Below are 113,941 nucleotides of genomic sequence, written 5' to 3'. Positions count from 1 at the left end.
GGCGTCACCGGTGTTGGAGGCGTCGATGCCGGCCCCGGCCATGACCGGTCCTGCGTGCGAGGCGACCACACGGGTGACGCCGGTGTCGGTCGAGCGCTCGCTCACGACCCGGTGCGACTCGCGCAGCACGAGCTCGGAGCGGTCGATCGCATCGGTCGAGGCGATCAGGCCCTCGGCCTTGGAGACGACCTTGCTCGTCACGACCACCACGTCGCCGTCGACCAGCGGTGTGCCGGCGCGCTCGAGCGCCTCGACGACCAGTCGTCCGAGGTCGTCGCCCGGACGCACCTCGGGAAGCCCGGTGACGGGCAGGAGCCGGACGTCCGCGACCGGGTCAGTCACGTCGGAGCCCGAGCGCGAGGTCGAACGCGCCGCCGGCGATCCGTGCGGCGTGCTCGAGGTCGCGCATCAGCAGAGGCATCGCCTCGACGCGCAGGCCACGCGAGGTGCCGGGAGCCTGCATCGACGCCGCGTCGGCATCATCGACGAGCCATCCGTCGAGGAAGTCGCTGTAGAGCCCTGCGACCGCGGCCGTCGTCGACTCGACGCCGATGGCGCTCAGGCACGCGTCGGCGTGACCTCGCACCGGCGCTCCGCCGATCAGTGGCGAGACCCCGACGACGGGAGCAGCGGTGCCACGCAACGCATCTCGTACGCCGGGCACTCCGAGCACGATCCCGATCGACACGACCGGGTTGCTCGGCGGGAGGAGCACGACGTCGGCGTTCCGGATGGCGTCGAGCACCCCGGGTGCGGCAGCGGCGCGGTCCAGACCGGCGACGACGAAACGCTGTGCCGGCACGGCCGCCTGCATGCGCACCCACCACTCCTGGAAGTGCACCGCGCGCTGCTCACCGTCCTCCTCGAGCACGACGTGCGTCTCGACCGGGACGTCGGTCATCGGCAGGAGGGTGACGCCCTGCTCGGGGAGTCCCCAGCGCTGCGCCAGCCGAGCCGTGACCTCGCTCAGGGTGTGTCCCTGGGCCAGCCACTGGCTGCGCACGATGTGGGTGCCGAAGTCGCGGTCGCCGAGACCGAACCACTGGGGTGAGGCGCCGTACGCCTTGAGCTCACCCTGGACGGCGAACGTCTCGTCGGCCCGACCCCAGCCCTGGCCTTCGTGGACGCCGCCGCCGAGGGTGTAGAGGAGGGTGTCGATGTCGGGGCAGACGCGCAGCCCGAACAGCGTGATGTCGTCGCCGGTGTTGCCGATGATCGTGAGTGTGTGGGGGCCGTCGGAGCGGCCGCTCAGGTGGTGCAGCAGGCCCCTCAGGAATCGGGCTCCGCCGACACCTCCCGCGAGGGCGGTGATGCGCATGGCGCACAGTCTCTCAACCGCCTCACCCAGCGTCGCTCGGGGGCGGAATTGTGCACTGCCAAGGGAATCCGTGCTTGACGAATCATGAAATACACGCGTGTAATTGCAGTGCTGTCGTTCCGCAGGGACGCAGTGAAGCTCGATTTATGGACTGCCCGCGAATGGTCGAGGAGGACCCGTGCAGGAGCTGCAGCTGATCAGCTTGCACGACGACGCGCTAGCAGAGGACGGCGAGCTGTCGTGGCAGGAAAACGCATTGTGCGCCCAGACCGACCCGGAGGCGTTCTTCCCTGAGAAGGGTGGCTCCACCCGTGAGGCCAAGAAGGTCTGCGTCGGGTGCGAGGTCCGCTCCGAGTGCCTCGAGTACGCCCTCGAGCACGACGAGCGGTTCGGTATCTGGGGCGGTCTTTCGGAGCGAGAGCGCCGAAAGCTGAAGAAGCGCGCGGTCTGACCCGCGCGTCACCTTGGGGGCGACCGGCCTGACTGGCATGGTCGGTGCATGACGACGGCGACCGACGCGTCGGGTGCGTGAACGCATGACGATGATCGACGCGCGCGCGACCGCAGCCGCGACACCCGGGCTGGACTGGTCGCTGGCAGGGGAGGACTCCGAGGCGAGCCCGCTCGCCGTCACCGCTCTGCTGGTGGTCCAGCACGCCCGGACCTCGTGGCTCGACCGCACGCTGCAGGCGCTCGCAGCCCTTGACGAGGGTCCCGAGCGGCTGGTGCTGGTGGACGCCACACCGGAGCGCTCGGTGCGCGATCTGCTCGACCAGCGCTCCGACCTCGCCGACACCTTCGCTGACGTGTCCGTCGTCACCGTGCCGGCGCACAGCGCGTTCGCCGCGATCGTCGACACCGCCGTCGAGGCCCTGCCCCGTCCGGGCGAGGACGCCGTGGTCGCCCGCCGGGTGCGGCGACGTGCTCGCAAGCGTGATGTCCGTCCGCGTGACAAGTACGAGTGGCTGTGGCTGCTGCACGAGGACTCCGCTCCGGCACCCGGGGCGCTCGCCGCTCTGCTGCGCGTCGTCTCACGATCCGAGCGCATCGGGATCGCCGGCTGCAAGGTGGTCGAGCTGAGCGATCCGGAGCGGCTCGTCAACGTCGGGCTCGACGTCACCCGCACGGGTCGCCACGTCGGCGGGGCGATGCAGGGCGAGCCCGACCAGGGCCAGTACGACGACCGCCACGACGTCCTTGCGGTGTCCAGCTCGGGGATGCTGATCCGGCGCGACGTCTATCTCTCGCTCGGAGGATTCGACCCGGCGTTCGACGGCGACGGCGACGGCCTCGACCTGTGCTGGCGTACCCACCTCCTCGGCCACCAGGTCGTCGTCGTCCCGCAGGCTCGGGTCAGCCAGGACGTCGGCGGTACGACGGTGCGCTCCGAACCCGTCGACGACGTCGACGCGCGTCCCTCCCGGACCCCGCGGTCGCTGCGACGCCACGGTGACTCCGGCCTTCCCGCTCCGCAGTCGGCGCGCACCTTGCGTCGACACCGGCAGGTCGCGCTGGCGCGCTGCTCGTGGCTCGGGCTCCCCGTCATCGCGCTGTGGACCCTGCTCAGCTGTCTGGTGCTGGGTCTGGTGCTGCTGGCGGTCAAGCGCCCCCGCTACGCGCTCGCCGAGCTCAGCCAGGCGAGCGCACCGTTCGGCCTGCGCCGAGTGCTCGGAGCGCGGGCACGTTTCGTCGGCCGGGCGCGGACGCGTCCCACGCACCTCGGAGCGCTGTTCGTCCCCCTCGGCGCGGCGACCCACCATGCCTGGGACGCCGTCCGTGACGCCGTCACGCCCGCCCCTCGCGAGCCCGAGCTGCTCGAAGACTCGGCGCGGCTGGAGGCCGGGCCTGAGGGCGACGAAGCGGCCGAGCTGGTCCAGGTCCGCACGACGTGGGGTCGGCGTACCGCCCGGCATGCCGGGCTCTGGATGACGATCGCCCTCGTGGCGAGCACGGCGGTCTGGTGGCGCGGGCTGCTGACCTCCGACGCGCTGCGCGGCACTGCGCAGGGACTTCAGGGGGGTGAGCTGCGCTCGTTCGACACCGATGCGTCCGGCGTCCGGCACCTGTGGAGCGATCACTGGGTCGGAGCCGGCCTCGGCTCGGACCTGCCCGAGCAGCCGTTCCTGCCCGTCCTGAGCGTGCTGGCCCGCGCGGTCCAGGCCCTGCCCTGGGTCGACGACACGACGACCGCCGCGACCGCAGTGGCCTGGTTGCTCGTCCTCGCCGTCCCGCTGTCCGGGGTGTCGGCCTACGTCGCAGGCCGGGCCGTGACGCGAGCGCAGTGGCCGCGCGCGGTCGCGGGCCTGGCCTGGGCCGGTCTTGCCACCCTCTCCACGGGCGTCGCATCCGGCCGTCTCGGTCCGGTGGTCGCCCACGTGCTGCTGCCGCTCGCGCTCGCGGGTGCGTTCGCGGTCGGCCGTCGTACAGCCGCGGTGCCGCTGACGTTCGCGACGGTGCTGGTCACGGCTCTCCTGGGTGCGTTCGCGCCCGTCCTGCTCGTGGCTGTGTCGTTCGTCGCCCTGGGTGTGCTCCTCGTCGGCACCGGCTGGGCGCGGCTGCGCGCTGCGGTCGTCCTGCTCGGACCGTGGGCGCTGCTCGGACCGTGGACGTTCGACCGGCTGCGCGCCGACTCGCGGGGGCTGCTCGCCGGTCCGGGCGCGCTCGACACCGCGGCACCCGCCCAGCCGTGGCAGCTCGCGCTGCTGCACCCGGGCGGGCCGGGGTCCTACCTCGCGGTCCTGTCGGTCCCGGTCGTGGTGCTCGGGGTCCTGGGCCTCATCCGGCGGCGACCCCAGCACGGGCGGACGACCGTCGGCCTCGGGCTGCTCGCGCTCCTCGGCCTGGCCGCAGCACTCGCCGCCTCGCACGTGATCGTGACCGACGCACCCGGCGGGGCCCGTACGCCGTGGCCCGGTCCGGCGCTCGACGTCACCGCCGCAGCTCTCATCGGCGCCGCCCTCCTGGCCGGAGGTGACCTGTTCGCCCGGCCCCGCTGGAAGGCCGCGTCGCGCCGCGTGCGTGTCGCGCTGGTCGCGGGCCTGGTGGTGGCGCTCGCGTGGGCCGGTGTCGTGCTCACGACCGTCGTCTCGCAGGGACAGCCGGCACTCACCGCGGCCGACGAGCGCGTGCCCGCGGTCGCTCGTCAGATGGGTCTGGGCGAGCGCGCCAACCGCATGCTGACCATCAGCGTGGACTCCGACGGATCGGTCTCCTACGCACTCGACGGTGCCGAGACGGGACTCCCGGCGCGTGACCTCGACGTCCCCGTCCGCACCAGCCCCCAGCTCGCTCGGGGCGTCGCGTCACTGCTCGGCCCGTCCACCGCGGGCGGCGGCCAGGCGCACCGGCAGCTGCTCGACCTCGACGTCGGGTTCGTCGGTGTCACCGGGGCGGGCGACCGTGCGGCACTGGCGCGCTCGTTGCAGTCGGTGCAGGGTCTGTCGGCGATGGCGAGCAACCGCAGCCTGTCGCTGTGGCGGGTCGACGCGGCGGTCGGTGCCGGCGGTGGCTCGGTCCCGCCGAGCCGGCTGCGTCTGGACCTCGACGGACGACCGGTTCTCGCGCTGCCGTCCTCCGGCCCGCACGCCCGTACGGTGACGCGTGTTCCGGCCGGCGCCGATGGCCGCCGCCTGGTGGTGTCGGAGTCCGGCGGGTGGGCGCGGCGCGCGGTCGTGACCCTGGACGGCCGATGGCTGCACCCGGTCGCGGCGAGCGCGTACCCGACCTACGACGTCCCCGCCTCGGGCGGGCTGCTGCGCGTCGATCCGGGTGCTGCCCACGACCGGTGGCGGTGGGTGCAGGGCGCCCTGCTGCTGGTCACGATCTTCCTCGCGGTGCCGTTCGGCAACGCCCGTTCGCGCAGGCGCGCATGAAGGGCCTCGGAGTCGCCCGAGCCGCGCTCGTGGCCGTTGCGGGCACGGCGATGGTCTGGGGTGCAAGCCGCACCGACGCGAGCCTGGACCTCACCCGGTCGAGCGACCACCGGGTCGCGGCCGCGGTCGACACCGGTGCCCTGACCCGCGCCGAGCTGGTCTGCCCCGGTCCGGAGCGCCCGGGCTCGGCCGGAGGCGGCAGCCAGGACGTCCAGCTGCTGACGGCCAGCACGCCCACCTCGATGCTGCCGGGATCAGCCCGCGCCCAGGGCAGTGGCTCGGTGCGGGCCGCTCGGCTCCCCGTCGGTCAGGGCGGCGCGCCGTCGGTCGTCGCCGAGCGCGGCCGCGTCTCGACGTCGACCAGTGCGGGAGCCGGCGCGATCGACGTGCTCGCCTCGGGTTCGCTCGCACCCGGCCTCGCCGCGCTGCAGGTCGACGACGACCGTTCCGACACCTCGCACGGGCTCTCGATGGCGCCGTGCAGCTCGACCGCCGCGTCCTCATACCTGCTCGCGGGCGGCCCGCAGCCGGGTCGCCTCGAACGCGTGGTCCTCACCAACCCCTCGCCCAACCCGGTGCTGGCGCGGCTGTCGGTCCTCGGCACGAGCCGGCACCAGGAGCTCACCGTGCCCGCGCGGTCGCGGACGGTCACGCTGCTGGGCTCGGTCGACGACACCGCCGGCGCACCGGTCGTCAAGGTCACCTCGGGCTCGGGCAGCCTCGGCGTGGCGATGTCGGACACCTTCCTCGACGGCACCCGGCCGGTCGGCAACGACCTCACCGGTCCCGCGACGCGGCCGAGCACCGACGCCGTCGTGCCCGCCGTGTTCACCGGTGGCGAGCGCGCTGCCGTACGCGTCGGTGTGCCGGGCAACGACGACGCGGTCGTGCGGGTTCAGCTGCTCGGCACCGACGACGTCGAGGCCGTCCCCGATGTGGTGCAGACCATGGCCGGCGGGCACAGCGGGACGATCCTGCTCCCGAAGCTCCCGCCCGGCCGCTACGCGTTGCGGGTGACCGCGGACGTGCCCGTGGTCGCCGCAGCCGAGTCGGTCACCGGTCGTGCGGCCGGTGGCGCGAGCGATCTGACCTGGGTGCCGACGTCCGAGCCGATCACGGCGGTCGCCGGTACGCCGGTGCCGCGCCTGCCGCAGATGACCTCGGCGCTCATGGTCAGCAACCCCGGTGACACCGACACGCAGGTCGTCGTCGGCGTCACCGATGCCGCGGGTCGGACCACGCCGCGGACGGTGCGGGTGCCGGCCGGTGGTCTTGCAGACATCGCGACACCCGGTGCGGCCGCCGTCTGGGTGCGTACGACGGGCGCCCCGGTGCACGCGGCCCTGGTCGTCGGCGGCAGCGACGGCAAGGGAAGGCCGATGCTGTCCGCGGTCCCGCTCAACCCGGCGGCGGTCTCGGCCAAGGTCATCGACGCCCGAGAAGGCGTGTCGCAGTAGGCGATTCGTCAGTCGACGGAGTCCGCGTCGACCTCGGCAGCCAGCCACTCGACGTACGGTCGGCCGCCGCGCTCGCAGTCCGGGCCCGGCAGGTTGGATCCCCGCGCGAACGCCCGGAGCACGGAGCCGACGGCGGGCAGCGGCACGACGCGGGGTGCGGGGCGACCCTTGACGCGAGCCGTCAGCACTGCGACCTCGCGGGCGGACAGCACCTCGGGGCCGGCGAGCTCGAGCGGCTCGCGTCGGGGATCGGACAGGGCGTGGTCGACGAGGCGCGCCGCCACGAACAGCGGGTCGACCGGTGCGAAGCGCAGGCCCCGGACCCCCAGGCCGAGCGGGCCGACCGACACGCGGGTGAGGCGTTCGACGAGCTGGTGGAACTGGGTGGTCCGCACGATGGTGCGCCGCCCGTCCCAGGCGGTCACGGCCGTCTCGGCGGCGACCTTGGCGCGGTAGTAGGGGAGTGGGTTGGCCAGGGCGCCCAGGATCGAGACGTGTACGACGTGCGCTTCCGGGTTGACCGCGGTCACGGCCTCGAGCAGGCGCCGGGTGCCCGCGACATCGACGTCCTGCGGGTGAGTCGGGCTGGTGGCGCAGTGCACCACGGCCTGGACGTCGGCGACGGCCTCCTCGAGTCCCTCTCCGGTGGCGAGGTCGCCGTGGACCTCCTCGGTCTCGACCTGGCGGGGCGTCCGCGACAGCACACGAGCCGGCACCTGCGACCGCTCGAGCTCGGCGACGACGTGACGTCCGAGGGTGCCCGTGCCGCCGGTGACGAGAACGGGTGTGCGTCCGACGCCGGGGACGCCGTCCACCCACGAGGGTGGCGTGGTGGGGTCGGTCACCGCTCAGTCCTCGAGGTCCTCAGGCGCGATGCCGAGCAGCCCGGCGATCTGCTCGGTCACCACGTGGTCGACGAGCTCGGCCAGGTCGCGGGCGCTCTCGGCGCGCGACTCGACCGGCCGGCGGTAGACGACAACCCTTGCGGGAGAACGGTGCTCGGCCGGGAAGAGACGTCCGAGCGGCACCGACTCCTCCCACGACGCGGGGTCGCTCGGGGGTACGTCCTCGACCGCGAGCTCGACCTGGTCGAGCGGTCTGCCGAGCCGGTGCTCGACCCGCTCGGCGGCATCGAGCACGAGCTCGTCGAACCGGGTGGCCGGCGCCACCATCGACGGCACCGGCGGCCAGGCGATCGGGCCGCGGGCGCCGCGGCCGTGGCGGTCACGACGGCGTGGCGTCGCAGGGCGACGTCCGCCGTCGCGCGTCGAGGAGCTCGCTGACGGGTGCACGTCTGCGACTCTACGACCCGCATCCGCCTCGCTCGGCGTGGCCGCGAGTGGTGTGTCGGGCCAAGGGCCTAGAGTCACTCTCCGTGACAACGCCGCGACCAGCCCGCAACAGGTCCCGTACGTGCTCGCGAGCCGCCTGTCATGGACCAGCCGTGGCGACGCTGACCTATGTCTACGCCGACCAGACCGCGGTCCTCGGGCCGCTCGCGACGTATGCCGAGCCGCACACGTACGACCTGTGCGCCGATCACGCCGGCCGCCTCACCGCCCCTCGGGGCTGGGACGTGGTCCGTCTCGCGGTCGACCTGACCGAGCCCGCGCCGAGCCCCGACGACCTGCTGGCCCTCGCCGACGCGGTGCGCGCCGCGGCCCAGCCGCCGCCCGCCCAGGAGCCCGCGCCGCGTCCGTCACCCGGTGACCGTCCCGCCGACGGCGCTGCGGTCACCTCCGACCGTCGACGCCATCTGCGAGTCCTGCCCGACGTGTGAGCGCGCCGCGTAGAGTCCCCGTCGTGACCTCGCCCCGCCTCGCCGACTTCGTCAAGACGTACGACGTGCGGGGCATTGTCCCCGACCAGCTCAGTGTCCCGGTCGCGCGCGCCCTCGGCGCGGCGTTCGCCCAGGTGATCGTCCTGCCCGACGGCGGCACCGCGATGGTCGTCGGCCACGACATGCGACCGAGCTCACCGCAGCTGTCCCGCGCCTTCGCCGAAGGCGCGGCCGAGCACGGCGTCGACACCACTCTGATCGGGCTGTGCTCGACCGACGGCCTCTACTACGCGAGCGGTGTCCTCGACGTGCCCGGGGCGATGTTCACCGCGAGTCACAACCCGGCGCAGTACAACGGCATCAAGACGTGTCGTGCCGGTGCCCGTGCCATCAGCCTCGACACCGGCCTCGCCGAGGTGCGTGACCTGGCGCAGTGGACCCTCGACCGTGGCGCGGCGCACGGTGCGGGTGGCGAGCAGACCGGCACGATCATCGAGCGCGACATGCTGGGCGACTACGCCGCGTTCCTGCGCGAGCTGGTCGACGTCAGCGCGGGCCGACCCCTCAAGGTGGTGGTCGACGCGGGCAACGGCATGGCGGGGCTGACCGCGCCGGCGGTGCTCGACGGGCTGCCGCTGGAGGTGCTCCCGCTCTACTTCGAGCTCGACGGCACGTTCCCCAACCATGAGGCCAACCCTCTGGAGCCGGCCAACCTGGTCGACCTGCAGGCCGCCGTGCGCGAGCACGGTGCCGACCTCGGGCTGGCGTTCGACGGCGACGCCGACCGCTGCTTCGTCATCGACGAGCGCGGCGAGGCGGTCAGCCCGTCGGCGATCACCGCACTGGTCGCGGTGCGCGAGATCGAGCGCGAGGTCGTGGCCGGCACACCGGTCGGCGACATCACCGTCATGTACAACCTGATCTCCTCGCGCGCCGTGCCCGAGATCGTCGCCGAGCGCGGCGCCCGGCCCGTCCGTACCAAGGTCGGTCACTCACTCATCAAGGCGCAGATGGCGCAGCAGTCTGCGGTCTTCGGTGGTGAGCACTCCGCCCACTACTACTTCCGCGACTTCTGGTTCGCCGACACCGGCATGCTGGCGGCGCTGCACGTGCTGGCCGCCCTCGGCAGCAGCGACCGTCCCCTGTCCGAGCTCGTCGCTGGCTACAGTCGGTACGTCGCCTCGGGCGAGATCAACTCGACGGTGTCGGACGCTGCCGCCGCGACCGATCGCGTACGGTCCTGGGCGATGGCTGAGGTTGGCGTCGTCGAGGACACGCTCGACGGTCTGACGCTCACGCACGACGAGTCGCCGATGTGGTGGCTCAACCTGCGGGCGAGCAACACCGAGCCGTTGCTGCGGCTCAACGTCGAGGCGGCGGATCAGGCCACCATGGACCGAGTGCGGGACAGCGCGTTGGCGCTGGTCCGTCAGGACGAGACCAAGGAGTGACATGAGCGCGACCATCGAGCCGTGGCTGCGAGAGATCCTGCGCTGCCCGGTGTGCCGTCAGGAACTGGTCGACGGCACCGGCCCCGAGGGCGGCGCCGAGCTGCAGTGCGCAGGCGACTGCGAGCAGCCCGGCCAGCGCCGCGCGTACCGCATCGACGGCGGCATCCCGGTGCTGCTCGCCGAGGAAGCCCGCGTCTTCCAGGCCTAGTCGTGCCTTACATCGAGGACTCCGCCCTCGACGACGCCGAGCAGCTGCGGCGTCTGGACTCGCGTGACACCCTGCGGGCGCTGGCCACCGCCGGTGCGCAGGTCCGCGAGGCGATGACGCTGTCAGAGGAGGCCGGGGTCGACCGGGCGGCGTACGGCGAGCGTCCGCGCTCGGTGCTCGTCGCCGCACTCGGCGGCTCGTCGGTCGTCGCCGACGTGCTCGACCTGCTCGCCGAGCCCGGTTCGCCGGTGCCGGTCACCGTCCGCCGCAACCTGCCGCTGCCCGGCTGGGTCGGTCCGCTCGACCTGGTCATCGCCGTCTCGCTGTCGGGCCGGGCAGCCGGTCCGCTCGCGCTCGCCGCCGAGGCTGCACGTCGCGGTGCTGCCCTGCTGACGGTCGGCGCCGACGACTCGCCGCTCGCCGACGTCTGTCGCCAGAGCCGCGGTGTGCACATCGGGGTCGGTCGTGACCGCACGTCCAGTCGCACGTCGCTGTGGTCGCTGCTGACCCCGGTCCTGATGGCCGCCGACGGTCTCGGACTGGTCGACGTGCCCGCATCGGTGCTGCCCGAGCTCGCCACCCGGCTCGACGAGCAGGCCGAGGCGTGCCGACCGTCGTCCGAGACGTTCGTCAACCCCGCCAAGCTCGCTGCCGCACAGCTCGGCGGCACGGTGCCGATGACGCTGGGCGACAACGCCCTCACCGGTGTGGTCGCGCTGCGCGCCGCGTCGATGCTGGCCCGTACGGCGCGGGTCCCGGCGACCTGGGGTGAGCTGCCCGACGCCGCCTCGCAGGTCGTCGCGTGCTTTGACGGGCCGTTCACCGCAGGGGGCGGCAACGGCTCGATGAGCAGCGGTGCTGACATCTTCGCCGACCCGTTCCTCGACGCGCCCGCACAACCCTCGCTCGGCCTGCTGATGCTGCGCGACGCGCCGCCCGAGCAGCACACCCGCGAGACCGACCAGGCCCGAGCGCTCGGCGACGCGCTGCTCGAGACCGCGCGCGAGGCCGGCGTGACCGTCGTCGAGCAGACCGCCCAGGCCGGGCACCCCGTCGTACGCCTCGCCGAGCTGCTGGCGTTCGGTGACTACGTCTCGACCTACCTGGCGCTCGGGCTCGGGCTCGACCCGTCGGTGTCACCGCACGTCGCCGATCTGCGCGACCGCACGAAAGGATGGGCGTGACCTCGCAGCGACCGATCGAGGAGGGCGTCCAGCGCGACTTCCGGCGGGCGATGTCCTACGGCGACTACCTCGACCTCGACACGCTCCTGTCGGCTCAGCACCCGTTGGCACAGCCGCCGCAGCACGACGAGCTGCTGTTCATCGTCCAGCACCAGACGAGTGAGCTGTGGTTCAAGCTCGTCCTGCACGAGCTGCGCTCGGCACGTGAGCTGCTGCGTGCGGACGAGCTCGCGGCCGCCCTCAAACGGCTCGCGCGGGTCAAGCACATCCAGTCGACCCTCACCGAGCAGTGGTCGGTGCTGGCGACGCTCACCCCGAGCGAGTACGCCCAGTTCCGCGACTTCCTCGCGACCTCGTCGGGCTTCCAGAGCTATCAGTACCGCGCGGTGGAGTTCCTGCTCGGCAACAAGAACGCCGACATGGTGCGGGTGTTCGACCACGACCCCGCGGCGCAGCAGATGCTGGAGTCGCTGCTGCACGAGCCGAGCCTGTACGACGAGTTCATCGCCCTGCTCGCACGCCGCGGGCTGCCGGTGCCGGCCGAGCTCGTCGACCGTGACTGGAGCAAGCCGCATCAGCCGAATGACGTTCTGGCGCAAGTGATCCGGTCGATCTACGAGGACCCCGAGCACCACTGGGACGTCTACGAGACGTGCGAAGAGCTGGTCGACCTCGAGGACAACTTCCAGTTCTGGCGCTTCCGTCACCTCAAGACCGTCGAGCGCATCATCGGGTCGGCTCGCGGCACCGGTGGCAGCAGTGGCGTGCCGTTCCTGCGCAAGGCGCTGGAGCTGACGTTCTTCCCCGAGCTGTACGCCGTGCGCGGGCAGATCGCCGAGAGCGGCCGCTCGTCCTGAGCCGGCCCGGCCTAGGCTCGGCTCTGTGACGCACTTCGACCTGGCCATCATCGGCACCGGCTCCGGCAACTCCCTGGTGACGCCCGACTTCGACGACAAGCGTGTCGCGGTCATCGAGGAGGGGACGTTCGGGGGCACCTGCCTCAACGTCGGCTGCATCCCGACCAAGATGTTCGTCTACGCGGCCGACATCGCCGACCACATCCGTGAGTCGGCTCGCTACGGCGTCGACGCGACGGTCGACGGCGTCCGCTGGCGTGACATCCGTGACCGGGTGTTCGGGCGCATCGACCCGATCGCGCAGGGCGGCAAGGACTACCGCGTCAACGGCCCCAACACCACGGCCTACCTCGGGCACGCGACCTTCACCGGTCCGCGCTCGCTGGTGGTCGACGTCGACGGTGAGCAGCAAGAGGTCACAGCCGACCAGGTCGTCATTGCTGCCGGCGGCCACGCCGTCGTACCCGAGGTGGTGCGCGAGTCGGGCGTCCCGTTCCACACCAGCGACACGATCATGCGCATCGACGAGCTGCCCTCCAGCCTGGTGATCCTCGGCGGCGGGTTCATCAGCGCCGAGTTCGCCCACGTGTTCTCCGCGCTCGGTGTCGAGGTGCGCATCGTGACGCGTGGTCCCGGTCTGCTGCGGGCCGAGGACGCCGAGATCTCGCAGCGGTTCACCGAGGTCGCCCAGCAGCAGTGGGACGTACACCTGTCGGCCACGGTCGACGCGCTCAAGGGCGACGACTCCGGCGTCACGCTGACGCTGGGTGACGGCACGACCGTCGAGGGAGACCTGCTGCTCGTCGCCACCGGTCGTGAGCCCAACAGCGCCGGTCTCGGGCTCGAGAACGCAGGCGTGGCAACGCTTTCCGACGGTCGCGTGCAGGTCGACGAGTTCGGGCGTACGACGGCGGACGGCGTCTGGGCGCTCGGTGACATCAGCTCGCCGTACCAGCTCAAGCACGTCGCCAACCACGAGGCGCGCGTCATCGCCCACAACCTCGTGCACCCCGACGACCTCCAGGCGTTCGACCACCGGTTCGTGCCGGCGGCGGTGTTCTCCCACCCGCAGGTCGCCTCGGTCGGCCTCACCGAGCAGCAGGCGCGCGACGCCGGCCATGACGTGACCACCAAGACCCAGGCGTACGGCGACGTGGCGTACGGCTGGGCGATGGAGGACACCACCGGCATCTGCAAGCTGGTGGCCGACAGGCAGACCGGGCAGCTGCTCGGTGCGCACATCCTCGGCAAGGACGCCTCGACCGTGATCCAGCCCGCGATCCAGGCGCTGTCGTTCGGGCTCGGCGTGCACGAGATGGCGCGCGGTCAGTACTGGATCCACCCCGCGCTCGCCGAGGTCCTCGAGAACGCGCTGCTGGGTCTCGACGTGCCCGGCAACGCCTGACTCACGCGGTAGTCTGACGCCGTGCCGACGCCTGCGCTGATGACGCCGACCGCCCCTGCCCGCTTCGACCAGGACGGGGTGCGCTGATGGCCGGCGGTCTCGCAGCACTCCTGGACGACGTCGCAGCGCTCGCGCGAGCGGCGGCGGCCTCCATCGACGACGTGAGCGCTGCCGCGACCCGCGCCAGTGTCAAGGCGACCGGCGTGGTCGTCGACGACACGGCAGTGACACCGCGCTACGTCGAGGGCATCGACCCCAAGCGTGAGCTGCCGATCATCAGGAAGATCGCGATCGGCTCGATCCGCAACAAGCTGCTCATCATCCTGCCGGCGATCATGCTGCTGTCGGAGTTCCTGCCCTGGATCGTCATGCCGATCCTGATGATTGGCGGCTGCTACCTCGCGTTCGAGGGCGCCGAGAAGCTCTGGGAGGCCATCCGCGGCGGACACGTCGAGGAGTCCAACGCGGGCAAGAGCGAGGAGCAGATCGCCAGCGGAGCGATCCGCACCGACTTCATCCTGTCCTCGGAGATCATGGTCATCTCGCTCAAGGAGGTCGAGGTCGAGTCGTTCTGGTCGCGGCTGATCATCCTGATCGTGGTCGCGTTCATCATCACGGCGCTCGTCTACGGCGTGGTCGCACTCATCGTCAAGATGGACGACGTCGGGCTGCGTCTGCGCGAGAAGTCCGGCAAGGCCGCGCAGCGGATCGGTGACCTGCTCGTGCAGGGCATGCCCAAGGTGCTCAGCGTCCTGTCGACCGTCGGCATCGCGGCCATGCTCTGGGTCGGTGGCCACATCCTGCTGATGGCCCTGGACGACATCGGCTGGCACTGGCCGTACGAGCAGGTGCATCACCTGGAGCACTCCGTCCACGACGCGACGGGCGGTCTCGGGGGTGCGCTCGGCTGGCTCACCAACACGCTCTGCTCCGCGATCGTCGGGCTGGTCGTCGGGGCCGTGATCGTCGCGGTCATGCACGTCATCCCGCACAAGACCAAGGGCGAGCACGGCGACGCCGCAGAGGCGGGTGCACACAGCACACCTGGGACCGAGGCGACCGCACAGGTGCAGGCGGACCGTGGCACGACCCCGGCCGCCGGGGCCACCCAGGTCTACGACGAGGGCACCGCGACATCCTGACCGAGCCGCTCGACGCGGACGATCGTGCTGACGCCGTCCGCGCGAGGGTGGCTGAGGTCACGCCCGGCAGGCTGATCATCGGCTGAGAACCTGCTGCTGGGTCTGCCTTCCGGGCGCACGCTTCGCCAGGATCGCGAGTGCAGGTCGTTGCTCGTTCACGAGGAGGCACCATGGCCACGGTCACCACCGCCCAAGAGCTCCAGCAGGCCGTCAAGGACGCTGACCCGGACATCGAGGTGAGCGGAGACATCACCGGGGTCGGGATGATCACGCTCGCACCCGGCGTACGCCTGCACGGGGGCTCGATCCGCTTCGGTGCCAAGGGAGTCCGGCTCACGAAGGACAACATCGTCGAGGACATCTCGATCGTCACCGAGCCCGACGAGGTGGCCGTGCTCAACGACACCACGCGGGACGGGCTCGGCACGATCGAGCTGCGACGTGTGACGAGCCGGGGCCAGGTCTACCTCGTGGCGCAGGACGCCGTCCGCCACGTCGTCGTCGACGGGCTGACCATCACCGAGGCCGACGTGCGCGGTCGCGCCGAGCGACCCCGTGGGTACGGCGTGGAGGCGCTGCAGGGTGCGTTCACGCTGTGGAACCGCCAGGCCGACCCGGCGGTCGAGGTCACCGCCGAGATCGCCGGCGTCGCGGCCGGCTCGCAGCAGACGCCGGTGCGCGGCAGCGGTGTCTTCGTCGGTGGGCACGGTGACACCGAGGGCAAGGGCGACGGGGGAGTGCTCAAGGTCCGCACCCTCACGACCGGCGAGATCCACAGCAACGGCGGCATCCCCGAGGGCACACCCGACCTCATCTCCGGCGGGGTGTTCGTGATCTCCGGTGCCGAGGTCGAGACGGTCGACAACCAGGGTCCGGTGACGACGTACGGCCAGAACGACATGGTCCTCGACAACTGGGGCACGGTGCAGACGTGGACCGCGAGCGCGCCCGTGGTGTCACGGGGTCCGAGCGGCATCGGCTTCGTCAACTTCGGCGACATCACCCGTCTCGACGTGACCGCGCCGGTCGAGACGTTCGGCAAGGGTGCCCGCGGTTTCGACCTGTACGACGGGTCGCTCGAGCACGCGTCGTTCGCCAGCATCGCGACCCACGGCCACGGCTCGGTCGGCGTTCAGATCAGCAAACCGTTGCCACGCCTGGAGATCCGCGGTGACCTGACGACCGACGGCGGTGAGGGCAGCAGCCTGGTCAAGGGTGTGCAGATGACCCTCAAGGCGATCGCTCTGAGCGTCAAGGACGGCGGTGAGGTCGACACCGTCGCGGTCGGCGGCGTCATCGCGACGCAGGGCGACGAGGTCGTCACTGTCGAGATCGAGGGCGGGCTGAAGACCCTCACGGCGGGTGGCGGTATCCGGGCGACGGGCCGGAAGTCCGACGCCGTGCACACGACCTCCTCGGGCCCGGACCTGGGTGGGCTCGACATCAGTGCGACCGACGGCCGCGACGTCGTCGTGGCCGGCGGCGCCGGCTGAGCCGACGGCGGTGCGGTCGGACCTGGCTGACACCATGCGCGGGTGAGCCGACTCGACCGCATCGCCCTCATCTCCGACGTCCACGGCAACCTCACGGCGCTCGAGGCGGTGCTCGCCGACATCGACGCGCGCGGCATCACCACGATCTACAACCTCGGTGACTACGTCGGCAAGGGGCCGCGCGGTCAGGCGTGCGTCGACCTGTGCCAGCAGCGGTGTGAGGTCAACGTCCAGGGCAACTGGGACGACTTCCTGCCCGACAAGGCCGACGCACCCGAGGGCAGCGCGATCCGGTGGTGGCACGACGAGCTGCGGCCCGAGCAGCGTGCCTGGCTGAAGGCGCTGCCGTTCTGCCACGACTTCGTGATGAGCGGTCGGCAGATCCGGCTCTTCCACGCCTCGTCCGACTCCGTCCACCACCGCGTGCGGTTCGACCACGACGGTGAGGAGTTCTTCGCGATGTTCGCCAGCACTGCTGCGACCGGTGACGGACCCGCGCCCACGGTCGTGGGCTACGGCGACACCCACGACGCGTTCTGCGAGACCGACTTCGGGCTGACGTTGTTCAACACCGGCAGCGTCGGCAACAGCCTCGACGAGACGACGCCGCACTACGTCGTCCTGGAGGGGGTGCTCGGCGGCACGCAGCCGGCACCCTTCGGGATCTCCTTCGTGCGCGTCCCGTACGACGTCGAGGCCGAGCTGGCGGTGTCGGCCGCCCTCGGGGCGCCCGAGCACGACCTCTACGTGAGCGAGCTGCGCGACGGGGTCTACCGTGGCGACGTGCGGTCCGGCCAGGCGCGCCGCTACCACCGCGCCCCGGCGCACCGACCCTCAGAGGAGCGTTCCGATGACGACGCCTGACCCCATCACGCCGGACACCAAGGACTGGACATGGGTGCTGCAGAAGGCCTGCCCTGACTGCGGATTCGAGGCCGGCTCCGTCCAGCCCGAGCAGGTCGGACCTCTCGTCCTGGAGCTCACCCAGCCGTGGCCGGCGGTGCTGCAGCGCGCCGACGCGCGCGACCGGCGTACGGCCGGGGTGTGGTCGGACCTGGAGTACGCCTGCCACGTGCGCGACGTCTGCCGTCTGTTCGAGCAGCGCACCCGGCTGATGCTGGAGCAGGACGAGCCGACGTTCGACAACTGGGACCAGGACGTCACGGCCGCCGAGAGCAGGTACGCCGAGCAGGACCCGTCAGCCGTCGCCGATGAGCTGCGCGAGGCCGCGAGCTCGTACGCCCGTGGCTACGACACCGTCACCGAGCCGGAGTGGCAGCGGACGGGTCTGCGTTCCAACGGGTCGGAGTTCACGGTGCTGACGCTCGCGCAGTACGGCCTGCACGACCTGCGCCATCACCTCCACGACGTCGACGCGTCAGTCGCCGGCTGAGCCCGCGTCCGGGTCCTGCGCCTCGGACGCCTCGACCTCGTCCTCGGGCGGCGTCGCGGACTCCTCGGCGATCGCGGGCCGGTGCGTCTCGGCGTCGCTGTCGAGGGTGTAGTCGTCGCGCACCTTGTCCCACTCGTGCAGCTGGTCGGTGTCGACGTGCACCTTCAGCTCTTCTGAGATCTCACCGTCGGGCTGCGCGGGCGTCGGGTCGGACTCGTCGGCCATGGTGACTCCTGTGGTCTCGTGCGGTCGGTGTGCACGACCATCGGAGCACGAAAGGCGTCCGGAGGACAGAGCCTCTAGACTGGCGCGCGCCGGCGTGGGTGATGACCCGCGAGTTCCCAGAAGGGCGCGCCGGGTCGACCAACCACCACCGACAGGAGCTCTTTCACCATGTCGTTCGATCACAAGGTTCGCGACCTGAGCCTGGCCGAGGCCGGCCGGCACCAGCTGCGACTGGCCGAGCACGAGATGCCGGGCCTGATGTCGCTGCGCGCTGAGTATGCGGGTGAGGCGCCGTTGAAGGGTGCCAAGATCGCCGGCTCGCTGCACATGACCGTGCAGACCGCCGTGCTCATCGAGACGCTGACCGCTCTCGGCGCCGAGGTCCGCTGGGCCTCCTGCAACATCTACTCCACTCAGGACGAGGCCGCTGCCGCTGCGGTCGTCGGCCCCGACGGCACGCCCGAGGACCCCAAGGGCGTCCCGGTCTTCGCCTGGAAGGGCGAGACGCTCGAGGAGTACTGGGACTGCACCAACGAGATCCTCACCTGGCCCGGCGGCGAGGGCCCCAACATGATCCTCGACGACGGCGGCGACGCCACGATGCTGGTCCACAAGGGCCGCGAGTGGGAGGCCGCCGGTCAGGTGCCGCCCACCACCGAGGAGGACTCCGAGGAGTTCAGCGTCTTCAAGGCGCTCGTGCGCAAGGCCCTCGCCGAGGACCCGCAGAAGTGGACGAAGATCGCCGAGGGCATCAAGGGCGTCACCGAGGAGACCACCACCGGTGTCCACCGCCTGTACGAGCTCGCCAAGGCCGGTGAGCTGCTCTTCCCCGCGATCAACGTCAACGACTCGGTCACCAAGTCCAAGTTCGACAACAAGTACGGCTGCCGCCACAGCATGATCGACGGCCTCAACCGCGCCACCGACGTGCTCATCGGCGGCAAGGTCGCCGTCGTCGCGGGTTACGGCGACGTGGGCAAGGGCTGCGCCCAGTCGCTCGCGGGCCAGGGTGCACGCGTCGTCGTCACCGAGATCGACCCCATCTGCGCGCTGCAGGCCGCGATGGAGGGCTTCCAGGTCACCACGATGGACAAGGCCGTCGAGTACGGCGACATCTTCGTCACCACGACCGGCAACTTCGACGTCATCACCGCCGAGCACATGTCGAAGATGAAGAACAAGGCGATCGTGTCCAACATCGGTCACTTCGACAACGAGATCGACATGGCCGGTCTGGCCAAGATCCCGGGCATCACGAAGGTCGAGATCAAGCCGCAGGTGCACGAGTGGACGTTCTCCGATGGTCGGTCGATCATCGTGCTGTCCGAGGGTCGCCTGATGAACCTCGGCAACGCCACGGGCCACCCGAGCTTCGTGATGTCCAACTCGTTCGCCAACCAGACGATCGCCCAGATCGAGCTGTTCACCAAGGGCGACGACTACGTCCAGGACGGCAAGCCCGTCGTGGCGACGCTGCCCAAGCACCTCGACGAGAAGGTCGCCCGCGCCCACCTCGGTGCGCTGGGTGTCGAGCTCACCGAGCTGTCCAAGAAGCAGGCCGAGTACATCGGTGTCGACGTGGCCGGCCCGTACAAGCCGGAGCACTACCGCTACTGAGCCCTGCTGCTCCACGCACCGCCTGTACGCCGTCCGCTCACCCGAGCGGGCGGCGTACCTGCGTGGGGGCGGCGCATTTGCAGAGGGCTGTGTGAAAATGTGCCGCGACCCTTGGCGCGCCGATCGCGAGCCCGGGAAGCCCGGAGGGAAGGAACACCACGGTGAAGGGCCGCGTACTCGTCGTCGATGACGACCCCGCACTCGCCGAGATGCTCGGCATCATCCTGCACAGCGAGGGCCTGGAAGTCACGCACTGCGCCGACGGCAGCACCGCCGTCCAGGCTTTCCGCGACAGCAAGCCCGACGTGATCCTGCTCGACGTCATGCTGCCGGGCATCGACGGCATCGAGGTGTGCCGTCGTATCCGCGGCGAGTCCGGTGTCCCGATCATCATGCTGACCGCTCGCACCGACACCGTCGACGTCGTCGTCGGGCTCGAGTCGGGCGCCGACGACTACGTCAACAAGCCGTTCAAGCCGCAGGAGCTCGTCGCGCGCGTACGAGCACGGTTGCGTCGGGGTGACGAGCCCGAGCCCGAGCGCCTCGACGTCGGCGACCTGACCATCGACGTCGCCGGCCACACGGTCAAGCGCGACGGCACCCCGATCTCGTTGACGCCGCTGGAGTTCGACCTGCTGGTCGCGCTCGCGCGCAAGCCCTGGCAGGTCTTCACCCGTGAGGTGCTCCTGGAGCAGGTCTGGGGCTACCGCCACGCCGGTGACACCCGGCTGGTCAACGTCCACGTGCAGCGGCTGCGGTCCAAGATCGAGAAGGACCCCGAGCGCCCTGAGATCGTGCTGACCGTCCGCGGCGTCGGCTACAAGGCGGGTTCGAGCTAGGCCCATGTCGAGCACCGCAGGCTCTGACGGTGCCGCCCACCGGCAGGCGACGGCGGCCGAGCCGTCCTGGGAGCACCGCCTCCGGCTGGTGTCGATGCGCGCCCGCTGGCGGCTGGGCCGACTGCTGCGCAAGGTGCTGCGGCCCTGGCGTCGTTCTCTGCTCGTCCGGGTCATGACCGTGACAGTCCTGCTCGGGTCACTGGTGTCGTTCGCGCTCGGCACGTTCATGTACCAACGCATCGCCGACGGCCTGGTCGACGCCAAGATGGCCTCCGCCGAGCAGGACGCCTACGCGCGCCTGTCCGAGGCCCAGGACACGATCGACAGTGCGCCCAACACCGACCCCGACACGCTGCGGCAGGTCGCGCTCGACCTGTCGACCAAGCTGCGCGCGCCCGACGGCTCCCGCCAGGTCGTGCTGATCCCCGGCAGACAGCACAGCGGTGTCGGGGTCGGCAGCTTCAACTCCACGGGCGCCGACCTGCGCTGGGTGCCGCAGAAGATCCGCGACGCCATCCAGGACGACGACACCCACCAGCAGGCGACGATGACCCGGGTCACGACGCCGGTGAGTGCGGACGACCCGACTCCGGGCACGCGTACGGTCCCGGCGGTGGTGATCGGCTCGCGGGTCGAGCTGCTCACGGCCGGCGAGTACGACCTGTTCTTCATCTACCCGATGAACCAGGAGGTCAACACCCTCGACATCGTCCGCAACTCCTTCCTGCTCGGCGGCCTGCTACTGCTCGCGCTGCTCGGTGGGCTGGCGTTCATGGTCACCCGCATGGTCGTCGCGCCGGTGCGTTCGGCCCGCTACGTCGCCGAACGGCTCAGCGCAGGTGCGCTCAACGAGCGCATGCAGGTGCGCGGCGAGGACGACCTCGCGCGCCTCGCGACGTCGTTCAACGCGATGGCCGACAACCTGCAGCGGCAGATCCGTCAGCTCGAGGAGCTGTCCGAGGTGCAGCAGCGGTTCACCTCCGATGTGTCGCACGAGCTGCGGACCCCGCTCACCACGATCCGGATGGCCGGAGACCTCATCCACCAGAGCCGTGAGGCGTTCACGCCACCGGTCGCCCGGTCCTCCGAGCTGCTGCTGCGTGAGCTCGACCGGTTCGAGTCGCTGCTGGCCGATCTGCTCGAGATCAGCCGTTTCGACGCCGGAGCGGCGGCCCTGGAGGTCGAGGAGGTCGACCTGCGCGACGTCGTACGCCGGGTCCTGGAGGCCACCCGCACCATCGCCGACCGCAACGGGGTCCGCGTACGCCTGCAGGCTGCCGACCCGTGCCGGGCCGAGATGGATCAGCGGCGTGTCGAGCGGATCGTGCGCAACCTGGTGACCAATGCGCTCGAGCACGCCGAGGGCGGGCCGGTCGACGTGGTCGTCGGCGTCAACTCGACCGCCGTCGCGGTGTCGGTGCGCGACTACGGCGTCGGCCTGCGTCCGGGTGAGGCGTCGATGGTGTTCAACCGGTTCTGGCGGGCCGACCCCGCACGAGCCCGGACCACGGGTGGAACGGGTCTCGGGCTGTCGATCGCGCTCGAGGACGCCCGGCTGCACCGCGGTTGGCTGCAGGCGTGGGGCGAGCTGGGTGAGGGGTCCTGCTTCCGCCTGACGCTGCCGCTCACCACCTCCACCGCGATCTCGCGGTCGCCGACGCGGCTGGTCGACGAGGGGCGCGCCATCGAGCGCGGTGAGGACCCCACCGATGCCCGCCCGGCGATCGTCGTACGAGACACGGGTGGTGACCGATGAGACGCGTGCTCGGCGCGGTGCTGATCGCCGTGCTGGTGACCGGCTGCGGCGGCATCCCGGACCACTCCGGGGTGGTGCCGCGGCAGGAGATCGGCCGCGCACCCGACGAGCCGCAGGTCGACGTCCAGCCCGAGGTCCCGACGCCCGGCGGCACGCCGGCACAGATCGCGGCGGGGTTCGTCTACGCCCACACCGGCATCGATGACCGGCAGTCGACGGCGAAGGAGTTCCTCACTCCGGCGGCGGTGAAGGAGTGGAACCCCGACCAGGGCATCGCAGTTCTGCGCAACGGGTCGCTCGCCGTCGAGCAGCAGGGCACGCAGGTCACGGTCACCGCCACCGTCATCGCCACCGTGTCGGCCGACGGTCGGATGACCCAGCTGGTCCGGCCCACCGCCTCGACGCTGCGGCTCCCTCTGCAACGGGTGAGCGGTGAGTGGCGGGTGTCGTCGGTGCCACACGGCCTGGGGCTGTGGCTGACGTCGTCCAGCTTCGACAACCTCTACCAGCAGCGCACGATCTACTACGGCGCTGCCAACGAGCAGAAGGTCCTGGTTCCTGACCAGCGTTGGCTGCCCAAGCGCGGCAGCATCACCTCGATGACCAAGGCCGTGCTGTCGCCTCCGGCGCCGTGGTTCACCTCATCCGTACGCCGGTCGGTGCCTGCCAGCACGCAGCTGGTGGGTTCGGTGCCGGTGTCCTCGACCGGCGTGGCGACGATCTCCTTGTCCGAGGACGCGCTGCTGGCGGCGCCGCAGGACCGCGCGACCCTGTGGGCGGCGATGGTCGAGACGCTCAAGGACATCACGCAGGTGAGCCGCGTCGAGATCACCGTCAACGGTGCTCCGTTCCCTGCTCCCGGTGTGAGCGCCGACGCCTTGAGCGCCGACGACATCGGATACCGCGTGGTCGCGCCGGCCTACCAGTCGGTCATCGTGCGGGACGCCGACGGCCTGCACTGGGACGACCAGCGGCGCAACGACATCTCACGGCCTCAGCGTGGCCAGCCGGACCTCGGTGACCTCCCCGCGATCGGCACCAACTGGCACTGGCTCGCGGCCGACGGCAAGACCCAGGAGATCGCCGGCGTCTCGGGTGACAACCGGACGGTCGGCCGCTGGATCGGTGGCCGGCTGCACCAGGTCCCACCGTTCGGACGACAGCTGGTGCGACCGGCGTACGACGGTGTCAACGGACTGTGGGTCGCGGGCCAGTCGCTCGGCACGGACAACGCTGCGCCGGGCAAGCCGGCGGCCGCGGCGGGCCCGGCCACGATCTGGGTGATCAACACCCGCCGACCCGCAGTGAGCGTGCAGCCCGAGCCGATCGTCGTACCCGGGCTGGAGGGCAAGGACATCGTGTCGGTGGCCGTGGCGCCCGACGGACAGCGCGCGGCGCTCGTGCTGCGCGACCGCACGACCCAGGCGACGGTCGTGCAGGTCTACGGTGTCGTGCGCGACCGTGACGACCAGGCCGTGCGGCTCACCACCCCGCGTGCGCTCAACGCCTCGATCCTGGCTGCCTCCGACGTCAGCTGGATCGACGGCACCACGGTCGCGGTCCTCGGGCGGGTCAGCTCCGACCCCGGGGTCGTGCAGCCGGTGCGGGTGCCTCTCAACGACACGGCCGAGGCGCTGGGCGCGGTGCCGGGTGCGCAGCAGGTCGTGGGTGGCACCGCGTCGCAGTTCAGCATGGCCGTCATCACCAACCGCAACACCATCGTGACCCGGCGAGGCAGCTCGTGGGACGCGATCGCCGAGGGCTCGGACCTGGTCGTCCCGGCGCCCTAGCGGTCCACATCCCTGGCCAGCCGACCCGGGCGTCCACAAGGCTGCCCGCGGCGATGGCTGCCGACGCCCGTCCTGCGCTGAGGTGGGAACCATGACGGCGCTGACCCACGCTCTGCTCGACCTGGTGCTGCCGGTGCGGTGCGCCGGGTGTGACGTGTCGGGAGAGCCCTGGTGCGCGTCCTGCCGCGGCGAGGTGGTGCGGCTCCGGCAGACCCCCGCGCGTCGTACCTGGCCCGACCCGTGTCCGCCGGGCTTCCCGCCGACGTGGGCGGCGACGTCGTACGACGGGCCGGTGCGGGCGGCCGTCGTCGCTCACAAGGACGGCGGACGGGTCGACCTGCTGGACCTGCTCGCGGCGTGGTGGTGCGACGCGGCCGCGACCGCGCTGGAGGCCGACGACCTCACCCGTTCGGCGCTGCGACGTGGCGAGCGGGTGCTCGTCGTGCCCGCGCCGTCCTCGGGCCGCTCGGTGCGTGAGCGTGGCCGCGACCCGTGGGCCGAGGTCGTCGAGCAGGCCACGCGCGGCCGTTCCGGGCTCGTGGCGAGCAGCGTGCTGCAGCAGGTCGGCCGCGTGCGAGACCAGGCGGGCCTGAGCGCCGCTCAGCGCTGGGCCAACCTCGAGGGAGCGGTTCGCGTACGCCGTGGAGCGTCCGTCGACGGGGCGACCTGCCTGCTCGCCGATGACGTGGTGACCACGGGCTCGACGCTCACCGAGGCGGCCCGCGCGCTGCATCATGCGGGCGCGCACCGCGTGGTCGCGGTGGTGCTGGCGGCCACCCCTCGGACGGTCGGCGCGATCCGTAGACGGCGCGGGGACGGTCGTCTACCGTGACTCTATGGAGCACCTGCTGCCCACGCAGCGCCTGGTGCGTCGAGCCCATCTCGGCTCCGCGCCAGCGTCTCCCGCCGAGTGCCCACCCTCCGCTCGACCTGGGGGTGATGCCGATTCCTGACCGGGCCTGAGCAGCCCGCTGATCTGCATCACCGACTTCAGGAGGTTGTCCATGGAGATCACCGTCACGGGACGTCACGCGACTGTCCCCGACCGGTTCCGCCGCCACATCGAGGGCAAGCTGGCCAAGGTGCCACAGCTCGACCCGAGGGTCACCCGGTGTGACGTCGTCCTGACTCACGAGGCCAACCCGCGCCAGGCCAAGGAAGCCGAGCGCATCGAGATCACCTGCCGGGCCAAGCGCACCGTCATCCGCGCCGAGGCCAGCGCTGACGACGAGTACGCCGCGCTCGACCTGGCCATGAGCCGCATCCTGGAGCGTCTGCGCCGCCAGCACGACAAGCGTCGTGTGCACCGCGGCCGGCACCAGCCGATCTCCGTCGCCCAGGCCACCGCTGATCTGCCCACCCACGAGCTCGGAGCCTCACCGGACGGCGAGGGCGAGCCGTTGCCCGACCACATCGTCAAGGTCGGCGGCGACGAGGACTGCCCGGTGCGCCTGCGCGAGAAGGTCCACTCGACGCACCCGATGAGCGTCGATGAGGCGCTCAGCCAGATGGAGCTGGTCGGACACGACTTCTACCTCTACGAGGACGCCGAGACCGGCAAGGCGAGCGTCGTCTATCGTCGTCGAGGTTGGTCTTACGGAGTCATCCAGCTCGAGGTCGACCGAGACAGCGCCGTGAGCCCGGACAGCGATCCCGTCCGCGTCGCGCGCAGTGGTCCGGACGCTGTGCCGGGGCGGGCCGCTGCGAGGGCCGAGTCCGCCTGAGCCACACCTTCCGCCGGGGGTGAGGTCGCAGACCAGCCCCCGGCGGAAGGAGTCCGCCCGTGAGCGCCGAGCCACGCCCGATCCGTGTCATGGTCGTCGAGGACTACGGCATCTACCGGCGCGGCATCGCGGTCGTCCTCGACCTCGAGCCCGACATCGACGTGGTCGGCGAGGCCGAGTCCGCTGAGCAGGCGATCCCGATGGCACGCGAGCTGGCGCCCGACGTCGTGCTGCTGGACATCTACCTGCCCGGTGAGAGCGGGATCGCCGCCTGCGGGCAGATCAAGGCCGCCTCGCCAGGCTCGCAGGTGCTGATGCTGACCGCCTCGGACGTCAACGACGACCTGGTCGCCGCGATCAAGGCCGGCGCGACGGGCTATCTCCTCAAGGACGTCGGCCCCGACGACCTCGCCGGCGGCATCCGTGCGGTCCACGGCGGGCAGCCGCTGCTGTCCCCGTCGCTGGCGTCGGTGCTGCTCGGAGAGTTCACCGACCTCGTACGCACCGCGCCATCCGCCGCCGCGGGCTCGGCCCCGGAGTCCTCGGTGCCCGTGCTCACCGACCGCGAGCGCGAGGTGCTCGCGCTGGTGGCCCGCGGCTGGAGCAACCGCACGGTGGCCGATGAGCTCTACATCTCCGAGAACACCGTCAAGAACCACATGCGCAACATCCTCGAGAAGCTCCAGCTCAGCTCTCGGATGGAAGCCGCGATGTACGCCATCCGCAACAACCTGGTCGACGACCCCGACGGGGTCTGAGGCGGTTCAGCCGTCCCCGTCGTCGGCGAGCAGGTCGAACCGCAGCAGACCGACGTACGACCCGTCGCCCAGCGGTTCGGCGCGACGGTCGGTGCCGACATGGGCGAACCCCAACCGACGGGGCACGGCCGCCGACGCCTCGTTGCCCTCGGCGACGTTGAGGGTGAGCCGCCGCAGCCCGAGGCCGCCGTCCTCGACCGCGACGAACGCGTGGCGTACGGCGAGAGTCGTCGCCTCGGTGACGACACCGCGTCCGCGCACGTCAGGATGGACCCAGTAGCCGATCTCGGCCGAGGTCGGGTCGAGCCCGTCCAGGCCCATCAACGAGATCGCGCCGATCGCGATGTCGGTCGCCGGGTCGGAGATGCACCAGCCGACCGTGGCTCCCGCCCGGGCCTTGTCCCGCATCATCTGCACGTAGCCGTGCGCCGACTCCGGCGTGTACGGGTCGGGCAGCCCCGAGAGCCAGTGCCGCGTGACCGGGTCGCTGCACGCCTCGACGATGCGTGGTGCGTCGGCGTCCCGCCAGGGGCGCAGGCGTACGCGCTCGCCGTCGACGACCGCGACGTCGAGACCGGGGGAGGGGGCGTCGTCCTGCTGGGCGCGCCAGGAGTCGGCGAGCAGCTCGAAGAACGTGCCGTCCGCCAACGAGCCGTCCGCTCGTGCGAACGCCTGATGATCGGCACCCCAGCGCTGAAACCCGTTGTGCTCCAACAGCTTTTGCGACGCGACGTTCTCCGCGTCGGTGGCTGCGTGCAGGCGGTGCAGGCCGAGGCCTTCCTCGGCGACGGGGGCGAAAGCGTGCTCGAGCACCGCCGGGATCGCCTCCTGCAGCACGCCGGCGCCGCGTGCGTCGGCGTACAGCCAGTACCCGATCTCGGCGTTGCCGGGTGCGCCCGCGCCGATCTCGAAGAGCATGAGCGCGCCGAGCGGTGCGTCGGTCGCCTCGTCGGCGATGCACCACTTCACGACCGCGCCGAGGTCGCGCATCCGCTCACCGCGCTCGTACCACGCGTCGTACGTCGCTGCGTCGGGCTGGGCGCCGGCCGGCATGAACCGCAACGAGTCGCGGTCGAGGTCCTGCTCAGGCCGCGGTCGGTCGTCGGGTCGCCACGGTCGCAGCCGCAACCGCGTCGTCTCGAGCACAGGTACGACGGCCGGCTCGATGGTCTGCGCCACCCGGTCGTCGCTCGCGAGCAGCTCGAACGAGATCGCCCCGCTCGCCGGTCGGTCGTCGTGGGCGATCACCTCGCGCTCGGTGGAGGCCTGCCGGAACCCCGCCCGGCGAAGCGCCCGCTGTGAGGCGCGGTTGCCCTCGTCGGTGCCCGCCCACAGCCGGTGCAGACCCAGGCCGCTGAGCCCGGCGTCGTCGGTGCGGTCGGCGAACGCGTGCGGCGCCAGGAGTGCGAGGGCGTCCTGCACGGCGCCTCGGCCGCGTGCGTGGGTGTGCAGCCAGTAGCCGATCGTGCCGCTGCCTCGGGTGAAGTCGCGGTCCAGGTGCTGCACCTGGATGCCGCCGAGCGGCTCGTCGGTGGTGGCGTCGGCGATGCACCAGAACACGCCCTGGCCCACTGACATCCGCTCCAGGCGCTGCTCCCGCCACGCGGTGAACCCCTCGGGTGTCGGCTGCATGCCCTCGTTGAACCGCTCGGCCACCTCGTCCGGGACGACGGACGGTGCGTCGTCCTCGCGCCAGGGCCGGAGGCGTACGCGGTCACCCTCGAGAACGGCAGCCTCCCACCAGGGGTGACGCGGAGTCCGTGGCTCGTCGCGGTGCAGCGAGCCCGTCCACGCGTCGCCGCGCTCACCGAGCCCGTTGACCAGGGACTGGCGCTGCATGCCGTCGCGACGGAACCCGTTGGCCCACGCCACCCGCCAGGACGCGAGGTTGCCGACCATGGCCCGCCACACCATCACGTCGACGGCGTCGTGCGCGAAGGCCCAGTCGATGATCAGCCGGGCCGACCGGCCGGCGATGCCGCGGCCGCGGACGTCCGGGTGCAGCCCGAAGCCGATGTCACCGACGCCTGCCCCCGTGACCTGGTAGTTGATCGTCCCGGCGAACTGCCCGTCGACCTCGACCGCCCACCACCGGCCGGCCCCGTCCTCCCAGTCGGAACGGATGACCTGCAGGAAACCGCGGGCGTGCGACGCGTCGTACGGCATCGGTACGGTGGTCCACCGCTGCGACCGAGGATCGTTGACCTGCTCGACCAAGCGCTCGACGTCGGCAGGCCGGTGGTCGCGCAGCGTGACCGGACCGTCGGTCAGGGTGGGTACGACATCGGGGAACGTCGGCGCTCGCATGGCCTCACCCAAGCAACAATGGCCTGCGGTCTCAACGGACATACGGCGCGCCGACGGCCGGCACTCAACCTTGTCGCGGGCTGCTGCGTCCTTGACGTCATGAAGCCGCACGGGGAGGTCCGGTGAAGCCCGAGGACGAGGCCGACTTCGTCGCGTTCGTGACGGCCTCGTCACCGCGGCTGCTCCACCTCGCGTGGCTCAGCTGCGGCGACCCGCATCTGGCGCAGGAGCTCGTGCAGGAGACCTTCGAGCGCGTCTACGTGCGCTGGGGCCGCGTCGGCTCGGACAACCCGCTCGCCTACAGCAGGCGCGTGCTCATGAACCTGCGCACGGATCGGTGGCGACGGCGCCGCAAGGAGACGCTGTCCTCGGACGGCGCGGTGCCCGAGTCCGCCGTGGGTGCGGACGAGCACCGTCGCGCGGAGGACCGCGACCTGCTGGTTCGCCTGCTGCGTGACCTCCCGCCACGCGAGCGTCAGATCGTGGTCCTGCGCCACTACGACGACATGTCCGAGCGCGAGGTGGCCGAGGCACTCGGGGTCAGCCTCGGGACGGTGAAGAGCTCGGCCTCTCGGGGGCTCGCGACCATGCGCGCCGCACTCACCCAGATCCAGGAGGTATGACGATGGAGCACTCGGACGATCTGGATCTGGTGACGCTCGTACGCGACACCCCTGCGCCGCCGATGACGATCGACCCCGACCGTGTCCGCTCGCGTGGACGTCGGCGAGCCAGACGGCGCCGGGCCGTGCAGATCGGGGTTACAGCGGCCGTGGCGGGTGTCCTCGTCGGACTCGCCCTCCAAGGGCCACCGATCTCTGCGGACCGGGGCACGTTCCCGGCCGCCTCGTCGTCGACCGTGGTCGACGATCGCCCGTACAGCTTCTTCGGGTCCATGCCTGCAGGGCTCCCGCGTGACCAGGTGGAGTTCGGCAGCAACGAGCCCCAGGACGTCGACTCCACGAACCCGACCGAGCGGCTGAGCGCTCAGCGCTACCAGGTGCGTGAGAGCAGCACGGGCGCCCTCACCGTCGTGCGTGCCGGCTCGGGTCGCGCGCTGAAGGAGGTGGCCCGGCTGAAGGGCGGAGTCGTCCAGCTGACCGACGGCGAGCGCACCATCGTGGTGGCGCCGGTGCCGTCGGCCACCACGGGCTTCGATCCCGTCTCGACGTCAGAGGCCGACTTCACCAGCGCCACCACGGTCGGAGCAGTCCTGCCCTCAGGGCGCAGGGTGGCGGTGTCGGACAGTCCGCTCCTCGTCGGGCGGCTGACCGCGGTCCGGTGGTTCACCAGCACGGGCGAGGTGCGTTCGAGCACGGGGGAGCGGGCCGGAGTCGCGCGCGTTCCGGGTGGTTTCGTCTACGCCTTCGCGAGCGACCCGACGCGGTTCGGCACGTTCATGGCCAGCGGGGTCGGCATGCAGGAGGCCCCGGTCGACGCGTTCGCCTCGGAGCAGACCTCCGGCGGGTCGCCGGACGGGACGGCGGCGCCGGTCACGACGTACGCGCTCGCGCTCCCGCGGGGAGCGACGGACCTGACGGTGATCAGCGACGGTACGCCGCTGCCGGTTCGCCCCCGGGTGCAGCCTCTCGCCGGCACTCCGCTGGACGCTGTCACCTTCGAGATGACCGAGCAGGGCGGCGAGGTGGCGGCACCTCCGACCCGGTCGATCACCTGGAAGGACGCAGCGGGGCGCCCACAGACCCGCCCGCTGCAGTCCGGGTGAGCCCGGGAACCCCGGTCCGGCGTGACTCGCTGGAAGGAACGACTACCCTAGGTGGGTCTGTCCTGTGTGCAGCATCACGACGTGCTGCGCCCGGGGCACGTCGTCATCCGGCCGGCAGCGCGTACGTCGACCGGGATGCCAACCGCAAGCGTCGCCCCACCGGCGCAACGACCAGGAGTCCTGCGTGCCCAAGATCGTCGAGAAGGTACTGCGTGCTGGCGAAGGCCGCCTTGTCAAGAAGCTGGAGGGCATCGCCGAGCAGGTCAACATCCTCGAAGAGGACTTCCAGAAGCTCACCGACGACGAGCTGAAGGCCGAGACCGCGAGCTTCAAGAAGCGCCTCAAGAACGGCGAGACCCTCGACGACCTGCTGCCCGAGGCCTTCGCCGCGGTCCGCGAGGCCAGCGTGCGCACCATCGGCAAGCGGCACTTCGACGTCCAGGTCATGGGCGGTGCCGCCCTGCACATGGGCAACGTGGCCGAGATGAAGACCGGTGAGGGCAAGACGCTCGTCGCGACGCTCCCGTCGTACCTCAATGCGCTCTCGGGCAAGGGCGTGCACGTCGTCACCACCAACGACTACCTCGCCGAGTACCAGTCCGAGCTGATGGGCCGCGTGCACCGTGCGCTCGGCCTCGAGACCGGCGTGATCCTGGCCTCCATGACGCCCAAGCAGCGTCGTGCCGAGTACGCCAAGGACATCACCTACGGCACCAACAACGAGTTCGGCTTCGACTACCTGCGCGACAACATGGCCTGGTCACAGGACGAGCTGGTGCAGCGCGGCCACAACTTCGCGATCGTCGACGAGGTCGACTCGATCCTCATCGACGAGGCCCGCACCCCGCTGATCATCAGCGGTCCGGCCGACGAGGCCACCAAGTGGTACGTCGAGTTCGCCAAGATCGTCCAGCACCTCAGCCGCGCCAAGAAGGACCGCGACAACAAGGTCGTCCCCGGCAGCGGCGACTACGAGGTCGACGAGAAGAAGAAGACCGTCGGTCTGCTGGAGTCGGGCATCGAGAAGGTCGAGGACCTGCTCGGCATCGACAACCTGTACGAAGCGCACAACACGCCCCTGATCGGCTACCTCAACAACGCGATCAAGGCCAAGGAGCTGTTCAAGCGCGACAAGGACTACGTCGCGGTCAACAACGAGATCATGATCGTCGACGAGCACACCGGCCGCATGCTGTCCGGTCGTCGCTACAACGAGGGCATGCACCAGGCGATCGAGGCCAAGGAAGGCGTCGAGATCCAGAACGAGAACCAGACGCTCGCGACGGTCACGCTGCAGAACTACTTCCGCATGTACTCCACGCTCTCGGGGATGACCGGTACGGCCCAGACCGAGGCCGCCGAGCTGTACCAGATCTACAAGCTGGGTGTGGTGTCGATCCCGACCAACCGCCCGATGGTCCGCAAGGACCAGGCCGACCTCGTCTACCGCACCGAGGAGGCCAAGTTCCGCGCCGTGGTCGACGACATCGCCGGCCGCCACAAGGAGGGCCAGCCCGTCCTGGTCGGCACCACCAGCGTCGAGAAGAGCGAGCGCCTCTCGGAGATGCTCAAGCGCAAGGGCATCCCGCACGAGGTGCTCAACGCCAAGTACCACGAGCGCGAGGCCGCGATCGTCGCGCAGGCCGGCCGCAAGGGCGCCGTCACGGTGTCCACCAACATGGCCGGTCGAGGCACCGACATCATGCTCGGTGGCAACCCCGAGTTCATGGCTGTCGCGACGCTGAAGAACAAGGGCCTGGACCCCGAGGAGACGCCGGAGGAGTACGAGGCGCAGTGGGACGAGGCGCTCGCGCGCGCTGAGAAGTCGGTCGCCAAGGCTCACGACGAGATCCAGGAGCTCGGGGGCCTGTACGTCCTCGGCACCGAGCGGCACGAGTCGCGCCGCATCGACAACCAGCTGCGCGGTCGTGCCGGTCGTCAGGGCGACCCCGGCGAGAGCCGCTTCTACCTGTCGCTGCAGGACGACCTGATGCGTCTGTTCAACGCCGCGATGGTCGACCGGTTCATGCAGACCGCCAAGATCGAGGACGAGGTCCCGATCGAGTCCAAGATGGTCAGCCGCTCCATCCAGAGCGCGCAGAGCCAGGTCGAGGCGCAGAACTTCGAGATCCGCAAGAACGTCCTCAAGTACGACGACGTCCTCAACCGTCAGCGCGAGGTCATCTACGACGAGCGCCGCCGGGTGCTCGAGGGCGAGGACCTCGAGGACCAGATGCGCTACTTCGTCAACGACACGATCGACGCCTACGTCCACGGTGCGACCGACGAGGGCTTCGTCGACGAGTGGGACCTCGACCAGCTGTGGGAGGCGCTGCGCCAGCTCTACCCGGTCGCCATCACCCCCGACGAGGTCGAGGAGGAGGTCGGCGGCCGCGCGGGCCTGACGGTCGAGCTGCTCCAGGAAGAGCTGCGCTCGGACGCCCAGCACGCCTACGACGCCCGCGAGGCCCAGCTCGGCGACCGCGTCGCGCGTGAGGTGGAGCGGCGGGTGGTCCTGTCCGTGCTCGACCGCAAGTGGCGTGAGCACCTCTACGAGATGGACTACCTCAAGGAAGGCATCCACCTGCGTCAGATGGCTCAGCGTGACCCGCTGGTCGAGTACCAGCGCGAGGGCTACCAGATGTTCGACGCGATGAACGACGCGATCAAGGAGGAGTCGGTCCAGTACTTCTTCCACGTCGAGGTCGACCCCGCCGAGGTCGAGTCGTCGCTGCCGGCGAGCAAGCCGAAGATGCAGCTGAGCGCTCCCGGCGAGGACGGTCAGGCCCACCAGCGCGAGGTCGACGACGAGGGCCGGGTGCTCGATGAGGACGCCTCGTTGCCGCGCCGTGAGCGCCGCGCCCGCGCCAAGGCCGACAAGAAGTCGGGCGGCTCCAGGTCCAGGAGCAAGGCCAAGGCCAAGAGCCGCTGATCGTCGTACGACGACCGCACAGGGCCGGGTCCCGGAGTCATCTCCGGGACCCGGCCCTTCGTCGGTCTGCCGCGCTCAGCCGATGACGAGCTCGGTGACCAACCACCGGCCGTCGGCGCCGTTGAGGCGCATCGCGACCGCGCGTACGCGCTCGTCGAGGACGACCACCGCGGCGACCTCGGCGACGCCGTCCACCGGCTCGTCCACGCGCAGCCGTCTGACCTGGGTGCGCTGCACGGCGGCACCTCGACGCTGAGAGACGCGGTGCCGGCGTACGACGCGAGCGTGGACGTCCGCAGTCATGCACCGCGTGAGCTGATGCGGTGCGCGTGCTCCGCTGATGGATTCCAGGGTGGCGGCGAGGACCTGGCGAGCCCATGCCGTCGGGTCGGGGAGATCCGCGCGCCCGGTCGCCTGGGGCCCGAAGTACGGGTCGGCATCGGGCCGGCGGAAGTCGATCGCCAGCGTGCCCTGGACAGCAGCCGGCACGGCCCGCGGGCGGTGCCCGCGTCGAGGAGCCCGCTCGAACAGCTGCCGCACGGCTGCGTCGTCGAGAGCGGGTGGTTCGACCTCGCGGACGGGACGCAGCGTGACGGGCCGGGCGCAGGTGCGGGCGGCGGTGACGGTCATCGCAGAGCTCCTTCGGGAATGCGCAGGGTCTGTCCGACCTGCAGGACGTTGGGATCAGCGCCGATCACGACGCGGTTGGCGGCGTACCAGCGGGGCCATTCCTCGGCGACCCGTGCGGCGTCGGCGTCGTCACCGAGGTGTCGTTCGACCAGGGACCACAGGTCGTCGCCGCGGTGCACGACGATCTCGCCCGCCGGCGCGTCGCCCGCGCACCCGGCGAGCAGCCGGACGTGCTCGGCGCCGTGGGCCCGGACGGCGGCAGGGCGGGTGGGAGTCCAGCCCGGGACGGGTGCACCCTTCGGGCACTCCGCCGTCGGCTCGCTGGTGCTGCCGAACGACGGCGCGGGTGCGGCTGCGTCCGATGGTGGCGTGATCCCGAACGACGGCACCGGTGCCGGCGCGTCGACCTGGCTGACGACCGCGACCGGATCGGGTGAGGAGGCGGCCTGGGCCGGTCCCGAGCCGAGAGCGGTCAGCGCCAGGAGCAGACCGGTGACACGCATCGACAGATCGGGCGCGAGGTGCCAGGGGAGGACCACCGCATCACGAGGTGCGGTGCGCCGCGGCCGGAGCAGCTCGACCGCGCAGGCGAGCAGCAGGACGACACACCACATCAGCGCCAGGACCATCACGGCGAGCGCGACAGCGGTGACCGCCTCGTCGAGCCGCACGGTGCGTTCTCCGGTGAGCTCGACGATCAGCGTGCGGAGTGCGCGGGCAGCGAGCACGGCGGCGCCGGCAACCGCTGCTGCGGCGAGCAGGCCGAGCAGGCCCGCTCGATGGCGATGAGCCCTGCGGACTCGCCGTGGCGTGTCAGTGGAGCGTTGCATGCGTCCCCCGGTGCGGTTCGTTATCGATGACTGCACATTAATGACGTTTGATGTCATCTGTCTACCGTTAGTGACGCATCGATGCTGTCGGCGCATGGGAATGCGGGCTCTAGGATGCGGCTGTGCGCTGGCAGGACCTGTTCGCTGATCTCGAAGGACAGCTGCGCCACTCCGAGCTGCGCGACCGCGATGCCGAGGTGGCCGACCGCACTCGTCGCGAGCGCGCGACGATCGGCTGGCTCGACCGCGCCGCCATGTCGGTCGGCGCCCCGATCACGGTCAGCACTCCCGCCGGACCGGTGGCGGGCAGGCTCGACGACCTCGGTCAGGACTGGCTGCTGCTGGAGGAGACCGGCCGGCGTACGGCGCTCGTGCCCGTGCATGCGGTGACGTCCGTGACCGGGCTGGCCGCGCACGCCGACGCGGGCGAACGCCTCGGGCGTCGGTTCGGACTGACGGTCGCCCTGCGCGCGATCAGCCGCGACCGGGCGGCGGTCGTGATGCACGACCTGTGGGGCGGCAGCGCCACCGGCACCATCGACCGCGTCGGTGCCGACCACGTCGACCTCGCCGAGCACCCCGCCGACGTCGTACGCCGGCCGGGCAGCGTCACCGGCGAACGGGTGCTGCCGTTCGGGTCGCTCGCCGTCGTACGCCGGGCGTGAGCCTCAGGCGTCGATCTCGTCGTCGGCGAAGGCGTTGCTCTCGACCTGCTGGCGCGTCTGGGCGTAGGCCCGCTGGATGTAGTTCTCCAGCTCAGCGGTCTCGACGCGCCAGCTGTTGCCGACCTTGATCGCCGGCAGCTCACCGCTCTTGACCAGGTTGTAGGCCTGCCGAGAGGAGATGTTCAACGTCTCGGCGACGTCGGCGATCTGCACAAAGCGCGGCACGGCTGCTCCTACGGGGTGTACGCGGGTCGGTCCCCAGCCTGACGCATGAGCGCGAGCCGTGCATCACGCGCTGTGGACAACCGCCGACGCTAGCACTGCGTGGGCCGCAGCCTGTGGACGACCGGCGCGCGGTTCATGACCATTTCTTTACCCTCGCGATCGGACCGTCCGCCGCTGTGGCGGGCCACCATGTGGTGCCGCTGCGGACGCAGCCGCGCAGACGAGGAGGAGCAGGTGGGGGACACACGCGAACGATCGGCCGACGGAGCACTTCCGAGGCCGACCGCGCAACGGCTGCAGAAGCCGTCCTGGCGTGACAGCCGCCTCGTGGTGGGTGTGCTGCTGATCGCGCTGGCGACGGTCGCCGGCGCCACGGTGATCCAGCGTCTGGACGACTCGGTCGAGGTGCTCGTGGCCACGCGGTCGCTCGTGCCCGGGCAGCCGATCACCGGCGACGACGTGCGCACCGTCCGGGTTCGGCTCGACGACTCGAGCACCTACGTCTCGGCGGCCAAGGCGCTCCCGGCGGGCCGGGTGACGCGCGAGATCCGGGCCGGTGAGCTGTTGCCGCGGTCTGCCGTCGGCACCGCAGCGCAGGTCGACGTCAAGGCCGTGTCGGTGCGGGTCGACGCCTCGCTCGCGGCCACCCTCGTCGAGGGGTCCGTCGTCGACGTCTGGGTCAGCACCAAGAAGGACGCTGCCGGAGTCGCGAGCTACAACAAGCCGCAGCGGATGGTCGAGCGTGCGGTCGTGTCGTTGGTCCCGAGCGACGAGGGCAGGTTCGGGGTCGGCTCCGGGCAGGACGCCGCCGTGCATGTCCTCGTGCCCACCGCCAAGGTCCCCGACGTCATCGGCGCCGTCAACACCGACGCCCGGCTCACGCTCGTCCCGACAGCCGGATCGCCCCTGCGGAACCCGTCATGACCGTCACCGTCCTCACCGCGGTCAGCGTGCACCTCGAGGCGGAGGTCGCCACCCGTGTCGAGGCGGCATCGGGCACGCGTCTCGTACGCCGGTGCGCCGATGTCGAGGACCTCCTCGCCGCAGGCGCGGCGCGGGTCGCTCGTACGGCTGTGATCAGCGCCGATCTGCCCCAGCTGGACCGCACGGTCGTCGCCGACCTGCGGGCTGCCGGCGTCCTGGTCGTCGGTGTGTTCGCCGAGGGAGCCGAGGACGACCAGCGGCGCCTGCGCCAGCTCACCGTCGAGCGCCTGATCTCTGCCGGTGCGCCTGCGGGCGACTGGTCGGACGTCCTCACGCCGCCGTCCGACGACGCGGACGGCGACCAGAACCCGCGTCGAGTGGTGCCCGATCCCGGCGACCCCACCGACACCGACATCGATGCGGCGATCAGCCGAGAGCTGCTCGGCGAGCAGCGGCCCGTGCTGCGACCGCTCACGGGTGCATCGGTTCTCCCAGCACCTTCGGAGCCGGCCGCTGACGTGCGGGTCGCGCTGCCACGCGCTCAGTCGTCCGAGCCCTCCCCACCGCACCGGGTCGTGGCCGTCTGGGGCCCGACGGGTGCCCCCGGACGCACCACCGTGGCCGTCAACCTCGCCGCTGAGATGGCTCGTCTCGGCCGCACCGTCGTCCTGGTCGACGCCGACACCTACGGCGCGTCCGTCGCCCAGCACCTGGCTCTGCTCGACGAGGCACCCGGCGTCGCAGCCGCGGCGCGGCTCGCCGACGCTGGTGTCCTCGACCAGCCCCGGCTCGCGTCGATCGCACCCGAGGTCGCACCAGGGTTTCGGGTGCTGACCGGGCTGCCGCGCGCCGACCGCTGGCCCGAGCTGCGCGAGGACGCGTTCGTCGAGGTGCTCGCGCAGTGTCGGACGCTGGCTGATGTCACGGTGGTCGATGTCGGCTTCTGCCTCGAGGAGGACGAGGAGCTCAGCTACGACACGCGGGCGCCACGCCGCAACGCCACGACCACGGCGGCGCTGCGCGTGGCCGACGACGTGCTCGCGGTCGGGGCCGCCGATCCCGTCGGCCTGCAACGTCTCGTACGCGGCCTGGACGAGCTGCGCGCCTTCACAACGACTCCGCACGTGGTCGTCACCAAGGTGCGGTCGGCGGCCGTCGGCGGATCGCCCGAGCGACGGGTCCAGGAGGCACTCGACCGGTTCGCCGGTGTCGGGGCGGTCGTCACCGTGCCGGACGACCGGGCCGCGCTGGACGCCGCGATGCTCGCGGGGCAGACCTTGGCCGAGGCCGCACCCGGCTCCGCCGCCCGGCGCGCGATGGCCACGCTCGCAGGGGACCTCGTCGGCGTCGACGTGGTGCTCCGGCGCCGACGGCCGCTGCGTCCACGGCGCGGACGGAGCGTCGAGCCGGTCTGACGATGGCAGGATGGCGGCCGTGGTCGAACGCATGAGCTCGCTGGACTCCTCCTTCCTCTACCTGGAGGACCGCACGACGCCGATGCACGTCGGCAGCGTGCTCATCTTCAGCCAGGCCGACGACGGCTTCGACTACGACCGCCTGGTCAGCCTGGTCACGAGCCGCATCGCCTACGTCCCGCGCTACCGCCAGCGCGTGCGTGAGATGCCCGGCGGCTTGCTCAACCCGGTCTGGGTCGACGACCCCGAGTTCGACGTCACCTACCACGTACGACGCTCGGCGCTTCCGCGACCCGGCACGATGGCCCAGCTCGAGGAGTTCGTCGGACGCATCGAGGCCCGCGGGCTCGACCGCCACCGACCCCTGTGGGAGATCTACCTCGTCGAGGGGCTGCAGGACGGGCGTTTCGCGATCGTCACCAAGACCCACCAGGCCCTGGTCGACGGCGTCCACGCGATCGACATCGGCCAGGTCATCGTCGACGCCGACGCCGACTCCGGTGCGCCCGTGCCCTACACCTGGCGCGCCGAGCGCGAGCCGAGCAGCGTCGAGCTCGTGGCGCACGCCGCGTTCGACGCCGTACGGCGACCCACCTCGCTCGTCGGCACGGTGCGTTCGGGTGTGCGCGACACCGGTCGGATCGCGAGCCGGATCGCCTCACGCGTCGGTGGGGTGGTCCAGACCGTGGCGCGGTCGGCAGCGCTGCCGGCGCCGGCGAGCCCCCTCAACCGTGAGGTGGGCGCGCACCGCCGCTTCGTGATGGTGTCGACCGATCTCAAGGACTACCAACGCATTCGACGCCGGGTGTCGAAGTCGCGCGGCGCGGTCGACGTGACGGTCCACGACGTCATCCTCGCCACCATCACCGGTGGTCTGCGCTCGTGGCTGCTCACGCGCGGCGAGTCCATGACGACCGGCGAGAGCATCCGGGCGATGGTGCCCGTGAGCACCCAGGTCGACGGCGCCGAAGGCGGCGCCGGCAACGTCACGCCATGCTTCGTCGACCTGCCCGTCGGTGAGGCCCGCCCGACGATGCGACTGCACCAGGTGGCCTACTCCATGCAGCAGCAGATCGAGCGCGGGCAGGGCGTCGGAGCCTCGACCCTCGCGGGGATCGCCGGCTTCGCCCCGCCCACCTTGCACTCGCTCGGCGCGCGGCTCGGCAGCGCCATGTCACGACGGATGTTCAACCTGGTCGTGACCAACGTGCCGGGCCCCCAGCAGCCGCTCTACGCCGCCGACGCGCTGATGACGGCGTCGCACCCCGTCATCCCGCTGGCCAAGGGGCAGGCGCTCGCGATCGGGCTGACGTCGTACGACGGCGGCGTCTACTTCGGTCTCAACGCCGACCGCGATGCGATGCCCGACGTCGACGTGCTCGGCCAGTGCCTGGTCGACGCCCTGGAAGAGCTGCGTGAGGACAAGGAGGTACTCGCATGAACACCACCACCCGTGTCTACCTGCCGGTGACCGCTGACGACCTGGCGGCGCTCGACGAGCGGCGTGAGCTGCCGGGCCCGACCCGTGAGGCGTACGCCGTCACGGCCGCCGTCCTGCGCGCCCAGCCGCACGAGGACCCCGAGGTTCTCGAGTACGGCGCCCTGCAGGACGCCGCGCTCGCATCGGGTGCCGGGGGAGTGCGCATCGTCGTGGCTGCCGCTGACCTCGAGCAGCCCGTCGTGCGTGAGCCTGACGAAGGCATCGAGACGGCGGTCGTGGTCGACGGTGCCGTCGCCCTGCCGCGCATCGTGAGCCTGCACGTCGGAGACGTCGGCGCCGACACCTCGGGCGAGGAGGACGTCGAGCTGTCCTGGTACGACGTCACCGAGATCGCCCTCGTGCGTGCCGAGCTCGCCCGGTGAGCTCAGAGCCCCGACGGTTCAGGTGGTCGCTCGCCGAGTCGGTCGAGGCTGCGAGAACTCTTGCGCTGCAACGGTTTCCGGACGCCGAGTGCGCCTGGCTCGGTGGCAGCGTCGTGCGCGGGACAGCGACCGCGACGTCCGACCTCGACGTGCTCGTACTCCTCAACGGTCATCCGGCGCCGTTCCGTGAGTCGGTGACGTACGACGGTGTGCCGGTCGAGCTGTTCGTCCAGACGCACGAGTCGTTGCGGCGCTTCCGTGACGAGGACCAGCGGCGCCGCCAGCCGACGACGGCACGGCTGGTGGCCGACACCGCCCGGTTGCTCGGTGATGCCGCCACCCTGGACGCGGTCGAGCGTGAGTGCAGAGCCGAGATCGAGGCCGGCCCACGGCCGTTGAGCCCGGACGAGATCGACCGGCAGCGGTACGTCCTCACCGACCTGGTCGACGACCTCACGGAGGCGCCGAGCGCCGAGGCGACCCTGCTGGTCGCGATGGTGCTCGAGGGTGCGATCCGACTGCTGCTCGGGCTCGAACGTCACTGGCAGGGCACCGGCAAGGGACTCGTGCGCGAGCTGGAGCACTGGTACGCCACGGGTGCCGACGACTCGGGCGTCGGCGCGCTCCTGCTCGCGGCGCTGGAGGACCCGAGACGGCTTGCGGTCGAGGCTGCCGAGGACGTGCTGAACGGTTGCGGCGGAAGGCTTTTCGAGGGCTATCGCATCGGGTGAGCGACCGCCTGGCCGAGCATCTCGGCCAGGAACGGGTCGACCGCGGTGTGATAGCCCTGCGGGTCGTCGAACCTCACGAAGTGCCCTGCACCCTCGACCACGGCAGCGCTGATTGCGGTGTTCTCGAGCTGTTCGAGCATCCCGAACGTCGCGTCGTCGACGGTGTTGTCGGGCCGGTCGCCCGTCACGAGCAGGGTCGGGAGCGTGATCGCCGCTGCGACCTCGGTCCACGGGGGTGCGAGCGACGCACTGGCCGGAGTGCTTGAGCAGCGGGTCGATCTGCGTGGCGGACGTGGCCCACGCCTGCACCAGCTCGTCGGACCACCGCGGGTGCTCGGCGCGCAGCGCGGCCACGGCTGACTCGCGGTCGTCGCGGAACTCCTGCGCCCACTCCTGCGCGGGGTGGTCGTCACGCCAGGCACGCGCACGCTCCAGCGGCATCCAGGCGGGGTCCTCGAGCACGAGGGCGTCGACCAGGTCCGGGCGCTGGGCGCCGACCGCGGCGGCGACGCCCGCGCCCATCGAGTGGCCGACGAGCGCGATCTGCGAATCCCGCCCAGGGTCAACGGATTCGATGAGCGTGATGACGTCGGCGATCATCGTCGGGGCAGCGGTCGGCTTGGCCTGCTCGGCGGTCAGTCGTGCCGACGAGCCGTGGCCACGCGCATCGGGGACCACGACACGACAGCCCTCCCACCGGCGTACGGCGTCGTCCCACACCCGGGCCGAGCCGAGGAAGCCGTGCAGCAGCACGAGGGTCGGTCCGTCACCGTCGGTGACGTGAACGGTCAGGTCTGCGGGCGCCAGTGCCATGGGCAGCACCCTAGGACGGCCGTCCCGACACCGAGTGACCCGTGCCACGATGGGGCTGTCCGACACATGGACACCGCTGTCGTCGCCCGAAGGAGCCACCCACCCATGGACGCTGTCACCCAGGTCCCCGCCCCGATCAACGAGCCCGTCCTCGACTACGCCCCCGACAGCCCCGAGCGGGCGCGTCTCGAGGTGGCCCTCGCCGAGCTGGCCTCGGAGCAGGTCGAGCTGCCGCACACGATCGGCGGCAAGCGGGTCATGGGTGGCGGCCGCGCCGTGGCCGTCCGTCAGCCGCACGCGCACCGTTCGGTGCTCGGCACCCTCAAGAACGCCACCGTCGCCGACGCCCAGGCTGCCGTCGACGCGGCCAAGGCCGCGGCGCCCGGATGGCGCGCCCTGTCGTACGACGACCGCGCGGCGATCCTGCTCAAGGCCGCCGACCTGCTGGCCGGTCCGTGGCGTGCGCGCCTCAACGCCGCGACGATGCTCGGCCAGTCCAAGACCGCGTACCAGGCCGAGATCGACAGCGCGTGCGAGCTGATCGACTTCTGGCGGTTCAACGTCCACTTCGGTCGCCAGGTGCTGGCCGAGCAGCCCGTCGCCAACTCGCGAGGCGTCTGGAACCGCACCGACCACCGCCCGCTCGAGGGCTTCGTCTACGCGATCACGCCGTTCAACTTCACCGCCATCGCCGGCAACCTGCCGACCGCGCCCGCGCTGATGGGCAACACGGTCGTCTGGAAGCCCTCGCCCACGCAGCAGCGCGCCGCCCAGCTCACGATCGAGCTGCTCGAGGCCGCGGGCATGCCGCCCGGCGTCATCAACCTGGTCACCGGCGACGGCATCAACGTCTCGAAGGTCGCGCTGAAGGACCCCGACCTCGCCGGCATCCACTTCACCGGCTCGACCGCGACCTTCCAGCACCTGTGGCAGGAGGTCGGCTCGAATCTGCAGTCGTACCGCACCTATCCGCGCCTCGTCGGCGAGACCGGCGGCAAGGACTTCATCCTCGCCCACCCCTCCGCCGACCCCGACGTGCTGCGCACGGCCATGATCCGCGGTGCGTTCGAGTTCCAGGGCCAGAAGTGCTCGGCCGCCTCACGCGCGTACGTCCCGCAGTCGCTGTGGCGCAAGATCAAGAAGGACCTGGTGTTGCTCACGGAGGGCATCACCCAGGGCGACGTCACCGATCTGTCCAACTTCATGGGTGCAGTCATCGACGCGCGGGCGTTCGCCAAGCACAAGGACGCGATCGACATGGCCCACGCTCACGCCGACATCGAGGTCATCGCGGGCGGCACGTACGACGACTCGGTCGGCTACTTCGTCCGCCCGACGGTGCTCGAGGTGAGCAACCCCGAGCACGAGGTGTTCTCGATCGAGTACTTCGGACCGATCCTGGCCGTGCACGTCTTCCCGGACCGTCAGTACGACAAGGTGCTCGACCAGATGGAGTCGTTCGCCCCGTACGCCCTCACCGGCTCGATCATCGCCCAGGACCGCACGGTCATCGCTGATGCTCAGGAGCGGCTGCGCTACGCCGCCGGCAACTTCTACGTCAACGACAAGCCGACCGGTGCGGTCGTCGGTCAGCAGCCCTTCGGTGGCGCCCGCGGCTCGGGCACCAACGACAAGGCCGGCGCCGCGCAGAACCTCATGCGCTGGACGAGCACCCGCTCCATCAAGGAGACGTTCGTCCCGCCGACGGACTACACCTACCCGCATCAGGGCTGAGATCCACGTACGAAAACCGGCTCATCCCAATCGGGGGTGTAGGAGTTGGGGTCTGTGCAGCGTGCGCCGCGGCTTGTAGAGCGGGTCGTCCCTGAACCCACGGTGCCCGTGGATCGCGAGTTGGACCCGGCGCCGGCACCTGTCGAGGGCGTCACCGGCCAGGCGCACGACGTGGAAGGGATCCATCACCGTGACCGCGTCCGGGATCTCCTCTGCAGCGGCTGTCTTGAACCCGGTGAAGCCGTCCATCGCGACCACCTCGACCGCGTCACGGAAGGCGTCGTCGCGGTCGGCGAGCCAGGTCTTGAACGCCGCCTTCGACCGGCCCTCGACCATGTCCAGCAGCCTTGCTGGGCCGGCGCCATCGCGGACCGGGGTGAGGTCGATGATCACGGTGACGTACTTGTCGCCACGCCTGGTGTGGCGCCAGACGTGCTCATCGACGCCAATGACCTTCACGCCCTCAAACCGCGTGGTGTCGTTGATCAGCAGCCGCTTGCCTTCAGCCAGGACCGCGTTGTTGGCGGTGTCCCACGCGACCCCGAGTCCCTCGGCGACACGGGCGACGGTGAGGTGTGCGACCACGATCCCTTCCAGCGCCCACCGCAACCCGGTGCGCGAGAGCTTCGCGCGTGGCTCCGCCGCGGCGCTGGTGCTTGGCGCCACACGTGTCCGCAGTCGGCACAGCGGTCGCGGCGCACTACAACTTCCAGCACGGTCGGTCGCCAGCCCAGCGGCTCGTGGGCCAACCGCCGGATCACGGTGTCACGAGCAGCGCCTTCGGTGCCGCACCGTCGGCACCACGGATCTGGTTCCACCACGCGGCACGCGAGGACCGCACGATCCGGTTCAAGTCGTTGTCCGGTCACGCTCAGACCGAGGCCGTCGAGTCGAGCGAAGGCGGTCAGGTCAGGGCGGCCGAAGCCGGCCGGCGGGGTAGCGTCGGACACGTCGAGGTCCTTCGGATGGATGGCGTAGGAACCTCCGTCGTCGGGAGACCTCGACGTCTATCTGCGGACCGACGCGCCCGGCCGACCTACACCGTCATCTGAGAGGAGGAGGGCGCGGTGAGCTAAAGGAATGGAGCTTGCTCGGCTTCGACGCCGCCCCAAGCTCCGGTGAAACGGTCGGTACTGGTCGGTCGTCGTCGGTCACCACCGGATGGCGGCGTCCCCCACGCTCGGCGTTTGCGCAGGTCAGCGGCTCGTTCGCCCAGTGGCGCATCAAGCGATAGACGGAAAGCCGACGTGATGAGGTCGTCGGTTCGATTCCGACAGGCGGCTCCGGCGAACAGTTCCTGACCTGCGGAAACGCAGGGCAGGGGCTGTTCGGTTCTGGTGGTCGCGCGATGCGCTGGCCTCACGGCTCTGCCCGACACCGACGTCGCTCTCCTCTGCGACGGACCCCTCGCGGCCGGCATCCTGTCCGTGTGTCGATAGGCCTCGCACCGCTCGGCAACGCAGCGTGGCGTTGCGTCGCGACCTGGCTACGGCTCGGAGGGGCGCGATCGTCTCGTGCGTTGGCGGACTACGGGAGCTTGGACGCGAGGACGTCGGCCGCCATGATCTCGGGTGCTGCGCCGAGGAGGTGCTGGTTGGCCGTCAGGTCCGAGCCGTGACCGTCTACGTCGACGACGCACGCATCCAGCCCCGTGCCGGCAGGGGGCCGGGTTCGGTGCGGGTCGGTCTCAGTAGGCGCTGGCGGCGGCTTCGGCGACGGCCTGGTCTTGGACGCCGGTTCCTCCGCTGACGCCGACGGCGCCGACGACCTGGCCGTCGCGCTCGAGCGGGATGCCACCGGCGAAGATCATCACCCGACCGTCGTTGGAGGCGTTGATGCCGTAGAACTGCTCACCGGGTTGGGCGAGGTCGCCGAGGTCTTTGGTGGCTGTGTCGAACGCTCGGGCCGTGAAAGCTTTGTTGATCGAGATGTCGATGCTGCCCAGCCACGCTCCGTCCATCCGTACGTGAGCGACGAGATTGCCGCCGGCATCGACGACGGCGATGTTACTGGGCTGACCCTGCGTGCTGGATTCAGCTTCTGCTGCCGCGATGACACGTTTGGCGTCGTCCAACGACAATGTAGGAATAGATGGCATCAATTGCTCCTTCGAATGTGGCGTGCGCTTTGTGGCTCGAGCCGCTCCAGAGCCGCCCGTTGGTTTGCCTGTTGAGTTTGTGACCGACAGCGCTCGTGTTGTGTTCGCGTTGCGGACGTGCGTTGGCGGACTACGGGAGCTTGGACGCGAGGACGTCGGCCGCCATGATCTCGGGTGCTGCGCCGAGGAGGTGCTGATTGTCCGTCAGGGCTGCGACGATGGCGCCGTTGGCGTGGGCGTCGCGAGCGGCCTCGTCGGGGAATGCATCGAAGATCCAGAAGGTGTCGGCGTGGGTCCTGACCGCGAACCAGACAATCGTTCCTACTTCTTCGTTGGCGAGCGCGACAGCGCCGGCGAGCAGATCGGCGAGCGCGTCGTGCTGTCCATCGGCCGCGACGATCTTGGCGACGAAGGCATACGGAAGTGATGCGGGTGTGGACATGAGGGGTTCTCCTAGGTGTCGAGGTTTCTTGGTGAAGCGAGTTCAGCGTAGGACGAGCAAGGGCATGTGAGAAGTGGCGTATACGGCAGTATTGCTATTGTTTGCGCCATGCGTATCGGACTGATCGCGATCGACGGCTGCTTCGGTTCGGCTGTCGCGTCGGTCATCGACATCGTGCGGGTGGCCGACGGAGCCCGCGGCGATGTCGACCCGCGGATCGACCCGATCGAACTCGCCATCCTCGGACCGAAACGGACAGTGACCACGACGGCATCGATGACCCTGTCGGTGGACCACCCGCTGTCGGAGTCCGCAGAGTTCGACGTGGTCGTCGTCCCTGCGCTTGGAACCCTCACGGCCGCCGCTACCAACGACGCCCTCCAGAGCCGAGATGCTCGTTCGGTCATCGCCTCGCTCGGGTGCCTCGACGACGCGACCACCCGGATCGCCGCGGCGTGCACCGGCGTGTTCGCTGTGGCCGAGACCGGACGGATGGATCATCGGCGGGCGACGACCAGCTGGTTCCTGGGGCCGGAGTTCCTGAAGCGCTATCCGACCGTCGCCCTCGATCTCGACACCATGGTCGTGGTCGACGGGAACCTCGTCACCGCCGGCGCCGCCTTCGCCCACATCGACCTCGCGCTCTCACTCGTGCGATCGATCAGCCCCGACCTGGCCCAACATGTCGCCAAGCTCCTCATCATCGACGAGCGTCCGTCGCAGGCGGCCTTCGTCGCCTACGAACATCTCCGGCACGAGGACCCGATCGTCGTCGAGTTCGAACGCTTCGTGCGCGCCCGCCTGGACGAACCGTTCAACGTCGCCTTCGTCGCGCAGTCGCTCGGCACCAGCCGGCGCACCCTCGAACGACGAGTCCGTGCGGCGCTCAACCTCACTCCGCTCGGCTTCGTCCAACGGCTTCGCATCGAACGAGCTCGGCACCTCTCGGCAACCACGGACCTCACCTCCGCCGACATCGCGCTACGGGTCGGCTACGCGAACGCCGAGACTCTGCGCTCCCTCCTGCGCAGGGAGCGACGCCGTTCCTGACCTATCGCCATGCCATAGAACCACCTCTCAGCACGTCGCGTCGACCCTCCTGCGTCGCCCCTGGAGGGACTGTCCGGTTATCGGTGTAACCGGCGTACTTGGTTACAGGTTCTCGGCCGCGGGCATGCGGTCGGCGAAGGTCACGGCGAACGCGTTCAGGGCCGGCTTCCAGCGCATGGTCCAGCGTGCCTGACCGGTGCCCTTGGGGTCCAGGGACCGGGTCACCAGGTAGAGCGTCTTGAGCGCGGCCTGCTCGGTTGGGAAGTGGCCCTTGGCGGTGACCGCGCGCCGGTAGCGGGCGTTCAAGGACTCGATCCCGTTGGTGGAGCACAGAACTCGGCGGATCTCCACGTCGTAGTCCAGGAACGGCACGAACTGCTCCCACGCATCACGCCACAGCCGTGAGATCGCGGGATACATCGCCGCCCAGGTCTCCTCGAACTGCTCGAACGCCGCCCACGCCGCCTCCTGCGACGGTGCGGTGTAGATCGGGCGCAGGTCCTTGGCCATCGCCTCCCAGTACTTCTTGGAGGCGTACCGGAAGGACCCGCGGATCAGGTGGATGATGCAGGTCTGGACCGTGGCCAGCGGGAACACCGCGTTCGCTGAGTCCGGCAGCCCCTTCAGTCCGTCGCACACGATGAAGAACACATCGGCCACGCCACGGTTCTTGATCTCGGCCAGCACGCTCATCCAGAACTTCGCTGACTCCCCGTGCCCGGCGGTGCCGGCCCATAGCCCGAGCACGTCGCGCCGACCCTGCAGGTCGACCCCGATCGCGGCGTAGAAGGGCCGGTTGCCGACCTGGCCGTCACGGACCTTGACGTAGATCGCGTCGATGAAGATCGCCGCGTAGACCGGCAGCAGCGGCCGGGCGCACCACTCGCTCATCTCGTCGATGACGCGGTCGGTGATCACCGAGATGCGGTCCTTGGACAGCGAGGCGCCGTAGACCTCGGCGAAGTGCGCGCTGATCTCACCAGTGGTCAGGCCCTTGGCGTACAACGACAGCACGACGGTGTCGACGTCACCCAGGCGGCGTTGTCGCTTCTTGACGATGACCGGTTCGAAGCTGCCGTCCCGGTACCGTGGGACCTCGATCGTGACCGGGCCGACGTTGTCGGTCAGCACCGTCTTGGCCCGGGTGCCGTTGCGGGAGTTACCACCATCACGGCCCTCGACCGCGTGCTTGTCATAGCCCAGGTGCTCGCTCATCTCCTCATCGAGCGCGGTCTCCAGCACGGTCTTGGTCAACAGCTTCAGCAGTCCGTCCGGGCCGGTCAGGTCCTCACCACGCGCCCGGGCGGCACGGACCAGCTGCGCTACCGCGGCTCGCTCGGACATCACCGCCGCGGGCTGTTCCGCCGGCCGAACCCGCTCGTGATCATCGACATGGTCAGCGCTGTCATCATCTTCAGGCGACACAGTCGCCAGTGTCTCGGTCATCACAGACCTTCCTCGCCAACCAGCGTTGGCGTGTCAGGCCGGTTACACCGTTTGCCGGACAGTCCCCCCCTGGACGACCCACTCGACACGCCCGCAGCACAGGCCATGTGACGTGTCCCGGCTTCCCGGACGGTCGGGGTTGGGTGGCTGTGATGTCGCTGCGTTCTCGTCGAGGGGGTCAGCAGACTCGATCAGGGTCGATTGGGATGAGACGCGAAGGCGGTCAGGTCAGGGCGGCCGAAGCCGGCCGCCGGGGTAGCGTCGGTCACGTCGAGGTCTTTCGGATGGATGGCGTAGGAACCTCCATCGTCGGGAGACCTCGACGTCTACCTGCGGACCGACGCGCCCGGCCGACCTACACCCTCATCTGGGAAGAGCCCGAAAACCGTCTGCCCGGCACTGCATGCAGTGCCGGGCAGACGATTTTCGTACAGGAGAGGGGCGTGCTCAGCCGGCGAGCCACTCCTCGCCGACCTCGGCCTCGGAGCGTGCGGCCGCCTCGATCACCGGGGCCACGGCCTTCTCGATCCGCCCGCCCACCAACGGAACTCGCGCCTTGAGGTCGCCGGTCAGCGAGACAGCAGTGCTGTCGGCGGCGGGCGCCATCCGGACCTTGCCGTTCATCGACACCGGCTGCCCCTTGGCCTCGACGCGGACCTCGGCCTCACGTGACCCGTCGGCCGCAGCCGGACCCCACGTCTGCGTCTCGGTGATGGTGACGGTGCGACCGGCCAGCGAGCGCAACGCATCGGGTACGCCCTCGGTGGCCATCTCGCGGGTCGTCACGATGACGGTGCGGTCGCCGTCGGCGGTGACGCTGGAGTCGTAGGACTGGGCGCCCGCATCAGCACACTTGCGGTCCTGGAACTCGGTCGAGCTGGTCATGGCCCAGACCTCGTCGGGTGCGGCGGTATAGGTCCAGTCGACGCTGATCTTCATGACCGCAGGGTAGTGGCGGCCACCCGCTGCAGGCGGTGCTCTGCGCGGACGACGCGCCCGAGTAGATGATCGACCGCCGTCGGCCCGCTGCCTGTGTCGTCGGTCGCGGGAGCGCGGCGCAGGCCGGCGAGCCGACCCGCCTCCTCCTGCAGCACGCCCGCCTCGTCGTGCAGTGCCGTGGCCAGCGCCAGCAGCGCCTCGTGGACCTGCCGACCGGTGTCACGCAACGCCTCGTCGGGCACGCAGGTGCAGACCTCATCGACGAGTGCGGCCACCTCACGCAGCTGACCCGCCGCGGTCTGGCCGGCCACCGAGCTGCCCGGGACCCGGCCACTGCGGACCGCGGCTGCGAGGGAGCGCGAGGCGTGCGTCGTACGGTCGAGGTCGACGGCGGTGCGGTGGCTCGGCAGGCGTCGGTGCGACCGGCCGTCGGCGAGCTCGTCGTGCCAGTCGAGCAGCGCGTCGGCGAGGCGCTCGACGGCGTCGTCGACCTGGTCGGCGGTCTCCTCCTCGGCGGGCTCGACCTGGACCGCGAGCAGCCGGGGGACAGCCGCCGCGACACGGGAGGCGAGCGGCGCGGTCGAGTGGGACACACGGGCACTGTAGATCGGATCGCCGCCGATGCCGACTCGTCACCCACAGTCGCGCCGGGGCCGAGTAGGAGCCCGGAGAGAGCGGCGTTACTCTCGCTGTTGGCGCACAACGACGTGTGTCACATGCCCTGCTTTGATCGAGGTAGAGAGCTCCATGTCTGCACCTGTGCAGTCCCGGGACGACATCCTTCGCGAGACCGCGGAGCTGGAGGAGTCGGGGGGTGACATCCCTGGTTGGCTGATCCGGCGCTATTTCCGGCACGTGGCCGAGGACGACCTGTCCGAGTGCGGCTCACCGATGCTCGCCGGCATCATCCGCAGCCACCGTGAGCTCGCGGCCCAGCGTCCCGACGGCACCGCGCGGGTCCGCATCTTCCAGCCCACGCAGGAGCACGACGGCTGGACATGCTCCTACTCCGTGCTGCAGGTCGTCACCGACGACATGCCGTTCCTCGTCGACTCGGTCACCGCAGCCCTCGCGCGCGCCGACCGCGACGTGCACCTGCTCATCCACCCCCAGCTCGTCGTACGCCGCAACGCCCTCGGCGACATCGAGGAGATCCGCGACGTCGACTCCGCGCCGGGACCTGAGCACGGCGAGGCCGGTGCCGTCGACGAGTCGTGGATGCACCTCGAGATCGACCTCGGCCCCGACGAGGCGGCCGACGCCGCGCTGGTCCGCACGCTCGAGAAGGTCCTCGAGGACGCCCGGGTCGCGGTCGACGACTGGGCCAAGATGCACACCGAGTGCGAGACGCTCATGACCGAGCTGGAGAGCGCACCGCCGAGCAGCGTCCCCACCGAGATCGTCCAGCGCACCCAGGGCTTCCTGCGCTGGTTGGCCGACGACCACTTCACCTTCCTCGGATACAAGGAGTACTCGCTCGACACTGTCGACGGTGAGGACGTACTCCGCTCGGTGCCCGGCACCGGCCTGGGCATCCTGCGCTGGGACCGTGCGGGCAGCCAGTCCGACAGCTTCAGCCGGCTCACGCCCGAAGCCCGCGCGACCGCGCGTGACCCGCAGCTGCTGATCATCACCAAGGCCAACTCGCGAGCGACGGTGCACCGGACCGCGTACCTCGACTACATCGGCGTCAAGACGTTCGACGCCGACGGCAACGTGGTCGGCGAGAAGCGCTTCCTGGGCCTGTTCACCTCCAGCGCCTACACCGAGTCCGTACGCCGGGTGCCGATCGTGCGCGAGCGCGTCGCCAAGGTGCTCGCCCGGGCCGGGTTCGCGCCGGACAGCCACTCCGGCAAGGACCTGCTGCAGGTGCTCGAGACCTATCCGCGCGACGAGCTGTTCCAGACCAGCTCCGAGCAGCTCTACGCCGTCGCCACCAAGGTGCTGCGGCTGAGCGAGCGCCGCCAGTCGCACCTGTTCCTGCGCCGTGACGACTACGGCCGGTTCGTCTCGGCCCTGGTCTACCTCCCGCGCGACCGCTACAACACCACCGTGCGGCTGAGCATGGAGCGCATCCTGCGCGACGAGTTCGACGCCGAGACCGTCGACTACACCACCAGCGTCGGTGACGCGGTGCTCGCCCGGATCCACTTCGTCGTACGCCTCCGGCCGGGTGCGCAGGTGCCCGACGTCAACGAGGCGAGCCTGCAGCAGCGCATCGTCGAGGCCACCCGCACCTGGGGTGAGCGGCTGGGTGACATGTCACGCGCCGAGGACGGCGACGACGCCGCAGCCCGCGTGATCAGCCTCTACTCGCGGGCGTTCCCCGAGGCCTACAAGGAGGACTTCAGTCCTCGTCAGGGTGTCGCCGACCTGCGTCGCATCGAGGCGCTCGAGGGTCAGGACCACACGCTGCTCACGCTCTACCGCGACCCCGGCGCCGACGACCACGAGCGCCGGTTCAAGCTGTTCCGTCGCTCCAAGCTGGTGCTCACCGACGTGCTCCCGGTCTTCACCGACCTCGGCGTCAAGGTCACCGACGAGCGGCCTTACGCCATGCACCGCGCTGACGGCGAGAAGGTCTACGTCTACGACTTCGGCCTGCGTGCGACCGACGCGGGCGTGTGGGGGAGCACCGAGCAGGACCTCGCCGGCGTTCGTGAGGTGTTCCAGGACGCGTTCGCCGCGGTCTGGGAGGGCGACGCCGAGAGCGACGGCTTCAACGCACTCGTGCTCAAGGGTCGGCTGCGCTGGCGCCAGGTCGTCGTCCTGCGTGCGGTCGCCAAGTACCTGCGCCAGATCGGCTTCACGTTCAGCCAGGACTACCTCGTGTCCGCGCTCGTCGGCAACGTCGACCTGGCGCGCGCTCTGGTCGAGCTGTTCGAGGTGCGGTTCGACCCCGACTTCGCCTCCGGCGACCGTGACGCGGCCGAGGACGACGTCGTACGCCGCATCGAGGCGGCTCTCGAGGACGTCGCCAGCCTCGACCACGACCGCATCATCCGTGCGTTCATGGGTGTGATGCGAGCGACGTTGCGTACCAACGCTTTTCAGCGCGACGAGGACGGCAGCCGTCGTCCTGTGGTGAGCCTCAAGATCGACTGCCAGGCGGTGCCGGGCCTGCCCAGCCCCAAGCCGATGTTCGAGATCTGGTGCTACAGCCCGCGCGTCGAGGGCGTGCACCTGCGGTTCGGCAAGGTCGCCCGAGGTGGTCTGCGCTGGAGCGACCGACGCGAGGACTTCCGCACCGAGATCCTCGGCCTGGTCAAGGCGCAGATGGTCAAGAACGCCGTCATCGTGCCGACCGGGTCCAAGGGTGGTTTCGTCGCCAAGAGCCTGCCCGACCCCTCCGACCGTGACGCCTGGATGGCCGAGGGCATCTCCTCGTACAAGGCGTTCATCTCGGGCCTGCTCGACCTCACCGACAACCTGGTCGCCGGTGAGGTCGTGCCGCCGCAGCGCGTCGTGCGTCACGACCCCGACGACACCTACCTCGTGGTGGCGGCCGACAAGGGCACCGCGACGTTCTCCGACATCGCCAACGGTGTCGCCCAGGACTTCGGCTTCTGGCTCGACGACGCGTTCGCCTCGGGCGGCTCGGCGGGTTATGACCACAAGGCGATGGGCATCACCGCCCGCGGCGCGTGGGAGTCGGTCAAGCGGCACTTCCGCGACCTCGGCGTCGACTGCCAGACCGAGCCCTTCACCGCGGTCGGTATCGGAGACATGAGCGGCGACGTCTTCGGCAACGGCATGCTGCTGTCGGAGCAGACGCGGCTGGTGGCGGCGTTCGACCACCGGCACATCTTCATCGACCCCGAGCCGGTGACGTCGACCTCGTACGCCGAGCGGCGCCGGCTGTTCGAGCTGCCGCGCTCGTCGTGGGCCGACTACGACACCACGCTGATCTCCCAGGGTGGTGGCGTGTGGCCGCGTACGGCGAAGGCGATCCCGGTGAGCGAGCGGGCCGCTCGTGCCCTCGGCATCGAGGGCGGCGCAACGACGCTCACGCCCGCCGAGCTGATGAAGGCGATCCTGCTGGCCGACGTCGACCTGTTCTGGAACGGCGGCATCGGCACCTACATCAAGTCCGCCGTCGAGAGCAGTGCCGACATCGGTGACCGCGCCAACGACGCCATCCGCGTCGACGGCAAGCAGCTGCGCTGCAAGGTGGTCGGCGAGGGCGGCAACCTCGGCGCCAGCCAGCTCGGGCGCATCGAGGCCGCGCGCGCCGGCGTACGCATCAACACCGACGCGATCGACAACTCCGCCGGTGTGGACACCTCCGACCACGAGGTCAACATCAAGATCCTGCTCACCGACCGCATGCGCGACGGCGACCTCACGCTCGACCAGCGCAACGAGCTGCTGCAGTCGATGACCGACGACGTCGCCGAGCGTGTGCTGCGGCACAACTACGAGCAGAACACCCTGCTCGGCAACGCCCGGGCCCAGGAGCACCTGATGCTCCCGGTGCACGAGCGGCTGATCCGGTGGCTGGAGAAGCGTGGTGAGCTCGACCGTGCGCTGGAGTTCCTGCCCAGCAAGGGCGAGATCAAGAAGCGCGCCGAGGCGGGCCTGGGCCTGACCTCGCCGGAGTTCTCGGTGCTGGTCGCCTACTCCAAGCTCGCGCTGAAGACCGACCTCGCCGAGAGCGGTCTCACCGAGGACCCGTGGTTCGCAGGCACCCTGCGTGACTACTTCCCGCAGGCGCTGCGCGAGCGGTACGCCGACCAGCTGGCCGAGCACCCGCTGCGGCGCGAGATCGTCATCAACGCCGTCGCCAACAGCATGATCAACCGGGGCGGCATCACCTTCGCGTTCCGGGCGCAGGAAGAGACCGGTGCCTCTCCGGAGCAGGTCGCGCGGGCCTACGTCATCGCCCGCGAGGTCTTCGGGATGAGCGACTTCGTCGCGGCGGTCGAGGCACTCGACAACCGGGTGCCCACGGCGGCGCAGACCACGCTCTACCTGGAGTTCCGCCGGCTCATCGACCGTGCGGTGCGGTGGCTGCTGCACAGCCGACCGTCCCACCTCGACGTGACGGCCGAGATCGAGCGGTTCGCGCCGGTCGTCGCCGAGCTCGCTCCGCAGGTGCCACAGCTGCTGCGCGGTGACGAGCGTGAGCGGTGGGAGCGCAACGCGACGGGCCGGTTCGCCGAGGGTGGCATCCCTGCTGAGCTGGCCGAGCGCGGCGCGGCGCTGCTCGACACGTTCTCGTTGCTCGACATCGCCGAGCAGGCGCGGGCCACGGGCGAGTCGCCGCAGGCGGTCGCCGAGCTGTACTTCACGCTCTCCGAGAGCCTGGGCATCGACCGGATGCTGCTGTCGGTCTCGCAGCTGCCGCGCGACGACCGCTGGGACGCGCTCGCGCGCGGGGCGGTCCGTGACGACCTCTACTCCGTGCTCGACGCGCTGACCGGCGCAGTGCTGGCCGGTACGCCGACCGACCTGTCCGCGCAGGAGCGCGCCGAGCGGTGGTCCGGTGACCACGACGCGGCGATCGGCCGAGCGACGCAGGCCCTCGCCGGCATCGACGAGCTGGACACGCCGGGGCTCGCGCCGCTGTCGGTCGCACTGCGCACGCTGCGCACGGTGATCCGCTCCGGGTCGGCCACCTGACCTGACCTAGGGTTCGGGTGTGCCCACCCTCAACGACGTCCTGGCCGAGCATCCGTGGCTCGACCCGGCGGCGTCCGACTGGTTGCACCTGCTCGTCGGCGACTGGCAGCTGCTGTCCGACCTGTCGTTCGCCGACCTGGTGCTGTGGGTGCCCCGTGACGACGGCGGCTGGACGGCCGCGGCGCACGTCCGACCGACCACGGGCGTCGGGGTCTTCCTCGACGACCTCGTCGGCGGCAGCATCGACCGCACCCGGGTCGGTCCGGTCGACCAGGCGTTCCGTGAGAACCGACTGGTGCGTGCGCCCCAGACGATGTGGCGCGACGACACGCCCGTGCGTGAGGAGTCGATCCCGGTCGTGGTGCGTGGCGGCACCGCACCGGTCGCAGTCGTGACGCGACACACCAACCTGGCCTCGATGCGTACACCGAGCCGCCTCGAGGTCACCTACCTCGCGACGGCCGACGCGCTCGCCCGGATGATCGCGACGGGGGAGTTCCCGACCAAGGGCGGCCACACCGGCCGACGGCGGGGTGCGCCTCGCGTCGGTGACGGCGTGCTGCGCCTCGACCGCGAGGGCAAGGTCACCTACGCCAGCCCCAACGCCGTGTCGGCGATCCACCGCCTCGGCTACGGCGGTGAGCTGGTCGGCGTACGCCTCGGTCACGCGCTCTCCGGGCTGCTCCCGCGCACCGGGCCGATGGACGAGGAGCTCATGCCGGTGCTCACGGGCGCCCTGCCCTGGTCGACCGAGCTGCCGTCGCGCAGCGCCAGCGTCACCGTGCGTTCGATCCCGTTGTCCGAGGCCGGCAGCAGGGTCGGCGCGGTCCTGCTCGTGCGCGACGTCAGTGAGCTGCGCCGACGTGAGCGCGAGCTGCTCACCAAGGACGCCACGATCCGCGAGATCCACCACCGCGTCAAGAACAACCTGCAGACCGTGGCCGCTGTGCTGCGGCTGCAGTCGCGGCGGCTGGACGACCCGGGCGCCAAGGCCGCACTCGACGACGCCGTACGCCGGGTCGCGACCATCGCGCTGGTCCACGAAACCCTCAGCGCTCACCTCGACGACTCCGTCGACTTCGACGTCATCGCGGCACGCGGCCTGCAGGCGGCGATCGAGGTGGCCAACCGCACCGCCGTACGCGTGCGCGGCGTGACCGAGGGATCGTTCGGGGTGCTCGCGTCCGAGGACGCCACGGTCCTCGCGATGGTGCTCGCCGAGCTCGTCCAGAACGCCGTCGAGCACGGTCTCGCCGATCGGGACGGCACCGTGACGGTCGCGGCTCGTCGGTTCACCGATGAGGGCGGCGACCGTCTCGCGGTGACGGTGTCGGACGACGGTCGTGGCCTTCCCGAGGGGTTCGAGCCGGGCCGGCGAGGGCTCGGCACCCAGATCGTGCTGTCCCTCGTCCAGGACCTGCGCGGCACGATCCGATGGGAGCCGAGGCCGGAGGGAGGGTCGCGCGTGACGTTCGACGCCGTGCTGCGCCCGCCCGCCGATCGCGACGACCCGGGCATGAAAGAACCCCCGGCCGAGGGCCAGGGGTCAGGGGTGGGGACGTGAGAAGGCGGTCAGCCCGCGCGGCGAGCGCGTGCGTTGCGACGCTTGAGGGCTCGACGCTCGTCTTCTGACAGGCCGCCCCAGACGCCGGCGTCCTGGCCGGTCTCGAGGGCCCACTTCAGACAGGTGTCGATGACCTCGCAGCGACGGCACACCGCCTTGGCGTCCTCGATCTGCTGCAGGGCGGGGCCGGTGTTGCCGATGGGGAAGAACAGCTCCGGGTCCTCGTCCAGACATGCAGCGCGGTTGCGCCAATCCATGTGGTGTTGCTCCTTAGCTCGTCACGTGGGCGCACGCAGGCGCGCCACGATGTCGTCGCGGGTGGATGTTCGGGTAGCCGCGGCCTGCGTCGGTCGGGTGGTCCCGACGGCGTGACGTCTTGTGGGGAAACGTCTCGACTCCGACATCCGGGCAACGCCCGCAGGTCACATACTGTTTCCCAACTGTCACAGATCCCCACAGGGGCCCACAAGGGCTTTGGGAGAATTTTTCGGTACCGAAGGTGAGGGATACGTCACAAGCCTGCCTGCGACTAGCCTTACGCCTTGTGATAGAGACCCGCAACGCCGCGCCCGACGAGCTCAGTCCCGCCTCCCGGTCGGCCGCTCTGCTGATGGCCGGGCAGGCCGTCGTCCTGGCGGTGCTGGTGGTGATCTCGCTGGTGCAGGTGATCAACGGCTCGGCCGACGACGTCACCCAGGCGCTCACCGAGGCTGCGCTGGTGCTGGTGTTCGCGGGCTGCGCGGCGGCGCTCGCGCTGGCGCTGCATCGTGGCAAGGGCTTGGCTCGTACGCCGACGCTGGTCTGGAACGCGCTGCTGATCCCGGTGGGCGTCTCGATGCTCGGAGGCGGCGCCGTGGCGATCGGTCTGGCCGTCCTGCTGTGGGCGGTCGCCACGATCGCCGCGGCGGTGATGATGCCTCGCCCCGACCTGGACGCCTAGGCCGGTCCGGGTCAGAGCGTGGGCTGCACCTTGTCGGCGATCAGCTGAGCCAGCGCCGGTGCGACCCGCTGCCGGTAGTCCTGGCGAGAGGCCAGGTAGCCCGGCTTGAGGTGGGCGAACCCGATCCCGCTGAACCAGACCTCACCGGCCGCTCCGCCGCGCTGCAGCAGAACCCGGGTCGTGGTGCCGTCGGTGTAGGACGCTGATGCGCCGAGCGCGCCGTTCTTGTAGAAGGTGTAGAGCCCGGGTCGTGAGGCGGCGCGTTCGCGCTGCTGGGTGAGCGTGCGGGTCCAGCCGGTGCCGATCACGGCGGGGACACCGAAGCCGCGGACGCTGACGATGATGCGGCTGCGGTTGTCGGCGGGCTCGCCCTTGACGGTCAGGTCGAGGGTGCAGCGGGTGCTGCGCGCCGAGGAACGACCACCGGACACCGGGCTGCTGGCGCAGTCGTGCGCCTTGATCGCTGTGACGCCGGGGATGACCTGGGCGAGCTCGGAGACGGTGAAGAGGCGTCCTGCATCGGGCCAGGTCTGGTCGAACGCCTGCTTGCCGGTGCGGTCGACGCGGACGGGGATCGTGCCGGACGCCTTGATCGCCGGTGCGCTCGGCGTGGCCGCCTGCGCCTGGTCCGGCGGCGGTGCGTAGGGCGCCGGCGTCGGCAGGGGCGTGGGCTTGGGGGCGGTCGTGGCCGTACCGGAGGGCTTGGGAGTCGCGGTGGTCGCCTTCGACGACGGCGCCTTCGCCGGGACCCGGGTGGGAGTGGCAGCGGGCGCGGACCGGGGCGCGGACGCCGAGCCCTGGCTCGCGGCGTACGCCGGGACGACGCTGAGGGTGAGCGCAGCGACGGTGGCGCCGACGGTCAGACGGCGGTTCATGAGTACTGCCTGGGAAGGTGGGGGATGAGGTCCTGGATGGCGAGGGGGAACACCTGCTTGCGGATGACCTCACCGATCTTGCCCGGCGTCTGGTCCTGCGGGGACACGAAGCTGAAGTCGGTGAACTCCAGGTCGATCCACGCCGCGATCTGGCCGTCGGAGATCACGAAGGAGCCCAGCCCGGTGCTGTCGCGGAACAGAGCCCGGCGGGCGCCGAACGTCCCGTCCTTGTAGAAGACGTCGCCGTCCTTCTTCTCAGTGCGGAACTGGTCGCGGGTGGAGTCCCAGGACTTGGTGACCTCACTGTCAGCGCCGATGCCACGCAGCTTGATTCGGAACGTGGACTTGTCATTGTCGCTGACGTATCGCTCGGTGCTGTTGGTGACGTACCAGGAGCAGGTGGCGTTCTTGGGCGTCTGGTTGCCATTGCCGTACTGCCCGAAGGCGCACGAGGTCTGTTCGAGCTTGGTCGCCTCCGGGAACAGGCCCTGGATCCGGTCGCGCGGGTAAAGCTGCTGCGCGTCGGGCCAGTCGGCGTAGGCGACCGAGCCGGACTCGGGTGCGAGCTTGAGCGTCCACTTCTCGGTGGCGGGGATCGCCTTGCGGTTGGGCGCGGCCTGCTGGTCGCCGTCCTGGTCGGAGGTGTTCGTGGCGTCCTGGGCGCTCCACGCCGTCGGGATGGCCTGGGCGTCGCCTCCGTCACCCCCGCCGCCGTCGTCCTTGCTGCAGGCGGTGGTCGCGAACGTGAGCGCGAGCAGCGCCGCAGCCATCGTGGCCGTGGTACGACGAGCCGACATGGTCTCCCCTCCGGAGGCGCTGCGCGGGCGTGCCGCGGCGCCGGTGTGCACAAGGACTGTGCGTCAGTATGCCTGCTCGTACTGACGCGGCAGGGCATGGTCGGCGTTCCGGTCGGCTCGCGCCACCTGCACCTCGACCGCTCGTCCGCGACGGACGAGCACCCCGCGACCCGGCACCCGCCGCCGTACGTCGGGCAGGCGCGTCCCGAACACCTCGCTGTCGTGGCGGTCGGGTTGCAGCACGATGCCGCACTGACGGCGGCGCAGCTCGTGGGCGACACCGCGGAACGCGCCCGTCATGTCGCTGGTGGTGCCCGCGGCGAGCAGGGCGCCGCCGCTCGTCCGGATGAGGCGCAGGTGCTCGACCGCCATCTCGTGCACGTGGTCGTGGGCGATGCGTTCGAGGTCGTCGAGCACGAGCACCGTGCCCGGATGCTGCTCGAGGTGCTGCCAGACCGCCTGCGTGTCGTCCCACGGCAGGTGGGTGGCGCCCGCCGGCAGGCTCTCCGGCGGTGCGCCGCCGGACAGCCACAGCACGCGACCCGGGTCGTCGAGCCCGTGCACGAGGGTCTCCAGCGTGGTCGTACGACCGCTGCCGGACGGTCCGCACACCAGCACGGCGAGGCCCCAGGCCGGGTCCGGGGTGATCGTGGCCGCCGTGAGGTCGTCGCCGCTCACCCCGACCACGAGCTCGCCGGGCTGAGCAGTGAGGCCGGTGATGGAGACCTCGTCGGGGAGCGATGCGAACCGGCGGGGCGGCTGGGCGGTCGAGGGTGCGCAGCGGTCGACGACCCGGGCGACAGCAGCGGCCTGAGCGCGCCCGGACGGGTCGGTGTCCAGCAGCGCGAGCTGGACCTCGTGGGCGTCGGGCAGCAGCAGGGCGCGCCCGGGCGGCATCTCGACCGGCACCTGCTGCGGCCGCAGACCCGCCATCATCAGGTCCATCTCGTCGGCCATGCGCAGGACGAGCCGATGCTGCAGGAACCCGGCCACGCGTGATGAGAGCAGGGACCGTCCACCGGTCACGAGGACGTGCACGCCGACGCCGACCCCGTCGCGCAGGACCTGCTGCACGTCGTCGACCACCCGGCCGGCCTCGACCATCTCGTAGGTCTCGGTGAACGCGTCCCAGCCGTCGACGACGACCAGGAGCCGGGGGAGCGCTTGTCGGCCGGCGGCTGTCCGGGAAGCACGGTGCTCGTCGATGTCGGTGTGCTGCTCGGTGGCGAGCACGCTCTGGCGACAGGCGATCTCCTCGACCAGCCAGGTGATCAGCCGTACGCACGCGCCCTCGTCGTCGCGGCCGACCACAGCACCCACGTGGGGCAGCGCCGCCAGCCCGCCGAGCGAGCCGCTGCTGTCGATGACGTAGACGTGCAGGTCGTCGGCCGACGTCGCCGAGGCGAGGTCGCAGGTGATGGTGCGCGCAGCCGTCGTACGCCCGCTGCGGGGCCCGCCGATCACGGCGAGGTGGCCGCTCGCGAGGCTCCAGGCGAGGGCGTCCTGTCGTTGCAGGTGCGGGAGGTCGACCAGGCCCAGGCGAGCCTGGCCGTCGCGCGCAGGTACGCCGTCCTCGTCCGGGGCGTCGACGAGCCGGTGGCTGCCGCCCAGGTCGGCCACTGAGCATGCGGCGGGCAGCTGGGGCAACCAGGGCGAGGCGACGCGAGTGACGCCACACCGGTCGGCTGCGTGCAGGGCCGCGTCGACGAGGCGCTGCAGGTCGGTGGGACCGTCCGGTTCGTCAGCAGTGGCGTCGAGTGCTGCGGGACGTCCCGAGACCGGGTCGACGGGTCGGACCTCGACGGCGCCGGCCGCGTCGAGTGCGTGCCCGCCGACGCGTGCTGCCTGGAACGTCACGAGCGGGGAGGACGCCGACCGCATGATCGCCCGACCCGGAGTCGCCGTCGAGATGGATGCTGCAGCCGTGGACTCGATGACGTCGTCGGAGTCGCCGCTGTCGCGTACCCGCAGCGCGATGCGCAGGTTGACGTTGGCGCGGATGTCGGTCGAGACCACACCTGCCGGTCGCTGGGTGGCCAGCACGAGATGGATGCCGAGCGACCGGCCGACCGCGGCGATGCGCACGAGCCCGTCGATGAAGTCGGGCAGCTCTTCGGCGAGCACCCGGAACTCGTCGATGACCAGGACGAGTCGGGGGAGTGGTTCGGCGTCCGAGATCCGTTGGTAGTCCTCGAGATCCTTGGCGCCTACTGCACCGAGGAGCCGCTCACGCCGGTGCACCTCGGCGTCGAGGGAGGCGAGCGCGCGCTGGGTCAGGTGCGCGTCGAGGTCGGTGACCAGACCGACGGTGTGTGGCAGTCGCGCGCAGTCCTTGAAGGCTGCGCCGCCCTTGTAGTCGACGAGGACGAAGACCATCTCGTCAGGCCGGTTGCCGACCGCGAGCGAGGCGATGAGCGTCTGCAGGAGCTCGGACTTGCCCGACCCGGTGGTGCCGGCGATGAGCGCGTGCGGACCATCGACGGCGAGGTCGACGACCACACGACCCTCACCGCTCAGCCCCAGGAGGGCGCGCGTCGTACGGCCCGATCCCGACGACCAGCCTGCGGCCAGGGCATCGGGGCTCGTGATGTCCGGGGTGAGGTCGAGAAGCCTTGCTGCAGAGGGCGGTTCGGCGTCGGACTCGCTCGGGGTGGCGTCGACCAGGGCGATGAGATCGGCGGCGACGGCGAGCTCCCACCCGGCGCCGGGCAGGTCGGGTCGGAAGGCCTGGTCGATCTCGCCACGAACCTGGCCCCGACCCGGAGCGCTGATCTCGACGGTGACCTCGCAGGCCGGTGGCAGGTCGGTGTGGGCGTCGTCGACCGCCACGACGGCCGCCCCGTGAGATGCACCGTGCGTCAGCACGCCGGAGAGGGTGGAGTGCGTGGCCAGCCGTCGCGCGCCGTCGAGGACGACGACCGTACGAACGTGGTCACGCTCGGTCGTGCGCAGCCGTTCCTCGGGGGCCACCGCCAGGTGCGAGAGCGATGCGGCGATCAGCTCGTCGTCGATGCCCGCGACGAGGACGAGCGGCCCGGCGCCCGACGACAGGTGATCCAGTGCACGCGCCCAGCGCCACCGGGCGAGGTCACCGGTGGACGCCACGACCACAACCAGCCGGACGTACAACGGCGAGTGCAGCGCACAGATCTGACCGACGAGCGCAGTCGCCGCGCGTCGGCGCAGGGGCTGCGGGCCGCACAGCCCGACCACGCGGTGCCGGTCCAGCGGTACGACGACCGGGCACGCGCTCGCCGTACGCTCGCGGGTCTCGTGGCCCGGGTCGTGCTCCACGACGCCGACCTCGACCTCGCCGGTGCCGACCCGCCACCACAGGTGATCGGCGTCGGTCGGGCGTCGTGGCCACACCCGCTGCCGCGCGGTGGTCGCGCGCAGCTCGGCCAGGTCGGGTGCGAGCCGTCGCCGCAGCGCCACCGCCTCGGCGACGGCGTCGTCGGAGCGTTGTGCAGTCACCTCGCGGTCGCGCTCGTACTCCGCCTGCTCGCGGCGGTGATCGGCGCGTCCACTGCGGCGGTCGTGGAGGTACTGGCCGAGCATCATGACCGGGCTCATCAGCCCGAAGCCGAGCATCATCATGCTTTTCATCGCGACGGCCATCACGAGGGCGACCGGGATGGGCAGCAGCACCATCAGCCAGGGCAGGCGGTCGCGGCGGTGGTCGGCCGGCGGCTGCGGCAGCGTGAGCTCGACGGTCGGCAGCCGCACCGGGTCGCGTGGGGCCCGGTGGACCGCGACACGTCCGGCGACGGCTTCGACGTGTGTGTGCCGAACCGGGGGCTGCAGCCGAAAAGTGCTGCCACCAGCCGTGATCCGCTGTGCGACCCGGACCTCTGTGGCCGCGCCGGGCACGAGCGCGTCACCGTCGACGCGCGTGCCGTTGGTCGAGCCGAGGTCGGTGGCCTGGACGTGGCCGTGGGCGATCTCGAGCAGCAGGTGGCGACGCGACAGATCGGGATCGGCGACGGCCACACCGCCCGGTGCCGCACGGCCGATGAGGACGGCGGACGTGCCGAGGGGGTGGGTCGTGCCGGCGTCGGGGCCCTCGGCCGTGGCGACCTCGAGCAGCGCGGGTGACCGGTCGGGGCGAGGCCGGTCGGACAGCACCGCGCCGTGCCGCAGCACGGTGCTGCCGAACACTGCGTCCTCCGTGACGGCCGCGGCGCCGGCGTACACCTGCTCGGGCAACGGGACGTGCTCACGTAGGTGTGCTCGCAGCTCGCGCCAGGTGGTGTCGGTGGTGGCGGTCACGAGCACCTCGTGACTCGCGGCACCGGAGCTGAGCACCAGGCGCAGGAGAAGCGTTGCGGTGGTTGCGGACTCGCCGGTTGTCGTGGGCACGCGCCGAAGTATCGGCGGGCGGAGCCGACGCTGCAGGAACGCCTGTGGACAACAGTGCGACGGCCAGGCCGAAAGGTAAAACGTTGGTCAAGAGATCTGTGGACAACGCCACAGCGGCTCCCAGGTGGCTTTCATGTGCCGGGCGCTGTCAGCGGACAGCGCGTCGCAGAGTGAGGGGTGCATGGAGGGGATCCAGCTCATCGAGGGCGAGGTCCGTGAGCTCATCCGTCGTCAGCGCCTCGACCCGGCGCGTGACCACGGTGTGCTGCGGGACCTCGTCCGCGACGTCGTCCAGGACTACGAAGAACGCAGCCTGCACGGCGGTCTCGCACCGCTCACCGACCGCGACGCGGCGACTCGGACGGTGCTCGACGCCGTCGTCGGCTACGGCCCGCTGCAGCCCTACCTCGACGACCCGACGGTCGAGGAGATCTGGATCAACGAGCCCGCAAGGGTTTTCGTCGCTCGCGGGGGCGTGCCCGAGCTGACTCCGACGATCCTCACCGACGAGCAGGTCAAGAACCTCGTCGAGCGCATGCTCAAGCCGTCCGGTCGTCGGATCGACCTGTCGTCGCCATTCGTGGACGCCGCACTGCCGGACGGCTCACGCCTGCACGTCGCGATCCCCGACGTCACGCGGGCGCACTGGATGGTCAACATCCGCAAGTTCGTCGTGCGTGCGCACGGCCTGGACGACCTCGTGCGGATGGGCACGATGACCCCGTCCGCTGCACGCTTCCTGTCCGCTGCGGTCTCGGCCGGTCTCAACATCCTGGTCGCCGGGGGCACCCAGGCAGGCAAGACGACGATGCTGAACTGCCTTGCGGCTGCTATCCCTTCGCACGAGCGCGTGGTCTCCTGCGAAGAGGTCTTCGAGCTCAAGCTGCCGTTGCGCGACTGGGCCGCGATGCAGTGCCGCCAGGCCAGCCTGGAGGGCACCGGCGAGATCCCGCTGCGACGCCTCGTCAAGGAGGCGCTGCGGATGCGGCCCTCGCGCATCATCGTCGGCGAGGTCCGTCAGGAGGAGAGCCTCGACCTCCTCATCGCGCTCAACAGCGGCCTGCCTGGCATGTGCACGATCCACGCCAACAGTGCCCGCGAGGCCGTCATCAAGATGTGCACCCTGCCACTGCTGGCCGGCTCCAACGTGAGCAGCCGGTTCGTCGTCCCGACCGTCGCGAGTGCAGTCGACGTCGTGGTGCAGGTCGCTCTCGAGCGCGACGGTCGCCGCCGTGTCCGAGAGATCGTCGCCCTGCCCGGTCGGGCCGAGGGCGACGTCGTCGAGATCGCCGAGCTGTTCGTGACGCGTGACGGCCAGCTGGTCCGTGGTGACGGGTTCCCGCCCCACCAGGAGCGATTCGCGCGCGCCGGCTTCGACGTGGCCGACCTGCTGAGGACCGGGCTGTGAGCGGCGCACTCGTCGGGCTCATCCTGGGGCTCGGGCTGTTCTGCGTGTGGTGGTCGTGCTGGCCGCGCACCGAGCAGACGGTCGAGAGCACCGGACCGTCGTACGCCGACCGCCTTACCGACGAGATCGTCCAGGCGGGGATGCCTGCGCTCACGATCCCGCGGCTCGTGATGGCCTGTGCCGCAACGGGACTCGTCGTCGGAGTGCTGGCGCTCGGCATCAGCGGAGTGCTCGCGATCGGCGTGGTCGGCGCGCTCGCCGGTGGCTATCTGCCCCTCGGCGTGGTGCGGTCGCGAGCCCGGCGGCGCCGGCACGCGCTGCGTGACGTGTGGCCCGACGTCGTCGACCACATCGCCTCGGCCGTACGCGCGGGGCTGGCTCTCCCGGAGTCGCTGAGCCAGCTCGCGATTCGCGGCCCCGAAGAGCTGCGGCCGGCGTTCGCGGACTTCGCCCAGGACTACCGCGCAACCGGCCGATTCCACGAGTGCCTCGACGCGTTGAAGGTGCGGTTGAGCGATCCGGTGGCCGACCGGCTCATCGAGTCGCTGCGCATCGCCCGCGAGGTCGGTGGCACGGACCTGGGGCGACTACTGCGTACGTTGTCGTCGTTCCTGCGGGAGGACGCTCGCACGCGCGCTGAGCTCGAGGCGCGGCAGAGCTGGACGGTCAACGCCGCCCGCCTCGCGCTCGCCGCGCCCTGGATCGTGCTGCTGATGCTCGCGACTCGCGGTTCGTCACTCGATGCATACCGTGAGCCGGCCGGTGTCGTGGTCCTGATCTTCGGCGGGACGGTGTCGTTCGCGGCGTACGCGATCATGCGCCGGATCGGTCGGCTGCCCGAAGAAGTGCGGGTGCTGCGATGACCGGCACTGCGTGGTCGTGGCCCGGGGCGCTCGTCGGGCTCACGGTGGGCATCGGGCTGCTGCTCGTGGTGCGCGGACTGCCGATGCGCCGACGGGCCGACCTCAACGCTCGTCTCGAGCCCTACGTGCGCGACAGCCCGCGACCCTCACGACTGCTGGTGTCCGATGTCGCCGACCTTCAGGTGCACCGCGCCCTCGCTCCCGGGCTGCACCGCCTCGGCGCGATCGTCGGTCAGGTGCTGGGCGGCTCGGCGTCCGTACGACGGCGCCTGGAGCGAGCAGGTCAGCCCACGGATGTCGAGGGCTTCCGCGCGCAGCAGGCGTTGTGGGGCGTGGTCGCCGGCATCATCGGCACGGTGCTGATGTCGTTGCGGTGGCTCAGCAACGGCACCAGCCTCGGAGGCGCGCTCGCGGTCGTGTCGATCTCGGTGTGCATCGGTGTGGTCGCCCGCGACCAGATGCTGAGCCGAGCAGCCAGTCAACGCGAGCAGCGCATCCTGGCCGAGTTCCCTTCTGTCGCAGAGATGCTCGCGCTCGCGGTGACCGCAGGCGAGGGAGCTGCGGCGGCACTCGACCGGGTGGCGAGACTCTCGTCCGGAGAGCTGTCCGGAGAGCTGCAGCGCTGTCTGGCCGACGCCCGCGCAGGTGCGACGCTGCCGGAGGCGCTGCAAGGCCTGGCCGACCGCACCGGCATCTCGAGCCTGGCCCGGTTCGTCGACGGTGTTGTCGTGGCCGTCGAGCGCGGGACACCGCTCGCCGACGTCATGCGTGCTCAGGCCCAGGACGCCCGCGACGCGAGCAAGCAGCAGCTGATCGAGGAGGGCGGCAAGCGCGAGATCACCATGATGATCCCGGTCGTCTTCCTGGTGCTGCCCGTGACCATCCTGTTCGCCATCTACCCGGGTCTCAGCGAGCTGCGCCTGTCGTTGTGACCCACCGTCGTCGATCCGCACCGACGACGAATCCGCCTCACTGTCAACACTTTTGGAGGAATCATGCAGACCAACCGCACACTTCGTGACCGGGTGACCCGAGCGCTGGTCTCGGCACGGGTCCGGGTCACCGACCGCGCCGAGCGCGAGCGCGGCGACGTGCCGGGCTGGGTGCTCATCACCTTGATGACCGCCGGCATCGTGACCGCACTGTGGGCCATCGCCGGCCCCGCGCTGGAAGGCATGTTCAGCCGCGCCGTCGAGGGCGTCAAGGGCCCGAAGTGACCCAGCGCCTCGGCACGCGAGCCGGGGCGCGAGAAGTCCGACGGGGTGTCCGGCGTGACCGCGGCTCTGCGGTCGCGGAGTTCGCCATGGTCAGCGGGCTGGTGATCGTGCTGTTCCTCGCGGCGTTCCAGCTGGGGTTCGCGCTCTACGTGCGCAACACCCTGATCGCGCACGCCAGCGAGGGCGCCCGCTACGGCGCCCGTGCCGACAGCTCGCCCGCGGCCGGAGCAGAGCGGGCGCGCAGCCTCATCAAGGGGAGCGTGTCGAGCCGGTTCGCGCGAGACGTCCGGGCCGAGCGGGTCTCGGAGGGCGGCGCGGCCGTCGTACGCGTGACGGTCGTCGCGCCGATGCCGGTGCTCGGACCGTTCGGTCCGGGGGATGAGCTCACGGTGTCGGCCCGTGCGTACGCGGAGGACCAGTGAGCGTGCTGAAGCGGCTGCTGCGACGCCGCGAGCGGGGGAGTGCGGTGGTCGAGTTCATCGTGCTCGGCGTGCTGATGACGCTGCCGGTGTTCTACCTCGTCGTGGCGCTCGCGCGGCTGCAGGCGGGCACGTACGCCGTCGCGGCAGCCTCCCGTGAGGCGGGCCGTACCTACGTCACGGCCTCGTCGGAGTCCGAGGGTGCGGCGCGCGCCCAGGTCGCGGGCCGGATGGCGTTCCAGGACCAGGGTTTCGAGCAGGGCACGGTGAGCGTGTCGTGCGATGCGAGCCCGTGCCTGACGCGTGACGCGCTCGTGCGCACCCGCGCCGTCGTCGAGGTCCGCCTGCCACTCGTGCCCGACCTGCTCGCGGGCGTGCTGCCGACGAGCGTGACCGTCAGCGCCGACCACACCGAACGGGTCGACCGGTTCGGGGCGGCGAGATGAGACGGCTGCAGCGCCGGTTGCGTCGTCGCGGCGACGAGGGCCGCATCTCGATCCTCATCGCCGGGTTGTTCGCGCTGCTCGCGATCCTGGTGATGGGCGGCGTCGACGTGACGGCCGTCCAGCTCGCGCGGATGCACCTCATCGACGTCGCCGACGCCGCGGCGTCGGATGCGGCCGACTCCATCGACCCGGCGTCGGTCTACAGCGGTGGCGTCGGCACCAGCCTGCGCCTCACCGATCAGTCGGTCGGCCGTACGGCGCACGACAGCCTGGCGCTGCAGCAGATGCCGTCGCACATCACCTCGTGGGGCGTCGTCGAGGGCACGGGCACCCCGGACGGCTCGACGGCCGTCGTGCGCGTGCGTGGCAACGTGCGACCGCCGCTGCTCGGCGGGCTGCTCGGGTTCATGGAGCCCGACATCTCGATCACCGTCGAGTCCCGCGCCCGCGCCGACGTGTCGCCCTAGCCGCTGCCGTCGCCGGATCTCGTCAGCCCACAGCGGACCCCGTTCACTCCCATCACGAAAGCCGATATGTTGCGCCCACTTTCAGCAGTTCCACTCATCGCCGCCACCCTCGTGGCCAGCGCTGTCCTCACCGCGTGCGGTCAGGAGAGCGGCACGGGTTCCCGCCCGTCCACGACGACCACGCCCTCGGCACCCAAGACGCTCACGCTCGCGGAGGCGCGTGCGGCGATGACCGACTACGACCGCCGCAACAACGCGGCCATCGTGCGCGCGGGTGCGCCGGCGTACGACGAGTCCGCCTGGAGCGCGGTGGACACCGAGACCACGCTCGCCGGGGACGTCTACGGAACTCGGGTCAAGAAGGCCAAGCGCGCCCCCGCGGACAGTGGCGGAGCCGGCTTCTCGCACGACGTCCGAGCAGTGCACGGTGGTGGTGCGCGCTCGGCCGACGGCCAGGGCCGGTGGGCGCTGGTCGACGTCGGCACTGAGACGGCCGAGGGCAAGACCTGGCGGTCGATGGTCGCGATCGTGCCGGCGACTGTCGCCGGGTCGTGGAAGATGTCGGCCTCGATGTCCGGCCCGGCGCAGATCCCGATCCCGAAGGTGGTTGCGGGGGCTGTCCTCACCGCACCGCAGCGCCAGCAGCTCGCCAACATGGTGCCGACGGTGATCCGGTCGATCTACGTCGGCAACGACGACGACCTCCAGCAGAACGGCCTGATCACGGCGCTGCGTCGGCGGACCAACGCCGAGGAGACCCCGGGCGACAAGGCCACTCACGGATGGTCCGGCACGACCGACTGTCGTCCGTGGGGCACTCCGAAGGGCACGGACGCCAGTACGGCGGTGGTCGTCGGCACACCGGCTCTGCGGGTGGCCCGCGCCCAGTCAGCCACGCTGGGAGTGCTCAGCCTGGACTGCGAGGTCACCGTCCAGGACGCCGACGGGGACCGCAAGATCAAGCTCGAGAAGGCGTACGCCACGGCCGAGGGTGACGACGGGTCGTTCAAGGAGCGCTATGTCCGCCGATTCGTGGTGAGCCTGCTGGTCAGCACTCCCGACCAGGGAAAGCCCGTGGTGATCGCGAGCTCGGGTGCGTACGCGGTGCCACAGGGGCGCTGACCTGGCTACGCCGGACCCGGCGCGTGCGGTCGGGCGGCCGGTCGTCGTACGACGTCGATCGCCCGACCGCGTAGGCTGACTCCTCGTGGCTGTCGACTTCCCTGTAGAGATCAAGAACCTGCGCACCACCATGGGGACGGTGCGTGAGGTCAGCGACCTCGACGCGCTGCGCGCCCAGATCACCGACCTCGAGGCCCAGTCGGCCGCGCCCGACCTGTGGGACGACCCCGACAAGGCCCAGCAGGTGACGTCCACGCTGTCGCGGGCCAAGGCCGAGCTCGACCGCGTCGAGAACATGGACAGCCGCATCGAGGACCTCGAGACCCTTGTCGAGATGGGGCAGGAAGAGGACGACGCCGAGACCCTGGCCGAGGCCGAGAAGGAGCTCGAGGCGGTCAAGAAGGCCGTCGGCGAGCTCGAGGTCCGCACGCTGCTGTCCGGCGAGTTCGACCAGCGCGAGGCCGTCATCACGATCCGCGCCGGCGCCGGTGGTGTCGACGCCGCCGACTTCGCCGAGATGCTCATGCGCATGTACCTGCGCTGGGCCGAGCGCCACGGATACCCGACCAAGGTGATGGACACCTCGTACGCCGAGGAGGCCGGCCTCAAGAGCGCGACGTTCGAGGTCAACGTGCCCTACGCGTACGGCAACCTGGCCGTCGAGGCCGGCACCCACCGCCTCGTGCGCATCAGCCCGTTCGACAACCAGGGCCGGCGGCAGACGAGCTTCGCCGCGGTCGAGGTCGTGCCGCTCATCGAGACCACCGACGCGATCGAGATCCCCGAGAACGAGCTCAAGATCGACGTCTTCCGCTCGTCGGGGCCGGGTGGTCAGTCGGTCAACACCACCGACTCGGCCGTGCGCATGACGCACATCCCCACCGGCACCGTCGTGTCGATGCAGAACGAGAAGTCGCAGATCCAGAACCGCGCCGCCGCGCTGCGCGTCATGCAGTCCCGTCTGCTGCTGCTGAAGAAGCAGGAGGAGGACGCGCAGAAGAAGGAGCTCGCCGGCGACATCAAGGCCAGCTGGGGCGACCAGATGCGCTCGTACGTCCTGCACCCCTACCAGATGGTCAAGGACCTGCGCACCGAGCACGAGGTCGGCAAGACCGACGCGGTGTTCGACGGTGACATCGACGACTTCATGGAGGCCGGCGTCCGCTGGAAGCGTGCGCAGGAGCGCGAGAAGGACTGAGCCGCAAGGCTTTTCGTACGCCGGTCGCTCGCCTCAGGACGTCACTGTCACCGCGACCGCCGGTGCTGCGCTGAGCACGCTGCCGACCACCCGCGCCTCGTAGCGGCCGGTCGGCAGTCCCGGTGGTCCGCCGTCGGCGCCGCACCGAGGCGAGTCGATGCTCGGATGGTCCTGCGAGCACGACGTGTACGTCGTGAGTGCCGACATCGGGACCCGCGTGGTCCCCGAAGCGATGCGCAGCGGCTGAGACCCGCAGTCCGCGGTGAAGGCCGGGCTCGTGTCGATGCCGTGGCCGACCAGCTGCACGGCGTGCTTGGGCGTGCAGTCCGGGCCGCCTGGCACAGTCCCTGACCACAGGTCGACCGCCCGGCCGGTCGGGTTGATCACGACGACCGCCCCCGTGAGCGTCTTGCAGGCGCGAACCGTCGTGCGCGGCAGCTCCAGCCGGACCTGCAGACCCTCGGGTGTGACGCCGGTCGGTGCGGCAGCCGGAGTCGTCACCGACGGGCGTGCCGACGAGGAGGGCGACGTCGGCGTACCCCGTTCAACCTGCTGCTCGCCGCAGGCCGTCATCCCTGCCGCCACGACGAGCGCGACCGTGCACACCGTGCGTCTCATGCAGGAAGGACGCCCAGCACCGGGGCCAGGTTGATCACGAGCCGGTCTCAGTCACGGGTGCGGGGGAGGACGAGCCCCGTCTCGTACGCCAGCACCACCAGCTGAGCGCGATCGCGGGCGTGCACCTTGGTCATCGCGCGGCTGACGTGTGTCTTGGCGGTGGTGGCGCTGATGACCATGTGGTCGGCGATCTCGTCGTTGGACAGCCCTTGACCGACGAGCGCGACCACCTCACGCTCGCGTGGAGTGAGGACGTCGAGCGCGTCGGAGGCGACGCGGGCGGCCGGGCGTGACACGAACTCGCTGATGAGCGTGCGCGTGATGCCGGGCGACAGCAGGGCCGCACCCTCGGCGACGACGTGCAGGGCCTGCAGCAGATCAGCGGGTTCGGTGTCCTTGACCAGGAAGCCGCTCGCCCCGGCGCGCAGCGCGGTGAAGACGTACTCGTCGAGGCCGTAGTTGGTGAGGATGACGACCCGCGACGTGCTCAGGCGGTCGTCGCCGACGATGCGGCGAGTGGCCTCGATGCCGTCGAGCCGCGGCATCTGCACGTCCATCAGCACGATGTCGGGCCGGTGCTCGACGGCCAGCTCGTGGGCGGCGGCGCCGTCGCACGCCTCGGCCACCACCTCGATGTCGTCCTCGGCGTCGAGCAGAGCGCGCAGGCCGGTGCGGATGAGCGCCTGGTCGTCGGCGAGCAGGACCCGGATCATGCGAGCGCCTCGGGCAGGGGCAGCTCGGCACGCACGGTGAACCCGCCGTCCGGGCGCCCCTGAGCGACCAGCCGCCCGCCGAGCGCCGACGCACGCTCGCGCATGCCGATGAGACCGAGCCCGGGGGTCGGCGTACCGCCGGGATGGCCGCGGCCGTCGTCGTCGACCTGGAGGGTGAGGCGGTCGGCGGCGTACGTGATGGTGACGGTGGCTGACGCCGGACCGGCGTGCCGGGCGACGTTGGTGAGCGACTCCTGCACGATGCGGTACGACGCGCGGTCGATCTCGTCGGGCAGTGCGCGGGTGCGTCCGTGCGTGCGCAGGTCGGTGGGGACGCCGGCCGCGGTCGCCCGGTCGACGAGTCGTGGCACCGCTGCGAGCCCGTGCGACGAACCGCCCTCGTCGCTGCGCAGCACGCTCAGGGTCTGCCGCAGCTCGCGGGCCGCGTCGCCGGCGGCTTCCTCGATCGCGGCGAGCGCAGGGGGCACCGGGTCGCCGTTCTTCTGGGCGAGGTGGCGTGCGACGCCGGCCTGCACCTTGATCACCGAGATGCTGTGGGTGAGCGAGTCGTGCAGCTCGCGGGCGATGCGTACGCGCTCCTCAGCGGTACGCCGCGCAGCCTCCTCGTGGGCGCGCTCGGCCTCGGCCGCGCGGTTCTCGACCTCGGTCACCCGTTGGTGCCAGCGCCGGAACGCGACGACGGTCGCGACCTCGGTGAGGAACCACCCGGTCGCGTAGAAGCGCCTCCAGCCCCGATCAGTACGCACGTGCCGAGCCTAGGCGGGCCGGTCCGAGCAGCGCGTCCTGTCACAGATGTACGTCCGGCGTACGTCTCCTGGGGTGTACGGGCCTGCGCCGCCCGTCGTCGGCCGCAGCCTCAGGTGTCGTCCGGCGGCGGACGACGTGCAGCCGCGCACCGGCGAGCGTGGACCCGTGCACCGCCGAGCCCGCTCGGTGCTCAGACGCAGTCCGAACGACAAGGAGCCCGCCATGTCCACAGCAGCACGAGTTCTCGCACCACCGGCACCCGACGAGCTCGGGGAGGTGCTCGTGCCCGGCGACCCGGCGTACGACGACGCAGCCCGCACCTTCTTCGCGGCAGGCACCCCCGACGTGGTCCTGCGGCCGCGCGACGTCGCCCAGGTGCAGGCTGCCGTGCAGTACGCCGTCGCTGCCGGCCTGGAGATCTCGGTGCGGTCCGGCGGCCACTCCGGTGCTGGGCTGAGCACGCACACGTCAGGCGCCGTGATCGACCTCGCGCATCTCGACGGCATCGACGTCGACCCTGCCCGTCGCCTGGTCCGCGTGGGCGTCGGCGCCACGTGGGGCGCCGTCGCCGACACGCTGCAGGAGTACGACCTCGGCATCAGCTCGGGCGACACCCGCAGCGTCGGGGTCGGTGGGCTCGCGCTCGGCGGTGGGATCGGCTGGATGGTGCGCGAGCACGGCCTCACCATCGACGCGATCGTCGCCGCGCAGGTCGTCACGGCGGACGGCGCGGTGCACGAGATCGACGAGACGCACGAGCCCGACCTGTTCTGGGCGGTTCGTGGCGGCGGCGGCAACGTCGGCGTCGTGACCCGCCTGGACCTGATCGCGCAGCCGGTGGCCGGTGTGCAGTTCGGGACGATCACCTACGCCGTGGCCGATGTGCCGTGGCTGATCACGCGCTGGCGCGACGTGATGCGCGCCGCCGACCGCCGTCTCTCGAGCACGCTGGTGCTGATGCCCGGGATGATGGGCAACGCGCCATCGGTGCTGCTCACCGTGTGCTTCGCCGACGATGACGAGGCCGGCGCCGATGCCGCGATCGAGCCGCTGCTCGGCATCGGTGAGGTGCTGCGCTGCGACCTGGCCCAGCTGCCCTACGCGCAGGTGCTCGCCGACGAGCAGGGCCTCCCGCCCGGACTGCGGATGGTCGTCCGCAACGCCCTTCCGTCGGAGCTGACCGACGACCTGGTGTGGGCGATCGACAAGGCGTGGACCGATCGCGACGTCATGGTCGCGCTGCGCAGCCTCGGCGGCGCGGTCGCCGACGTCGCGCCGGACGCGACGGCGTTCGCGCACCGCGACGCGGAGGTCATGCTGCAGATCGGCGGCGTGGTTCCTCCCGGCGCCCCTGACCCGCTCGCGTCGCGCTGGCCGGCGGTTGCCGCGCAGGCCGAGGGAGGGGCGTACGCGGGCTTCCTCAGCACGGCTGACGCGGACGACGTGGCTGCGGTGTTCCCCGAGCCCACCCGTCGTCGCCTCGCGCACACCAAGGCGGAGTACGACCCGGCCAACGTGTTCCACCGCAATCACAACGTGCCGCCGGCGACGCACGAGGAGGCCTAGCCCCACGTCAGGGTGCGCGCACCCGGGCCGCTGAGCTGGGGGAGGGCCGCCGAGCGTCGTCCGGTCGCGAGCAGGAGGAGCGCTGCGGTGCTGCCGGTCACCACCGGCCCGGCGCCTCGCGTCCACGACGTGTCGGTGGCCTGCAGCGTCACGCCCCGCAGCCGGCGTCGGGCGAAGAACGGCCAGCCCATCGACCAGACCCGGTCGAGCGCGAGCGTCGCCGCCTCCAACGGCATCGCGCGCTCGCGGCCGAGCGGCACGACCATGTCCTGCGCGTGGACCAGGACGTCGAGCAGTGGTTCGAGTGGTGTCTCACCATCGGCGCCGTCCGGTGGGAACCGACCATCTGCCGCAGGCTCGCGCTGAGCTCGGGCACGGGCGCGCGGTGCCGCACTGCGGTGTCGTGCACCATCCGGTCGAAGCTGCCTCGCGCCCGGACCAGCTCGCGTGCTGCTGTGCGCGCCGAGGTGTGCGCCAGCGCGAGGTGAGCGGCCACATCGCGCACCGTCCACCCCTCGCACAGTGACGGGGTCGCGAGCTCAGTGGCCGAGAAGTCGTCGACGAGGTCGGCGACCTGGCTGCGCTCGCGGTCGATCGTCTGCCACACGGCGGAGAGATCAGAGCCTTCGAGGCGCATCTCGACTCCTCGTTCGAAGTACGATGATCGAACTATTTTCGTTCGATGGTCGAACCACTGTCAAGAGGTGTGCGTATGGCGTCCGACGGCCCCGGTATCGGCCTGCTGTGCTTCGTCGTCGGGCGGGCCATGGAGACGCGGGTCATGGCGGCGATCCAGGAGGCCGGGTACGACGACATCACCCTCGCGCAGAGCCGTGCGTTCGCACGCGTCGGCGCCGACGGCACCCGCGTCACCGACCTGGCCGAGCAGGCCCGGATCACCAAGCAGACAGCCGTGTTCCTGGTCAACCAGCTCGAGCAGGCCGGCTACGTCGAGCGGGTCGTCGACCCTGCCGACGCGCGGGCCCGGCTCGTGCGACTGGCCCCGAGGGGCCGCCGCCTTCAGCAGGTCGCCCGACGCGTCGAGCGACAGCTCGAGCGCGAGTGGGCGACGCACCTCGGAGCCCGTGATGCGGCTGCGCTGCACCGCATCCTCACCGATCTGCGCGAGGTGACCGACCCGTACGCCTGAGTCGGCGTCCGTCGGCGTGGCACCGCCCGCCGGTGCGCTGGGGCACCTACCGTGTGGATCGCCTGCCAGGGCAGCGTCCCCACTGCCCGCGAACCTCAGAGGTTGCCCCGCCCGATGATTCGTCTCGACAACGTCACGATGCGCTACGACAAGCAGAGTGCACCCGCCCTCAAGGACGTGACACTCGAGGTCGACCGGGGCGAGTTCGGGTTCGTCGTCGGTGCGTCCGGGTCGGGCAAGTCCACGCTCATGCGCCTCATCACCCACGAGCAGGTGGCGACCGCCGGCACCGTGCTCGTCGCCGGGCGCGACCTGCGCGAGCTGCCCGAGCGGAAGGTCCCCGCACTACGCCGGGGGATCGGTGTGGTGTTCCAGGACTTCCGGCTGCTGGACAACAAGACCGTCGCCCAGAACGTCGCGTTCGTGCTGCAGGTGCTGGGCCGCCGCCGCCACCACATCAAGCAGATGGTGCCCGAGACGCTCGACCTGGTCGGCCTCGACGGCAAGGCCGACCGCATGCCGCACGAGCTGTCCGGCGGTGAGCAGCAGCGCGTCGCGATCGCCCGCGCCGTCGTCAAGAAGCCCGCGATCCTCCTCGCCGACGAGCCGACCGGCAACCTCGACCCCGACACCAGCCTGGAGATCGTCCGGCTGCTCGACCGCATCCACAAGACCGGCACCACGGTGCTGGTCGCCACTCACGACCACGGCATCGTCGACCAGTTCCGCAAGCGGGTCATCGAGCTCGAGCGCGGACGACTCGTCCGCGACGAGGCCGTCGGCGGCTACGGCACCGACCGGCGTACGGCCGAGGCCACCGAGGGTGAGGACTGATGCGTCTGCAGTTCATGCTCAGCGAGATCTGGGGCGGCCTGCGTCGCAACGCGGCCATGGTCGTCTCGGTCGTGCTGGTGTCGATGGTGTCGATGTTCTTCCTCGGCTCAGGGGTGCTCGCGCACCGCCAGGTCGACACCGCCAAGGGCTACTGGTACGACAAGGTCCAGGTCTCGGTCTTCCTGTGCACCGCCCAGTCCACCGACGTGCCCTCGTGCGCTGATGGTGCCGTGAGCGCCGCCCAGCGCGACCAGATCAAGCGCGACCTGCAGAGCCTCGACCCGCTCGTCGAGCACGTCTACTACGAGAGCTCGGCGCAGGCGTACACCCGGTTCAAGGAGCAGTTCCGCAACAGCCCCTACCTGGGCAGCATCGACCAGAAGGCCATGCCCGAGTCCTTCCGGGTCAAGCTGTCCGACCCGACCCGCTTCGGCGAGGTGGTCTCGGCGTTCGACGGTGCGCCCGGGGTCGAGGCGGTCAGCGATCAGCGCAAGGTGCTGGACACCTTCTTCGACCTGCTCAACGTGCTGTCGGTCGGCTCCGTCGCGCTCGCGGTGGTGATGCTGATCTGCTCGATCCTGCTCATCACCACCACGATCCGGCAGGTGGCGTTCACCCGCCGCAGGCAGGTCGGCATCATGCGGCTCGTGGGCGCCTCTGCGCTCACCATCTATCTCCCGTTCGTCGTCGAGACGGTGCTCGCAACCCTCATCGGCTCGGCGCTCGCGGTCGGTCTGCTGTGGGTGCTGGTCCACTACGGCGTCTCCGGTCTGCTCGACAGCGGACCGGGCGGGGCGGGGCTGATCAGCCTCATCGGCGAGGGCGACGTGTGGACGCTGGCCCCTTGGCTGCTCATCGGCGGGTTCGTGCTCGCCGTCGTGACGTCGTGGATCACACTGCGGCGCTATCTCAAGGTCTGACGAAGTGAGGTCCGTGATGACGCGACTGCGGCGTACGACGGTCGGTCTGGTCACCGCCGGACTGCTGCTCGGCACGGCCGGCACTGCACTTGCGGACGACCCGGGCTCCCAGAAGAAGAAGGTCGACCAGGCGATCACCTCGTCGGTCAAGGACCTCGACCTGGTCTCGAGCGACCTGACCAAGGCGGTCTCGGCCCTCAACGCCACCAACGGCAAGGTCACGGCCGCCCGGACGACGTTCAACCGCGCCGAGGGCGAGCTGCGCTCGGCCACCAGGCACCACAACGACGTCGCCGGACAGCTCAAGGTCGCCCAGAGCGACGAGACCAAGAACACCAACGCGCTCAAGGCCAACCAGCGTGCGCAGGGGCGCACCAAGGTGCTGGTCGGCGGCCTCGCGCGGCAGACGTACATGCAGGGCGGGATGGGCCGCCTCGAGATGACCTTGCAGGTGCTCTCGTCCGGCGGCTCCGAGGTCACCGACAACCTGTCGCTGGCCGACATCGTGCTGCGACAGCAGAACGGTGTCCTGCACCGGCTCTCGGGCCAGCAGGCTGCGGGGACGGCGACGGGCAACCGGCTCACGGCGATCCGCACCCGGGTGGCCGGGCTGAAGCGCGAGTCGTCCGCCGCCGTCACCCGCGCCAGCAGGGCGCGCAACAGCGCCGCCCGGGCCAAGACCGCGCTCGAGGGGCTGCAGCGCACCCAGGCCGCGGCGGCCACCACGCTCAAGGCGCGCAAGGACAAGGAGCTCGCCGACCTGCGCTGGCTGCGCGGTGAGTCGACACGGTTGCAGCGGGTGCTCGACGCGCGTGCCCGGGCCCGCGCCAAGGCGGCGCGCGGGCGGCCCGCACCGGCGGCGCCCGCGCCGGGCAGCGACGGCCACTTCCTGGCCGGACCGGCACCCAAGAGCCAGATCGCCTCGCCCTTCGGCTACCGGATGCACCCGATCCTGGGCATCCGGATGCTGCACGCCGGAGCCGACTTCGCCTTCGGGTGCGGTGCGCCGGTCTACGCCTCCGCCGCCGGTGACGTCGTCGAGGCCGGGCACAACAGCATCGCCGGCAACAACATCGTCGTCGACCACGGCCAGGTGAGCGGCCGCTCGCTGGCCACGCAGTACGAGCACCTGAGCGCGTTCGCCGTCCGCAGCGGCCACGTCAGCAAGGGACAGCTGATCGGTCGGGTCGGCGCCACCGGGCGTGCCACGGGGTGCCACCTGCACTACGCCGTGCTGTCCAACGGCCAGTACGTCGACCCGGCCGGCTACATCGGCTGACCACCCGGGAATCGCGTGGAGCCCGCGTGCCTTGGACAGGTACGGTAGGGCGCTGCGAACCCCGCGGACGGGCACTCAGCCCGCCCACCGTCGTACCTGCCCGGAAGGAGGCGCCGCCATGGCCACCAAGAAGAAGGCGCGTGACGACGACACCTCCAACAAGGTCGTCGCCCGCAACCGCAAGGCCCGTCACGACTACCTCATCGAGGACACCGTCGAGGCCGGCCTGGTGCTCATGGGCACCGAGGTCAAGTCGCTGCGCATGGGTCGCGCGTCCCTGGTCGACGGGTTCGCCAGCGAGCAGAACGGCGAGCTGTGGCTCGAGGGGGTGCACATCCCCGAGTACGTCCAGGGCACCTGGACCAACCACGCCGCCCGCCGCAAGCGCAAGCTGCTCATGCACCGCCACGAGATCGACAAGCTGATCCGCAAGAGCCAGGAGGCGGGGCACACCCTGATCCCGCTCGAGCTGTACTTCAAGGACGGCCGGGTCAAGGTCGAGATCGCGCTCGCCAAGGGCAAGAAGCAGTACGACAAGCGCGAGACGCTGCGTCGGCGTACCGATGAGCGTGAGGCCGAGCGCGCGATGCAGGTTCGGCTCAAGCGCGGAGGCTGAGCTCGGCCCGTCTATAGGCTGACCGCCATGCGTCGGATGTTGGCCGCGGTCGCGGCTGCCCTGGGGGTCCTGGCACTGCTCGTCATCGCACCGGTGGGAGCCGCGTCCGCCGCACCCGGTGAGCGCATCCTGTCCTTCGAGGCGGAGTACGACGTGCAGCCCGACGGGTCGGTCGAGGTCACCGAGCACCTGACCTGGCAGTTCGCCGGTGACCAGTCGCACGGCATCAAGCGCAACATCATCACCTCGCAGGGCTACGACCCCGACCCGGCCAAGTACAGGGCGTACCCCATCAGCGACGTCCGTGCGTCCAGCCCGACGGGCGCCCCGGCTGACGTCGACCAGCAGCAGTTCGGTGCCAACACCGTGCTGCGCATCGGTGACCCCGACGAGACGGTGAGCGGCACCCAGAAGTACGACATCTCCTACACCCTCGGCCACGTCGTCAACGCCCAGCCCGAGCACGTCGAGCTCTACTGGAACGTCACCGGCGCGCAGACCTCGATCCCGACCGACCGCGTCAGGATCACCGTCCGCGGTCCGGGCGCTGTGACCAAGGCGGCCTGCTACTACGGCCTCACGCAGGAGTCCAAGCAGTGCACCGCCACACCGGGCCAGGCGGCGACGTACACCGCTCAGGGCCTGCAGGGCTGGGAGCAGGTGACGGTGGTCGCCGCGTTCGCCAAGGGCGGTTTCACCAGCACCGCACCCGAGCTGCGCGAGGGCAGCCCCGACTCCTATGACAAGGACGACCGCGGGCAGCTCGGCGACAGCCTGACCCCCGATCAGCGCCGCGCGCTGCAAGGCGTCTCGATCGGTGCCGGCGTCGCACTGCCCGCGCTCGCGGCCTCCGCGATGGGGCTGCTCGTCTGGAAGCGCGGCCGCGACGAGCGTTATGCCGCAGCCGTTCCCGGGCTCACGCCGCTGCCCGGCCAGGACGAGCGCGTCGTACGCGGCAAGGGCCCCGCGCCCGCGGTGCAGTTCCAGCCGCCGCAGGGCGTGCGACCCGGCCTGATGGGCACGGTCATCGACGAGGACGCAGGCACCGTCGACGTCAGCGCGACGGTCGTCGACCTCGCGGTGCGCGGCTACCTGCAGATGAAGGAGGTCGAGTCCGGCGGCCTGTTCAAGAGCACCGACTGGGAGCTCACCCGTACCCGTTCGCAGGCCGAGGAGCCGCTGATGGACTACGAGCAGGTCGTCCTCGACGGCCTGTTCAAGAGCGGCGACGTGGTCCGGCTGTCCGAGCTGAAGAACCACTTCGCCGCGACGCTGCAGAGCGCGAAGTCGTACATGTATCTGGAGACGACCCGACGTGGGTGGTTCCGCAAGTCGCCCGAGGCCACCCGCGGCCGCTGGCGTGCGGTCGGGTTCCTGCTGATCGGCGCCGCGATCCTCGGGTTCTTCGTGCTCCCGACGATCATGCGCGCGGCGGTCGGCATCCCGATCGGCCTGGGCATCGCCGGGTTCATCGTCCAATGGATGGGCAAGCACATGGCCGCCAAGACGGCTGAGGGCTCGGCCGTCACGGCGCAGAGCCTCGGCTTCCGCCAGTACCTCGAGACCGCCGAGGCCAACCAGATCAAGTTCGAGCAGGCCGAGCAGATCTTCAGCCGATACATGCCGTACGCCGTCGTGTTCGGGATCGCCGACCGCTGGGCCGCGACGTTCGGCCGGGTCGCCGAAGCGGCTGCGGCTGCTGGCCGTCCACTCGTGATGCCGCTCTGGTACATCCCGCTCGGCACCGGCTTCCCCAGCTTCGGAGGCATCGCCGAGGGCGTCGACTCCTTCGGGACGATGGCCGCCGGCACGTTTGCCTCGACGCCCGGTTCGTCCGGTGGCAGCGGCTTCGGCGGAGGCGGGTTCTCCGGGGGCGGCGGGTTCAGCGGCGGCGGTGGCGGAGGCGGCGGCTCCAGCTCGTGGTGATGGCCTGAACGGTTCATGTGGTCACACCGTGAGCCCCGCGTCACGTCGTGACCACATGAACGGTGTCGTGCGCGCAGGCGGCGCGCTCAGGTGGGATCGATCACCGCGATGAGGTCGCCGCCGTTGACGTGCGCTCCGTCCTCGACAAGTGAGACCACCCGCCCGGAGAACGGTGCGCTGATGGGCGCCTCCATCTTCATCGCCTCGATCGTGACGACGAGCGTGCCTCGTTCGACGACCTGGCCGATCTCGACCAGGGGAGTGGCCACTCCGGCGAACGGTGCTGCGACCTGGCCCGACGCAGACAGGTCGGCGCGCTGGGCCACCGCGACGTCGTACCGGATCTGCGAGGGCATGTCGGCGAGCCTAGCCCGGTTACGACGAGGGCCGGGACGCCGTGTGCGCCCCGGCCCTCGCCGGTGGTTCCCCCGATCGACCGGTCAGCCGACGTGCACGGCCTCCTGGCCGTCGGTCGCCAGCTCCTCGTGCTTGACGTTGAGGAAGATGAACGTGGCGATCGCGCCGATGAGCAGCATGCCCGCCGCAACCCAGAAGCCCTGGGTCGAGGCGAACGTCTGAATCTCCGGGCCGTACTGAGCCTGGAACTGCTTGGCCGCGGCTGCCTTCTCAGCAGCGGTGTGCGGGGCAGGCAGACCCTTCGCCTGGGCCTGCTGCATGACCTGGGCCATCAGCTCCTTGCCCTTGTCGGTGGCGGCGCTGGAGAAGACGGTCGACAGGGCGGCCACGCCGACGGCGCCACCGATCTGCTGAGCGGTGTTGAGTGCGGACGCCGCTGCGCCGGAGTCGTTCGCGCTGATGCGGGCCGTCGACGTCATCGTGAGCGGGATGAACAGGAACGCCATACCGATCGACTGGACGACGATCCACGGCAGCAGGCCGGAGACGTAGGTGCTGTCGACCGTCAGGTGGGTGTAGCCCCACATGCCGAACGCCGCGAGCAGGCCACCGGAGCCGGCGATCCAGCGCGGGTCGACCCGGCTGAGCAGGTTGGACGCGATGCCCGCGCCGATCGCGATGCCGACGCTGAACGGCAGCAGCGACAGACCGGCCTTGACCGGCGAGTAGCCGAGCACCTGCTGGATGAACAGGCCGAGGAAGAAGAACATCCCGAACATCCCGGCGCCGACGAGCAGCATCGCGAACAGGCTGACCGCGCGGTTGCGGTCACCCAGGATGCGCATCGGCAGCAGCGGGTGCTTGGCGCGCTGCTCGACGAGGACGAACAGGCCCAGCAGGGCGATTCCGCCGATCAGGGGTACGAGGGTCTGCCAGTCTCCCCACGAGGCGCCCTGCTCCGCGGCGTGCGACAGGCCGTAGACGATGCCGAACAGGCCGGCGGTGCCGACGACCGCACCCGGGACGTCGACCGTGGCGTCGCGGCCCTCGGACTCGACGAGGTATCGAGGAGCCAGTGCGGCGACGAGCAGGCCGATCGGCACGTTGACGAAGAACGTCCAGCGCCAGTCGATCTCGGTGAGCACTCCACCGAGGATCAGGCCGACGGCAGCACCGGCACCGGACATCGCGGCGTACACCGCCATGGCGCGGTTGCGCTCCTTGCCAGCGGGGAAGGTGGTGTTGATCAGCGCCAGTGCGGCCGGTGAGGCGAGCGCGGCGCCGGCGCCCTGGAGTCCACGCGAGGCGAGCAGCAGCTCTTCGTTCGGTGCGATCCCGCCGAGCAGTGAGGCGACGGCGAACAGCACGACGCCCCAGAAGAACATCCGGCGGCGACCGAACAGGTCACCGAGGCGTCCGCCGAGCAGCAGCAGGCTGCCGAACGCGAGGGCGTACGCGGTGACGACCCACTGACGGTTGGCGTCGGTGAAGCCGAGGTCGCTCTGGATGTGGGGCAGGGCGATGTTCACGATGCTCGCATCGAGCACGATCATCAGCTGGGCACTGGCGATGACCACCAGTGCGAGCATCAGGTTGCGCGAGGAGCCGGTCTGCTCCTGCTGCCCTGACGCTGTTTCGACAGACGTCGACATGGCGGGTTCCCTCCTTGGGAGTCCGTTGGCGTGTGCGGTGTGGGTTCTGGATGAAGTGTCGGACGGCAGGCGGACAGCTCGTGTCCGCGATCGTCAGCCGCCCTTGGTGGCAGGTTCGTGGTGCTCGTGCAGAGTCGCTGCGCACGCCGGGAGCACGATCTGCTCGACGACCTCACGCATGTACTCGGTAGTGGGACCCGCGCCGAGCTCTGCACTGTGACGCATGGCCATCGCGGGGACCACTGCGGCGATCAGCTCGAGGTCGGCGTCGGGTCCGATCTCGCCACGCTGCTGGGCGCGCTCGAACGCGGCGATCAGCAGCTCGTAGCGGGGCCGGACGATCTGCTCGTGAAAGCTCTGCTTGAGCTCTTCGTCTCGGTGGATCGCGACGACGATCGCGGCCATGACGGACGGCAGGAGCTCGGTCACCTCGGCATCGCCACAGATCAACGCCTCGAGATCGCCTCGGAGCGTGCCGGTGTCGAGTGCGTCGGCGTCGTTGTTGGGGCACACCTTGACCTGGCTGACAGCAGCGATGACCAGATCGGCCTTGGTGGGCCAGCGGCGGTAGAGCGTGGCCTTGCCAGCGCGAACGCGGGCAGCGACCAGGTCGAAGGTGAGCTTATCGTAACCGACCTCGACGAGCACGTCGAGGACGCCGTCGAGGACCGCGCTCTCGCGGTCTCCGGCGATGCGTGGACGCAGGGCCGTGTCGTTCATGGGTGCTCCTCCTGCCCGGTCCGGACCATCCCGTCGCACGCGGCGGGAATAAATCGGTCGTCAATGGATCTGTACTCCTCGGGCACCGCGCGCCCGGCTGCCTGTGCAGGAGCGGGGCGTACGAGGCCTGATACGTCTCCCAACGACGTACGGAACGAAACTGTTCCGTTCTACTCGAGAAAGATTAGATCCGGTTGCCGAGAGGCGCCAACCGGATATCCGTGTGACGACGACCACATGGCGAAGGCAGACTGCCCACCGGGACCCCGGCGGGTGCACGCTGGGACCAGGGGCGTCCGGAGGAGGAGCAGCGTGGCGGCAACGGTGGGCTGGGACGAGCACAACAGGGCCGTGGGCGCATTACGCGCCCAGCTCTCCGAGATCCCGCCCGGTGAGCCGGTGCGGCTCGCCAAACGCTCGTCCAACCTCTTCCGCCCGCGTGAGGGCACCGGGCGCCCAGGCCTGGACGTCTCTGAGCTCCGCTCGGTCGTCGAGGTCGACGCCGAGCGTCGGGTCGCGCACGTGCAGGGCATGTGCACCTACGAGGACCTCGTCGACGCGACGCTGCCCCACGGGTTGATGCCGTTCGTCGTACCGCAGCTGAAGACCATCACGCTCGGGGGAGCGGTCACCGGGCTCGGCATCGAGTCGAGCTCGTTCCGCAACGGCCTGCCGCACGAGTCGGTGCGAGAGATGGACATCCTCACCGGCGCCGGCGAGATCATCACGGCCTCACCCACCCAGAACGCCGACCTGTTCCGGGCGTTCCCCAACTCCTACGGCTCGCTCGGGTACTCCGTGCGTCTGGAGATCGACCTCGACCCGGTCGCGCCGTACGTCCACCTGCGACACCTGCGCTTCGACTCCGTCGGCGCGCTGGTCGACCGGATGGGCGAGCTGCTGCGTGACCGCGAGTACGACGGCGAGGCGGTCGACTTCCTGGACGGTGTGGTGTTCTCCGCCGACGAGAGCTATCTCGTGCTCGGCAGCTGGACCGAGCGTGCGCCGTACACCTCCGACTACACCGGCCGCGAGATCTTCTACCGCTCCGTCCAGCAGCACGCCGAGGACTACCTCACGGTCCGCGACTACCTGTGGCGCTGGGACACCGACTGGTTCTGGTGCTCGCGTGCGTTTGGCGTGCAGAACCCGCGCGTGCGGCGCTTCATCCCCCGGCGCTACCTGCGCAGCGACGTCTACGGCAAGATCATCCGCTTCGAGAACCGCCACGGCTGGTGGGCCCGGAAGGAGGCGCGGCAGGGCAAGCTCCCGCGCGAGCGCGTGGTCCAGGACGTCGAGGTGCCGATCGAGCGCACCGAGGAGTTCATGAGCTGGTTCCTCGACAACGTGCCGATCGAGCCGATCTGGTTGTGCCCGTTGGCTGTTCGCGATCACGAGCACGGTGAGCAGCCGTGGCCGCTGTACCCGCTCAAGGTCGGCGAAACGTACGTCAACGTCGGGTTCTGGTCGACCGTCGAGATCCCCGAGGGCGGCTCTGACGGCGACGCCAACAAGCGCATCGAGGCCGAGGTCGAGCAGCTGGGCGGCCACAAGTCCCTCTACTCCGACGCCTACTACGACGAGCCGACGTTCTGGGCTCTGTACGGCGGCGACACCTATCAGCAGGTCAAGAAGACCTACGACCCGGACGGGCGACTGCCCGACCTCTACGCCAAGGCGGTGGGACGACGATGAGCACGACGACCGGTAGCGGCCGGCTGACGATCGGCGAGGTGGCCGACAAGATCTTCGGTCCGGAGGTCCCGTTCCGGCTCGAGGCGTACGACGGCTCGGTCGGCGGCCGCAAGGACTCCAGCATCGTGGTGCGGATCGACAACGAGCGGGGGCTGCGCTACCTCGTGACGGCTCCGGGCGAGCTGGGGCTCGCGCGGGCGTACGTCCAGGGCGACCTGACCCTGAAGGGCGCCGACCCGGGCGATCCGTACGACCTGCTCGCGGTGTTCCTCGACAAGCAGCTCGTGCAGCGTCCGGCCCTCTCCGAGCTGCCTCAGATCCTGCGCTCGCTCGGCATCTCCTCCTTCCGGCCGCCCGAGCTGCCCCAGGAGGAGGCCGTGCCGGCATGGCGCCGTCAGGTCGAGGGCATGCGTCACTCCAAGCGACGTGACGCCGAGGCCATTCACCACCACTACGACGTGAGCAACGCCTTCTACGAGATGGTGCTCGGTCCGTCGATGACCTACACGTGCGCGTGCTACCCCGAGGACCACTCCACGCTCGAGGAGGCGCAGGCCCACAAGTACGACCTGGTCGCCCGCAAGCTCGGCCTGCAGCCGGGCATGCGGCTGCTCGACGTCGGCTGCGGCTGGGGCGGCATGGTGCGCCACGCGGTCAAGCACTACGGCGTCACCGCGCTCGGTGTGACGCTGTCACAGGAGCAGGCGGCGTGGGCCCAGCAGCGCATCAAGGAGGACGGCCTCGACGACCGCGCCGAGGTGCGGTTCACCGACTACCGCGACGTCACCGAGTCCGGCTTCGACGCCGTCAGCTCGATCGGTCTCACCGAGCACATCGGCATCAAGAACTACCCGGCGTACTTCACCTTCCTGCACAGCCGTCTGCGCGACGGCGGGCGCATGCTCAACCACGCCATCACCCGACCGGACAACGCCGGAAACGGTTTGAAGAGAGGCGGATTCATCAACCGCTACGTCTTCCCCGACGGCGAGCTCGCGGGCGTCGGCACGATCGTGTCGACCATGCAGGACAACGGGTTCGAGATCCGGCACGTCGAGGACCTGCGTGAGCACTACGCCCGGACGACCCGTGCGTGGTGCAAGAACCTCAGCGCCAACTGGGACGCCTGCGTCCGTGAGGCAGGAGAGGGCACCGCACGTGTCTGGGGTCTCTACATGGCCGGTTCGTCGCTGAACTTCGAGCGCAACAACATCCAGCTGCACCAGGTGCTCGGGGTGAAGGTCGGCGCCGACGGCGACGCGCACTACCCGCTGCGTCACACCTTCGGCGTCTGACCGGGCCCGCTCAGAGGTGGGGGAGGCTGCTGCCGATCGTCGCCGGTCGATGCAGCCCCTCCCGCAGGTACGACGGTGCGCCGCTGCGCTCGATGCGCTGTGCGACACGGGTGATGAGGGCCTCGGACGGCCAGACGTGCCACCACAGCGCGGCCAGGAAGAACGGCAGACCGATCAGGTAGGGAAGTGCGGTCGGCGGCTGGGCGACGTAGCAGAGCACCAGTGTGAGGATCGCGGGCGCCTCGGCGAGGGCGATCCGCAGCATGTGTCCGATCCGGAAGTCGGTCTGCGAGCGGAGGGCCTGCTGGCGCGGGTCCAGCCCGGGCTCGGCCACCGTCACGCGATAGCCGAGCAGGGTCGCGAGCGCGAACCCGACACCGGCGAGCACCGGGCCCACGGCGTACATCCACGCGGGCGGAGCCTCGAAGCCGGTCGTCACGCACACCACGACCGCGAGCACGACCACTGCGCTGATGATCGCGCCGCTCATCAGGCGCAGTGTGCGCAGTGTGGACGCGGTCGTGGTCGAGGTGGCGGCGCTCATGGGCTGAGACCCTAGTGCCTGCGTGGCGGCGCGGAATGGAGTAGCGCGACCCCGCGTTGGGTGAAGTAGGCTCATGGGCCTGCCACCGGTTCGCCGGTGGTGCACCACGACAGCTGAACAGTGTGATGTGCCCACCCTGGGGATGATCGGTTTCGACGTTGATCCACGTTGCAGGGGAAGCGGGCCGAGGACGCACGGTCATCTCGTGAACGATCCGTGCAAAACCCATAGGTGCCGATTCCAAGCGCACCGACTTCGCCCTCGCCGCCTGAGCGAGCCTCGAAGTCCGTCAGCCTGAGCTAGTTCTCGACTCAGTGTCTGGCGTCAGCTAGAGAACTTGCTGCGTCGTCATGCCGAGGGGCGACGCGGGACTCTTACTCGGCTGGGCCTGTCAGGGAACGTGTGCGTGCGAGCCCTGGGGCCGAGAAAATCCACAGCGCACTGCGCCCGGAGAAGCCCTACCTCGTCGTCAACGGACCCGGGTTCGATTCCCGGCATCTCCACCACCCCAGAGGCACATCACCTGCGTCAGCAGCCCCCGGTCAGGCGCCGGGGGCTTTGTCATGCCCGACCTCAGGTCAGGGCCCACCGCACCCGCAGGCGGACCTCGACGCTGTGCTGACCGGCCTCGACGCCGCCGCCGTCGCCGGCCGACATGGCCATCCGCGCCATCGGGGCGGGGCCACCGCGCTGGTCGGGCTGATCGATCGCGATGACCTGGCCGAGCTCGCGGCCGGCCAGCCGGGCGAGGTCACCGGCCTGGCGGTGGGCGTCGTCGTACGCCGCCTGCCGGGCCTGGTCCTCCAGCGCACTCGGGTCCTCGACGGTCAGTCGGAGCGACTCGAGGCGGAAGGTGTTGCCGACCGCGTCGGCGCACGCCTTGAGCGCTCCGCCGACCGTCGCGGGGTCGCGCCAGGACACACCGAGCCGGTGCGTGGCCTCGTAGCCCGAAGGGCGCGACTCCGGGCCCCAACGGGTGTCGACCGACACCCCGAGCGTGCGCAGCTCGGCGTCGGTCACGCCCTGGTCGCGCAGCGTCGCGGTGAGCGTGCGCGCCGACTGCTGGCACGCCTCGAGGGCCGCGCTCACATCACGTGCCTCGGCGCGTGCGGCGACGACGAGGCGTACGACATCGGGCGAGCCCGCCGCTGTGCCCCCGCCGATCACGGTGATGCTGTGGTCCGGTGCGCTCATACGGCGACTCTTGCACACCCCTGCGGGGGGAGACAGAATCACCATCGTGCACACCTTCGCTGGGCAGCGCAGGCGTGACGAGGGGGAAGGCTCACCGGTCGGGGGACGGGTGGACGCTCTCCTTTGTCTGGTCCTCGGCGCTGCGACGATCCTGGTCGGCTGGCTCACCGGGCGGCTGTACGTCGTCGTCCTCGGCCTGCTGCTCATGGTTCCCGGCCTGCTCCTGCTCGCGCTCGACCAGCTGAACGGCGGCCACCCGGCCCTGGCGCTGCCGCTCGAGGAGGACGACGACGTCGACGACCTGGACGACGACGAGAGCAGCCTCTTCGACGACGGTCACCCCTTGCGCGCGCAGCCCGCGAACCCTGCCGGGCCAACGACATCACGGGGCGCGACGCGGGTCGGCACCGATGACGACCCGACCGAGGTCTACCAGCCACGTGGACGGTGAGCCCCGCGCGCACGCGCGCGCCACCGAGCGACACAATGAGCGGCATGAGCTCTGTGCCCTCCGTCTCCAACTCGATCACCGTCCGCCTGGAGCTCCCGGGCCGCGCCACCGCCGTCAGTGAGCTGACGACCGCGGTCGAGCGGCGCGGCGGCCTGATCACCGCACTCGACATCACCGCTGCCAGCAACGACCGGCTGCGCGTCGACGTCACGGCTGCGGCCCGCGACACCGGCCACGCGGACGAGCTCGTCGAGGCGATGCGCGCGGTCGACGGCGTCGAGATCGGCAAGGTCTCCGACCGCACCTTCCTGGTCCACCTCGGCGGCAAGCTCAAGGTCGAGTCCAAGGTCCCGATCCGCAACCGCGACGACCTGTCGCTGATCTACACCCCGGGCGTGGCGCGGGTGTGCATGGCGATCGCCGACAACCCCGAGGACGCCCGTCGCCTCACGATCAAGCGCAACACCGTGGCCGTCGTCACCGACGGCACCGCCGTGCTCGGCCTCGGCGACATCGGTCCGCTCGCGGCGCTGCCGGTGATGGAGGGCAAGGCCGCGCTGTTCAAGCGCTTCGCCGACATCGACGCCTTCCCGATCTGCCTCGACACGACCGACACCGAGGAGATCATCCGCACGGTCAAGGCGATCGCGCCTGGGTTCGCAGGCGTCAACCTCGAGGACATCTCCGCGCCGCGCTGCTTCGAGGTCGAGCGACGACTGCGCGACGAGCTCGACATCCCGGTCTTCCACGACGACCAGCACGGCACCGCGATCGTCACCCTCGCGGCGCTGCGCAACGCACTGCGCGTCGTCCACAAGCAGCTCCCGGACGTCCGCATCGTGATGAGCGGCGCCGGTGCGGCAGGTACGGCGATCCTCAGGCTGCTGCTCCACGCCGGTGCCCGTGACGTCGTCGTCGCTGACATCAACGGTGTCGTCCACGCCGACCGCGACGACATCGCCGCCGGAGGCCAGGAGCACCTGGAGTGGGTCGCCGCGCACACCAACCCCGAGGGGCGCACCGGCACGCTGCGTGACGCCGTGGCCGACGCCGACGTGTTCATCGGCGTCTCTGCGCCCAACGTGCTGCAGGGCAAGGACATCGCCACGATGGCCGACGACGCGATCGTCTTCGCGCTCGCCAACCCGGTGCCCGAGGTCGACCCGATCGAGGCCGCCAAGCACGCCACCGTCGTCGCCACCGGTCGCAGTGACTTCGCCAACCAGATCAACAACGTCCTGGTCTTCCCGGGCGTCTTCCGGGGGTTGATCGACGCCGCGGCGGCCGACATCTCCGAGAACGTCATGCAGGCAGCGGCCGATGCGCTCGCCGACACGGTGTCCGCGGACGAGCTCAACCCCGCCTACATCGTGCCGAGCGTGTTCCACCCCGACGTCGCCAAGGTGGTGGCCCGCGCCGTCACGGAGGCCGCTCGCGCCGAGCAGGGCTCGGCGGCGCCGGGCGACCTCGACTCGGCCGGCCACATCGTGGGTGCCGTCGAGGCCTGACGCACCCACCGTCGTACGCCGACGGGCCCGCGTGGCCGATCTCACGGTCCTGCGAGCCCGTCTGAGTTTCCTTATCACACCGAGCGGCCGGTATGGTGGCTGTTCATCAGTACGCGATCTTGCGTTCCCTTCCTTGAGCGCCGAGATCTTCAGCCGCCTGGCCGGACCCACGAGATGGTCCGACTCCGACAACGACGCGGCCCGGTACTCAACGCGAAGCGAGAACGAAGTGAAGTCATCTCACGGTGCCCAGAAGAAGGCGCGCTGGTCGCGCGCCCAGAAGATGGAGGCGCAGCGCGCCGTCGTCCGTAAGCAGGTCAAGCGCAGCCGGAGTGAAGCCTCCGACAGCAGCAGCCGGCCGGTTCGCGAGGACCGCGGTGGCTACCGCGGTCAGCGCGATGAGAGCCGTTCCGGTGGCTACCAGGGCCGTCGCGAGGACGGCTACCGCGGCAACCGCGACGACAACCGCTCCGGTGGGTACCAGGGCCGTCGGGACGACAACGACCGCGGCGGTTACCGCGGCAACCGTGAGGACCGTGGCGGCTACCAGGGCCGTCGTGACGACAACCGTTCCGGTGGGTACCAGGGCCGTCGGGACGACACCGACCGCGGCGGTTACCGCGGTCAGCGTGACGACAACCGTTCCGGTGGCTACCAGGGCCGTCGTGATGACGACCGCTCGGGCGGCTACCGCGGTCAGCGTGACGACAGCCGCGGTGGTTACCGCGGTCCGCGCGATGACAGCCGCGGGGGCTACCAGGGTCGCCGTGACGGTGAGGACCGTGGCGGTTACCGCGGCAACCGCGATGACAACCGCTCGGGCGGCTACCAGGGTCGCCGTGACGACAACCGTTCCGGTGGCTACCAGGGGCGCCGCGACGACAACGACCGCGGGGGCTACCGCGGCAACCGCGACGACAACCGTTCCGGTGGCTACCGCGGTCAGCGTGACGACCACCGCGGGGGCTACCAGGGTCGCCGCGACGACCGCGCCGAGCGACCGTCGTACGACCGCGCCGAGCGGCCGCAGCGGGAGCGTCGCGATGACGTCCAGGCCACGAGCAAGCCGGCGCCGCATGAGCGAGTTGACCTGAGCGACAACGGTTTTGCCGCGCTCGGCCTGCCCGACGCGATCGCCGAGCGGCTCGCCCGCGACGGCATCACCGCGCCGTTCCCGATCCAGCAGGCGACCATCCCGGACGCGCTCGCCGGCAAGGACGTCCTCGGCCGCGGTCGTACCGGCTCGGGCAAGACCCTGTCGTTCGGCCTGCCCACGCTCGCCCGTCTGGCTGCCGGCGGCAAGGCCCGCCCGCACCAGCCGCGCGCCATCATCCTGACGCCGACCCGCGAGCTCGCCATGCAGGTCAGCGACGCCCTGCAGCCGCTCGTCCACGTCGTCGGTCTGCGCCACAAGCTGGTCGCCGGCGGCATGCCGTACGAGCCGCAGCTGCAGGCGCTCGAGCGCGGTGTCGACCTGCTCATCGCCACGCCGGGTCGCCTCAGCGACCTGATCGAGCGCGGCGCGGCCGACCTGTCGCGTGTCGAGGTCGCGATCCTCGACGAGGCCGACCACATGGCCGAGATGGGCTTCCTCGAGGCCATCACCGAGATCCTCGACCTGGTGCCCGAGGGCGGTCAGCGGCTCCTGTTCTCCGCGACCCTCGACCGCGGCATCGACACCCTGGTCGACAAGTACCTCGTCGACCCGGTGACCCACTCGACCGATGACGCGCAGGCGTCCGTCACGACGATGAGCCACCACGCGCTGCTGATCGAGCCGCGCGACAAGAAGGCCGTCACCGCCGAGGTGGCCAACCGCGAGGGCCGGACCGTGGTCTTCTGCCGCACCAAGCTCGGTGCCGACCGCGTCGCCGGCGAGCTGCGCGACCAGGGTGTCGTCGCGGCGGCGCTGCACGGTGGCCTCAACCAGGGGCAGCGCAACAAGGTGCTGTCGGCGTTCAAGGACGGCCGCGTGCCCGTCCTCGTCGCCACCGATGTCGCCGCGCGCGGCATCCACGTCGACGACGTGGGCGTCGTCCTGCAGATCGACCCGCCGGCCGACCACAAGGACTACCTCCACCGCGCCGGCCGCACGGCTCGCGCCGGTGAGAAGGGCACCGTCGTGACCCTCGCGCTGCCGCACCAGCGTCGTACGGTCCAGCGTCTCCTGGACGACGCCGGTGTCGAGACCGAGCTGCAGAAGGCTCGCCCGGGTGACTCGGTCATCGCCGACGCGGGTGGCAGCACGCCCGAGGGGCGGCCGGTCAGCGACGACGACCTCTACCGCATCCTCACCCCGCACCGGGGCGGTCGTGGCGGTGGCCCGCGTCGTGGTGGCTACGGCCAGCGTTCGGGCGGCTACGGCCAGCGTTCGGGCGGTCCACGCGGCGGCCACCGCAGTGGCTCCGGCCACGGCGGGTCGTCGTACGGCGAGCGGGGCCGTGGGCCCCGTCCGCGCCGAGCCGACTGACCGGCAGGTCACAATAGGCGGCGTGAACGACCTCACCGGACGCCTGCTCGTCGCCGCCCCGCGCGGTGGCGACGAGCAGCCCGATGAGGGTGATGTGTTCGACCGCAGTGTCGTGCTCGTCCTGCACCACGACGACGACGGCGCCCACGGTCTGGTGCTCAACCGGCCGCTGAGCGCTGACGTCGACGCGGTCCTGCCCGGGTGGCAGGAGCACGTCGCCACACCGCAGTGCCTGTTCCAGGGCGGCCCGGTGTCCCTGGACTCCGCGCTCGGTCTGGTCTCGGTGCCGGGCGACGACAGCTCGCTCGGCATCAAGCGGCTGTTCGGAGCCGTCGGCCTCGTCGACCTCGACGCACCGCCGGTGGTGGTCATGCCCGAGGTCGCCGCACTGCGGATCTTCGCCGGTTATGCCGGCTGGACCGGCGGCCAGCTGGAGGGTGAGATCCGCCGCGGGTCCTGGTTCGTCGTCGACGCCGAGGCTCGCGACGCGTTCACCCGCGAGCCCAGCGACCTGTGGGCTGACGTCCTGCGTCGCCAGCCGGGCACGCTGCGCTACGTCGCGTCGTACCCCGCCGATCCGTCGCTGAACTAGCCACCTCGACCGGCGGGCCGGGTCGCGCCCGGACCAGCCCGCGCGACCGGCGTACGCCGCCGACCTAGACTCACCACCATGAGCACGCCACTCGACGACCCGAACCAGCCTGGTGCACCGCAGGAGCCGGGCGGCCCTCAGACCTCGACGGCCGTGCTCGAGCGCGAGCAGGTCCAGGAGCAGGAGGCCGAGCCGGGCGACCACGAGCGCTTCTCGCACTACGTGCGCAAGGAGAAGATCCTCGAGAGCGCTCTGTCCGGTGAGCCCGTGACGGCGCTGTGCGGCAAGATCTGGGTGCCGGGCCGCGACCCGAAGAAGTTCCCGGTCTGCCCGATGTGCCAGGAGATCTACGACGGCCTGCGCGAGCCCCAGGACGGCGGCGACAAGTAGTCCCCGGACGATTCCGGTTGCTCTCGAACGCCATGCGGGCGGCGGGTGGCGAGTACGTTTCGGCGCAGTGACGCCCCGACCCCGGGCGCGCTGACGAAAGGGAGCTCTCATGAGTCGCCGACCCATCACGATCCTGTCCGCCGTCTCGCTGGCCGCAGCCGGCCTGGCTCTGGCCGGCCCCGCACCGCACAGCATCGGGTCCGCCCCGAGCACGAGCAGCGACTGCGTCACCCGCGGTGCCGATGCGCCCGCCGAGGCGCGCGTCAAGGCCGGTGGGCACGGTCACGACCCCAACACGCTGACCGCTGCCCAGGTCGAGGCCCAGGAGCGTTCGTTCGCCCGTGATGCAGCTGCCCGGGGCTTCTCGACCGACGCCCGCGGCACCCTGCGCAAGGGCTCGTCTGCGGCGTTCAGCCCGGTCACGATCAAGGTCTACTGGCACACCATCACCGCCGGCTCGACCGGTCAGCTGCCTGCGTCGCAGATCGACAGCCAGATCCAGGTCCTCAACGACGCGTACGCCGGCAGCGGCTTCTCCTTCACGCTGGCCGGGACGACCGTCACCGACAACGCGGCCTGGTACCAGGGCATCACGCCCGGCAGCACCGCTGAGAAGCAGATGAAGTCGACCCTGCGCCAGGGCACCAACGCCGACCTCAACATCTACTCGGCCGACCTCGGCGACGACCTGCTCGGCTGGGCGACCTTCCCCAAGAAGAAGGTCTCCAGCACCGACGGCGTCGTCGTGCTCGACGAGAGTCTGCCCGGCGGCTCCGCCAAGCCGTACGACGAGGGCGACACCGCCACCCATGAGGTCGGCCACTGGTTGGGGCTCTACCACACCTTCCAGGGCGGCTGTCAGGGTCAGGGCGACCAGGTCGCCGACACGGCCGCTGAGGCTTCGCCGGCGTTCGGCTGCCCGACCGGGCGCGACACGTGCACGGCGCCTGGTGCCGACCCGATCCACAACTTCATGGACTACACCGAGGACGCGTGCATGAACGAGTTCACGCCCGGTCAGGTGACGCGCATGCAGGCCCAGTGGGCCACCTACCGCGGCTGATCCGCAGCATGTGACCGAGTCGAGGCCCCGCCGCGGCGGGGCCTCGACGTGTCTGTCGCTCAGGCTGGTTAAGGTTGCGCGCGATGAGCACCTCGGCCGCCTCCCACCTGTCACCAGCCTTCCCGGAGCGGGCGGCCTGGGGCACTGCCAGCAAGTTGCGCGCCTGGCAGGCCGAGGCCTTGCAGACCTACCTCACCGAAGGCCCGCGCGACTTCCTTGCGGTCGCGACGCCGGGCGCCGGCAAGACGACCTACGCACTGCGGGTCGCCACCGAGCTGTTGGGTGCGGGCATTGTCCGCCAGATCACCATCGTCGCCCCGACCGAGCACCTCAAGACGCAGTGGGCCGACGCTGCAGCCCGTGTCGGCATCAACATCGACCCGAAGTTCACCAACGCCCAAGAGGTCCACGCGGCCGACTACGACGGCATCGCGGTGACGTACGCCGGTGTCGCCAGCCGCCCGCTCCTGCACCGCAGCCGCACCGAGACCGTCCCGACCCTGGTGATCCTGGATGAGATCCACCACGGCGGCGACGCGAAGTCGTGGGGCGATGCGCTGCGTGAGGCGTTCGAGCCGGCCACCCGTCGCCTCTCGCTGACCGGTACGCCGTTCCGGTCCGACACCAGCCCGATCCCGTTCGTCACCTACGCCGAGGACGAGCACGGCATCCGGCGGTCGGCCAGCGACTACACCTACGGCTACGCCGAGGCCTTGCGTGACGGCGTCGTGCGCCCGGTGCTGTTCATGGCCTACGGCGGCAACATGCGCTGGCGCACCAGCGCGGGCGACGAGATCGCGGCCCGGCTCGGCGAGCCCATGACCAAGGACGCCACCGCGCAGGCCTGGCGCACCGCCCTGGACCCCAAGGGTGAGTGGATCCCGTCGGTGCTGCGCGCAGCCGACAAGCGGCTCTCGGAGGTACGCCGGCACGTCGCCGACGCCGGCGGGCTGGTCATCGCGTCCAACCAGACGGCGGCGCGCTCGTACGCCCGCACGCTCGAGGTGATCACGGGCGTCAAGCCCACCGTCGTGCTGTCCGACGACGCCGGCGCTTCCTCGCGCATCGAGGAGTTCGCCGAGAGCGACGACCGCTGGATGGTCGCGGTGCGCATGGTGTCCGAGGGCGTCGACGTGCCGCGCCTCGCGGTCGGCGTCTATGCCACGTCGACCTCGACGCCGCTGTTCTTCGCGCAGGCCGTGGGGCGCTTCGTCCGGGCCCGCCGCCGCGGTGAGACCGCGTCGGTGTTCCTGCCGAGCGTCCCGCTCATCCTCGAGCACGCCTCGCGCATGGAGGACCAGCGTGACCACGCCCTCGACCGGCCCAAGAAGCCGGGCGAGGAGTCGATCTGGGCCGAGGAAGAGGGCCTGATCGCCGAGGCCAACCGCGAGGAGAAGGCCCTCGGCGGTGACGACCAGCTGTCGTTCGAGGCGCTGGAGTCCGAGGCCGAGTTCGACCACGTGCTGTTCGACGCCCAGCAGTACGGCATGGGCGCCGAGGCCGGCAGCGACGACGAGCAGGACTACCTCGGTCTGCCGGGGCTGCTCGAGCCCGAGCAGGTCAGCGAGCTGCTGCGCCAGCGCCAGAGCAAGCAGGTCAAGGCCGGGCGCAAGAGGCCCGTCGACGACGCTCCCATGGCGGCTCACCGCGCGCTGGCCGCACAGCGCAAAGAGCTCAACTCGCTGGTCGCGGCGTTCGCCCGCAAGTCCGGTCAGGCGCACGCGACGATCCACAACGACCTGCGTACGCAGTGCGGCGGCCCGACGCTCGACCGCGCCTCGACCGATCAGGTGAGTGCGCGGATCGAGCTCATCCGCAAGTGGTTCGTCGGCCGCCGCTGACGCGACTCACGGTCGCCGCAGGCTCCCGACGCGTCGGGGCCTCCCGGGACGGCGCGCTCACGGACGCGACGTCCTGCGCGCCTGCGTCACGACGGCTCCCGCGACGACCGTGGTGATGCCGCACAGGGCGGCGAGTGCGCCGAGAGCCCCGGCACCGTGGACCGAGAGCCAGGCGCCTTGCACCGCCACCAGGGCACCTGCGACGACCACCAGCACGGGGCCCGCAGGGCGCTCCCGCGCCGTCAGAACGGCACCACGCCGACCCGTGACGAGCACGGCGACCTGTGCCAGGAGGATCAGCGCGGCTCCCGCGATCCAGACAGGGTTTCTTCGCGCGTCCCCGCCGGTGCTGGCGTCGTACGCGAGGAGGAAGACCAGGGTGGCCATCACGGCGATCAGCGCCAGCGCGCCGAGGAGGGCGCACACGTGAGCGAGCGAGACCGCAGCGGATCGCCACGGGTCTGCCGGTCGCACGCGCGTGCGCTCGTCCATGCGTCGTCCTCCCCGTGCCCTGGGCTGAGACTAGACCTACCCGGGCGCCGGCGTACCCACCTTCACGACTGCGGGGTAGTCGTGCTCAGGGGTGGGCGCGCAGCGCTCCGAGCAGAGCGCCGAACGACGCGATCCCCAGCACGGTGCGTACGACGTTCCAGCGAATCCAGTTGTCCTCGAATGCTTTTCGCGCTTCGGCGATGTTCTCCGTCGCCTCCAGCCTGTCGTTGAGCGGGATGCTGACGGCGAACGTGACGGCGAGGGTCGCGGCGTACAGGACGACGGCAGTGATCAGCCAGGGGAGCGCGTCTCTGCGGTCGGCGACGGCCACCAGGATGATCGCGAGGACGCCCAGCAGGATCGGGCCGCCGAACACGATCGCGAACCAGCCGTTGAGGATCTTGATGTTGATGCTGCGCTCGGCCAGCACGAACGTGCGGTCGTCGGTGGCCGACAGGCCGGGCAGCACGGCGATGCTGAACGTCAGGTAGACGCCGGCCATGAGCCCGGTGGTGACGGTCGTCGCCAGGAGCGCGGCGGTGCGCAGCGAGCTCATGCCGACCACACCCCCTGTGCAGCCGCCTCGGTGACGACGTCGGCCAGTGAGCGGGCCGGACGGCCGAGCGCCTGCTGTACGCCGTCCGCCGGTTCGCGGTTGCGCCCGTCGAGGATGTCGGCGAACAGGTACGTCAGACCCTCGGCGTCCTCGTGGGGGAGGCCCAGGCTCTCGCCGTACGCCGTGAACGCCTCGGGCGCGACCTGCTCGAACCGCACGGCGCGGCCGGTGACCTCGCTGATCAGGGCGGCGACCTCGGTGAAGGTGTACGCCCGTGGCCCACTGGCCTCGTAGGTCCGGCCGCGGTGGCGCTCGTCGGTGAGGGCGGCGGCCACGACGGCCGCGATGTCGGCGGTGTCTGCGAACGGCTCGGCCATGTCGGCGGTCGGCAGCGTGATCGTGCCGGCCATGACGGCCGGGTGGTAGAGCCCCTCGGTGAAGTTCTGCGCGAAGAACGACGCTGTCACGATCGTCCAGGCGACGCCGCTGTCGCGCAGGGCCTGCTCGGCGTCCTGGGCGCCGGGCTCGTTGCGCCCGGACAGCAGCACCAGGTGCTCGACGCCTTCGTCGCGGGCCACCCGGCTGACACCGGCGATGGCTGCGGCGGCGCCGGGCATCGCCAGGTCGGGCTGGAACACGAGGTACGCCGACCGCGCCCCGGTCAGCGCGGGTCGCCAGGTCGCCGGGTCGGTCCAGTCGAAGGTGATCTGCTCGGAGCGGCCGACGGGGCGCACCTCGTGGCCGGCCTCGGTCAGGGCTCGGACGACGTCCCGGCCGGTCTTGCCGCGGGGGCAGGTGACGGCGACCGGTGCGGTCGTCGGGCGGTGGTCTCGGGTGGGTCGGATACTGGTTCGTGTGGTCATGCATGACAGTCAACGGGCGTTCAATGAGACGAACCATGCTTCATGCTCTTGTCTGCATACGAGATCGTCGCTCATGATGGAGCGATGGACCTGACCAGCGCCCTGCTCGCCGGCCCCCGTGCACAGCGGGCGTTCGTGCTCAAGGTCTGCCTCGGGGCGGGCTGGCAGCTGCGCATCGAGGACCGCTCGGCCCTGTGCGTCCTCACGCCTGTCCGCGGTGACCTCACGCTGCGCTTCGACGACGGCGAGACCATCGACATCGCCGTCGGTGAGGTCGCGCTGGTCCGCGGCACCGACCCGTACGACGCCTACGACGACCCGGCCGCACCGCGCCTGGCTGTGATCGAGGCCGACGGCCGCTGCTACTCACCGGACGGCACGCTGCTCAAGGACCAGCTCGCGCTCGGCGTCCGCACCTGGGGCGACGACCCCGACGGCGAGTCGGTGTTCGTGACCGCGACCTATGCAGAGTCCAACGAGGTGGGTTCCCGTCTGCTGCAAGCACTTCCGCGAGCCACCGTGGTGCCGGCGCACCTGCTGGAGTGGCCGCTCGTCGACATGCTGCAGACCGAGCTCGACCGCACCTCGCCCGGCCAGGACGTCGTCATCGACCGGCTGCTCGACCTGCTGCTGATGGGCGTGCTCCGGGTCTGGTCCGAGCACGACGCCGAGTCGGGCCTGCCGAGCGCGGGTGACGACGACGTCGTACGCGCCGCCCTGGCTGCCATGCACCACAACCCGGCCGAGCCGTGGACGGTGCAGACCCTCGCGGGCTTCACCGGCGTCTCGCGCGCCGCGCTGGCGAGGCGGTTCGCCACCGTGGTCGGCGAGCCGCCGATGGCGTACCTCACCCGCTGGCGGATCCAGCTCGCCGCGGACCTGCTCATCGAGGGCGCCACCCTCGAGCGTGCGGCGCGTGAGGTCGGCTACGCCTCGGCGTTCGGACTGAGTGCGGCGTTCAAACGGGTCAAGGGCCTGAGCCCGCAGGCGTTTCGCGACCGGGCCGGCGAGCCGATGCTCGTCGGGCAGGTCTAGCGACGACGGCTCCAGGAGCGCCTGGCATGCTCCGGGGATGGCTTTGTGGAACCGGTCCGCCCGTACACCCGACACCCGCGCGGCGCAGATCGAGCAGTTCTGGCAGTGGTGGTCGGCCGGCGGCGCCGACGCGTGCGGCGACGCAGTCGGCAAGGACGACCCCACCGACCTGGTCGACGTGCTCGCGCCCCGGGTCGAGGCGATCCACACCGGCCTGGCCTGGGAGATCGCACCCGGCCGTGAGGCCGTGCACCTGCTGGTCGTCTCGGCTGACGGCGACCCCGAGCTGCGCGCGCTCGCACGGCGGTGGCGCGACGCGGGTCCCGGGCCGGACGCGATCTGGTCGTACGCCGACGCGCGGCCGGGCCTGGTCGATCTCGCGGGCGCGACGATCGAGGTGGGAGGCCACGAGGTCGACCTCGATCGGGTTCGGGTCGGCGTACGCCGGGTGGGCACGCGCGTCGACGTCGCGGTCTCCCATCCGGTGATGGCGCAGCTCGGCGACCAGCGGACGCTCGCGACCTTCCTGATCCTCGACTCGGCACTCGGTGAGGTGCAGACCGAGACCTGGATCGGTGAGCTCGCGCCCAGCGACGTCGCACCGCTGGACGGCTTCGGGCTGTCGGGCCTGCGCGCCGTGGTCCGCGACCTCGCCCAGGAGTTCGTCGGTGCAGACGGCGCGCCCGTGTGGGTGCAGCTGCAGGGCACCGGTCCCGGCGGTCCGGTCGTCGCGACGGCGCGGGTGCCGTTGGCGGCGGCGAGTGAGCCGTTGCTCGACACGCACGTCGCCGTCACGGTGCCGTACGACCGTGCCGACGACGGCATGCCGACGCCCGAAGGACTCAGCGCGCTGCGCACGGTCGAGGACGCGCTCGCCGACAGCCTGGGAGAGGGCGGACAGCTGATCGCCCACGAGACGACCGCCGGCGCGCGCCGCCTGCACTACTACCTCGACGGCTCGTCGACCGTGCCCGACCAGGTGGTCGCGACGGCACGCGAGCACGTCGGCAAGCGCAATGTCGAGCGGGAGTACGACCCGGGCTGGAGTGCGGTGCAGCACCTGCGCTGACCGGCGGTCGGTGTACGCCGCGCCGGGCGTACGCCTCCAGCCTGGGGCTGCACCAGGCAACTGCGTCCCCCGAGTCTGACGCACTTGTAAGCGCGTCAGATCGAGGAGACGCGGTTGCCTCGCAGGTGACGCAGTTGCCTGGGTGCGCCCGCACCGTGGATCAGGCGATGACGAAGTCGTCGGGCGGGTCCTCGCCGACGCGGCCGTCGACCGCCTCGCGGATCAGGTCGGCGTGCCCGGTGTGGCGGGCGTACTCCTCGATGAGCCCCGCCAGCATGGAACGCAGGCTCGGGGTCTCGCCGTTCGGCCAGCCGATCTTCATCAGGGTGCCAGCGCCGTTGTCCTCCAACGCTTCTCGGGTGGCGACGCGGGACCGGCGTACGGACTCACGCCAGCGCTGCTGCAGCGCCTCGGGTGTCTCATCAGCAGCAGTACGCCACTCCCAGTCGGGGTCGGCGTCCCAGTCGACGCTGCGCCACGGCTCGGGCATGTCGCCGTCGACGAGGCGGCGGGTGAAGTAGTCGTCCTCGACGAGGGCCAGGTGGTTGAGCAGGCCGCCGATCGTCATCGTCGAGGCGCCGACGGTCGCCTGCAGGCCGGCCGCATCGAGGCCGTCGGCCTTCCACGCGAACGTGCGGCGCTGGCGTTCCAACGAGCCCAGCAACGTGTCGATCTCGCTGCCCGCCACGGGCGGCCACTTCAAGGGCGTGTCATCGGTCATGGGCCCGACCGTAGGACGGGTTCCGGACGATCGACGACCTCTAGCGAGGCTGGTCGAGAAGCATCTCCGGTGTGAGCCCCACCGCTGTTCGGCCCAGGCGGCCGGTCGTGGTCGACGCTGCGAGGAGTGAGTGCACGATCGCCGCCTCGGTCGCCTCGAGCGTCGCGAGCAGCAGTGCGTCGAGGTCGGAGTCCGCAGGGGGCAGCACCTGCTCGGCGGTCGAGAACGCGATGCCGTAGTCACCGCTGCCGTGCTGGTAGTCGGCGCCGACCCGACCCATCGCGAAGACCGCGCGGCGCGCCACCCGACCGAGCTGACGAGCGTCGAGCGCCGCATCTGTGGCGACCACGATCATGCACGAGTTCCCTTGCGCATCAGGGTGATTCGGGTCGTCAGGCGTCGGCGGAGGTACGACGGTGCGGCCGGCGACGCGCAGCGTGCCCGAGAAGTTCGACTGGACCAGCACGCCGACCACGTGCTCCGACCCGCCGACGCCGGCCGTGCGGGAGGCGGTGCCGATCCCGCCCTTGAACCCCAGCGCCCGCATGCCGGTGCCGGCGCCCACCGAACCCTCGGCAGGCCTGTCCGTGGACGCCGACTCCAGCGCCTCGACGACATGGTGCGCCTCGACGGGACGGGCGCGGATGTCGGACAGCCAGCCGTCGTTGCACTCACCGACCAGCGGGTTGAGCGAGATCGTGCGCTCGCGGCCGGGACGGTCGAGCACCCACCCGACGAGCGCGTCCGCCGCCTTGAACGCCGACAGCGTCGCGGTGAGCACGACAGGAGTCTCCATCGTGCCGAGCTCGACGACCTGGGTCGCCCCGATCAGCTTGCCGTGGCCGTTGCCGACGAAAACGTTGCAGGGCAACGACTTCCGCTGCTGGTTGAGCTGGTCCGGAACGATTGCGGTGACCCCGGTGTGGACGTCAGCGCCGTCGGTCACCGTGACCTGTCCGACGCGTACGCCGGACACGTCGGTGATGGAGTCCGTGGCTCCTCGCGGACGAGAGTGCTGCAGCAGCGCGTGGACGTCGACGGTCGCGGGAGGACGCATGGGTCCACGGTAGGTTGCCCGGATGGAGTCGGGTGCGTCGAACACCGGTCTGGGCGGTGAGACCTCCCAGACGATGGACCGCGGCCTCGCACTGCTCGACCTGCTCTCCTCCGGTGAGCACCCTCTGGGCCTCACGGTCACCGAGCTGGCGCAGGCCCTCGGTGTCGGTCGCCCCGTGGTCTACCGACTGGTGGCCTCGCTCGCACAGCACGACTACGTCGTCCGCCACGACGACGGACGAATTCGACTGGGAATCGGTCTGATTCGCCTGTCCGCCTCGGTCCTGCCTGTGCTGCGTGATGCTGCTATTCCGGTGTTGCGAACCCTGGCCGACCGGGTCCACGCCACAGCACACCTCGTCGTCGCCGACCGGTCGGACGCGGTCGCAGTCGCGGTGGTCGAGCCGAGCCGATCCGACCTGCACATCGCCTATCGCATCGGCAGCCGTCACTCGTTGCACGCCGGGGCGGCCGGACGGGCCATCCTGCTCGGCCGCGGGGTCGAGCGCCTCGACGACCCGGAGCGGCCGGCGTACGTCGTGAGTGACGGCGAGCTGCAGACCGGCGCGCACGGGCTCGCCGCGCCGGTGCTCGGGCTCCCGGGGCTGGAGGCCTCGGTCGGGGTGGTGTCGCTGCAGGCCTTCGACGACGCGACCGTCGGTCCGCTCGTCGTCGCCGGTGCCGCCCGCCTCGCGCACGTGCTCGGCTGACCGACGCGTACGCCGATCAGCCGCCTTCTGCGGCCGCCTGCACCAGGGGGAGCGTCCGACGGCCGATGAGCTCGGCGAGCGCGATGACGCTGCTGGTGCGGGTGACCAGGCCGGTGCTGACCACGCGGTCGATGACGCGTTGCAGGTCGGTGTTGTCGCGGGCGACGATCCGCACCATCAGGTCGCCGTCGCCGGTGATCGTGTGCACCTCGATGACCTGCGGGATCGACGCCAGGTGGTCCAGCACCGGCTGCTGACCTCCGTGCTGCTGGATCGCGAGCGTGCAGAACGCCGTGACGGTGAAGCCCATCGCGACCGGGTCGATCGTCGGCGCGAGCGAGCTGATCACACCGCGCTCGACGAGGCGGTCGAGGCGGGCCTGGACGGTGCCGCGCGCGACGCCGAGCTCGCGGGATGCGCCGAGGACTCCGATCTGTGGACGGTCGGCGAGCAGGGCGATGAGCCGGGCATCCAGATCGTCCACCGGGGAGCGCGTGACCATGCACAGATCGTACAGAGGGCGGGCGTCGCAGCCGCGCACTCTGCACAGGATGACCAGTGCTCTGCGGCTGTGTTGCCGCGTGCTGTGACCGGGTCCACAGTGGCCCCATGACCGACACCTTGAACCTCACCCCGCAGGAGCGCGAGGCCGACCTGGACCTCGACCAGCTCAAGCAGCTCGTCGGCCTCGTGGAGTACGACGCCGACAAGGACCCGTTCCCCGTCACCGGCTGGGATGCCATCGTGTTCGTCGCCGGCAACGCCACCCAGGCCGCGCACTACTACCAGTCCGCGTGGGGCATGGAGCTCGTGGCGTACTCCGGGCCCGAGAACGGCAACCGCGACCACAAGTCGTTCGTGCTGAAGTCCGGCTCGATCCGGTTCGTCATCAACGGTGCGGTCGACCCCGACAGCCCGCTCGTCGAGCACCACCGCAAGCACGGTGACGGCGTCGTTGACATCGCCCTCGAGGTGCCCGACGTCGACAAGTGCATCGCGCAGGCCAAGCAGGCCGGTGCGACCGTCGTCCGTGAGCCCGAGGACATCACCGACGAGCACGGCACGATCAGGATCGCGGCCATCGCGACGTACGGCGAGACGCGCCACACGCTGGTCGACCGCAGCAAGTACGACGGGCCGTATCTGCCCGGGTACCAGCCTGCTTCGTCGACCTACGTCAAGCCCGAGGGCCAGCCGAAGCGGCTGTTCCAGGCGCTCGACCACATCGTCGGCAACGTCGAGCTCGGCAAGATGGACGAGTGGGTGGCGTTCTACAACCGCGTCATGGGCTTCGTGAACATGGCCGAGTTCATCGGTGACGACATCGCCACCGACTACTCCGCGCTGATGTCGAAGGTCGTCTCCAACGGCAACCACCGGGTGAAGTTCCCGCTGAACGAGCCGGCCCCGGCGAAGAAGAAGTCGCAGATCGACGAGTACCTCGAGTTCTACCGCGGTGCGGGCGCTCAGCACCTCGCGGTCGCGACCGGCGACATCATCGCGAGCGTGGACGCGCTGCGCGCCAACGGTGTCGAGTTCCTCAGCACCCCGGACTCCTACTACGAGGACCCCGAGCTGCGCGCGCGCATCGGTGAGGTGCGCGTCCCGGTCGAGGAGCTGCAGAAGCGCGGCATCCTGGTCGACCGCGACGAGGACGGCTACCTGCTGCAGATCTTCACCAAGCCGCTCGGTGACCGTCCGACGGTGTTCTTCGAGCTGATCGAGCGGCACGGCTCGCTCGGCTTCGGCAAGGGCAACTTCAAGGCGCTGTTCGAGGCGATCGAGCGAGAGCAGGACCTGCGCGGCAACCTGTGAACGACCCGGTTCGGGAGGCCGATCCGACCGACTGATGAACGCCCTGCAGGCGCGGAATGCCGCGCCTGCAGTGCGTTTTCGCGTACCGGCCGCATCGGGCGCCGCGCCGCTGCACAGGTTGCATTGATCCTGCGGTGATGAAAGCGTGCTGAGCCGGAGAGGCACCGCTAGTGTGTCTGATTGTCGACAATGTTGCGCACAGACGTAGCTCCATACCGCTTGGACGGAGAAGAGATACCCATGGCAAGCCAGAGTCCGACAACCACCGACGAGGTGGAGCCCAGCATCCTCCATCGCGCGATCGGTGCTTCTGCGATCGGTAACGCGGTCGAGTGGTTCGACTACGGCGTGTACGCCTACATGACCACGCACATCGCCTCGTCGCTCTTCCCTGAAGGCGACAACGCGGTGTTCTTCACCCTCGTCGGATTCGCGATCTCGTTCCTGATCCGTCCGATCGGTGGTCTGTTCTGGGGTCCGCTCGGCGACAAGATCGGTCGCAAGCGCGTCCTGGCGATGACGATCATCCTGATGGCCGGCTCGACGCTGTGCGTCGGCCTCATCCCGAGCTACGAGACGATCGGTTGGGCTGCGCCGGTCATCCTTTACCTCCTGCGCATGCTCCAGGGCTTCTCCGCCGGTGGTGAGTACGGCGGTGCCGCGACCTTCATGGCCGAGTACGCCCCCGACAAGAAGCGCGGCTTCTACGGCAGCTTCCTTGAGGTCGGTACGCTCACGGGCTTCACGATGGGCAACGGCATCGCGCTGATCCTGGTGCACACGCTCAACGACAACCAGCTCGGTGACTGGGGCTGGCGTATCCCGTTCTTCGTGGCCGCGCCGCTCGGCCTGATCGGTATGTACCTGCGGTCCAGGATGGAGGACACGCCGGTCTTCAAGGAGCTCGAGGAGAAGCAGGAGACCGAGGAGCAGGTCAAGGGCGTCTTCAAGGATCTGCTCACCAAGTACACCCGCCCGATCCTCACGCTGTTCGGTCTGGTCATCGCACTCAACGTCGTCAACTACACGCTGCTGAGCTACACGCCGACGTACCTGCAGGGCACCATCGGCATGACCGAGGACGATGCGCTGCTCGTGCCGTTCTTCGGGCAGATCGCGATGCTGCTGACGCTGCCGTTCTTCGGTCGCCTGTCCGACAAGATCGGCCGTCGTCCGATGTGGCTGTTCTCCTGCCTCGCGCTGATCATCGCGATCATCCCGATGTACAAGCTGATGGCCACCAACCTCACCGGCGCGATCATCGCGTTCGCGGTCATCGGTCTGCTCTACTGCCCGCAGCTGGCCACGATCTCGGCGACCTTCCCGGCGATGTTCCCGACGATCGTCCGCTTCGCGGGTGTGGCGATCGGCTACAACGTCGCGACGTCGGTCTTCGGTGGTTCGGCGCCGTCGATCAACGAGTGGCTGATCGACGAGACCGGCGACAACATGTGGCCCGCGTACTACATGGTCGGTGCCTGTGTCATCGGCATCATCGCCGCCTGGTTCCTCATCGAGACCAAGGGTGAGTCGCTGCGCGGCACCGAGGTCCCGGGCACGCCCGAGGCCAAGGAGGAGCAGCGCCAGCTCGCCGCCGAGAACGGCTGACGCTCCCAGCACGTACGACGGCCGGTCACCCTGTGCGGGTGGCCGGCCGTCGGCGTACGGGCGGGTGGTCCTACAGCACCGCGTCGACCGCCTCGGCCCACAGCCCGGCGGCCTCGTCGACCTCCTGCTCGTTGACCACGAGGGCGGGGATGAACCGGACGACCTGACCCCAGGCGCCGCAGGTGAGCAGCAGCAGACCACGACGCGCCGCCTCCTGCTGGGCCTTGGTCGCGGTGGCGCCGTCGGGGTTGCCGTCGGCGTCGCGGAACTCGTTGCCGATCATCAGGCCGAGGCCCCGCACGTCGACGATCTGCTCGTGCTTGTCGGCGACCTGCTGCAGGGCGCCCTTGAGCTGCTCACCGCGAGCAGCGGAGTTGTCGACGAGCTGCTCGTCCCGGATGACGTCGAGCGTCGCGATCGCGGCGGCGCAGGCGACGGCGTTGGCGCCGTACGTGCCGCCCTGGGATCCGGGCCAGGCCTTCTCCATGAGCGCGTTCGACGCCGCGATGCCCGAGAGCGGGAAGCCGGAGGCGAGGCCCTTCGCGGTGACGAGGATGTCGGCCTTCGCGTCGAAGTGGTCGCCGCCCCAGAACTTCCCGGTGCGGCCCCAGCCGGTCTGCACCTCATCGACCACGAGCAGGATGCCGTGCTGATCGGCCCGCTCGCGCAGGCCGGCGAGGAACTCGGCGGAGGCGGGCACGTAGCCGCCCTCGCCGAGCACCGGCTCGACGAAGAACGCGGCCGTGTCAGCGGGCGCCGAGAGGGTCTGCAGGGTGTAGTCGAGCTGCTTGAGCGCGAACGCCGTGGCCTCCTCCTGGCTCCAGCCGAAGTGACCCGGGTCGGGGAACGGCGACACCTGGACGCCCGCCATCAGGGGAGAGAAGCCGGACCGGAACTTGGTGCCGGACGACGTCATTGACGCGGCCGCGACCGTACGACCGTGGAAGCCGCCGTGGAAGACGATCACGTTGGGGCGGCCGGTCGCCTGCCGCGCCAGGCGCAGCGCCGACTCGATGGCCTCCGACCCCGAGTTGGCGAAGAACATGCGGTCCAGGCCCTGAGGGAGCACCTCGCCGAGACGGTCGACCAGCGTGAGCAGCGGCTCGTGCATGACCGTCGTGTACTGGCCGTGGATGAGCTTGCCGACCTGCTCCTGGGCGGCGGCGACGACCCGCGGATGGCAGTGACCGGTGCTGGTCACGCCGATGCCGGCGGTGAAGTCGAGATAGCTGCGGCCCTCGGCGTCGTACAGGTGGACGCCCTCACCATGCGTGGCGACGACAGGCGTTGCCTGCTTGAGCACGGGTGACAGCTCGGCCATGGTTCCTCCTTCGGTACGCGGACGCGTGGGCTCGATGGGTTGCCTCACGCCGATAGATTGTCGACAATCAGACTATTGCACGGATCCGCGACCGACACGAGGGAGCCTCATGAGCGCCGACACCACGACGACCGCGCCAACTGCCCTGAACGCCAACGAGACTCGCGTGGTCGACGGTGTGCACAAGGACCTGCTGATCGGCGGGTCGTGGGTCTCGGCCCAGGGAGGTGAGACCTTCGAGGTGGTCGACCCGTCGACGGGTGCGGTCCTCGCAGAGGTCGCGGACGCCTCGCCCGAGGACGGCCGCAAGGCCCTCGACGCAGCAGTCGCGGCCCAGGCGTCGTTCGCCGCCACGACACCGCGCGAGCGCTACGACATCCTGATGAAGGCGTACGACCTGCTGCACGAGCGCATCGACGACCTCGCGCTGCTCATGACGCTCGAGATGGGCAAGCCGCTCGCCGAGGCCAAGGGCGAGATCGTCTACGCGTCGGAGTTCTTCCGGCACTTCGCCTCGGAGGCGCTGCGCATCGACGGCGGCTACCAGACCGCGCCGGCTGGGGGAGCGCGCTTCCTGATCTCCAAGCAGCCGGTCGGCCCGTGCCTGCTCATCACGCCGTGGAACTTCCCGATGGCGATGGGTACGCGCAAGATCGGCCCGGCGATCGCCGCCGGCTGCACGAGCGTGATCAAGCCTGCGCACCAGACACCGCTGTCGATGCTCGCGCTCGGCGCGATCCTGGCCGAGGCGGGTCTGCCTGACGGCGTCGTCAACATCGTCACGTGCATGAAGGCCGGCGAGGTGATGGAGCCGCTCATCAGGTCAGGGCAGGCCCGCAAGCTGTCGTTCACCGGCTCCACCAAGGTCGGCAAGGTGCTGCTGGAGCAGTGCGCCGACAAGGTGCTGCGAACGTCGATGGAGCTCGGCGGCAACGCCCCGTTCATCGTGTTCGAGGACGCCGACCTCGACGAGGCGGTCAAGGGTGCGATGGCCGCCAAGATGCGCAACATGGGCGAGGCCTGCACAGCGGCGAACCGAATCCTCGTGCACGCCAACGTGATTGACGAGTTCGGCAAGCGCATGTCACAGGCGATGAGCGAGCTCAAGGTGGGTCGCGGCACCGATGACGGTACGCAGGTCGGCCCGCTCATCGACGACGCCGGCCGGCAGAAGGTCATCGACCTGCTCGACGACGCGACGTCGCGCGGGGCCACCGTCCTGACCGGGGGAGACGCGCCCGCAGGCGACGGCTACTTCTTCAACCCGACCGTGCTGACCGGCGTACCTCGTGACGCGCGGATGGTGTCGGAGGAGATCTTCGGGCCGGTCGCGCCGCTGACGCCGTTCACGTCCGAGGAGGAGGTCGTCGCGGCAGCCAACGACACGCCGTACGGGCTGGTGTCGTACGTCTTCACCAACGACCTGCGACGTGCGCTGCGGGTGGCCGAGGCGATCGAGTCGGGCATGGTCGGGCTCAACCAGGGCGTCGTGTCCAACCCGGCTGCGCCCTTCGGCGGCATCAAGGAGTCGGGGCTGGGCCGTGAGGGCGGCAACGTCGGCATCGATGAGTTCCTCGAGGTGAAGTACATCGGCATCGCCCTCTGACCCACGGGCACAAGCTGGTCAGGTGCACACGTATGGGTGTGCTGCGCGCCAGCTCTTGCCGGTGGGTCGGGTGGTCAGGACGTCAGCGCGAAGGCGCGCGCCCCTCCGGTCACGCGCAGCCCGACGACATCGCCCGCGTTCGGCACGGACGTGCCGACGACCCGTGACCGGACCTCGACCGAGCCGTACGCCGTGTCGTCACCGGTGACGAGCAGGTCGAGCATCGCGTCGTGCCCGTAGTAGGTGGTGGAGGCGACCTTGGCGAGCAGCGTGCTGTCGGCCGCGGGGACGACGATGATCTGCTCGGGGCGGAGCATGACCTGGACGGCGCCGGTCGGGTGCGCGCCCTCGACCGCGATGGTCCCGAGCGCACAGTGCACCGTTGCTGCGTCGGCGTCGCCCGGCAGCAGTACGGCGTCGCCGAGGAAGCCGGCGACGTGGGCGTCGACCGGTGCGCCGTAGACCTCCCGTGGTGGCGCGACCTGGCTGAACCGGCCCTCACGCAGGATCGCGACCTCGTCGGCGAACGACAGCGCCTCCTCCTGGTCGTGCGTCACCAGGACGGCTGTCGCGCCGGCCTCCCGCAGCGCCCGACCGGTCGCCTCGCGGGTCGACTCGCGCAGGGCGGTGTCGAGCGCCGAGAACGGCTCGTCGAGCAGGACGACGTCGGGTTCGAGGGCGAGCGCGCGGGCCAGGGCGACCCGCTGCTGCTGACCACCCGACAGCTGGTCAGGAGTGCGGTCCGCCAGTGAGGCGTCCAGCCCGACGAGGTCGAGCAGCTCGAGCACCCGGCCCCGGTGGCGGCGACGCGGGAACGGCAGCCCGAACGCGATGTTGCCCGCGACGTCCAGGTGCGGGAACAGTCCGCCGTCCTGGCGGACGTAGCCGATGCCCCGCTTCTCGGGGGCCACCCAGGTGCCGGGGCCGACGACCGTCGCGTCGCCGATGCGCACCTCACCGGAGTCGGGTCGCAGGAAGCCGGCGACCACGCGCAGCAGCGTGGTCTTGCCGCTGCCCGAACCGCCGAGGACGGCGGTCGTCGTGCCGGCGGGGACCACCAGGTCGACGTCGGTGAGCACGCGGGTGTCGGCGTACGACGCAGTGATGCCGTGCACCTCGACGGCGCCGGGGCTTCGGACGGGACTCATCGTTCCTCCACGATCTGACGACGGAGCAGCAGGGTGAGGGGCACGCACAACGCGATCATCAGCGCGGCGTACGGCGCGGCGCCGACGTAGTCCAGCTCGTCGCTGGACGCCCAGAACGCGAGCGCGAGCGTGTCGGTGCCGGTGGGCGCGAGCAGCAGGGTGGCGGTCAGCTCGGTCGACACGGCGAGTGCCACGAGGACGAAACCGGTGAGGAACGACGGCAGCGCGAGCGGCAGGACGACCCGCGCGAACGTCGCTGGACCGCCGAGCCGCAGGGAGCGCGCTGCCTCGGACAGCTCGGGTGGCGCCGTCGCAAGTCCGGCGCGCAGCGAGACCATCGCGCGCGGCACGAACAGGATGACGTAGGCGAGCAGCAGCACCCCGATGGTCTGGTACGCCGGCCGGAACCACGACACCGTCAGCGTCACCAGCGCGAGTCCGACCACCACACCGGGCAGCGAGCTCGCGACGAACGTCGCGCGTTCGAGGACGATCGACGTCGCCGTGCGGTGCCGGCTCAGCAGCCACGCGCCGGGCAGCGCGGCCAGCAACGCGCCGAGGCCACCGGCGACGGCGAGGCCGATCGTGCTCGCGGTGACGGTGAGCAGGTGGCCGACATCGATGGCCGAGTCCTGAACACCGACCGCGAGCCAGCGCACGACCATGACCAGCGGCACCGCCAGCGCCAGGGCGACCAGTGCCGTCAGGCCGAGCAGCGACGGCACCGTCCAGCGACCGAGCCGGGCACGCGGGGGCTCGCCCTGGGCGCCGGACCCGATGCGTGCCACCCGAGTACGACCGCGCGCGCCGACCTCCAGCCCCAGGACGCCGACGCACAGGACGAGCAGGACGAGTGCGAGCAGGCTGCCCGCGGCGTCACTGAACCCGACGGCGTACTGCTGCAGGATCGCGGTCGTGAACGTCTGGTAGCGCATCATCTCCAGCACGCCGTACTCGGCGAGCAGGTGCAGCGCCACGAGCAGGCCGCCGCCGCAGATCGCGGGCCGCAGCCGGGGCAGGACCGTACGCAGCGCGGCCCGCGTCGGCGTGAGACCCAGGGAGCGGGCGACGTCCTCGTCGGCGCCGTCGAGTCGGCGCAGCATCGCCGCGACCGGCAGGTAGACGAACGGGTAGTACGCCAGCGTGGTCACCAGCACAGCGCCACCGAGCCCGGAGAGCCCCGGCTGCCAGGAGATCCACGCGTAGCTGCTGACGAACGCCGGGACCGCGAGTGGTGCGAGGAGCAGCATGCGCCACACGCCGGCGTACGGGAGGGAGGTGCGTTCGACCAGCCACGCGGCGCCGACGCCGATGACGAGCGTGGCGGGCAGCGTGAGCGCCATCAGCGCGCCGGTGTGCCGCAGCAGCTCGGCGATCCGCGGGCGCAGCAGGAACTCACTCGCCTGGTCCCAGCCGAGTGAGAGTCCTTTGCTCGTGACGACGACCAGCGGCAGCACCGTCAGCACCGCGACGAGTGTCGCGGCGAGCAGCGCTGCGGGGTTCTTAGAGGATGCCGGCATCCGTCATCAGCCGTGTGACCTGGTCGGAGTTGAGGGTGAACGGGTCGACCGGCGGAGCCTGCAGTGAGGCGAGCGGCGGCAGAGCCGCGTCGGACGCGACGCCGTTGCCGACGGCGTACTCCATCGACTTGCTGTCGGCCAGGATCTTCTGACCCTCCGGGCTCGTGACGAACTTCAGGAACGCCTGAGCCTGCTGGGGCTTCTTGGAGCTCTTGAGCACGCCACCGGCGGAAAGGCTCACGAACGCGCCCGGGTCCTGGTTCTTGAAGTAGTGCAGCCTGGTGTTCTGGGTGCCGTCCTTGTTGCCGGCCTGGTCGCGGTACCAGTAGTAGTGGTAGATGATCCCGGCCGGGACCTCGCCCGCGTTGACGGCCTTCATGGTGGCGATGTTGTTCTGGTAGGTCTTCGACCCGTCCTTGAGGCCCTTCAGCCATGACGCGGTCGCTGCCTCGCCCTTCTGCGCGAGCATGCCCGCCACGATCGCCTGGAAGTCGGCGCCGCCCGGGGCCGCACCCCACTTGTCCTTCCACTCCGGCTCGGCCAGGTCCATCAGGGACGTCGGCAGCTGGTCGGCCGGGAGCTTGTCAGGGTTGTAGACCATCACGGTCGAGCGGGCCGCGATGGCCAGCCACGCGTTGCTCGAGGGCGTCATTGCAGCAGGTACCTGCGCGCGGGTCGTCGCGTCGACGGGGGCGAGCAGCCTGGCCCGCTCGACGACGGTCATGGCGGGGCTGTTCTCGGTGAGGAACACGTCGGCAGGCGAGCTGGCTCCCTCTTCGACGATCTGGTGCCCCATCGAGGAGTCCTTGCCCGAGCGCACCTGGGTCTTGATGCCGGTCTTGGCGGTGAACGCCCTGGCCCACGCGTCGGTGATCTCGTGGTGCTGCGCGGAGTAGATCTGCAGCGAGGCCGGGTCGGCCTTGTACTCCTCGTCGCCGCCCCCGCAGGCAGCGAGGGTGGTGGAGGCGGTGAGCGCCAGGAGCGCGGAGATCACGGTGCGTCGACGCACGGTCAGGAGTCCTTTGCAACGAGGGGATGGTGAGCCGGCGCGGATGGCGTACGCCGGAGGGGGACGAGGTTCTGCAGGCGCCGGACCGGCCGGTCGGCGACCTTCCAGACGAGGACGCCGACGAGCAGGGCGAGCGCTACCCGCCCGACCGGGCCGGGCCCGAACGGGAAGACCTGGAACTGGGTCAGGTAGATGTACAGCGAGGCGGCTGCGAGCGTCGCGGCCGCGCGGGCGACCAGGGGATGCAGGCGCACGGACGGGACGTAGGCGAGCACGCACACCCCGACGAAGACCGTGGCGTTGCGGATCGGGTCGTCGAAGAACGTCGCCACGCCGAGACCGGTGAGCGTCACGGTGATGGCACGGCGGCGGGTGGACGCTGCGGCGGCCAGCGCTGCGCCGGCGGCGAACAGCCAGAACACGGTCGGTGCGAGTCCGCGGATGGTGCCGTCCGCGACGGCGAGGATCACGAAGCGCGGCACCAGCGCGAGCACCAGGAGCGCGGCGTACACCGCCCACGGGTCGCGCAGGTGCAGGCGCGCGACAGGTCGCAGGCTCAGGACCAGGACCATGGCGACGAAGCACGCGGCGAGCGCGTCGACGAACCACAGCTCGTTGCGTGAGCCGTAGGTGACGTCGCCGGCGATCCAGTTGACGGCGCCGACGTTGGCCCAGCCGTAGCGACCCGTCGTGATCAGTCCGACGAGCGCGACCACCGCGGCCGGCACGAGCAGGCCGATCAGGAGCCTGGCCGTACGCCGGGCACGCTCGCCGCGGTGCGGCGAGGCGAAGCCGAAGCGGGCGGCGTTGTAGCCGGCGACGACGAGGAGTGTGTGCGCTCCACCCACGACCCAGAACAGGCCGGCGTGCGTGCCGCAGATGATGAACGCCGCGATGGCCCGCAGGAGCACGGT

General features: G+C 70.6%; 104 protein-coding genes, 1 other RNA gene and 3 pseudogenes (2 of these 108 running past the window's edge). 66 read left to right on the top strand and 42 right to left on the bottom strand.

Annotated features, from left to right (window positions below; all coding sequences use genetic code 11):
• Positions 1-342, bottom strand: the 5' end (the start) of a protein-coding gene (cofE, locus tag VV01_RS12250) for a coenzyme F420-0:L-glutamate ligase (protein ID WP_071606365.1). The gene continues 714 nt to the left of window position 1, outside the view; 342 of the gene's 1,056 nt are visible here — the first part of the coding sequence; its start codon is at positions 340-342; the stop codon falls past the left edge of the window.
• Positions 335-1,318, bottom strand: coding sequence for a 2-phospho-L-lactate transferase (gene cofD / locus VV01_RS12245; RefSeq protein WP_050670134.1), 984 nt, complete (start codon positions 1,316-1,318; stop codon positions 335-337). Before cofD ends, cofE begins: the two co-directional genes overlap by 8 nt.
• Before the next feature lie 187 nt (positions 1,319-1,505).
• Between cofD and VV01_RS12240 the strand changes: the two genes are divergently transcribed.
• The 3 genes from VV01_RS12240 (at position 1,506) to VV01_RS12230 (ending at position 6,647) form a co-directional block, all read left to right on the top strand.
• Entirely contained in the window at positions 1,506-1,769 is a 264-nt protein-coding gene (locus tag VV01_RS12240) for a WhiB family transcriptional regulator (protein ID WP_157509127.1), read from the top strand.
• Positions 1,770-1,854: 85 nt separating this feature from the next.
• Complete coding sequence (locus VV01_RS12235; protein WP_050670132.1) at positions 1,855-5,190, top strand: glycosyltransferase; 3,336 nt, start codon at positions 1,855-1,857, stop codon at positions 5,188-5,190.
• Positions 5,187-6,647, top strand: a complete 1,461-nt coding sequence (locus VV01_RS12230) for a DUF5719 family protein (RefSeq protein ID WP_050670131.1) — start codon at positions 5,187-5,189, stop codon at positions 6,645-6,647. The genes VV01_RS12235 and VV01_RS12230 overlap by 4 nt, the downstream gene beginning before the upstream one ends.
• 8 nt (positions 6,648-6,655) lie before the next feature.
• On the opposite strand, the gene VV01_RS12225 is transcribed toward VV01_RS12230, so the two are convergent.
• Both VV01_RS12225 and VV01_RS12220 read right to left on the bottom strand, forming a co-directional pair.
• On the bottom strand, positions 6,656-7,492 hold the full coding sequence (locus tag VV01_RS12225) for an SDR family oxidoreductase (protein WP_050670130.1): 837 nt from the start codon (positions 7,490-7,492) through the stop codon (positions 6,656-6,658).
• A 3-nt stretch (positions 7,493-7,495) separates the two neighbouring features.
• Positions 7,496-7,939 carry a metallopeptidase family protein gene (locus tag VV01_RS12220; RefSeq protein WP_050670129.1) on the bottom strand — a complete coding sequence of 148 codons (444 nt, stop codon included), beginning with the start codon at positions 7,937-7,939 and terminating at the stop codon, positions 7,496-7,498.
• A 152-nt stretch (positions 7,940-8,091) separates the two neighbouring features.
• On the opposite strand from VV01_RS12220, the gene VV01_RS12215 reads away from it, so the two are divergent.
• The 10 genes from VV01_RS12215 to VV01_RS12170 all read left to right on the top strand — a co-directional run bounded on the left by VV01_RS12215 (position 8,092) and on the right by VV01_RS12170 (position 17,560).
• A complete protein-coding gene (locus VV01_RS12215; protein WP_231635224.1) occupies positions 8,092-8,427 on the top strand; it encodes a DUF3499 family protein in 336 nt (111 codons plus the stop codon).
• A 23-nt stretch (positions 8,428-8,450) separates the two neighbouring features.
• Positions 8,451-9,878 (top strand): phosphomannomutase/phosphoglucomutase, encoded by a 1,428-nt coding sequence (locus VV01_RS12210; protein ID WP_050670127.1) that lies wholly within the window; start codon positions 8,451-8,453, stop codon positions 9,876-9,878.
• Position 9,879: 1 nt separating this feature from the next.
• On the top strand, positions 9,880-10,086 hold the full coding sequence (locus VV01_RS12205; protein ID WP_050670126.1) for a Trm112 family protein: 207 nt from the start codon (positions 9,880-9,882) through the stop codon (positions 10,084-10,086).
• A gap of 2 nt (positions 10,087-10,088) precedes the next feature.
• Complete coding sequence (locus VV01_RS12200; protein WP_050670125.1) at positions 10,089-11,270, top strand: SIS domain-containing protein; 1,182 nt, start codon at positions 10,089-10,091, stop codon at positions 11,268-11,270.
• 50 nt (positions 11,271-11,320) lie between these two features.
• Positions 11,321-12,127, top strand: a complete 807-nt coding sequence (kynA, locus tag VV01_RS12195) for a tryptophan 2,3-dioxygenase (protein ID WP_407942938.1) — start codon at positions 11,321-11,323, stop codon at positions 12,125-12,127.
• A gap of 25 nt (positions 12,128-12,152) precedes the next feature.
• Positions 12,153-13,532, top strand: a complete 1,380-nt coding sequence (gene mtr / locus VV01_RS12190) for a mycothione reductase (protein WP_050670123.1) — start codon at positions 12,153-12,155, stop codon at positions 13,530-13,532.
• Between the two features lie 86 nt (positions 13,533-13,618).
• The gene (locus tag VV01_RS12185; protein ID WP_050670122.1) at positions 13,619-14,674 is read left to right on the top strand and encodes a DUF808 domain-containing protein; all 1,056 of its coding nucleotides are present in this window, start codon (positions 13,619-13,621) and stop codon (positions 14,672-14,674) included.
• A 170-nt stretch (positions 14,675-14,844) separates the two neighbouring features.
• A complete protein-coding gene (locus tag VV01_RS12180; RefSeq protein ID WP_050670121.1) occupies positions 14,845-16,167 on the top strand; it encodes a hypothetical protein in 1,323 nt (440 codons plus the stop codon).
• Positions 16,168-16,209: 42 nt separating this feature from the next.
• Entirely contained in the window at positions 16,210-17,031 is an 822-nt protein-coding gene (locus VV01_RS12175; protein ID WP_050670120.1) for a metallophosphoesterase family protein, read from the top strand.
• A complete protein-coding gene (locus VV01_RS12170; protein ID WP_050670119.1) occupies positions 17,018-17,560 on the top strand; it encodes a DinB family protein in 543 nt (180 codons plus the stop codon). The genes VV01_RS12175 and VV01_RS12170 overlap by 14 nt, the downstream gene beginning before the upstream one ends.
• Here the strand turns inward: VV01_RS12170 and VV01_RS12165 are convergent.
• Positions 17,546-17,785: a hypothetical protein gene (locus VV01_RS12165; protein WP_050670118.1), complete on the bottom strand. Its 240-nt coding sequence runs from the start codon at positions 17,783-17,785 to the stop codon at positions 17,546-17,548. The two genes, VV01_RS12170 and VV01_RS12165, sit on opposite strands and share 15 nt — an antisense overlap.
• 168 nt (positions 17,786-17,953) lie before the next feature.
• On the opposite strand from VV01_RS12165, the gene ahcY reads away from it, so the two are divergent.
• The 7 genes from ahcY (at position 17,954) to VV01_RS12130 (ending at position 26,269) form a co-directional block, all read left to right on the top strand.
• Positions 17,954-19,402, top strand: coding sequence for an adenosylhomocysteinase (ahcY, locus tag VV01_RS12160; protein WP_050670117.1), 1,449 nt, complete (start codon positions 17,954-17,956; stop codon positions 19,400-19,402).
• Positions 19,403-19,563: 161 nt separating this feature from the next.
• Positions 19,564-20,241 carry an MtrAB system response regulator MtrA gene (gene mtrA / locus VV01_RS12155; protein WP_050670116.1) on the top strand — a complete coding sequence of 226 codons (678 nt, stop codon included), beginning with the start codon at positions 19,564-19,566 and terminating at the stop codon, positions 20,239-20,241.
• A gap of 4 nt (positions 20,242-20,245) precedes the next feature.
• The gene (gene mtrB / locus VV01_RS12150; protein ID WP_071606364.1) at positions 20,246-21,997 is read left to right on the top strand and encodes an MtrAB system histidine kinase MtrB; all 1,752 of its coding nucleotides are present in this window, start codon (positions 20,246-20,248) and stop codon (positions 21,995-21,997) included.
• Positions 21,994-23,787: an LpqB family beta-propeller domain-containing protein gene (locus tag VV01_RS12145; protein ID WP_082220954.1), complete on the top strand. Its 1,794-nt coding sequence runs from the start codon at positions 21,994-21,996 to the stop codon at positions 23,785-23,787. The genes mtrB and VV01_RS12145 overlap by 4 nt, the downstream gene beginning before the upstream one ends.
• A gap of 91 nt (positions 23,788-23,878) precedes the next feature.
• Positions 23,879-24,619 (top strand): ComF family protein, encoded by a 741-nt coding sequence (locus VV01_RS12140; protein WP_050670114.1) that lies wholly within the window; start codon positions 23,879-23,881, stop codon positions 24,617-24,619.
• A 172-nt stretch (positions 24,620-24,791) separates the two neighbouring features.
• Complete coding sequence (gene hpf, locus VV01_RS12135) at positions 24,792-25,511, top strand: ribosome hibernation-promoting factor, HPF/YfiA family (protein WP_050670113.1); 720 nt, start codon at positions 24,792-24,794, stop codon at positions 25,509-25,511.
• Positions 25,512-25,570: 59 nt separating this feature from the next.
• Positions 25,571-26,269, top strand: a complete 699-nt coding sequence (locus tag VV01_RS12130) for a response regulator (RefSeq protein WP_050670112.1) — start codon at positions 25,571-25,573, stop codon at positions 26,267-26,269.
• A gap of 6 nt (positions 26,270-26,275) precedes the next feature.
• On the opposite strand, the gene VV01_RS12125 is transcribed toward VV01_RS12130, so the two are convergent.
• Positions 26,276-28,576, bottom strand: coding sequence for a GNAT family N-acetyltransferase (locus tag VV01_RS12125; protein WP_050670111.1), 2,301 nt, complete (start codon positions 28,574-28,576; stop codon positions 26,276-26,278).
• A 122-nt stretch (positions 28,577-28,698) separates the two neighbouring features.
• On the opposite strand from VV01_RS12125, the gene VV01_RS12120 reads away from it, so the two are divergent.
• From VV01_RS12120 to secA, 3 genes are all read left to right on the top strand, one after another.
• The gene (locus VV01_RS12120) at positions 28,699-29,199 is read left to right on the top strand and encodes a SigE family RNA polymerase sigma factor (protein ID WP_050670110.1); all 501 of its coding nucleotides are present in this window, start codon (positions 28,699-28,701) and stop codon (positions 29,197-29,199) included.
• Between the two features lie 2 nt (positions 29,200-29,201).
• The gene (locus VV01_RS12115; protein ID WP_050670109.1) at positions 29,202-30,302 is read left to right on the top strand and encodes a hypothetical protein; all 1,101 of its coding nucleotides are present in this window, start codon (positions 29,202-29,204) and stop codon (positions 30,300-30,302) included.
• A 184-nt stretch (positions 30,303-30,486) separates the two neighbouring features.
• On the top strand, positions 30,487-33,234 hold the full coding sequence (gene secA / locus VV01_RS12110; protein ID WP_050670108.1) for a preprotein translocase subunit SecA: 2,748 nt from the start codon (positions 30,487-30,489) through the stop codon (positions 33,232-33,234).
• A 75-nt stretch (positions 33,235-33,309) separates the two neighbouring features.
• On the opposite strand, the gene VV01_RS12105 is transcribed toward secA, so the two are convergent.
• Both VV01_RS12105 and VV01_RS12100 read right to left on the bottom strand, forming a co-directional pair.
• Positions 33,310-33,864 (bottom strand): Rv3235 family protein, encoded by a 555-nt coding sequence (locus VV01_RS12105; protein WP_050670107.1) that lies wholly within the window; start codon positions 33,862-33,864, stop codon positions 33,310-33,312.
• Positions 33,861-34,694 (bottom strand): LysM peptidoglycan-binding domain-containing protein, encoded by an 834-nt coding sequence (locus tag VV01_RS12100; RefSeq protein WP_050670106.1) that lies wholly within the window; start codon positions 34,692-34,694, stop codon positions 33,861-33,863. The genes VV01_RS12105 and VV01_RS12100 overlap by 4 nt, the downstream gene beginning before the upstream one ends.
• 122 nt (positions 34,695-34,816) lie before the next feature.
• Here VV01_RS12100 and VV01_RS12095 point away from each other — a divergent pair, with 122 nt between their 5' ends.
• Positions 34,817-35,359: a hypothetical protein gene (locus tag VV01_RS12095; RefSeq protein WP_050670105.1), complete on the top strand. Its 543-nt coding sequence runs from the start codon at positions 34,817-34,819 to the stop codon at positions 35,357-35,359.
• 3 nt (positions 35,360-35,362) lie between these two features.
• Here VV01_RS12095 and VV01_RS12090 read toward each other — a convergent pair whose 3' ends face one another.
• Complete coding sequence (locus VV01_RS12090; RefSeq protein ID WP_050670104.1) at positions 35,363-35,584, bottom strand: helix-turn-helix domain-containing protein; 222 nt, start codon at positions 35,582-35,584, stop codon at positions 35,363-35,365.
• Positions 35,585-35,818: 234 nt separating this feature from the next.
• Between VV01_RS12090 and VV01_RS12085 the strand changes: the two genes are divergently transcribed.
• From VV01_RS12085 to VV01_RS23895, 5 genes are read left to right on the top strand one after another with little or no spacing between them, the layout of a single operon-like run.
• Complete coding sequence (locus tag VV01_RS12085) at positions 35,819-36,508, top strand: SAF domain-containing protein (protein WP_050670103.1); 690 nt, start codon at positions 35,819-35,821, stop codon at positions 36,506-36,508.
• Entirely contained in the window at positions 36,505-37,923 is a 1,419-nt protein-coding gene (locus tag VV01_RS24615; RefSeq protein WP_050670102.1) for an AAA family ATPase, read from the top strand. Before VV01_RS12085 ends, VV01_RS24615 begins: the two co-directional genes overlap by 4 nt.
• 31 nt (positions 37,924-37,954) lie before the next feature.
• Positions 37,955-39,364, top strand: coding sequence for a WS/DGAT/MGAT family O-acyltransferase (locus tag VV01_RS12075; protein ID WP_231635223.1), 1,410 nt, complete (start codon positions 37,955-37,957; stop codon positions 39,362-39,364).
• The gene (locus VV01_RS12070) at positions 39,361-39,786 is read left to right on the top strand and encodes a DUF6912 family protein (RefSeq protein ID WP_050670101.1); all 426 of its coding nucleotides are present in this window, start codon (positions 39,361-39,363) and stop codon (positions 39,784-39,786) included. Before VV01_RS12075 ends, VV01_RS12070 begins: the two co-directional genes overlap by 4 nt.
• Complete coding sequence (locus VV01_RS23895; protein ID WP_050670100.1) at positions 39,783-40,517, top strand: nucleotidyltransferase domain-containing protein; 735 nt, start codon at positions 39,783-39,785, stop codon at positions 40,515-40,517. Before VV01_RS12070 ends, VV01_RS23895 begins: the two co-directional genes overlap by 4 nt.
• Here VV01_RS23895 and VV01_RS24930 read toward each other — a convergent pair.
• Positions 40,452-41,330 (bottom strand): annotated as a pseudogene (locus tag VV01_RS24930) (alpha/beta fold hydrolase); the annotation flags it as partial. The gene VV01_RS23895 and the pseudogene VV01_RS24930 sit on opposite strands and share 66 nt — an antisense overlap.
• 105 nt (positions 41,331-41,435) lie before the next feature.
• Here VV01_RS24930 and pruA point away from each other — a divergent pair.
• Positions 41,436-43,064 (top strand): L-glutamate gamma-semialdehyde dehydrogenase, encoded by a 1,629-nt coding sequence (pruA, locus tag VV01_RS12055; protein ID WP_050670098.1) that lies wholly within the window; start codon positions 41,436-41,438, stop codon positions 43,062-43,064.
• A gap of 54 nt (positions 43,065-43,118) precedes the next feature.
• Here pruA and VV01_RS12050 read toward each other — a convergent pair.
• The 4 genes and pseudogenes from VV01_RS12050 to VV01_RS12040 form a co-directional block, all read right to left on the bottom strand.
• Positions 43,119-44,014, bottom strand: a pseudogene (locus tag VV01_RS12050) (ISL3 family transposase); the annotation flags it as partial.
• 577 nt (positions 44,015-44,591) lie between these two features.
• Positions 44,592-44,669, bottom strand: a pseudogene (locus tag VV01_RS23340) (antibiotic biosynthesis monooxygenase); the annotation flags it as partial.
• Positions 44,670-44,751: 82 nt separating this feature from the next.
• On the bottom strand, positions 44,752-45,162 hold the full coding sequence (locus VV01_RS12045; protein ID WP_050670097.1) for a GlcG/HbpS family heme-binding protein: 411 nt from the start codon (positions 45,160-45,162) through the stop codon (positions 44,752-44,754).
• A 130-nt stretch (positions 45,163-45,292) separates the two neighbouring features.
• Entirely contained in the window at positions 45,293-45,604 is a 312-nt protein-coding gene (locus VV01_RS12040) for a putative quinol monooxygenase (RefSeq protein ID WP_050670096.1), read from the bottom strand.
• Positions 45,605-45,712: 108 nt separating this feature from the next.
• Between VV01_RS12040 and VV01_RS12035 the strand changes: the two genes are divergently transcribed.
• Positions 45,713-46,654 (top strand): GlxA family transcriptional regulator, encoded by a 942-nt coding sequence (locus VV01_RS12035; RefSeq protein WP_050670095.1) that lies wholly within the window; start codon positions 45,713-45,715, stop codon positions 46,652-46,654.
• 102 nt (positions 46,655-46,756) lie between these two features.
• On the opposite strand, the gene VV01_RS12030 is transcribed toward VV01_RS12035, so the two are convergent.
• The 3 genes from VV01_RS12030 to VV01_RS12020 all read right to left on the bottom strand — a co-directional run bounded on the left by VV01_RS12030 (position 46,757) and on the right by VV01_RS12020 (position 49,632).
• Positions 46,757-47,998: an IS256 family transposase gene (locus VV01_RS12030; RefSeq protein WP_050669285.1), complete on the bottom strand. Its 1,242-nt coding sequence runs from the start codon at positions 47,996-47,998 to the stop codon at positions 46,757-46,759.
• A 549-nt stretch (positions 47,999-48,547) separates the two neighbouring features.
• Positions 48,548-49,039 (bottom strand): DUF2505 domain-containing protein, encoded by a 492-nt coding sequence (locus tag VV01_RS12025; RefSeq protein WP_050670094.1) that lies wholly within the window; start codon positions 49,037-49,039, stop codon positions 48,548-48,550.
• Positions 49,036-49,632 carry a hypothetical protein gene (locus VV01_RS12020; protein WP_050670093.1) on the bottom strand — a complete coding sequence of 199 codons (597 nt, stop codon included), beginning with the start codon at positions 49,630-49,632 and terminating at the stop codon, positions 49,036-49,038. The genes VV01_RS12025 and VV01_RS12020 overlap by 4 nt, the downstream gene beginning before the upstream one ends.
• A gap of 154 nt (positions 49,633-49,786) precedes the next feature.
• Between VV01_RS12020 and VV01_RS12015 the strand changes: the two genes are divergently transcribed.
• Together VV01_RS12015 and VV01_RS12010 are read left to right on the top strand one after the other, a co-directional pair.
• Positions 49,787-54,661, top strand: a complete 4,875-nt coding sequence (locus tag VV01_RS12015) for an NAD-glutamate dehydrogenase (protein ID WP_050670092.1) — start codon at positions 49,787-49,789, stop codon at positions 54,659-54,661.
• 19 nt (positions 54,662-54,680) lie between these two features.
• Positions 54,681-56,225, top strand: a complete 1,545-nt coding sequence (locus tag VV01_RS12010; RefSeq protein ID WP_050670091.1) for a sensor histidine kinase — start codon at positions 54,681-54,683, stop codon at positions 56,223-56,225.
• Between the two features lie 8 nt (positions 56,226-56,233).
• Here VV01_RS12010 and VV01_RS12005 read toward each other — a convergent pair whose 3' ends face one another.
• Positions 56,234-56,482 carry a WhiB family transcriptional regulator gene (locus tag VV01_RS12005; protein ID WP_050670090.1) on the bottom strand — a complete coding sequence of 83 codons (249 nt, stop codon included), beginning with the start codon at positions 56,480-56,482 and terminating at the stop codon, positions 56,234-56,236.
• Between the two features lie 287 nt (positions 56,483-56,769).
• On the opposite strand from VV01_RS12005, the gene VV01_RS12000 reads away from it, so the two are divergent.
• Entirely contained in the window at positions 56,770-57,165 is a 396-nt protein-coding gene (locus tag VV01_RS12000) for a hypothetical protein (protein WP_157508819.1), read from the top strand.
• 11 nt (positions 57,166-57,176) lie between these two features.
• On the opposite strand, the gene VV01_RS11995 is transcribed toward VV01_RS12000, so the two are convergent.
• The 3 genes from VV01_RS11995 to VV01_RS11985 form a co-directional block, all read right to left on the bottom strand.
• Entirely contained in the window at positions 57,177-58,040 is an 864-nt protein-coding gene (locus VV01_RS11995; protein WP_050670088.1) for a hypothetical protein, read from the bottom strand.
• A complete protein-coding gene (locus VV01_RS11990; RefSeq protein ID WP_157508818.1) occupies positions 58,037-58,837 on the bottom strand; it encodes a hypothetical protein in 801 nt (266 codons plus the stop codon). Before VV01_RS11990 ends, VV01_RS11995 begins: the two co-directional genes overlap by 4 nt.
• 63 nt (positions 58,838-58,900) lie before the next feature.
• Complete coding sequence (locus VV01_RS11985; RefSeq protein WP_082220950.1) at positions 58,901-63,196, bottom strand: FtsK/SpoIIIE domain-containing protein; 4,296 nt, start codon at positions 63,194-63,196, stop codon at positions 58,901-58,903.
• Positions 63,197-63,377: 181 nt separating this feature from the next.
• Between VV01_RS11985 and VV01_RS11980 the strand changes: the two genes are divergently transcribed.
• The 9 genes from VV01_RS11980 to prfB all read left to right on the top strand — a co-directional run bounded on the left by VV01_RS11980 (position 63,378) and on the right by prfB (position 70,336).
• Positions 63,378-64,604, top strand: coding sequence for a CpaF family protein (locus VV01_RS11980; RefSeq protein ID WP_050670085.1), 1,227 nt, complete (start codon positions 63,378-63,380; stop codon positions 64,602-64,604).
• Positions 64,601-65,467: a type II secretion system F family protein gene (locus VV01_RS11975; RefSeq protein WP_050670084.1), complete on the top strand. Its 867-nt coding sequence runs from the start codon at positions 64,601-64,603 to the stop codon at positions 65,465-65,467. Before VV01_RS11980 ends, VV01_RS11975 begins: the two co-directional genes overlap by 4 nt.
• Positions 65,464-66,399: a type II secretion system F family protein gene (locus VV01_RS11970; protein ID WP_050670083.1), complete on the top strand. Its 936-nt coding sequence runs from the start codon at positions 65,464-65,466 to the stop codon at positions 66,397-66,399. The genes VV01_RS11975 and VV01_RS11970 overlap by 4 nt, the downstream gene beginning before the upstream one ends.
• 63 nt (positions 66,400-66,462) lie before the next feature.
• Entirely contained in the window at positions 66,463-66,684 is a 222-nt protein-coding gene (locus VV01_RS11965; protein ID WP_231635222.1) for a hypothetical protein, read from the top strand.
• Positions 66,681-67,106: a TadE family protein gene (locus VV01_RS11960; RefSeq protein WP_071606363.1), complete on the top strand. Its 426-nt coding sequence runs from the start codon at positions 66,681-66,683 to the stop codon at positions 67,104-67,106. Before VV01_RS11965 ends, VV01_RS11960 begins: the two co-directional genes overlap by 4 nt.
• Positions 67,103-67,549: a hypothetical protein gene (locus VV01_RS11955; protein WP_050670081.1), complete on the top strand. Its 447-nt coding sequence runs from the start codon at positions 67,103-67,105 to the stop codon at positions 67,547-67,549. Before VV01_RS11960 ends, VV01_RS11955 begins: the two co-directional genes overlap by 4 nt.
• Positions 67,546-68,016, top strand: a complete 471-nt coding sequence (locus tag VV01_RS11950) for a pilus assembly protein TadG-related protein (protein ID WP_050670080.1) — start codon at positions 67,546-67,548, stop codon at positions 68,014-68,016. The genes VV01_RS11955 and VV01_RS11950 overlap by 4 nt, the downstream gene beginning before the upstream one ends.
• Positions 68,017-68,127: 111 nt before the next feature.
• Positions 68,128-69,138, top strand: a complete 1,011-nt coding sequence (locus VV01_RS11945) for a hypothetical protein (protein ID WP_050670079.1) — start codon at positions 68,128-68,130, stop codon at positions 69,136-69,138.
• 85 nt (positions 69,139-69,223) lie between these two features.
• Positions 69,224-70,336 carry a peptide chain release factor 2 gene (prfB, locus tag VV01_RS11940; RefSeq protein WP_050670078.1) on the top strand — a complete coding sequence of 371 codons (1,113 nt, stop codon included), beginning with the start codon at positions 69,224-69,226 and terminating at the stop codon, positions 70,334-70,336.
• A 33-nt stretch (positions 70,337-70,369) separates the two neighbouring features.
• On the opposite strand, the gene VV01_RS11935 is transcribed toward prfB, so the two are convergent.
• The 3 genes from VV01_RS11935 to VV01_RS11925 are packed head-to-tail and all read right to left on the bottom strand — an operon-like array spanning position 70,370 to position 72,434.
• Entirely contained in the window at positions 70,370-70,954 is a 585-nt protein-coding gene (locus tag VV01_RS11935) for a hypothetical protein (RefSeq protein ID WP_157508817.1), read from the bottom strand.
• Between the two features lie 47 nt (positions 70,955-71,001).
• Complete coding sequence (locus tag VV01_RS11930; RefSeq protein ID WP_050670076.1) at positions 71,002-71,667, bottom strand: response regulator; 666 nt, start codon at positions 71,665-71,667, stop codon at positions 71,002-71,004.
• A complete protein-coding gene (locus tag VV01_RS11925) occupies positions 71,664-72,434 on the bottom strand; it encodes a sensor histidine kinase (protein WP_050670075.1) in 771 nt (256 codons plus the stop codon). The genes VV01_RS11930 and VV01_RS11925 overlap by 4 nt, the downstream gene beginning before the upstream one ends.
• 223 nt (positions 72,435-72,657) lie before the next feature.
• On the opposite strand from VV01_RS11925, the gene VV01_RS11920 reads away from it, so the two are divergent.
• Positions 72,658-74,001, top strand: coding sequence for an FAD-binding oxidoreductase (locus tag VV01_RS11920; RefSeq protein WP_071606559.1), 1,344 nt, complete (start codon positions 72,658-72,660; stop codon positions 73,999-74,001).
• On the opposite strand, the gene VV01_RS23880 is transcribed toward VV01_RS11920, so the two are convergent.
• Complete coding sequence (locus VV01_RS23880) at positions 73,998-74,261, bottom strand: hypothetical protein (RefSeq protein WP_197275221.1); 264 nt, start codon at positions 74,259-74,261, stop codon at positions 73,998-74,000. The two genes, VV01_RS11920 and VV01_RS23880, sit on opposite strands and share 4 nt — an antisense overlap.
• The gene (locus VV01_RS24925; protein WP_197275032.1) at positions 74,150-74,638 is read right to left on the bottom strand and encodes a maleylpyruvate isomerase family mycothiol-dependent enzyme; all 489 of its coding nucleotides are present in this window, start codon (positions 74,636-74,638) and stop codon (positions 74,150-74,152) included. The genes VV01_RS23880 and VV01_RS24925 overlap by 112 nt, the downstream gene beginning before the upstream one ends.
• A gap of 75 nt (positions 74,639-74,713) precedes the next feature.
• On the opposite strand from VV01_RS24925, the gene VV01_RS11910 reads away from it, so the two are divergent.
• The 6 genes from VV01_RS11910 (at position 74,714) to VV01_RS23875 (ending at position 80,726) form a co-directional block, all read left to right on the top strand.
• Positions 74,714-75,151 (top strand): MarR family winged helix-turn-helix transcriptional regulator, encoded by a 438-nt coding sequence (locus VV01_RS11910; RefSeq protein WP_050670073.1) that lies wholly within the window; start codon positions 74,714-74,716, stop codon positions 75,149-75,151.
• Between the two features lie 114 nt (positions 75,152-75,265).
• Complete coding sequence (ftsE, locus tag VV01_RS11905) at positions 75,266-75,985, top strand: cell division ATP-binding protein FtsE (protein WP_050670072.1); 720 nt, start codon at positions 75,266-75,268, stop codon at positions 75,983-75,985.
• Positions 75,985-76,905 carry a permease-like cell division protein FtsX gene (gene ftsX / locus VV01_RS11900; RefSeq protein WP_050670071.1) on the top strand — a complete coding sequence of 307 codons (921 nt, stop codon included), beginning with the start codon at positions 75,985-75,987 and terminating at the stop codon, positions 76,903-76,905. Before ftsE ends, ftsX begins: the two co-directional genes overlap by 1 nt.
• A 16-nt stretch (positions 76,906-76,921) precedes the next feature.
• The gene (locus VV01_RS11895; RefSeq protein ID WP_050670070.1) at positions 76,922-78,184 is read left to right on the top strand and encodes a M23 family metallopeptidase; all 1,263 of its coding nucleotides are present in this window, start codon (positions 76,922-76,924) and stop codon (positions 78,182-78,184) included.
• A 118-nt stretch (positions 78,185-78,302) separates the two neighbouring features.
• Positions 78,303-78,800: an SsrA-binding protein SmpB gene (smpB, locus tag VV01_RS11890; protein ID WP_050670069.1), complete on the top strand. Its 498-nt coding sequence runs from the start codon at positions 78,303-78,305 to the stop codon at positions 78,798-78,800.
• A 27-nt stretch (positions 78,801-78,827) separates the two neighbouring features.
• Positions 78,828-80,726, top strand: coding sequence for a DUF2207 domain-containing protein (locus VV01_RS23875; protein WP_050670068.1), 1,899 nt, complete (start codon positions 78,828-78,830; stop codon positions 80,724-80,726).
• Positions 80,727-80,812: 86 nt separating this feature from the next.
• On the opposite strand, the gene VV01_RS11880 is transcribed toward VV01_RS23875, so the two are convergent.
• The 3 genes from VV01_RS11880 to VV01_RS11870 form a co-directional block, all read right to left on the bottom strand.
• Positions 80,813-81,082 (bottom strand): biotin/lipoyl-containing protein, encoded by a 270-nt coding sequence (locus tag VV01_RS11880; RefSeq protein ID WP_050670067.1) that lies wholly within the window; start codon positions 81,080-81,082, stop codon positions 80,813-80,815.
• 84 nt (positions 81,083-81,166) lie between these two features.
• A complete protein-coding gene (locus tag VV01_RS11875; protein ID WP_050670066.1) occupies positions 81,167-82,735 on the bottom strand; it encodes an MFS transporter in 1,569 nt (522 codons plus the stop codon).
• A gap of 93 nt (positions 82,736-82,828) precedes the next feature.
• Complete coding sequence (locus tag VV01_RS11870) at positions 82,829-83,455, bottom strand: TetR/AcrR family transcriptional regulator (protein WP_050670065.1); 627 nt, start codon at positions 83,453-83,455, stop codon at positions 82,829-82,831.
• Positions 83,456-83,767: 312 nt separating this feature from the next.
• On the opposite strand from VV01_RS11870, the gene VV01_RS11865 reads away from it, so the two are divergent.
• Positions 83,768-85,150: an FAD-binding oxidoreductase gene (locus VV01_RS11865; protein WP_231635221.1), complete on the top strand. Its 1,383-nt coding sequence runs from the start codon at positions 83,768-83,770 to the stop codon at positions 85,148-85,150.
• Positions 85,147-86,445, top strand: a complete 1,299-nt coding sequence (locus VV01_RS11860; protein WP_050670063.1) for an SAM-dependent methyltransferase — start codon at positions 85,147-85,149, stop codon at positions 86,443-86,445. Before VV01_RS11865 ends, VV01_RS11860 begins: the two co-directional genes overlap by 4 nt.
• Positions 86,446-86,455: 10 nt before the next feature.
• On the opposite strand, the gene VV01_RS11855 is transcribed toward VV01_RS11860, so the two are convergent.
• Entirely contained in the window at positions 86,456-86,989 is a 534-nt protein-coding gene (locus tag VV01_RS11855; protein ID WP_050670062.1) for a hypothetical protein, read from the bottom strand.
• A gap of 138 nt (positions 86,990-87,127) precedes the next feature.
• On the opposite strand from VV01_RS11855, the gene ssrA reads away from it, so the two are divergent.
• Positions 87,128-87,495, top strand: a transfer-messenger RNA (tmRNA) gene (ssrA, locus tag VV01_RS22345).
• A 67-nt stretch (positions 87,496-87,562) separates the two neighbouring features.
• Here ssrA and VV01_RS11850 read toward each other — a convergent pair.
• Positions 87,563-88,183, bottom strand: coding sequence for an SIMPL domain-containing protein (locus VV01_RS11850; RefSeq protein ID WP_050670061.1), 621 nt, complete (start codon positions 88,181-88,183; stop codon positions 87,563-87,565).
• Between the two features lie 46 nt (positions 88,184-88,229).
• On the opposite strand from VV01_RS11850, the gene VV01_RS23870 reads away from it, so the two are divergent.
• The 7 genes from VV01_RS23870 (at position 88,230) to VV01_RS11815 (ending at position 96,498) form a co-directional block, all read left to right on the top strand.
• Positions 88,230-88,634, top strand: a complete 405-nt coding sequence (locus VV01_RS23870; protein ID WP_197275031.1) for a hypothetical protein — start codon at positions 88,230-88,232, stop codon at positions 88,632-88,634.
• Positions 88,635-88,678: 44 nt separating this feature from the next.
• Positions 88,679-90,142 (top strand): NAD-dependent malic enzyme, encoded by a 1,464-nt coding sequence (locus tag VV01_RS11840; protein ID WP_050670059.1) that lies wholly within the window; start codon positions 88,679-88,681, stop codon positions 90,140-90,142.
• Positions 90,143-90,371: 229 nt separating this feature from the next.
• Positions 90,372-92,612: a DEAD/DEAH box helicase gene (locus tag VV01_RS24370; protein ID WP_231635220.1), complete on the top strand. Its 2,241-nt coding sequence runs from the start codon at positions 90,372-90,374 to the stop codon at positions 92,610-92,612.
• A 22-nt stretch (positions 92,613-92,634) separates the two neighbouring features.
• Positions 92,635-93,204, top strand: a complete 570-nt coding sequence (locus VV01_RS11830) for a YqgE/AlgH family protein (protein WP_050670058.1) — start codon at positions 92,635-92,637, stop codon at positions 93,202-93,204.
• A gap of 78 nt (positions 93,205-93,282) precedes the next feature.
• A complete protein-coding gene (locus tag VV01_RS11825) occupies positions 93,283-93,594 on the top strand; it encodes a DUF3039 domain-containing protein (protein WP_050670057.1) in 312 nt (103 codons plus the stop codon).
• Between the two features lie 109 nt (positions 93,595-93,703).
• The gene (locus VV01_RS11820) at positions 93,704-94,657 is read left to right on the top strand and encodes a zinc metalloprotease (RefSeq protein ID WP_050670056.1); all 954 of its coding nucleotides are present in this window, start codon (positions 93,704-93,706) and stop codon (positions 94,655-94,657) included.
• 83 nt (positions 94,658-94,740) lie between these two features.
• Complete coding sequence (locus VV01_RS11815) at positions 94,741-96,498, top strand: DEAD/DEAH box helicase (protein WP_050670055.1); 1,758 nt, start codon at positions 94,741-94,743, stop codon at positions 96,496-96,498.
• 57 nt (positions 96,499-96,555) lie between these two features.
• Here the strand turns inward: VV01_RS11815 and VV01_RS11810 are convergent, their stop codons facing one another.
• From VV01_RS11810 to VV01_RS11800, 3 genes are all read right to left on the bottom strand, one after another.
• A complete protein-coding gene (locus tag VV01_RS11810) occupies positions 96,556-96,990 on the bottom strand; it encodes a hypothetical protein (RefSeq protein ID WP_050670054.1) in 435 nt (144 codons plus the stop codon).
• An 85-nt stretch (positions 96,991-97,075) separates the two neighbouring features.
• Positions 97,076-97,546: an anthrone oxygenase family protein gene (locus VV01_RS11805; protein WP_050671894.1), complete on the bottom strand. Its 471-nt coding sequence runs from the start codon at positions 97,544-97,546 to the stop codon at positions 97,076-97,078.
• A complete protein-coding gene (locus VV01_RS11800) occupies positions 97,543-98,409 on the bottom strand; it encodes an NmrA family NAD(P)-binding protein (protein WP_082220945.1) in 867 nt (288 codons plus the stop codon). Before VV01_RS11800 ends, VV01_RS11805 begins: the two co-directional genes overlap by 4 nt.
• 84 nt (positions 98,410-98,493) lie before the next feature.
• Here VV01_RS11800 and VV01_RS11795 point away from each other — a divergent pair, with 84 nt between their 5' ends.
• Positions 98,494-99,444, top strand: coding sequence for an AraC family transcriptional regulator (locus tag VV01_RS11795; RefSeq protein WP_050670053.1), 951 nt, complete (start codon positions 98,494-98,496; stop codon positions 99,442-99,444).
• 37 nt (positions 99,445-99,481) lie between these two features.
• Positions 99,482-100,513 carry a DUF695 domain-containing protein gene (locus VV01_RS11790; RefSeq protein ID WP_050670052.1) on the top strand — a complete coding sequence of 344 codons (1,032 nt, stop codon included), beginning with the start codon at positions 99,482-99,484 and terminating at the stop codon, positions 100,511-100,513.
• A gap of 160 nt (positions 100,514-100,673) precedes the next feature.
• Here VV01_RS11790 and VV01_RS11785 read toward each other — a convergent pair whose 3' ends face one another.
• Positions 100,674-101,234, bottom strand: a complete 561-nt coding sequence (locus VV01_RS11785) for a mycothiol transferase (RefSeq protein WP_050670051.1) — start codon at positions 101,232-101,234, stop codon at positions 100,674-100,676.
• Between the two features lie 40 nt (positions 101,235-101,274).
• The gene (locus VV01_RS11780) at positions 101,275-102,291 is read right to left on the bottom strand and encodes a P1 family peptidase (protein ID WP_050670050.1); all 1,017 of its coding nucleotides are present in this window, start codon (positions 102,289-102,291) and stop codon (positions 101,275-101,277) included.
• A 22-nt stretch (positions 102,292-102,313) separates the two neighbouring features.
• Here VV01_RS11780 and VV01_RS11775 point away from each other — a divergent pair, with 22 nt between their 5' ends.
• Positions 102,314-103,000, top strand: coding sequence for an IclR family transcriptional regulator (locus VV01_RS11775; protein ID WP_050670049.1), 687 nt, complete (start codon positions 102,314-102,316; stop codon positions 102,998-103,000).
• Between the two features lie 16 nt (positions 103,001-103,016).
• On the opposite strand, the gene VV01_RS11770 is transcribed toward VV01_RS11775, so the two are convergent.
• On the bottom strand, positions 103,017-103,502 hold the full coding sequence (locus VV01_RS11770; protein WP_050670048.1) for an Lrp/AsnC family transcriptional regulator: 486 nt from the start codon (positions 103,500-103,502) through the stop codon (positions 103,017-103,019).
• Positions 103,503-103,609: 107 nt separating this feature from the next.
• Here VV01_RS11770 and hppD point away from each other — a divergent pair, with 107 nt between their 5' ends.
• Both hppD and VV01_RS11760 read left to right on the top strand, forming a co-directional pair.
• The gene (hppD, locus tag VV01_RS11765) at positions 103,610-104,815 is read left to right on the top strand and encodes a 4-hydroxyphenylpyruvate dioxygenase (RefSeq protein WP_050670047.1); all 1,206 of its coding nucleotides are present in this window, start codon (positions 103,610-103,612) and stop codon (positions 104,813-104,815) included.
• Between the two features lie 240 nt (positions 104,816-105,055).
• Positions 105,056-106,423 carry an MFS transporter gene (locus VV01_RS11760; RefSeq protein WP_050670046.1) on the top strand — a complete coding sequence of 456 codons (1,368 nt, stop codon included), beginning with the start codon at positions 105,056-105,058 and terminating at the stop codon, positions 106,421-106,423.
• A gap of 70 nt (positions 106,424-106,493) precedes the next feature.
• Here VV01_RS11760 and VV01_RS11755 read toward each other — a convergent pair whose 3' ends face one another.
• Positions 106,494-107,744 (bottom strand): aspartate aminotransferase family protein, encoded by a 1,251-nt coding sequence (locus VV01_RS11755; RefSeq protein WP_050670045.1) that lies wholly within the window; start codon positions 107,742-107,744, stop codon positions 106,494-106,496.
• A 109-nt stretch (positions 107,745-107,853) separates the two neighbouring features.
• On the opposite strand from VV01_RS11755, the gene VV01_RS11750 reads away from it, so the two are divergent.
• A complete protein-coding gene (locus VV01_RS11750) occupies positions 107,854-109,350 on the top strand; it encodes an NAD-dependent succinate-semialdehyde dehydrogenase (protein WP_197275030.1) in 1,497 nt (498 codons plus the stop codon).
• 74 nt (positions 109,351-109,424) lie between these two features.
• Here VV01_RS11750 and VV01_RS11745 read toward each other — a convergent pair whose 3' ends face one another.
• The 4 genes in view from VV01_RS11745 to VV01_RS11730 are tightly spaced (each overlapping or abutting the next) and all read right to left on the bottom strand, a layout consistent with a single transcriptional unit that may run on beyond the window.
• Positions 109,425-110,498: an ABC transporter ATP-binding protein gene (locus VV01_RS11745; RefSeq protein ID WP_050670044.1), complete on the bottom strand. Its 1,074-nt coding sequence runs from the start codon at positions 110,496-110,498 to the stop codon at positions 109,425-109,427.
• Positions 110,495-112,018: an ABC transporter permease gene (locus VV01_RS11740; protein WP_050670043.1), complete on the bottom strand. Its 1,524-nt coding sequence runs from the start codon at positions 112,016-112,018 to the stop codon at positions 110,495-110,497. Before VV01_RS11740 ends, VV01_RS11745 begins: the two co-directional genes overlap by 4 nt.
• Entirely contained in the window at positions 112,002-113,033 is a 1,032-nt protein-coding gene (locus VV01_RS11735) for an iron ABC transporter substrate-binding protein (protein WP_050671891.1), read from the bottom strand. The genes VV01_RS11740 and VV01_RS11735 overlap by 17 nt, the downstream gene beginning before the upstream one ends.
• On the bottom strand, positions 113,030-113,941 hold the end of the coding sequence (locus VV01_RS11730; protein WP_050670042.1) for an AMP-binding protein. It continues 1,689 nt past the right edge of the window; 912 of the gene's 2,601 nt are visible here — the last part of the coding sequence; its start codon lies off the right edge, out of view — the gene reads right to left on this strand; it ends in the stop codon at positions 113,030-113,032. The genes VV01_RS11735 and VV01_RS11730 overlap by 4 nt, the downstream gene beginning before the upstream one ends.

Origin of the sequence: Luteipulveratus halotolerans (genome assembly GCF_001247745.1) — a bacterium.
In the GTDB taxonomy this organism is placed as follows: Bacteria; Actinomycetota; Actinomycetes; order Actinomycetales; family Dermatophilaceae; genus Luteipulveratus; species Luteipulveratus halotolerans.
The sequence above is the reverse complement of the archived record's forward strand: the minus strand, read 5'-3'. Positions and strand labels throughout refer to the sequence as shown.

Bases quoted from the DNA above. Each gene is read 5' to 3' on its own strand.
- VV01_RS12070 (WP_050670101.1), top strand. From the start codon at position 39,361: ATGAACACCACCACCCGTGTCTACCTGCCGGTGACCGCTGACGACCTG.
- kynA (WP_407942938.1), top strand. From the start codon at position 11,321: ATGTCCTACGGCGACTACCTCGACCTCGACACGCTCCTGTCGGCTCAG.
- VV01_RS11800 (WP_082220945.1), bottom strand. From the start codon at position 98,409: ATGACCACACGAACCAGTATCCGACCCACCCGAGACCACCGCCCGACG.
- VV01_RS11855 (WP_050670062.1), bottom strand. From the start codon at position 86,989: ATGAGCGCCGCCACCTCGACCACGACCGCGTCCACACTGCGCACACTG.
- VV01_RS23875 (WP_050670068.1), top strand. From the start codon at position 78,828: ATGCGTCGGATGTTGGCCGCGGTCGCGGCTGCCCTGGGGGTCCTGGCA.
- VV01_RS12185 (WP_050670122.1), top strand. From the start codon at position 13,619: ATGGCCGGCGGTCTCGCAGCACTCCTGGACGACGTCGCAGCGCTCGCG.
- VV01_RS11815 (WP_050670055.1), top strand. From the start codon at position 94,741: ATGAGCACCTCGGCCGCCTCCCACCTGTCACCAGCCTTCCCGGAGCGG.
- VV01_RS12015 (WP_050670092.1), top strand. From the start codon at position 49,787: ATGTCTGCACCTGTGCAGTCCCGGGACGACATCCTTCGCGAGACCGCG.
- hpf (WP_050670113.1), top strand. From the start codon at position 24,792: ATGGAGATCACCGTCACGGGACGTCACGCGACTGTCCCCGACCGGTTC.
- VV01_RS11995 (WP_050670088.1), bottom strand. From the start codon at position 58,040: ATGAACCGCCGTCTGACCGTCGGCGCCACCGTCGCTGCGCTCACCCTC.
- mtrB (WP_071606364.1), top strand. From the start codon at position 20,246: ATGTCGAGCACCGCAGGCTCTGACGGTGCCGCCCACCGGCAGGCGACG.
- VV01_RS11880 (WP_050670067.1), bottom strand. From the start codon at position 81,082: ATGCCCTCGCAGATCCGGTACGACGTCGCGGTGGCCCAGCGCGCCGAC.
- VV01_RS11750 (WP_197275030.1), top strand. From the start codon at position 107,854: ATGAGCGCCGACACCACGACGACCGCGCCAACTGCCCTGAACGCCAAC.
- VV01_RS11910 (WP_050670073.1), top strand. From the start codon at position 74,714: ATGGCGTCCGACGGCCCCGGTATCGGCCTGCTGTGCTTCGTCGTCGGG.
- VV01_RS12040 (WP_050670096.1), bottom strand. From the start codon at position 45,604: ATGTCCACACCCGCATCACTTCCGTATGCCTTCGTCGCCAAGATCGTC.
- VV01_RS12025 (WP_050670094.1), bottom strand. From the start codon at position 49,039: ATGAAGATCAGCGTCGACTGGACCTATACCGCCGCACCCGACGAGGTC.
- VV01_RS11970 (WP_050670083.1), top strand. From the start codon at position 65,464: ATGACCGGCACTGCGTGGTCGTGGCCCGGGGCGCTCGTCGGGCTCACG.
- VV01_RS11745 (WP_050670044.1), bottom strand. From the start codon at position 110,498: ATGAGTCCCGTCCGAAGCCCCGGCGCCGTCGAGGTGCACGGCATCACT.
- VV01_RS11740 (WP_050670043.1), bottom strand. From the start codon at position 112,018: ATGCCGGCATCCTCTAAGAACCCCGCAGCGCTGCTCGCCGCGACACTC.
- VV01_RS11870 (WP_050670065.1), bottom strand. From the start codon at position 83,455: ATGAACGACACGGCCCTGCGTCCACGCATCGCCGGAGACCGCGAGAGC.
- VV01_RS12100 (WP_050670106.1), bottom strand. From the start codon at position 34,694: ATGCAACGCTCCACTGACACGCCACGGCGAGTCCGCAGGGCTCATCGC.
- VV01_RS11775 (WP_050670049.1), top strand. From the start codon at position 102,314: ATGGAGTCGGGTGCGTCGAACACCGGTCTGGGCGGTGAGACCTCCCAG.
- VV01_RS12105 (WP_050670107.1), bottom strand. From the start codon at position 33,864: ATGACCGTCACCGCCGCCCGCACCTGCGCCCGGCCCGTCACGCTGCGT.
- VV01_RS11850 (WP_050670061.1), bottom strand. From the start codon at position 88,183: ATGAGCGCACCGGACCACAGCATCACCGTGATCGGCGGGGGCACAGCG.
- VV01_RS11935 (WP_157508817.1), bottom strand. From the start codon at position 70,954: ATGAGACGCACGGTGTGCACGGTCGCGCTCGTCGTGGCGGCAGGGATG.
- VV01_RS11965 (WP_231635222.1), top strand. From the start codon at position 66,463: ATGCAGACCAACCGCACACTTCGTGACCGGGTGACCCGAGCGCTGGTC.
- VV01_RS12230 (WP_050670131.1), top strand. From the start codon at position 5,187: ATGAAGGGCCTCGGAGTCGCCCGAGCCGCGCTCGTGGCCGTTGCGGGC.
- VV01_RS12235 (WP_050670132.1), top strand. From the start codon at position 1,855: ATGACGATGATCGACGCGCGCGCGACCGCAGCCGCGACACCCGGGCTG.
- VV01_RS12045 (WP_050670097.1), bottom strand. From the start codon at position 45,162: ATGCCATCTATTCCTACATTGTCGTTGGACGACGCCAAACGTGTCATC.
- VV01_RS11780 (WP_050670050.1), bottom strand. From the start codon at position 102,291: ATGCGTCCTCCCGCGACCGTCGACGTCCACGCGCTGCTGCAGCACTCT.
- VV01_RS12180 (WP_050670121.1), top strand. From the start codon at position 14,845: ATGGCCACGGTCACCACCGCCCAAGAGCTCCAGCAGGCCGTCAAGGAC.
- VV01_RS11770 (WP_050670048.1), bottom strand. From the start codon at position 103,502: ATGGTCACGCGCTCCCCGGTGGACGATCTGGATGCCCGGCTCATCGCC.
- VV01_RS11950 (WP_050670080.1), top strand. From the start codon at position 67,546: ATGAGACGGCTGCAGCGCCGGTTGCGTCGTCGCGGCGACGAGGGCCGC.
- VV01_RS12030 (WP_050669285.1), bottom strand. From the start codon at position 47,998: ATGTCCGAGCGAGCCGCGGTAGCGCAGCTGGTCCGTGCCGCCCGGGCG.
- VV01_RS12005 (WP_050670090.1), bottom strand. From the start codon at position 56,482: ATGGATTGGCGCAACCGCGCTGCATGTCTGGACGAGGACCCGGAGCTG.
- VV01_RS12140 (WP_050670114.1), top strand. From the start codon at position 23,879: ATGACGGCGCTGACCCACGCTCTGCTCGACCTGGTGCTGCCGGTGCGG.
- VV01_RS12145 (WP_082220954.1), top strand. From the start codon at position 21,994: ATGAGACGCGTGCTCGGCGCGGTGCTGATCGCCGTGCTGGTGACCGGC.
- VV01_RS24925 (WP_197275032.1), bottom strand. From the start codon at position 74,638: ATGCGCCTCGAAGGCTCTGATCTCTCCGCCGTGTGGCAGACGATCGAC.
- VV01_RS12115 (WP_050670109.1), top strand. From the start codon at position 29,202: ATGGAGCACTCGGACGATCTGGATCTGGTGACGCTCGTACGCGACACC.
- VV01_RS11805 (WP_050671894.1), bottom strand. From the start codon at position 97,546: ATGAGCTCGCTGCGCACCGCCGCGCTCCTGGCGACGACCGTCACCACC.
- VV01_RS11895 (WP_050670070.1), top strand. From the start codon at position 76,922: ATGACGCGACTGCGGCGTACGACGGTCGGTCTGGTCACCGCCGGACTG.
- VV01_RS11920 (WP_071606559.1), top strand. From the start codon at position 72,658: ATGTCCACAGCAGCACGAGTTCTCGCACCACCGGCACCCGACGAGCTC.
- VV01_RS11980 (WP_050670085.1), top strand. From the start codon at position 63,378: ATGGAGGGGATCCAGCTCATCGAGGGCGAGGTCCGTGAGCTCATCCGT.
- VV01_RS11790 (WP_050670052.1), top strand. From the start codon at position 99,482: ATGGCTTTGTGGAACCGGTCCGCCCGTACACCCGACACCCGCGCGGCG.
- ftsE (WP_050670072.1), top strand. From the start codon at position 75,266: ATGATTCGTCTCGACAACGTCACGATGCGCTACGACAAGCAGAGTGCA.
- ahcY (WP_050670117.1), top strand. From the start codon at position 17,954: ATGTCGTTCGATCACAAGGTTCGCGACCTGAGCCTGGCCGAGGCCGGC.
- hppD (WP_050670047.1), top strand. From the start codon at position 103,610: ATGACCGACACCTTGAACCTCACCCCGCAGGAGCGCGAGGCCGACCTG.
- VV01_RS11990 (WP_157508818.1), bottom strand. From the start codon at position 58,837: ATGTCGGCTCGTCGTACCACGGCCACGATGGCTGCGGCGCTGCTCGCG.
- VV01_RS12170 (WP_050670119.1), top strand. From the start codon at position 17,018: ATGACGACGCCTGACCCCATCACGCCGGACACCAAGGACTGGACATGG.
- VV01_RS12075 (WP_231635223.1), top strand. From the start codon at position 37,955: ATGAGCTCGCTGGACTCCTCCTTCCTCTACCTGGAGGACCGCACGACG.
- ftsX (WP_050670071.1), top strand. From the start codon at position 75,985: ATGCGTCTGCAGTTCATGCTCAGCGAGATCTGGGGCGGCCTGCGTCGC.
- VV01_RS11860 (WP_050670063.1), top strand. From the start codon at position 85,147: ATGAGCACGACGACCGGTAGCGGCCGGCTGACGATCGGCGAGGTGGCC.
- VV01_RS11820 (WP_050670056.1), top strand. From the start codon at position 93,704: ATGAGTCGCCGACCCATCACGATCCTGTCCGCCGTCTCGCTGGCCGCA.
- VV01_RS11755 (WP_050670045.1), bottom strand. From the start codon at position 107,744: ATGGCCGAGCTGTCACCCGTGCTCAAGCAGGCAACGCCTGTCGTCGCC.
- VV01_RS11795 (WP_050670053.1), top strand. From the start codon at position 98,494: ATGGACCTGACCAGCGCCCTGCTCGCCGGCCCCCGTGCACAGCGGGCG.
- VV01_RS11825 (WP_050670057.1), top strand. From the start codon at position 93,283: ATGAGCACGCCACTCGACGACCCGAACCAGCCTGGTGCACCGCAGGAG.
- VV01_RS12035 (WP_050670095.1), top strand. From the start codon at position 45,713: ATGCGTATCGGACTGATCGCGATCGACGGCTGCTTCGGTTCGGCTGTC.
- VV01_RS12165 (WP_050670118.1), bottom strand. From the start codon at position 17,785: ATGGCCGACGAGTCCGACCCGACGCCCGCGCAGCCCGACGGTGAGATC.
- VV01_RS12205 (WP_050670126.1), top strand. From the start codon at position 9,880: ATGAGCGCGACCATCGAGCCGTGGCTGCGAGAGATCCTGCGCTGCCCG.
- VV01_RS11875 (WP_050670066.1), bottom strand. From the start codon at position 82,735: ATGTCGACGTCTGTCGAAACAGCGTCAGGGCAGCAGGAGCAGACCGGC.
- VV01_RS11840 (WP_050670059.1), top strand. From the start codon at position 88,679: ATGAGCTCTGTGCCCTCCGTCTCCAACTCGATCACCGTCCGCCTGGAG.
- VV01_RS12125 (WP_050670111.1), bottom strand. From the start codon at position 28,576: ATGCGAGCGCCGACGTTCCCCGATGTCGTACCCACCCTGACCGACGGT.
- VV01_RS11760 (WP_050670046.1), top strand. From the start codon at position 105,056: ATGGCAAGCCAGAGTCCGACAACCACCGACGAGGTGGAGCCCAGCATC.
- pruA (WP_050670098.1), top strand. From the start codon at position 41,436: ATGGACGCTGTCACCCAGGTCCCCGCCCCGATCAACGAGCCCGTCCTC.
- cofD (WP_050670134.1), bottom strand. From the start codon at position 1,318: ATGCGCATCACCGCCCTCGCGGGAGGTGTCGGCGGAGCCCGATTCCTG.
- VV01_RS11930 (WP_050670076.1), bottom strand. From the start codon at position 71,667: ATGATCCGGGTCCTGCTCGCCGACGACCAGGCGCTCATCCGCACCGGC.
- VV01_RS11785 (WP_050670051.1), bottom strand. From the start codon at position 101,234: ATGACCGATGACACGCCCTTGAAGTGGCCGCCCGTGGCGGGCAGCGAG.
- smpB (WP_050670069.1), top strand. From the start codon at position 78,303: ATGGCCACCAAGAAGAAGGCGCGTGACGACGACACCTCCAACAAGGTC.
- VV01_RS24615 (WP_050670102.1), top strand. From the start codon at position 36,505: ATGACCGTCACCGTCCTCACCGCGGTCAGCGTGCACCTCGAGGCGGAG.
- VV01_RS11810 (WP_050670054.1), bottom strand. From the start codon at position 96,990: ATGGACGAGCGCACGCGCGTGCGACCGGCAGACCCGTGGCGATCCGCT.